We start from the raw sequence: 109,586 nt of genomic DNA, 5'->3' as shown, positions 1-109,586 counted from the left end.
CTGATGTCGGCGAGGATGCCGAAGGCTTCGGTCTTCAGGCTCCGACCCTTTTCGGTGAGGCTGACGATTACCTGCCGCTCGTCATCGCGATCGCGGAGCCGGCTGACATAGCCGGCGGCTTCCAGCCGCTTCAACAGGGGGGAAAGCGTGCCGGAATCGAGGCCCATTTCCTCGCCGATCCGTTTCACGGTCATCTTATCCTGCTGCCAGAGCGCAAGCAGCACGAGATATTGCGGATAGGTGAGGCCAAAGCGGTCAAGCAGCGGCTTATAGGTACGGTTGAAAGCGTGGCCTGCCGAATAGACCGCGAAGCAGAGTTGCTGGCCTAGCGCCAGCGCCTCCTCGGGTGTTGCCTCAAATTTTGCCGGCTTGGTTGTCATGATCGCATTGTCGCAAATTCACGGCCGAAATGCAATTTGCAAAATTAATTTGCGTGCAATTTAATTTTGCGGTATGAAATGACCATCGACAACGACCATCCGAAGGAGACTGCCATGCCTATCCTCTATCGCACCACCGCCTCCGCAACCGGCGGCCGCGCCGGTCAGGCCAAGAGCGCCGACGGCATCCTCGACATCAGCCTCACTGTTCCGAAAGAGCTTGGCGGCGACGGCGCCCGCGGCACCAACCCGGAGCAGCTCTTCGCTGCCGGCTATTCCGCCTGCTTCCTCGGCGCGTTGAAATTCGTTGCCGGCAAGGAAAAGGTAAAACTTCCGGAAGACACGAAAGTGACAGGCACGGTCGGAATTGGTCCGCGCGAAGACGGCACGGGCTTCTACATCGATGCGGCGCTTGAAATCTCTTCGCCCGGCGTGGACAAGGCCGTCCTTGAGGACCTGGTCCAGAAGGCGCATATCGTGTGCCCCTACAGCCACGCGACCAGGGGCAATGTCGACGTGAAGCTGACGGTGGCATAAGGCAAACGTGACTGTCTACTGCATGATTCCTTAAATCGGAATCGATTTAAGGACAAAATCATGCAGCAATTCAAAGTGTTACAGCGACCTTTGCGCGTCCGATTGGACGCGCGGCGCTGTAAATGCACTGAAGCCCGGGGCATTCACCCGGGCTTCGAATATTGACAGCAGGGTCCGTGCAAACGATGCGCTCGGCGGCTTGTTCGCCCCGCCGCCTCAGGCTTTCTTGAGGAACTCGGCGCGCAGCACCAGCCCCTTGATTTTTTCGACCCGGCATTCGACCTCGTCCGGATCGCCGGTCAGGCGAATGCCCTTCACCAGCGTGCCGCGTTTCAGCGTGGTGGAGGTTCCTTTCACCTTCAGATCCTTGATCAGCGTGACGCTGTCGCCATCCTTGAGGACGGCGCCGGTCGAATCCTTGACTTCCATGGTCAATCCCTTCTGGGTAATGCAATCTGGTGCAACGCGCAGGAGCGCGCGCAGGCCACTCGCCTCGTTCGCGGCGGTACTATCGTTTCAGGCTGCCGAGGATGCCGCGCACCAGGGCGCGGCCGACCTGCGTTGCGACCGTGCGGGCAACGGACTTCATTGCCGCCTCGACGATGGTTTCGCGCTGATAGCCGGAGGAGCGCGGCCGTGCCTGCTTGCCGGAGGACGCCGCCGGTTCATCATCGCCGAAGCCGGGCAGGGTCCAGCGACTGCCGGACGTCTCTTCCGCGGGCTGTTCTTCCGCCTGTCTTGCGGCCTCGGCCTGTTCGGCAGCCTTCGCGGCGCGCTTGGCAAGCAGCTCGTAAGCCGATTCCCGATCGAAATCCTCGTCATAGAGCCCGCGCACCGGACTGACATCGATGACCTTTTGCCGTTCGGCCTCGGTCAGCGGACCGAGGCGGGATGCCGGCGGGCGGATCAAAGTCCTTTCGACTATGGACGGCGAGCCCTTGCCCTCGAGCGTCGAAACGAGCGCTTCGCCGGTGCCGAGATTGGTGATCACCTCGGCGCAGTTGAAGGCCGGGTTCGGACGGAACGTGTCTGCCGCGGTTTTCACCGCCTTCTGTTCGCGCGGCGAATAGGCGCGCAGCGCATGCTGCACACGGTTGCCGAGCTGCGCCAGCACCGTCTCCGGCACGTCGAGCGGGTTCTGAGTCACGAAATAGACGCCGACGCCTTTGGACCGGATCAGGCGCACCACCTGTTCGACGCGTTCGACCAGAACCTTCGGCGCGTCGTTGAAAAGCAGATGCGCTTCGTCGAAGAAGAACACCAGCTTCGGCTTGTGAGGATCGCCAACTTCCGGCAGCTCCTCGAAAAGCTCCGAAAGAAGCCAAAGCAGGAAGGTCGCATAGAGCCTGGGATTCATCATAAGCTTGTCGGCGGCAAGCACCGAGATCGCGCCGCGCCCGTCATTGGTCGTGCGCATGATGTCGGTGATCTTCAGCGCCGGCTCGCCGAAGAAGTGCTCCGCACCCTGCTGCTCGAGGATGAGCAGCTCGCGCTGTATCGAACCGACCGAAGACTTGGAAATGAAGCCGAACTGGTTGGAAAGCTCGCTTGCATGCTCGCCCATGTAGTTGAGCAGGGCCTGGAGATCCTTGAGATCAAGAAGCGGCAGGCCCCCTTCATCGGCGATCTTGAAGGCGATGTTCAGCACGCCTTCCTGTGCGTCGCTGGCGTTCATCAAGCGCGACAGGAGCAGCGGTCCCATCTCGGAGATGGTCGTGCGTACCCTGTGACCTTTTTCGCCGTAGAGGTCCCAGAAGATCACCGGAAATTCCTGGAAGTCGTAGGGCGCAAGTCCAATCTGTTCCGCGCGCTTGACAAGAAAATCCTTCGGTTCGCCGATCGCGCCGATGCCGGAAAGATCACCTTTCACGTCGGCGCAGAAGACCGGAACGCCGGCATTGGAGAATCCTTCCGCAAGGATCTGCAGCGTCACGGTCTTGCCGGTGCCGGTTGCACCGGTGATCAATCCGTGGCGGTTGCCGAATTTCAGCTCCAGATATTCGCCCTTGTTGATCGAATCGTCCGGCTTGCGGCTGGTTCCGATATAGAGCTTGCCTTCTTGCAGCATGTGGATTTGATCTCCGTTTTGCCAATGAAAGCGGGCGTTTCGTTGCACGGCGCCGTCACTGAAATATCGTGCGTTTCTGTTATAGGCGGTGCAACTAGGCGCGGCAACATGTTGCTGGTCGAGTGCGTTGCCAAGGGCGACGGTCCGTGAAACGATGCGCTTCAGTATGTGCCTCCGGTGGTTTCGGCGGTGCCCATGACTGCATTATGAGTCGTTCGCCGCCGCTTGTTATTTCAGGGGCGATCATTTACCTTGACGTCAACGTCAAAATTAAAACGAGGAGATTTCCATGAGTGAGCTGGTCACCCGCGTGGCGGAAAATGTCGGCATCGAACCGGCAACGGCCGAGAAGGCGGTCGGCATGATTCTCGGCTTTCTGCAGCGCGAGGCGGCGGAGGGTCCGGTTGCCAAGATGATCGAAGCCATTCCAGGTGCCCCGGAACTGGTCGCCCAGTACAATGGCGAAGGCAGCAATGGTGGCGGTCTGCTGGGCGGTCTCATGTCGGCGATCGGCGGCGGTGGCGTCATGGCGCTCGGCCAGCAGTTGATGAGCCAGGGCCTCGGCATGGGCGAGATCACCTCACTCGCCAAGGAAACGATCGCTTTCGCCAAGGAAAAGGCCGGCGACGAGGTCGTCGATGAAGTCGTCGCCTCCGTTCCGGGTCTCAGCCAGTTCGTCTGATCGATTCGGTCCCCACGCAGCAGCACCCGCCGGAATGATCCGACGGGTGCTTTTTATTGTCTTGATCGTAAGCGTCACCGATGCTGTCGCCACTGTTTCAATGAAACAATGAAATGACCTAGGCCGCTTTGTCCCATTCCGGGGCCAGACCCGCGGGGCTGACAATCCGGCCGTCCGGACGCGCAAGCTTGCGGATCTCCGCCATTTCCTCAGGCGTCAGTGCGAAATCAAAGATTGCGAAATTCTCCTTGAGCCGGGTCTCCGTCGCCGTCTTCGACAGCGCGACCACATCCTTCTGCTGTACAAGCCAGCGCAAGGCTACCTGTGCCGCCGTCTTGCCGTGGCGCGCGCCGATGTCCTTGAGCAGCGGATCGGAGGGTATCTTGCCGTTAGCCATGGCATAGTAGGCTGTCAGCGACATGCCGAGCCGGCGCGCAGCTTGCAGAACCTTCATCTGGTCGAGATAGGGGTGATATTCGACCTGATTCGTGGCGATCGGCACGCCGCTCAACAGGACTGCTTCCTCCATCTGGGCGATGTTGAAGTTGCTGACGCCGATATGGCGTACCTTGCCGGCCTTCTGCACTTCGTTCAGCGCGCCGATGCGCTCGGCCATCGGCACGTCGCTGCCCGGCCAATGGAGGAGGAGAAGATCCACGTAGTCCGTCTTCAGCTTTTTGAGGCTCTCGTCCACGGAGGCGAGGAAGGCGTCATGGTGATAATTGTCGACCCACACCTTCGTCGTCAGAAAAATATCCGCGCGCCGAACGCCTGACTGGCGGATGGCTTCGCCGACTTCCGCCTCGTTGCCGTAGATCTGAGCCGTGTCGACGTGGTGAAAGCCGAGCTTGAGCGCTTCCGGCAGGATGCGAAGAACATCGGCGCCGGGCATGCGGAAGGTACCGAAGCCGAGGGCGGGAATATTGGCGCCGTTGGAATTGACTGCGTGCATGGAAAAGCTCCTAAGTTTGGAGAGGCCCGGCAGGTGCCGGGCGAATTCGACATTCTATACTTGTGGTGGCGGGGCGAAGGTTCAAGCCGGCTGTTCGACGAGAACCGCGCGCCGGTCGAGCGCGCCGCTCCACAATGTCAGTACCAGGGCGACGGCAACCAACATCGCGCCGACGAAGGGTGTCGAACCGAGACCCAGTGGCGAGGAGACCACAAGGCCGCCGAGCCAGGCGCCGACCGCAATGCCGAGATTGAAGGCAGCAATGTTGAGCGCCGAGGCGACGTCGACGGCGCCGGGGCGGTACTGCTTGGCAAGCTGGACGACATAAAGCTGCAGGCCGGGCACGTTGGCGAAGGAGAGGAAGCCGAGCGCCGCCAGCGTGACCAGCGTCAGCACCGGAGAGGGGGCCGTAAAGGTGAAGAGCACGAGCACGGCTGCCTGGGCGAGAAAGAGGCCGATCAGCGCCTTTACCGGATCGCGGTTGGCAATCTTTCCCCCGATAACATTACCGATCGCGATGGCGATGCCATAAAGCACCAGGATGAGGCTGACGCTGCCTTCCGAGAACCCGGTGATTTCCTGCAGGATCGGCGCGAGGAACGTGAAGGCGACGAAGGTGCCGCCATAGCCGAGCGCCGTCATGGCAAAGACGATCAGCAGACGGCCGGATCCAAGCACGCGAACCTGATCGATGAGACGTGTCGCGGCGGCCTTGCTCAGCGTATTCGGCAGCAAGGCTGCGATGCCGATAAAGGCGATGGCGCCGAGCGCGGTGACCGCCCAGAAAGTGGCCCGCCAACCGAAGGTCTGCCCGATATAGGTGCCGAGCGGCACGCCGGTAACGATTGCGACCGTCAGTCCCATGAACATCATTGCGATCGCCGAGGCGCGGCGATCTTCGGGTACGAGATCGGCGGCAATCGTCGAGCCGACGGAGAAAAAGACGCCGTGGGCGAACGCCGACAGGACCCGTGCGACGAGCAGCAATTCGTAGCTCGGTGAAAGTGCCGCGGCGGCATTGCCGATGATGAAGAGGGCCATCAGGCCGAGGAGCAGTGGCTTGCGCTCGATCCGACCGGTGAGCGCGGTCAGCACCGGCGCGCCGAAAGTGACGCCGAGGGCATAAACACTGACGATGAGGCCGGCGAGCGGCAGGGAGATGTGAAGATCGGAGGCGACGGTAGGCAGGAGGCCGACGATCACGAATTCCGTTGTTCCGATCGCATAGGCCGCGATCGTCAAGGCAAAGAGAGCGATGGGCATAGAAATACTTTCCCCGCCCGCATGCAATACGGGCTGAGCTTTGCGGCCGTGCCGCGGTTGAGTGATTGGTAACCGGGAATATGGATCGATCGGGCTTGCGCGATAGTCCGGAGGAATGGATAAAGGCCTGTGAACTGAATTCAAAGGTGAAGAAAATGGACAACCGCGCGGGCGAAATGGAAGTGTTTGTTGCCGCAGCTGAACTGCGCAGCTTTTCCGCCGCTAGCCGGCGGCTGAAGCTGTCGCCCTCCGCCGTCAGCAAGCTTGTCTCGCGTATCGAGGACAGGCTCGGGACACGGCTCGTCATGCGCTCCACCCGCATGCTGCAGCTGACGCCGGAGGGAGAAATCTACCTTCAGCGCGCGCAACGCATCCTGGCGGCGATCGCCGAGACGGAACAGGTGGTTGCCGGCGGCGGTCGGGCGATGCCGCGTGGTCCACTACGGGTCAACGCATCCGTTGGCTTCGGCGAGCGCTATATCCTGCCGCTGGCCGCCGAATTCCTTGCGCGATATCCGGACGTGCAGCTGGATCTCTCCCTGACCGACGGCATCATCGACCTGATCGAGGAACGGACAGACATCGCCATTCGGTCCGGTCCGATGCGCGATTCCACGCTCAAGGCACGCAAGCTGTTGGAGAGCCGGCAGGTGATTATCGCCGCACCGGCCTATCTCGAGGCCCATGGCGTGCCGCGGACGCCGGAAGACCTCGCCCACCACAATTGCTTCACCTTCAATTTCCGCCGCAGTCTCGACGGCTGGCCTTTCCGCGACCCGGGCTCGTCCAACGTCTATGTGCGCCCGGTCACCGGCAACATGCAGGCAAACAGCGGTGCGATTGTTCGCAATCTCTGCCTTGCCGGCCTCGGCCTCGGCCGTGTCGGAGCGTTTCATGTGCAGCCGGATATCGACGCGGGCCGATTGGTACCGGTGCTGGAGGATTACAATCCGGAAGACATAGAGCGGGTGCACGCCGTCTATGCCGGGCATGAGCACCTTGCCGCCCGCATCCGCGCTTTCATCGATTTCCTGGTCGAGAAAATCTAACAAGGCTCTCCCCCCTCATTCCTGTGCAAGTACAGGAATGAGGGCGAAAAGAGCATTCGCCAAGCCCAACTACGTGTACTGTGGAATGCGTTTGAATGCGCGCTCTACAGGCTCAGATGCCGAACTGCAGGCTTTCGATCGAGGGGAGAATGAGCGCCGGACCATAGTCCTTGTACTCGTCCGGCATGTCGTGGCGGTTGATCCAGACGGTGCGGAAGCCGAATTTGGTCGCTCCCGCAATGTCCCAGCGGTTCGAAGACTGGAACGAAACCGCGTGCGGATAAAGCCGGTATTGCGTCGTCACCAGATCGTAGACGGCGGGCGCCGCCTTGAACGCCTTGACAGCATCGACCGAGAACACGTCGTCGATCACGATGTCGAGCGCAGCGTTCTTTACCGCCGATGCGAGCATGGCCGGTGAGCCATTGGAAAGAATGGCGATGCGGGCGCCGCGCTCCTTCAAGCCCCTGAGAACGGCCGGAACTTCCGGGTAGCAGTCGAGCTCCCAATATGCATCGAGCAGCGACTTCTTGAGCTTCGGATCGGCCGAGGGGAAGCGCTGAAAGGCGTAGTCGAGCGATTGCTCGGTCAGTTGCCAGAAGTCGACATAGGCGCCCATCAGCGAGCGCACCCAGGAATATTCGAGCTGCTTGGCGCGCCAGAGTTCGGAAAAGGCCTGGCCGTCAGGGCCGATCGCTTCGGCATGGCGCCGCACCGCCGCATGCACATCGAAAAGCGTGCCATAGGCATCGAAGACATAGGCCGCCAGAGACATCGAACTCTCCCGTCATCACCGTTCAGCGGCGCATCACGCATCGTGCTCGCTGAAAATCGGTCCCGACTTCGGCCCCGGTGCGGTAGGCGCAACGCTTCGTCAGTTGTTTCCCGGGATCATGTCAAAACTTTGTGCGGCGCACAATGCCATCATGCGTGGCAATGCGAATTTAATCAGCCTTTCCAGACTTTTGCCGGAAAACGCAGCGCCTGTTTTGCAAGTCTTCCCTTGAGCCCCAGGGCGGCATCACAGAGCCCGACGACATGTCGGTTCGGCTTGGCTTCCGGGCGAAGCGTATGTAGGGTCGCGGCCGCCTCCTCAGGCGCCATGTAGCGCGCCAGAATGCCGAGCGTCAGCGCGGTCGATCTGCCGCTGCCCCTGAGACAGTGAACCAGCAGATGCGCATCCTCGGGTAGCGTGTCGATGAAGCCAAAGGTTGCCTCTATCGCCTCCGCCCGCGCGGCGTCAGGCGCGTCCGGGTCGGTCGTATCGCCAAAGTAAAGCTCCAGATGCCGCTCGGGCGGCAGTTCGATCATGGAGAGCAGGCGGCTTGCAGGCGCACGGATCGAGACGAGATGCGTTGGCGCCCAAAGGTGGCGGTTGTGGCGCGCCTCGGTCTGCGAACTGACGATCACGCGTATCGGCCAGCCGCTCGGATGCCGGGCATTGCTGCCGAGAACAGGCCGATAGAGCTCACTTCCGGTGGTTTGAGCCGCAAGCGCCATGACGGGACCCCTCGTTGATTCGTCTTGCTTGCGAAAACCATAACAGCGCGCGGCGACGATCGGAATCCCTGATCAGAACCGCGTAATCACGCTGATGCCGAGATCGGTGGCGCGGTCCATGGTCACCAGTGCCGGCACGGCTTCTTCGAGCGAGATCTCGCGGCCGATCAGTTGTTTTGGGTTCAGCTTGCCGGCGGTGATCATCGCCAGCATCGCGTCATAGCGCCAGGCCTGCATGCCGTGGCTGCCGTAAATCTCGAGTTCGTGGCCGATCACCTGTGCCATCGGGATCTCAGGTGTTGCATGTTCCGCCAGCATCAGACCCACCTGCACATGGCGCCCGCGCCGGCGCAGGTTCTTGATCGAATTGAAGCAGGTGACCGGCGAACCGAGAGCGTCGATCGAGACATGGGCGCCGCCCTTGGTGATTTCTCTTACGGCCTCGGCCACGTCTGCCGTTTCTTTGCCGTTGATCGCGGCGACCGCGCCAAGTTTGCGGGCAAAGGCGAGCTTTTCCTCGGAAATGTCGATCGCGATCGGGTTGGCGCCGAGCGCCGCGGCAATCATGATCGCCGAGAGGCCGACGCCGCCGCAGCCGTGCACGGCCACCCACTCACCGCCCTTGACGCGGGCCTGGTCGGCGACCGCCCGGAAGGATGTGGCAAAGCGGCAGCCGAGGCTTGCGGCGGTCGCGAAATCCATGCTCTCCGGCAGGTGCACGAGGTTCTGGTCGGCAAAGTCGATCGCCACATATTCGGCAAACGAGCCCCAATGGGTGAAGCCCGGCTGGAACTGTGCCTCGCAAACCTGTTGGTTGCCCGAGCGGCATTCCGCGCAACGGCCGCAGCCGGAAACGAATGGAACAGTCACGCGGTCCCCGACTTTGTAGCGCAGGACACCGCGTCCGGCGGCCGCAATGGTTCCGGCGAGCTCGTGGCCGGGCACATGCGGCAAACGAATGTCCGCGTCGTGTCCCATCCAGCCATGCCAGTCGCTGCGGCAAAGGCCGGTCGCCTCGACCTTGATGACGACGCCGTTTTCGGACGGTTTCGGATCCGGCAAAACCTTGATCTCCGGCACCTTTTCGAACGCGTCGTAATACATCGCTTTCATGACTGTCTTGCTCCTTGCTCGTCAGGCTATTTTGGCATGGCGGTTCGGCCGGTTCCACAATGGACGCCATGACATTTTTTTATGTACCCATTCACCCCGGTGCTGTTTTTTTCGGCTACTGCATGTTTCCTTAAATCGTATTCGATTTCCGAACGGACGATAAAACGAGAGGAGACGCCGATGGCCGTCGATACAACCCCCCGCTCAACCACCTGGACCTATGTCGACGGTGAATGGCTTTCCGGCAATCCTCCGCTGATCGGGCCGACCTCGCACGCGATGTGGCTCGGATCAACGGTTTTCGACGGCGCCCGCTGGTTCGACGGCATCGCACCGGACCTTGATCTGCATTGCCAGCGCGTCAATCGTTCGGCCGTGTCTTTGGGGCTGAAGCCCACGATGTCCGCGGAAGAGATCGAGGCGCTGACCTGGGAGGGCGTGAAGAAGTTCGACGGCAAGACGGCGATCTACATCAAGCCGATGTATTGGGGCGAGCACGGCTCCTGGAGCGTCGTGGCGGTCGACCCGGAATCGACGCGTTTCGCGCTCTGCCTGTTCGAGGCACCGATGGGCAACGCGCATGGCGGCTCATCGCTGACCTTGTCACCCTTCCGCCGGCCGACGATCGAGTGCATGCCGACGGATGCAAAGGCCGGTTGCCTCTATCCCAACAATGCCCGCATCCTCAACGAAGCGCGCTCGCGCGGCTTCGACAACGCGCTTGTGCGCGACATGCTCGGCAATATCGCTGAGACCGGATCATCCAACATCTTCATGGTGAAGGACGGTGTCGTCTTCACGCCGGCCGCCAACAAGACCTTCCTTGCCGGCATCACCCGATTCCGCGTCATGAGCCTCTTGCGCGAGGCCGGCTTCGAGGTGGTCGAGACCACGATGACGATGGCCGATTTCGAAGCGGCGGACGAGATCTTCACGACCGGAAACTATTCCAAGGTGCTGCCCGTGACCCGCCTCGATGACCGCGACCTCCAGGCCGGCCCGATCTCCGCCAAGGCGCGCGACCTTTACATGGACTGGGCGCATTCGAGCCGGGACGTTTGACGGCACGGACACGCGTTCATCGCAGGCCCACCAAGGCGAGTGCCCGACCCATGGCGCGACGACTATTTCTCGTCGCGCCCATCGCGATAGGGCATGCGCATATAGGCGTCTCCGGCCTGAAGTTCCGCAAGCATCTGGGCGATGCGCTTCTCACGGGTTTCGTCTCGCTTTGCGCGAGCGATCCAGCCGAGATAGTCGTTGCGCTGATAGGCGGGGCGCGCGGCATAGACCGCTTCGAGCCCGCTGTCGCGCACCGTGCGGCGAGTCTTCCGGCATCGGCTGGATCGCGCGCCTGAGACTTCCCATGCCTGTTCCCGTCACGCTTCAGTCCCCGAGCGGGCGGATGACGACATCGGCGGACGAGCGCGTCGTCGGCCCATGGTAGACCGCCTCGATGTTGTTGCCGTCGGGGTCGAGGAGAAAAGCGGCGAAATAGCCGGGATGATAGGGCCGCTCGCCGGGCTCGCCATTGTCTTTTCCGCCGTTCGCAAGGCCGGCCTCGTAGAAGCGACGAACCGCGTCCGGATCGATCGCCTGAAAGGCGATGTGAACATGGCTGCGATAGCTTTCGGCCTGGTCGATGTAGAGTTCGTCGAATGCAATCGCCTGCTCGGTCTCGAAAGTCGGCTGGTGGCCGAGCGAGGCGAGAATTGCGCGATAGAAACGCTTGCTGGCGGTGAGGTCTCTTGCGCGGAGATGCACATGGTCGAGTAACCGCCCCTGATGGAATTCCATAACGTCCTCCGCTTCGTGTGTTCTGTGCATGGACGCTGGAAGACATAGGACCCTAACGCGGGATGTCGATATGGCTGGCGGACGGCGGAAACGCGGGCTCACACTGGCGGCTTCTGAATTACGGCGTCGACACCGGTATCACCTGAGCGCCGATCTCGCCACCGAGTTCCACGGCCTTGGTCTGCTTGTCGTAGACGCAAATCTGCGTGACGCTCCCGTTGCCGCCTTTCGGCTTGCCGGAGATGAGCGCCAGTCCGTAGCTTTCGGTACCGAAAGGATCAACGATCGCACTGGCGTCCTCCAGCGATTCGGCAGCGGCGATGCACTTGGCCGATACGTCCGCCCGGAATTCCTCCCATGCGTCCCCTGACGAGGCATGTGCCGCACCTGCAGCAAGGCTTGCGGCCGCAGAGAGACTTAGGATTGAGATCGGGCGTATCGGCATCGTGGTTCCTTACATGTTTTGCTGGAATGCGCGGGCAGGTAGCATGCCGATCGTGACGAGAATTTGCCAAAGACAATGGTTCGTCAGAAACGCAGCGAAAGTATTTTGCGTGTGGCAGAGAAATTTTGGCACCGCATCGGTTGCCTCGGTCTATGCCGGTGCCTATGTTCCCGCTCACAGATTTCCTTGACGAAATCCATACCAAGAGGAGATGCCACAATGGCTTTCGAATTGCCGAACCTTCCCTATGACTACGATGCGCTCGCCCCCTATATGTCGCGCGAAACGCTCGAATATCATCACGACAAGCATCACCTCGCTTACGTGACGAACGGCAACAAGCTCGCCGAGGACGCCGGTCTTTCCGGTCTTTCGCTCGAGGAAGTCGTCAAGAAGTCCTATGGGACGAACCAGCCGCTGTTCAACAACGCCGGCCAACACTACAACCACATCCATTTCTGGAAGTGGATGAAGAAGGGCGGCGGCGGCACCAGCCTGCCGGGCAAGCTCGACGCGGCTATCAAGTCCGACCTCGGCGGCTACGACAAGTTCCGCGCGGATTTCATCGCCGCTGGCACCGGCCAGTTCGGCTCCGGCTGGGCCTGGCTCTCGGTCAAGAACGGCAAGCTTGAAATCTCGAAGACTCCGAACGGCGAAAACCCGCTGGTCCACGGCGCATCGCCGATCCTCGGCGTCGATGTCTGGGAACACTCCTACTACATCGACTACCGCAACGCCCGTCCGAAATACCTCGAGGCCTTCGTCGACAATCTCATCAACTGGGATTACGTGCTCGAAATGTACGAGGCTGCCACGAAGTAAGCGGCTGCTTTTTGACTCGACAGGCAATTCGGCCCGGCGCTTGCGCCGGGCCTTTTCATTTGTGCCAGGCGGATAAGGCGCATTTCTCTACGTCGAGACACACGGATTTCCTCCCGCCTACGCATCCTCCGCCTCAAGCGGCCGCGCGGCATTGGTCTTCCAGCCGCTGATCCACAACTGCCTGAGCCGGTTCCCCTCGCCACGGAAGAAGGCGCCGACTGGCTCGCAATGTTCCACCCGGTCGGCGCGGAAGTTGCGGATGTCCTGGCGCAGTTCGCACCAGGCGACCATCATCGCGTGTTCCGAATAATAGATGAGCGCCAGCGGGCGCACCGTGCGTTCGCTCGCCCGCCCGAGTTCGTCGCGATAGTCGAGCGCGAGCTTCTGCTCGTCGCGAATCGCCCGGCGGACCATGGCGAGATCGATGGCCGGCGGCGGCGCTGCAACAGTGCCCCAGGCGTGCAGGGCCTGAGACTGGAACGCCTGACGCAGCGGCCCGGGTACGGCGCCGGTGATTTTCTGGTTCACGCGCCGCGCGGCCGCCTTCAGTTCCTCGTCGCCTGTGCGTGCCAGCAGCGCCAACGCCAACACGATCGCCTCCGTCTCTTCGATCGTGAACATCAAGGGTGGCAGATCGAAGCCGGGTCTCAAGATATAGCCGAGACCGCGTTCGCCCTCGATCGGCACCCGCATTGCCTGCAGGGCGGCGATGTCACGGTAGATCGACCGCGGCGTCACCTCCAGCGTTTCGGCAATATCCGCGGCCGTTATCGGCTTCCTGGCAAGCCGCAGGATCTGGATGATTTCAAACAGGCGCGACGCCTTACGCACGGGAAAACTCCATCGCCTCAAAGGCTCCTGACAAATCCCTGTCAGTTGGGCAGCGATATAACACGTGTCAACGGATTGAAAAATCGACTATCCGGCCACGCATTCACATGGAAATCTCACGGACAACTGACATGAGTTACGCGGAAAACCTCTGGCTTTTCTTCACCCTTCTCTTCGGCATCATCATCGTGCCCGGCATGGACATGGTCTTCGTCCTGGCCAATTCACTGACCGGCGGGCGGGCGTCCGGTCTGTCGGCTACGGCCGGCATCATGGCCGGCGGCGTGCTGCACACGCTCTATGCCGCGCTCGGGGTCAGCGTCGTCCTGCATCTGGTGCCGCAGCTTTTCAACGTGCTGCTTGTCGCCGGTGCCCTCTATATCGCCTGGATCGGCTTCTCGTTGCTGCGCAGTGCGATCACCATTAGCGGTATCGAAAAGGCGGTGCGCCTGTCGCGCTGGGCGAGCTTTCGCCAGGGCGCACTCACAAGCCTGATGAATCCCAAGGCCTATCTTTTCATGCTGGCCGTCTACCCGCAGTTCCTCAAGCCGCAATTCGGTCCGATCTGGTCGCAGGCCGCGGTCATGGCGCTGATGATCGCGCTGACGCAGCTCGCGGTCTATGGCGGGCTCGCGCTTGCCGCCGGCCGCGGCCGTGATCTGCTTGTCGGCAGTCCGGGTGCAACAGTGGCAATCGGACGGGCGGCCGGCGTCGTGCTGGTCATAGTTGCGGTCTTGACCGTATGGCAGGGATGGGCCGGTGCCCGGTAGGACGCCGGCGGCAGATCGCTCCCAAGTATTAAAACATGGCTGTCGTGTTCACGCTGTTTTTCGGCACGCGAGAGACGGCGGTAATGCGGTTGTTGGAGCCAAATTATGCTGGAATGACAAGAACATCAAAAAAATGTTACTTCCGTCGAAAGACCAAAATGCCATCATGCCCGCGCCTCAACAGGAAGCCGCAGATGCGGGTTCGAATGACCGGGAGATCATGATGAAGATACGAGCTTTTATGCTTGCTGCCGCCCTTGCAGGCGTGGGTGTCACCGCCGTGACGGCGGCGGACGAGCCGCAGGCGGTGCGCCAGCAGCTGATGAAGAAGGTAGGCCAGGCTGCCGGTGCGTTGAACGGCATTGCCAAGGGTGAAAAGCCCTACGATGCGGAAATCGTCAAGGCATCGCTGACGACGATCACCGAGACGGTGAAGATCTTTCCGAATCATTTCCCGGCGGGCACGGAAACTGGCTTGGAAACCGAAGCTAGCCCGAAAATCTGGGAAAACATGGAAGACTTCAAGGCCAAAGCCGCCAAGCTTGGCACCGACGCGAGCACGCTGCTTGCCCAGCTTCCGGCGGACAAGGCCGGAGTTGGCGCTGCCCTGGGCATTCTCGGCAAGGACTGCTCCAGCTGTCACGAGACCTATCGTCTGAAAAAAGACTGAGAGGCGTTCCTTCATCCTGACCATTTGCGATGCGCCGGCCCTGCTGGCGCATCCTTCTTTGTCTTCCAGCATGAAGGGAGGCCCGATGGGCCGGCGAACAACGAAACTGCTGTCTGGTCTGGTCGTGCTGGCCCTTGCCGGAGCCGGTGGCTTTTGGTGGCTGACGAAACCTTCACCGTGGGCCCCAGCCCATTGGGAAGGGCTGGGCCAACCGGACCTCGCCAATGGCGAACAGGTTTTCTGGGCAGGCGGCTGCGTCAGCTGCCACGCTGCGCCGGGGGCAAAGGATGACGCGCGGCTCGTGCTTTCAGGCGGCCGGGCGCTGAAAAGCCCCTTCGGCACCTTCCATGTTCCGAACATCTCACCCGATGAAAGCGCCGGCATCGGCGACTGGACGCTCGCCGAGTTCGGCAACGCCATGACGCGCGGTGTCGGGCAAAATGGCGAGCATCTTTATCCCTCTTTTCCGTACGGCTCCTACGCGCGCATGACTGCCAAGGATATCAACGATCTCTGGGGATACCTGCAGACGCTGCCGAAGAGCGCCAACGTGGCGCCGCCACACGACTTGCCGTTTCCCTACAATATCCGCATGGCTCTCGGCGGCTGGAAGCTGTTGTTCCTCACCGACGAGCCGCGTGTCGAGGTGAACAGGGCGGATGCGAAGCTCGCGCGCGGGCAGTATTTGGTTGAAGGTCCCGGCCATTGCGGCGAGTGTCACACGCCGCGCAACGCGCTCGGCGGATTTGAGCCGGGCAGGTGGCTGGCCGGCGCGCCGAACCCCGAGGGCGAAGGGCGTATCCCCAACATTACGCCGGGCTCGAGAAGCGTCGGCAGTTGGAGCGCATCCGACATTGCCTCCTATCTGGAGACCGGTTTCACGCCGGATTTTGATTCAGTCGGCGGTTCGATGGTCGATGTACAGAAGAACCTGGCAAGGCTTTCGCCCTCTGACCGCGAGGCGATCGCCGCCTACCTGAAGGCGCTTCCGCCGCTTTGAGGGGTTCTCTGCTGATGTTGCACTATCGTGCAGCTTGGACGACTGCATGCTCCTTGCCGTAGAGCGAAAGATAGTCGTCAAGCGCTGCGGAACCGAGGCCGAGCGCGTGGAAAATCTCGGCCGTAAAGCTGACCGGGGCCGTGCCTGCAGCCGTTACCAGCCGGCCGCTGCGAAGGGCCTGCGGTTGGTCGCGGTAGTGCCGGTGACCGCGATAGCCGGCGACTGCCGAGAGACTTTCGGCCGAGTTGCCCGTGTGGTCCGCCTCATCGAGAATGCCGCTGGCGGCAAGCCCGAGCGTCGCCCCGCAAATCCCTGCGACGACGCGGCCTTTCGCATGGAAGGCATGGACCATCGCAGTGACATTGGGTGCCGCGGTGGTTTTCCAGATTGAGCCGCCGCAGAGCACAAGCGCGTCGAACTCCGTCGGCGCCAGGGTTTTCGTCGGCAGGTGAGGCGTGATGTGAAGGCCGCCCATCGACGTCACCACAGTGCCGCCGGGCGTGGCGATCAGCACGTCAAGCCCGAGCTCGGTGCGCGCCGTGGCCATCAGCAGCGCGCATTCCCAGTCGGCAAAACCTTCCGTCAGGACGATTGCGAGGCGCATGTGCCCTCCCGTTCAGCCAAGCTTCTGCATATAGCGCATGCCCGTGACAGGTCGAGGTATGAAGCGTTCGGATTCGTAGAAGCGATGCGCCTGGAAATTGCCGGTGGCAGCGCTGACGGAAAGATAGTCGCAGCCGGCCATGCGCGCCTGTTCGCGTGCCTTGGCAACGAGATGACGGCCGATGCCGGTGCCACGATGGCCTGGACGAACGAAGAGGTGATGCAGTTCCATGCCGCGCAGGCCTTCGGCCGCCCGGTAGGTCGGGACGAGAATGGCATAGCCAATCAACTGGTTGCCGGCCTCGGCGACGAGCGCCGTGATCCAGGGGGAGCGGCTGAAGAGATCTCGTTCAAGCCGTTCCGGCGTGATCGGTGCGGCGTCACCGTGATGCGCGGCGAGCTCGACGATCATCTCGTGCAACTCGGGAAGATCGCGCGGTTTGGCGCAACGGATCGTCACCATCGGTGGACGAGCCGATGGTACGGGATGAAGGGAAGGGGCGGCGGTCTGCAGCATTCTCGGCTCCTTTGGTTCTGCCGCCATCAGGTGCCGTGAAAAACAAAAGCCGCCTGATGGCGGCCTTGTTGAATATGATCAGCAGGCCGCTCCTATCGGAACAGCCAAAAATACACGCGGGAAATGGGTGCGTTCTTGATCATGCGCGTAGATTCGCCATTTCCGTGACTTTGTCAACGGGGATTCTCGCGCCTCTGGGGCGGGCCTCAGTGGTCGGTCCCGCACATCGAATGGTCGGCCAGTGCCCGGATAACGTAGCAGTCGCCAATCGTATGGTCGCCGTGGCAGGCGACGATGCGTTCCAGTTCACTTTCCAGCTTCCGCAGCCTGGTGATCTTTTCGCGCACCGCGACGAGGTGTTCGGCGGCGATGCGGTCCGCCTCGCCGCAAGGGCGCTCCGGATGTTCGCTGAGCGCCAATAGATCGCGGATCGCCCCGATCGAGAGCCCCAGGTCGCGTGCGTGACGGATGAAGGCCAGTCGTTCGAGTTCGCGCCTTTCATAACGCCGTTGATTGCCTTCCGAGCGTTCCGGCGCCTCGATCAGCCCCATCTGCTCGTAATAACGGATAGTCGGGATCTTGACGCCGGCGCGGCGGGAGAGGTCACCGATCGAATACATGCTGTCGCCTCAGATCTATAGTCGCTGGAGTATTCACATAGGGCGGCGGCATTCTCTCCTCAATAGACTAGGCCCGCAGCGCCGCGCGTCTCATCAGACGTGACTTTCCATCTCGCCCGCAAGCAGACGGCCGAACTCAGAAGGCGGTTCGCCGCGAGCACAAGGCCGCCATATTTGCCGCTTAGCGATTTGCGTCGCAATGATCGCTGGCCGCTGTCGCGTCGGCGAAAATAAATATTCACTATCAGTAATTTAGAGGTGGGCGTGGCAAAGGCCGCACGCCCCGGATGGAGGAAGAACGTGCCCCTTTTCATCAATCGCCGCACCATGCTCGTCGGCTCCGCTATGCTCTATCCGGCACTCGTTCTGCCCGGCACGGCGCGCGCCGTTTCGGGCTCAGATAACGACGTCTCGAAGCAGCTTGGCGAACTCGAAAAACGCACGGGTGGTCGCCTCGGCGTCGCCGTGCTCGACACGGAAACGAACATCTCCTTCGGCCAGCGGGAAACCGAGCGCTTTGCCATGTGCTCGACCTTCAAGGCGTTGGCCGCGGCCTGCGTGCTGGCCCGTGTGGACCGGGGGAAGGAAAAGCTCGACCGGCGCATTACGTTCGGGAAGGACGCTCTGGTTCCCTATTCGCCGGTGACCGAAAAACACGTGGAAGGTGACGGCATGACAGTCGCCGAGCTCTGTGAGGCGGCGGTGACGATCAGCGATAACGCCGCGGGCAATCTGTTGCTCGAAAGTTTCGGCGGGCCGGAAGGGTTGACGACCTGGCTGCGGTCGATCGACGATCAGACGACGCGGCTTGACCGCACCGAGCCCGAGCTTAACGAAGCGAGGCCAGGGGACCCACGTGACACGACGACGCCGACGGCCATGCTGGAAACGCTTGGCAATCTGACGCTCGGCCCGATTTTGTCGGAGAGCTCCCGGATGCAGTTCATCGACTGGATCGTCGCCAACAAGACCGGCGACGCGCGCCTTCGGGCCGGCATGCCGAAGGATTGGCGCATCGGCGACAAGACCGGGACGAGTACGACAGGCGCGGCGTCCGATATCGCCGTCGTTTGGCCGAAGGATCGCGGGCCGATCCTGGTCGCGGTCTACATCGCCGAGGCCAAGGCGCCGGTGAAGGAGCTGAATCCCGTCTTCGCCGAGGTCGGAAAGATTATTGCAGGTATGGTTTGATCACGCCGACGGCATCAGGCGTCGGCAGCGCTGTCTGCGATATCCGATGCCGTCGCGCTGGCCTGTTCCTTGATGCCGAGGCTTTCGGCGACGGCCTTGCGGATTTCTTCCTCGATTGCTGCCCGTTCCTCAGGCGGCATCGCTTCCAGGCTTTCCTCCGTCAACCCATGTGCTTCGAGATACTGTACCCGGATTTTTTCGGCAAACGACATCGTCGACCATTCAAGGAACTCGTCGGCAACGCTTGAGCCGAACGGCGACTTACCCTCGGTGATCGAGGAAGCGGCCGTTTCGTCCTCGGCGAATGACTGCCAGAGTGCGCGTGAAAGCGAGACGGAGGGCGAGGCCGGTGCAATGGTGGGCGGAGGACGACGCTGCGCTCGATCACCGCCTGCTTCGTCGAGCGAGGGAAGGCTGCTTGCGACGGAACGGCGCTGCGAAAGGTAGTAGTTGGAAAGGCTGCTTTCGATTTTCATGGGAATCCCTGGATGTAAGGTTCCGGGTGAGCCTGTCCATGGGCACTTGCGCGAGCCTTTCGATGCAACCAGCCGGCGAGTTCAGGGGAGAGTGTAGGCAATGATGTGGTCGCCATCTGACGGCTGCAGCGTGCCTTTCAATGGCCCGCACTCTGTGGGGTTGCAAAAATGCGGAGGCCGCAATGCGCCGCGAATGTCGCGACCGAGTGCGGCAGTGGGCTGCCGCTCAGGTGCCGCAGAAGGTCTGCAGCACTTCTTCGCCAGGCTCAGGCGGTGCAGCGTAAGCCGCATGCTCGGGTTGGTCTTCATAGGGTCTCGACGTGACGTCGAGAAGCGCTTCGAACAGCGAAAAATCCGCGTCGCGAGTCGCTGCCTCGATCGCCTGCTCCACGCGGTGGTTGCGCGGAATGAAAGCCGGGTTAACGGATCGCATCGCCGCGGCGCGCGCGCCGGCGTCGAGTGTTTCGCGAGCCAGGCGCCCGCGCCAATCGCGAAGCCACGGCGAAACTGCGTCCGACTCTTCGAAAAGCTCGACGAGAGCCGGGTCGGCGCCCGCGTTTTCCGCCGATTCCGCGAGGCGCCGGAAGACCAGGGTGAAATCCGCATTGCCCTTGTGCATCAGGGTAAGGAGCGATTGGATCAGATCGAGATCGCCATCTTCTTCGGTCGAAAGTCCGATCTTGCGGCGCAAGCCGTCGAGCCAATGGCTCTGGAAGATCGATCCGTATTCGGTGAGCGCATCGTTGGCGAGGTTGACCGCCGTATCGGCAACCGGGTCGAACAGCGGCACCAGTGTTTCGGCGAGACGCGCAAGGTTCCACTGGCCGATCGCCGGCTGGTTGGCATAGGCATAGCGACCGAACTGGTCGATCGAACTGAACACCTTCTTCGGATCATAGGCGTCCACGAAGGCGCAGGGGCCGAAATCGATCGTCTCGCCGGAGACTGCCATGTTGTCGGTGTTCATCACCCCGTGGATGAAGCCGATGTGAAGCCAGCGGGCGATCAATGCCGCCTGCCGTGCGGCGACCGCTTTGAACAGCGAAAAATATCGTTGTTCGCTGTCCTTCAACTCTGGGTAATGGCGTTCGATCACGTAGTCGGCCAGCGCCTTGACCGACTCCATGTCGCCACGGGCGGCAAAGAATTGAAACGTACCGACGCGGACATGGCTTGCGGCGACGCGCGTGAAGACCGCGCCGGGCAGGATCTGTTCGCGATAGACCGGCTGGCCGGTCACGGTGGCAGCGAGCGCGCGGGTCGTCGGCACGCCCAACGCATGCATCGCTTCGCTGACGATATATTCCCGCAGCACCGGTCCGAGCGCCGCCCGTCCGTCGCCGCGGCGGGAAAAGGGCGTCTGGCCGCATCCCTTGAGCTGGATGTCGCGCCTTTTTCCGTCGCGGTCGACCACCTCGCCAAGCAGGATCGCACGCCCATCGCCAAGTTGCGGGACGAAGGTACCGAACTGGTGTCCCGCATAGGCCATGGCAAGCGGCTCTGCGCCAGGCGGCACTTTATTACCCGAAAAAATCGCCGCGCCGTTGCGTTCGAGCGCTTCCGCATCGAGGCCAAGCTCTTCTGCGAGCTTTCGGTTGAACTTGATCAGCCAGGGCTCTGCAACCGGTGTCGGCTCGACACGAGCATAGAAGTTCGCGGGCAACCGCGCATAGCTGTTGTCGAACGGAAAGGGGGCCGTCTCAGAGGCCGGTTGCGGGGGCACGTAGTTCATCATTCTCTGTCCCGTTGCGCGCCGGGCAGTGCCGACGGGTCACTGCTATCGGGACAAGTCTACACGAGCGTCGATTGTTCCGCGAGGCCGAGACTTTATCCGCGTGCCCTCCGGTAGGTATCGCCGGAGGGCGAGAACGCGGTTGTCTGTGTCAGGCGCTCAGGGCCGTGCGAGGAAGGCAGGCTTCGCATATCGCCGCGATGTGACGGTGGTCGGTGCCGCAGCAGCCGCCGAGGACACGCAGTTGTGGCATGCGGCCGGTCAGGGACCGATGGCGCCGGGCGAGATCTGCCGGATCGCCCGCATCGAGCGTCTCGCTCTCGTCGAGTTCGGCGTGGCTCATCATCGAGGCATTGGCGCGAATGCCGCCGATCCGTTTGACCCAGGCCTCGCCCTGGTCGAGTGCGCCATCGAAATGGCTCGGATGCGCGCAGTTGATCATATAGTAATGCGGATAGCCGCCCGTCTCCGTATCCACCGTCTCGATCGCATCCTGCAGTGACTGGCCGGTCACCAGCCGGCCATCGGTCTCGACGGTGAAGGAGATGACGCAGGGCATGCCGTGCTTCCGGGCAGCGCGGGCAATGCCGATAGCCTCGTCGACATTAGTCAATGTAATGGCGGATACCATGTCGGCTTCGCTTGCGGCGAAGGTGGCAATCTGGACCGCATGGTAATCCTCCGCCTCGTCGGCGTTCATCTTCCCGGCTTTGTAGCCGTCACCGCGCGGGCCGATCACGCCATTGAGGACAATGGGCGCTTGCGGCCGCTCGTATTCGGTGCGCAATCCGGTCAGCAGATTGACCGCGTCGCGGTTGGCGGTTGCGAGCGCCTCCGCATCGTAGCCGAGCTTCTTGCCCCAATCGGCATTGGCTCGCCACGTGGCGGTGTCGAGAACGAAGCCGGTATCATGACGTCGGGCGACGTCGAGATAGTGCGTGTAATATTGCAGAAGCTTCCGGCGCCCCTCGGCCGACGACAAAAGCACGAAGGAAGCGAAATGCGGAAGCTCGAAGCCGTCGTGAAAGATCAGGGTTGTCTCCATGCCGCCATCGGTGAGGAATGTGCCTCCGTTCAGCAGCGGCAAGTTTTCTCGGTACTTGGCCATCTCTTGCTCCATCCTCTTCCCCCTGGTCTTCACGGATCTTCCGTGCCAGGGGATCGGATGAATTTCTGCCTTTTTATCATCTGCTAAACTAGAGGAGTTGCGGTATACTACTTGTGGGAGATCCCCATTTCGATGTGAAAACAGACACTTGCCGTTGAGATCGGGTGGCGGCGGAGGACGTGGGAGGCGTTATCCAAGCCGAAAACCGTACCGGCGGTACAGGAGCGGACCATGCGAAAGGGTGAGGAAACGCGGACGAGGCTCCTCGATGTCGCCGAAGCCGCCGTGCTGGCAAAGGGTTTTGGGGCAACCTCGATCGACGAACTGATCGCCGAAACCGGCATCACCAAGAGCGGTTTCTTCTATCATTTCCGCGACAAGAACGAGCTCGCCAAGGCACTCCTGGAACGCTACATCGAAAACGACGAACGGATCTACGACGAGATCTTCAGCCGTGCACACCCATCTCGCGGACGACCCGCTGCAGGCTTTCCTGCTCGGCCTGAAGCTGTTGTCGGAATTGCTCTCGGACCTGCCAAACGGCCATCCCGGCTGTCTGGTCGCGACCATGTGCACGCAGGAGCGTGCCTTCGACCGCGAGATCCAGGAGATCAACCGGCAGGCGGCGCTGATGTGGCGTCGGCGCTTCGGCGCCATGTTCCGCGATATCATGCGCCACTATCGCCCGCGCGAGGCGCTCGACGCCGACCAACTGGCAGATATGGTCTCGACCGTGCTGGAAGGCGGCATCGTGCTTTCAAAGGCGTTGAAGGAGCCGAAGAGCCTGCCCGACCAGCTGCTGGTCTTCCGCACCTTCGTGCGGCTGCTGTTCCAGCCTATCGCGCCCGCCTGATGGCGTTCAGGCTTCACGATCCTCGAGCTCAGCCGCGAGTTCGGCGAGTTTCCGGACGGTATTGAGATTGCGGGCGGTACCCGGTTTGAGGGCGGGCAATTTGAGCTTCGACTTTCCCGAACCGTTGGGGAAATGGACATAGATCTCCCGGCCGCTGATTTGCACTTGCTCGCCGTCCGGGGCGACGAGCTTGTCAAGCGCATCGGCAGGCGGCGGCTCAGGCAGGAACGTCACCAGCAGAAAATTCGGCTTGGCGTTCGCGAACGGCGCGTCGTCGACGATCTTTTGCAGTTCGTCGCGGCCGCGCAAGATGACGCCGGGCGCCTTGCCCATTCGTTCCGCCAGAGCATCTTCGAGCCCCTCCTGCACCTTGGCTTCGGAAAGGTTGGATCGAAAGAGCACATTGCCGCTCTGGATGTAGGTCTTCACATCGGTGAAGCCGAGGCTCTCGCAAATGGCCTTCAGCTCCGCCATCGGAAGCGTGCCGGTCCCCCCGACGTTGATCGCCCGCAGCAGTGCGACATAGACCGGCATGCTTTTTCCTCCCGGCCGCTACATCTTGCCCGCGACCTTGATGGCGAAGGCATATTCGAAGGCGATTTCCTCCAGCCGCTGGAAGCGTCCGGATGCGCCAGCATGGCCGGCATCCATGTTGGTCTTCATCAGGATCGGGGCGCTGCCAGTGGTCTTCTCCCGGAGTTTCGCTACCCACTTCGCCGGCTCCCAATAGGTCACGCGCGGATCGGTCAGGCCGCCGAGCGCCAGGATCGCCGGATAAGGCTTCGCCTCCACTTTGTCGTAGGGCGAGTAGCCGGCGATGATGTTGTAGAATTCGGCGCTCTCGATCGGATTGCCCCATTCCGGCCATTCCGGCGGAGTGAGCGGCAGCGTGTCGTCGAGCATGGTGTTCAAGACATCGACGAAGGGAACGGCGGCAATGATGCCCTTGAACTTCTCCGGCGCCATATTGGCGACCGCCCCCATAAGCATGCCGCCGGCCGAGCCGCCTTCGGCGATGATGTTCGCGTAGGACGTGAACTTCTCTTGATTCAAATAGTCGGCGGCAGCGATGAAGTCTTTGAAGGTGTTGGTCTTCTTCGCCATTTTTCCGTCTTCGTACCATTGGAAGCCCTTGTCCTTGCCGCCGCGGATATGGGCGATGGCATAGACGAAGCCGCGGTCGACGAGCGAGAGGCAGTTGGTGTTGAAGCCAGCCGGAATGGTGATGCCGTAGGCTCCGTAGCCATAGAGCAGGCAAGGGGCGGAACCGTCGAGCGGCGTATCCTTGCGGTAGAGCAGGGTGACCGGCACCTCGATGCCATCCCATGACGGCGCGAAGACACGGCGGGTCACATAGTCGTCGGGATTGTGGCCGGACGGCACTTCCTGGGTCTTCAAGAGCGTGCGCTGACGCGTTGCCATGTCGTAGTCGAAGAGTTGCGACGGCGTCGTCATCGACGAGTAAGAGAAGCGGATGACGTCGGTGTCGTATTCGGCAGCGCCCGAGAGCCCCAACGAGTAGGCTTCCTCGGCGAAGGCAATCGCGTGCTCCTCGCCGGTCTTGCGGTCACGGATGACGATTTCCGGCAATCCGTCGCGCCGCTGCAGCCAGACCAGATGGCGGGCATAGGCCATGTGATTGAGGATCAGCGTGCCTGGCTTGTGCGGCACGACCTCGCGCCAGTTTTGCTTCTGCGGCGCCTCCACAGGCGCTTCCATGATCTTGAAATCCTTGGCGCCGTCGGCATTGATCAGGATGTAGAAAACATCACCGCCTTCCGTCATCGAGTATTCGAGACCGGTTACGCGCTCCGCCACGAGCTGCGGCTCTGCCGTCAGGTCATTGGTCGTGAGCAGGCGGTACTCGCTGGTTTCGTGGTCATGGATATCGATGTAGATGAAGTCGTCGAGCAGCGACCCGCCGACCGACATGAAGAACCCCGGGTCCTTTTCCTCATAGACGAGCCGGTCGTCTTTCTGGGGCGTGCCGACGACGTGGTGGAAGATCTTCGACGGCCGATGGTTCTCGTCGAGCACGGTGTAGAAGAAGCTCTTGCCGTCCGGCGCCCATGCACCGCCGCCACCCGTATTCTCGATCACATCGGGCAGATCCTCGCCGGTCGAAAGATCGCGCACCTTCAGGGTGAAATATTCCGACCCCTTGTCATCGTAACCCCAAATGCCGCGGGAATGGTCGCTGCAATGGTCGATGCCGGCGAGGCGGAAATAGGCCTTGCCTTCGGCTTCCTTGTCGCCGTTGAGCAGCACGTGGCGGATCGCCTCATCCTTGTGGTTGCCGTCGCGCGGGATCCGGAAGTAGCGGGGCTGTTCGCCGCCTGTCACGTAAAAGGTGCCGTAAGCGAAGGCCCCATCCTTCATCGGAACGGAAGAATCGTCCTCCTTGATGCGGCCGCGCATCTCGGCAAAGAGGGTCTTCTGCAATTCCTTCGTGTCCGCCATCGCCGCGTTCATATACGCGTTTTCGGCTTCGAGATGCGTGCGGATCTCCGGATCGAGAATGGAGGGATCCTTGAACATCGCCTGCCAATTGTCCGCCCGGAGCCAGGCATAGTCGTCGGTCCGGGTAATACCGTGGCGTGTATCGGTGAGCGGCTTCTTCGGAGCGACGGGGGCGGTGGGCAGGTTCTTGAAAGCAGACAAGGTGCGTCTCCGGATTTGATGGGAGACCATGAGATAGAGAGCGCCATCGCAGCGATCAAGCAGAAAGCAGGCGAGGATTGTTCGCCGCCCCCTTTATGAGGCTAGCTTAAGGCCGATGCCCCATGGATCGACCAGGCTGTGGACGCTGCCTTCCTTGACTATCGGCATTTCCAGTTCGTCGAGTTTGCCCAGCGCCGTTGCGAGCTTCGCAGCGTCGCTGAAGCGGATCGTATAATCCGCAAGACCGGTCATGTTGCTCTGCCGTTTGGACGCGCCTCGGGAGTTCCAGATGTTGGCAGCGACATGGTGATGATACTTGCCTGAGGCGAAGAAGCTCGCCCCGGGGTAGCGCGCCATCAGATCCAGCCCGAGCACGTCACGGAAAAACGCGTCCGCTTGGGGGATGTCGGAGACCTGCAGATGGATATGGCCGATCGTCGTGCCCTCGGCGAGGCCGTCCCAGTGGTCGTTCGGTGCTTCGTCGTAGAGGGCCTGCAGGTCGAGCGGCAGTGTGCTCATCGCCACGGTACCATCGGGCTGGTAGGTCCACTCGCCGCGCGGGCGGTCGCGATAGACCTCGATGCCGTTACCCTCCGGATCGGCGAGATAGATCGCCTCGCTGACCAGGTGGTCGGATGCGCCCTGCAGGCGAATGTTGTTGTGCGCCGCGTGCGCAAGCCAGCGTCCGAGTTCGCGCCGATTGGGAACCAGAAAAGCTGTGTGGAACAGACCCGGCGCGTTGCGCGGTGCTCTTGCCGCGTTCCCTTCGGTCGTCAGCGTCAACAGGGGTCTGCCCGCGACGCCGAGGGTTTCTCCGTTGGCGCCGGTCTCGATCGGCGTCAGGCCCAGAATTCTCTGGTACCAGGCAGAAACCACAGGCAGATCCTGGACGACGAGGTGGGACCGGTCGACATAGGCCGGCATCGCGACCGCGTGGTCCGCGGGCATGCTTTTTGCTGGGCGCGACTGGGTTGTATCTTGCATTGCGTCGCCTTTCGGGGCCGGACCGGCACTCCCATGGCTGCCGGTCGCAGTTTCTTCAAACTGCATAAATATGAGCCCGTGACCGCGTTCAGGAAAGCTATTATATTACTTGATGTTGTGTTCGATGAGCGTTGACAGCCGTGACCACCGCACTACCTGATCTTTAAGTGATGCTAATACGACGGTGGCGGCCGATTTGATTTCAATCAATGCTGGAACATCGCCTCCGCGCAAATTCATGTTGGCGCGGAAACGGGAGAAGTGAAGACCGGTTTTCTCCTTGATCCGCGCTTAGGGGCTGGCCTCGCCATATGGCGACCCGGGAACGCAACAGAAGGAGTGCAGCATGTACAAAAAGATCATCGTCCCGATCGCCATGGATCAGCTGGAGCATGGCGAGTCCGTACTTAGCATCGCCGAGAAGCTTATCGACGAAGGAGGGGAAATCATCCTGCTCAACGTCGTCGAGGACCTCAACGCCTATGCGCAGGGATATATGATCGTCGATTTTCCGCTCGAGATGATCGAGGAGTCGCGCAAACATGCCGTCAAGACGTTGGAAGGGTTGAAGACCAAGCATGGGATCAAGGGACGTATCGAAATCCGCACCGGCGGAGCGGCCGGCACCATCAACGCTCTCGCCAAGGAAGAGAATGCGGACCTCGTGATTATTGCGTCGCACCGGCCGGGTTTGATCGATTATTTTATCGGTTCGACCGCCAGCCGCGTCGTCAGCCATTGCCCCTGCGCCGTTCTCGTCGACCGGTAAAACACCAAGAACAAGAAGGCGGCGTGGTTCCAACCACGCCGCGACCAAGGAGCCTTGCAAATGGATAAGTACGCGCTTGATGACTTTCGCGAACAGCTTCTCCGCCGCAAACGCGAGCTTTATGGTCGGCTGGTGAAGATCGAGGAGGATCTCGATCAACCGATGAATGCCGACGTTCCGGATCGCGTTACCGAACGAGAAAATGACGAGGTATTGGAGGGCCTCGGCCTCGCAGGTCAGGGCGAGATCCGCGCCATTAATGCCGCTCTGGACCGAATTGAGGCCGGAACATTCGGCACCTGTGTGCGCTGCGGTGACCCGATTTCGCCGGAAAGACTGCACGCGGTGCCGCACGCGCCGCTCTGCCAGACCTGTGCGGCGGAGGTAGCAGGCGCAAAATAAGCTGGGCCCACGCATTTTCGTTCGGCGTCGCTCTCACCCCGCTGACGCGCTTGAGCGCCGACGATTGTCGTTCCGACAGTCAGCCGGGTAAGGCATGCCGCGTCCGCTTTCCGGGACATTAGCCGACTGTTGTAATAGGTTGCAAAAATTGATCCTTTCGTTGTCCGACGGCTCTTTGCTGTGGCCGCGTGTTGTGGCACGTTAAACGGGTAGAACACGTGCCTGTACCGGACCGAACATCAGCCGCCGATGGGGAAATTGTGTCGATTTCCGGTCGCTGTGCGGAGCCGGGCATGAGCGGGCCCTTTTGTGCGTCCAAGGGATGTTTGGCGCTGGCGTCGAGGGGAGGGATCGCGTGGAGATCGACGGTGTTAAGTGGAACTATGACCGATCCGAATTGATTGCGGATGGAATCATTCACGGCATCGGTCTAGCGGCAGCGCTTTGCGGTGTCACGGCGCTAATTTTCTACGCGACGCTTTGGAGCACGTCCGGCCAGCTTGCCGCCGCCTGGATTTACGGCGTCGGGCTCGTCACCACCCTTTCGGTATCCTTCCTCTACAATCTCTTCCCGATCTGCCGCTTGAAGTGGCTTTTGCGTCGGTTCGACCATTCCTCGATCTTCGTGCTGATCGCGGCGACCTATACGCCGTTTCTCCAGCGCGGCTGGGACAATCCGTTCCTTTCCAGAATGCTGATTGGCATCTGGGCCATCGCCGCCCTCGGGGTAGTGATCAAATGTCTCTTCCCCGGCCGGTTCGACCGGCTTGCGCTCCTGCTCTATCTCGGTATGGGCTGGAGCGGCGTGCTCGCCGCCCGGTCGCTTTTATCCACGCTGACCGCGACGACACTGATCCTGATCCTGATCGGGGGCGTCATCTACTCGACGGGAGTGATTTTTCATGTCTGGGAACGCCTGCGCTTCCAGAACGCGATCTGGCACGGGTTTGTCGTCGCAGGTTCGGCGGTACATTATTCCGCGGTCGTGACCTGCTTCAGCGGCACGACGCTCTCCTGACTCTCTTATTCCGGCGCGGGCCGGCAGCCGTCGGACGGCCTCAACGCCGCGGCCATGCGCGATATGATCCCGTCGAAACTCGTCAGCGGGTTCTTGCGATATTGCAGGCGGAAATAGGCCGCACTGCCGTCGCAAAGGGCGATCGCCCGGGCATAGAACACTTCGCCGTTACGCGCACCGGAGAAACTGGCCCAGGCAGGCGTCACGCGCGAAAACAGCATTCTCCAATCATTCTGCGTCTCGAGGCTGATGCGGTCGGCGACATCCGTTTCGAAATCGCCATCCGGCGGATGGCTTCCGAACACAGCAAGCGTCGCTCCGTTGTCGTCCGCATGGAAACTCGCGCCGTCGCCATCGTCGGATGCGTCCTGGCGCAGCTCGAAACCCGGCGGGATCTCGACCGTGTAGCCGAAGCGAGGATTGGCATATGGGTGCCAGTCATCCTCCGCGGCTGCGGGGAACGCGAGCCCCGTAAGGAGGGCGAGGGCGAAGAAAGCGCGGCGCATGCGGGCATCCTTTTGGCTTGCTTCGATCCGCCGCTCCTCGTAGTTCGGCCCCCGAAGCCCTTGCTGTTTCTCCCGGAACAGCCGGAGCGCTGCGCGTTCAACACATACGCAGCGCTCGCGCTCATGGCACTGCTTCCTTCTCGCGCTGTCAATCCTCTTCGAAGGTGTGGCCTTGCCGTCGAGGCAACAACGCAAGCCTGTCGCCGCAGGGCCGTGGGAGGCCGAGATGGCATCCCACTCCGCGCAAGCGGATTTCAGCCCGCACGATGAAATGCGCGCGATCATATTCTCTGATCGCCTGGTCGTCGATGGGTGCGAAATGGCTCGGGCGGCCGCCGTCGGAATCGAGCTTCGCAAGACTTGCCTGCGCTTTGCATTGTATTACTGTCGCGCAACTCCGATTCGTGCCGATTCACTCTTGAGGCGGAACAGGCCTTATTTTATGTCCGGGTAACAATTTGATCGGATGGTCAAAAGGGCGAAGGAGCTTGCCAAGACGATGGATTTCGCGGCCCTGACATTTCTGGCCCTCGCTCTCCCCTTCGTCGCGGCACTTGTGGCCCCGGTGCTGACGCGTTTTCTGGGGCACAACGCCGCCTGGCTCCTGGCTCTCGCGCCGGTCGCGATCTTCGTGCATTTCCTCCGCTTCGTTCCGGAGATCGCCGACGGTGAAATCGTCACCGGCGGCTATGCCTGGATCCCCTCCTTCAACGTCAGCTTCTCCTGGCTGATCGACGGCCTGTCGCTGACTTTCGCTCTTTTGATTTCCGGCATAGGGGCGCTGATCGTCCTCTATTCTGGCGGTTATCTCAAAGGTCATCCGCATCAGGGCCGATTTCTTTCCTTCATCCTGATGTTCATGGGCTCCATGCAGGGTCTCGTCCTTTCGGACAGTTTCCTGATGCTTTTCGTCTTCTGGGAACTGACATCGATTACGTCCTTCCTGCTGATCGGCTTCGATCACGGCCGCGAAGCTGCCCGCCGTGCGGCGCTGCAGGCATTGGTCGTCACGGGGGGAGGCGGCCTGCTGCTGCTTGCCGGCCTACTGATCCTCTGGAATGTGAGCGGCATTACCCAATTCTCTTTGCTCCTCTCCTTGGGCGCTGAGTTGAAGGAAAGCCCGTTCTATCTCGCGGCACTTCTTCTCGTTCTGGGCGGTGCTTTCACCAAGTCTGCGCAGTTTCCGTTTCATTTCTGGCTGCCGAATGCCATGGAGGCGCCGACGCCGGTTTCGGCCTATCTGCATTCGGCGACGATGGTGAAGGCGGGTGTCTACCTGCTGATGCGGCTCAACCCTGTGCTCGGGGGCACGCCGGAATGGCAGATCCTGCTGCCCTTGTTCGGGGCGGCGACGCTCGTGAGCGGCGCAGTGCTGGCGGTGCGTCAAACCGACCTCAAGCTGATGCTTGCCTATACGACAATGGCGTCGCTCGGTCTTCTGGTCATGTTGATAGGCCTCGGTTCGCCGCACGCGATCGAGGCGGCGGCGCTCTATCTCGTGGCGCACGCGCTATTCAAGGGCGCACTGTTCATGGTTGCGGGCATCATCGACCACGAGACGGGCGCACGCGATCTGACAAAGCTCGGCGGTCTGCGCTCGGCCATGCCGCTGACCTTCGCGATCGCTCTTGCCGCCGCGCTTTCGATGGGCGGTCTGCCGCCCTTTTTCGGTTTCCTCGCCAAGGAAGAGATCTACGAGGCGCTATCCAGCTTCGACCGACGCTCCATGGTCTTTGCAGGGCTTACTGTTCTCGGCAACGCCCTGATGTTTGCCGTCGCTTTCGCCATTGCCTTGAAACCGTTTCTCGGATCAAAGGTAGAGACACCGAGGCTTGCCCACGAAGCGCCGGTCCTCCTCTGGCTTGGTCCGGCAATCCTGGCACTGAAGGGTCTGTCGATGGCGCTGATGTCCGGCCTTGCCCATCGCCTGATTTCGTCGCCGATGTCCTCCGCAATTGCCGGCGAGCCACGAACGGTAACGATCTCGCTTGAGCCACACATCGGCGTACCGCTGCTCCTTTCTGCTGTCACCTTGCTGGTTGGTGGCGCCTTCTATCTCAACCTCGACCGCCTCCGCGCAGCCATGGCCGTTATACTTAGCGATATCGGTTGGGGGCCCGACCGGGGTTTCGACCAGTTCATCCGCGGGCTCTTGCGGCTCGCCGTGGCCGTCACTTACCGGCTGCAGAGCGGCAAGCTCGATGTCTACATGACCGTCGTCTTCGTGCTGATCGCAGTCGTCCTTCTTGCAACTCCGGTACATTTTGGAGAACTGCCGCGCGCGCCGTTCTTCGCGGCGGACGTTCCGACGCATGAGCTTGCCATCATGGCCATTGCGGTCGCTGGGCTGTTGGCCGTGGTGCTGGCGGCCGATCGTCTGACTGCGATCGTCTCGCTCGGCATCCAGGGCTTTGCGGTCGCGGTTATCTATTTGCTCTATGGCGCGCCGGATCTCTCCTTTACGCAGTTCATGATCGAGACGCTGTCGGTGGTGGTGCTGGCGCTGGTCATGACGCGACTGCAACTTTCCCCAACGGATCGCCGACCACTACGCCAGAAGGTTCCCGATTCGATGATCGCGCTCGCTTGCGGGTTCGGTTTCGGCCTGTTTCTGCTCAGGGTCACGGGCACGCCGTTCGACGCGACGCTGACGGATTTCTACAATCTCTATTCGAAGTCGGTCGCGCACGGAGCCAACGTCGTCAACGTCATAATCGTCGATTTCCGCGGGACGGACACGCTCGGTGAAATTGCCGTCGTGATGATCACGGGCCTTGCCATCCTCTCGTTGGTGCGGCTGAGGGCGGGCTCGCTCAAGCGCGGCGCCGATGTTCGACAGGATGCGGAGGAACGCGCATGAAATCGGTGATTTTCCGTACGGTCGCGCCGTTCCTGACAAGCCTGATGACGCTGTTCTCGATCTTCGTCCTTTTGCGGGGCCATAACGAACCGGGCGGCGGGTTCATCGGCGGGTTGATCGCCGTCTCCGCCTTGGCGATCTACGGCATCGCCCACGGCGTCGAGACTGTAAGGCGCGCGATCTATTTCCATCCGATGGCGATTGCCGGCGCGGGGCTCTTTGCCGCGACGGTCGCGGGTCTGATTTCGCTCTTTGCACAGGTACCCTTCATGACCGGGTTGTGGATCTATCCGTCGCTTTTCGGTGTCGAGATCCCGCTCTCGACCGTGATGCTCTTCGATACCGGCGTTTATCTCGTGGTTGTCGGAGCGATCAGCTCGGTTGCGCTTTCGCTTGAAGAACGGGGAGGCGACTGATGGAGGCCTGGTTTGCATTGCTCGTGGGCATTTTCTTCACTGTCGCAGTCTACCTGATGCTGTCGAAGTTCATCATCCGCGTGCTCCTCGGCGTGGCGGTGCTCGGCAACGCCGTCAACCTGTTGATCTTCACCGGGGGGAGGCTCACGCGCGATGTGCCGCCGGTCATTGCCGGCGGTGCCGGCGCACTAGACGGCCCCGCCGCCAATGCGTTGCCGCAGGCGCTGATCCTGACCGCGATCGTCATTTCCTTTTCCTTCTTTGCCTTCCTGCTGGTTCTCGCCTGGCGCGCCTATGCGGATTTGTCGACCGACAACACGGACGAGATGCGTGTGGCCGAGCCGGTGAAGGAACCGATGCCGCCGCTTGGATATTGATCGACCTCATGGCTGTCCCGACCTCATCCTCCGTCGATCTTTCCGCCGCGCTCGTTCTCGGCCCGACGACCGTTGCCGATTGGCTGGTGATCCTGCCGGTCGCCTGGTGCTTCGCAATCGGCGCGCTCCTTGTCATGTTGCGCCGCGCGATCGGCCTTCAACCGATCATCGCGGTTGCAGGGCTCGCAGGACTTGTCCTGATCGATGCGCTGCTGCTTGGACATGTGGCAGCCAAGGGGCCGGTGACCATGGTCATGGGTCGATGGCTGCCGCCCTTCGGCATCGCCTTCACGGTCGATCTGACGGGGGCGCTCTTCGCTCTGGTCGCGGCAATTGTAGCGCTCGCGGGCGGTATCTTCTCGCTCGCCGATATCAACGACAGCGGCAGGCGCTACGGCTTCTATCCGTTCCTGATGCTGCTGATGGCGGGCGTCTCCGGCGCCTTCCTGACCGGGGACGTCTTCAACCTCTACGTCTGGTTCGAAGTTCTGCTGATTTCCTCTTTCGGTCTGCTGGTTCTTGGGTCCGAACCCGAGCAGATCGACGGAACGGTGAAGTATGGCTTCCTGAATCTCGTGGCAACGACGCTGTTCCTGGTCGCGACGGGCTATCTTTATGCCGTGTTCGGGACGCTGAACATGGCCGACATCGCCCGCAAGGCAGAAGGCTTGCGGGCCAGCGCGCCGTTGATGACGCTGACGGCCCTCTATGTGCTCGCCTTCGGCATGAAGGCAGCGGCGTTCCCTGTGAATTTCTGGTTGCCAGCCTCCTACCACACCCCGCGCGTCGTCGTGTCGGCACTTTTTGCCGGTCTGCTCACCAAGGTCGGCATCTACGCTCTGATCCGTGTGATGGTCATGCTTTTCCCGGTTGAAAGAGAAGAGCTGAGCTTCGTCATGGCGCTTGCGGGAGCGTTGACGATGATCATCGGCGTACTCGGCGCGCTGGCGCAGACCGACTTCCGCCGCATCCTTGGCTATCTCGTCGTTTCAGGGATCGGGTCAATGCTGGCGGGGATCGCCGTCGGCGGTCCCGGCGGTATCGGCGGCGCGATCTTCTATGCGCTCCATTCGATGCTGGTGATGACCGGCCTCTATTTCGCCGCCGGAATCGCCGCGCGGCTCGGCGGTGACTCCTCTATCGCGACCGTCTCGGGTCTCTACCGCAAGAACGTGGGATTCGCCGCGCTAACCCTGATGTTGTGCTTTGCCGTCTCCGGGCTGCCGCCCTTTTCCGGCTTCTGGCCGAAGGTTATGCTGGTCAAGGCGGCGCTCGACATCGGCGCCTGGTGGCTTGCGGCGGTGCTCCTTCTCGCCGGCTTCTGCACGGTGATTGCGACCGGCCGGCTTTTCCTGCTTGCCTACTGGCGTGACGATGCCGATGTGGCTGTCGAGACCGTGCGGCTGCCGTCGGCCGTACTCGCACCGCTTGCGGCCCTTTCCTTCCTTACGCTCGGGATCGGCCTCTATCCGGAGCCTCTGCTGGCGACGATCCAGAGTGCCGCCGCTGGGCTTGCTGAGCCGTCGGCCTATCTGAACTCGGTCTTTCCCGCGGGAGGCCTGCGATGAAGCTCCCTGTAATGAAGCTCCTTGCGATCAACCTGATCTTCACCGTCATCTGGGGTGCCATCAGTTCTAGCTTCACGCTCGCAAATCTCGTGCTCGGCTTCCTGGTCGGTGCACTGTCGCTTGCGCTTATCCGGCGCGAGCTGCGGCCGGTGACCTATCCGATAAGGCCTCTGCGCATGTTGCTTCTCATGCTGCTCTTCTTCAAGGAGCTCGCCGTTTCCGCGACTAAGGTCGCCATTCTCGTGATGCAGCCGAAGATGGTGCTGAAGCCCGGCATCTTTGCCTATCCTCTAACGCTCAAGAGCGATTTCGAGATCACCCTGCTCGCCAATCTCATCACTCTGACGCCGGGAACCCTTTCAGTCGACGTCTCCGACGATCGTAAGACGCTCTATGTCCATGCGCTTGATTGCGCCGACCCCGGTGCACTTCGACAGGACATCGCGCGCGGCTTCGAACGCCGAATCCGGGAGGCTTTTGAAACGTGATGGCTCAGACCGTGCTCTCCGCAGCGATCGGCTTCGCGCTGGTGCTCCTCTCCGCAGCCCTGTTGATGACGGTGCTGCGTATTGTTCGGGGGCCCACCTTGCCGGACCGTGTCCTTGGGCTTGATATGCTCGTGGCGATTGCGATCGGTTTCATCGCTGTGATTGCCATCAAGACTGGCTTCAGCCTTTACATAGATATCGCCATCGCTTTGGGCCTGGTCGGCTTTCTCGCAACCGTGGCCTTCGCCCGTTTCATCCTGGCGCGCGGACTGGCACCGGAACAATCCGCGGAGGCCGCGTCGGCCAAAAGGACACATCCGAAGCGCGGCAAGGCCGTTCACTCGGTGCGCCGCAAACGCAAAGGAGCACGTTGATGGAAGCGCAAGCCAATGCCGCAGTCGCGCTTGTCGTCGCGTTGATCGTCGTTGTCGGCGCCTCCTTCTCGTTGCTGGCAGCTCTGGGGATCGTTCGGTTTCCCGACCTTTACACGCGCATGCATGCGGCGTCGAAAGCAGGAACCATCGGTTCCGGCCTCTTGCTTCTGGCGGCCGGGTTGCATTCCCTCGACGGTGCAATTCTCGTCCGGGCACTCGCCGGCTTTGTTTTCTTCGTTCTGACGGCGCCGATCTCCGCCCATCTCTTGGCCAAAGGCGCGCATCAGGCGGGTTACAGACTGACGAAACTGTCGGTCATAGATCAGCTTCCACAAAAGGAAGAGCCACGTCGGCTTTGATCGACGCCGTTTCTGTCTCTGTATTTCCGAACAATTCCGCGCGCGGTGACAATTTTAGCAATTTGGAATAAAGTTGCTGCTGTTCCATAAATTTATGTTTGGACTTTTCGGCGATCAATGTTAATGCAGTAATTGCAAAGTGTCGTCGTGGAAAATACTTTGAACTGAAATTCCAGCTTGAGTTGTGAATATTATCCGTTGCTTTGAGGTGTCGGTTGTCCTGATGCCTTGGTGACGGGTTTCGCTATCCCAATTCGAGCCTTGATGTTGCGGCAGAACCTTGGTCCTTGCCGCGCAGTTATCGGTCAATTCCAAGGCAGCGGGCGCTGTTCGGCGGCATTTTCGCGAATTCCTCCCTCTGAAACGCTGTTTCAGATATGTTGCTGGATTCCGATAGGAGAAAGAAATGACAGAAACCACGCCCGGCGCGAGCCATGAACTCCTGGTTGAGTTGACGGCGGAAATCGTTGCCGCCTATGTAAGCAACCACGTGGTTCCGGTTGCCGAGCTTCCGACACTCATAGCCGACGTTCACTCGGCGCTCAACAACACGACGGCTCCTGCACCGGTGGTGGTTCCGGTCGAGAAGCCGAAACCCGCCGTTTCGGTGCGCAAGTCGGTTCAGGATGATCAGATCACCTGCCTTGAATGCGGCGGCACGTTCAAGTCGCTGAAGCGCCACCTGATGACCCATCACAATCTTTCGCCTGAAGAGTATCGCGAAAAGTGGGATCTGCCTGCGGACTATCCGATGGTGGCGCCCGCCTATGCGGAAGCCCGCTCGCGTCTCGCCAAGGAGATGGGCCTCGGACAGCGTCGCAAGCGCCGCGGTAAGTAATCCCGTCGCCGTTTGGCCGGCAAGGCTGAGCGCACGGACAAGTGCGCCCAGCGTTTAGTCTTGGAAGGAAGGTCGGGTCGAGCAATCGCTCGGCCTTCTGCGTTTTGGCAACAAGATCCCCGACCGAGCGAACCGCGCCGCCTCAGGCGGCCAGCCGGACCTCAGCCTCGCTCTTGATCCGCCGGACCATGGAGCGCAGGCCATTGGCGCGCTGCGCCGACAGATGTTCGATGAGACCGATCTTGCCGAAGACGTCGAGGGCGTCGAGCTTGGCGATTTCGGTAGCGTGCTTGCCGGAATAGAGGGCGAGAACGATTGCCACGAGACCCCGGACGATATGGGCGTCGGATTCGCCTTCAAAGGTGAGGACCGGGTTCTCTGGATCACCGCTCGTGCGGGTCACAAGCCAGACTTGGCTTGCACAGCCCTGAACCTTGTTCTCGCTCGTCCGTAGGGCCTCCGGCATCTCCGGCAGACTCTTGCCCAGCTCGATCACGTAGCGGTAGCGGTCCTCCCACTCGTCGAGGAAGGCAAAGTCGTCGATGATCTGGTCAAGTGAGGTCATAGTCCGTCCGATTCTCGGCGCTGTTTCGCAAGATGCGCCTGTCTCGATCCCGCGCATGCCGGCGTCATCGGGATCTCACCCATTCATATAGGAGATGCGGGCGGCAATGAGAACAGCCAATACCATTTCGGCCCGAACATCGTCGCGACTCTCGCCCCATTCCGTCCATAAAAGAACACCGCGAAGGATGGGCATCCTCGCGGCGGCCGGAACGGAACGGCTAATCAGGCAGTTGGAGTGTGACGATTGCAGGCGTTTGTCGAAGCCAGTTGTTACTGGGCCACGGCGGCCTTTGGGTCGAGACGCTTCTCCGGAACCGGCGTACGCTTGAAGATGGGCGCGCTGTGATTCACTTCTCCATGCGAAGTGTCCGTGGGCGTGACCGTGCCAGTCATGATCTTGGCATCCGGTGCGCCAGCACCGGTTTCAGCGAACTGCGTGTCGAGAAATTCGTAAGCGATGCGCGCGCCTTCACGGGCTCGATGGCCAAGGGCAACGAAAGTCTCGGCGCCCTTCTCACAGACGTCGGGCTTTTGCACGCAGATGGCGCTTAGATATTGGAACGCCTCGCTGGCGGCGGAAAAGGTATCGCCGATCTCCACCTTCGGTCCGTGCTGAAGCTTCTCGGTGCTTGAGGGATCCAGGAACGGCAGGAGGACCAGGACCAGAGAAAACCAGAATGCTGCCTTGACGAGAAACCACATCTTCCGCCCACCTTTGTTCGGCTGCCGCAGGTCCCGGTCTTTTAGCCGATTTTACCTTTCTCGACAGTCCCGGACGATAGGTATCGCCTGATACGCCCGCCCGCTTGCATTCGCTGCATGTCCGGAACCGGCTACTCGTCTGGTTCCTCCATGCGTTGAAGCTGAGAATAAAATGGGAATCACAAGGTCGCTTTTCCAAAACCAGTGGAATTTGTATCGAATTTTAATGAAATGCGCGATTTCGGTATCCGAGACGGCATTTGTCTCGAATTTTAGCGATTGCCGTTAAGGTTCATGGCAAGGTTCCGGCCAGCGACCGCCGATGGCGTGGGCGATGGGCGTAAAAGACGCTGCCCAAATTCTTAACAAGAACCGGAAAATCCTCGGAAATCCGACGCTTACGCCCCGTTAACCACAAGGAACGAAGCTCGCCGGAATTGCCCCAAAACAGGATTTTTCGCCAGTTTTGCGCTCGCTCAGAGGCGGCCCGTTTATTCTTTCATTAAGTCGGGGGTGCGAGATTCGGACCATCACGAGACAGCCCGGCCAACCTCCCTGCGAAAGCGAAAAAAGGCGTTCCGGATCGACTCGAAAGAAACAACAAGGCGGCAGGGCAAAGCGTGAATGTATTGCGTGACATGGCTGGCAGATGGGCATCCCGCATGGATGAAGCTGCCGCCGCGTGGCTGCCGCATCGTGACTTCAAGCGTCTGCGCGCTGTCGCGGCCGTCTCTCTGACGGCTCTGCCTGTCGTGCCACTGGCGCTTATGGCTGTGTTGCCGGTCTCCACCGCCCTGCCGGTGGGGACGGCGTTATGGGCTTCGGCATCGCTGCTGGCCTCGGCCGCTGCCATTGGACGGGACCCCGAGCGTCAGGCATATGGTGATCGCGAGCCTGCGGCTGCGCTTCCCGATCTTTCAGCGGCTTATGATCTCTTCGCGGGTCTCGTTACGGTGCACGACCTGCGCGGCAATGTCCTATCCGTGCACGGTCGCGATGCTGCCGAACACCTCATTCTGATGCGCGATCCTTGCGGCCGCGGGTTCATCGAGCAGATCCACGTCTCCGATCGGATCACGTTCCTCAGAGCTATCGATGCGCTGCGCCAGAATGGCGAGAGATCGGCGGTCGACATCCGCCTCGAGCGGCTGTCGGTACCGGCCGAGGGGACGCAGTTCGTGCACATGCGTTGCGAGATGACCCCGGTCCGGGATGCCGAGGATCGGCTGACCGCCATCGTCGTGCAATCCCGCGATGTCTCCGAGGAAGCCCGACTGCGGGCGGAAGCAACCGCCAAGGCAGCCCATGCCGAATCGGCGAACGACGCGAAGACGCGATTTCTCGCAGCCGTCAGCCATGAACTGCGCACCCCGCTCAACGCCATCCTCGGCTTTTCGGACGTGCTCGCCGGCGAATATTTCGGGAAGCTGGAGAACGACAGACAGCGCGAATACGTCTCGCTGATCCACAAATCCGGCGCTCACCTTCTGTCTGTCGTCAACACGATGCTTGATATGAGCAAGATCGAGGCTGGCCGTTACGAGCTTGTTCCGGAGCCCTTCCGTGTGGCCGATGCCGTTGCCGCTTGCGAGGCCATGCTTTCCCATCAGGCGCGCGAGAAGGGCGTGAGGCTGGCAAGCCGCGTCACGCGCGCAGTTGGCGAGATCAATGCCGATCAGCGCGCGTTTCAGCAAATATTGATCAATCTTGTCGGCAACGCGATCAAGTTTACCAATCAGGGCGGGCTGGTCATGATCGATGCCGAAACCGACGGTGCAGTCTTGAAGCTCACCGTGAGCGACACGGGGATCGGTATTGCCGAAGACAAGTTGCAGATGCTCGGCCAACCTTTTGTCCAGATTCAGAATGACTATACGCGCCGCTACGAAGGGACCGGGCTCGGTTTGTCGCTGGTGAAGGGGTTGGTCACACTGCACGGGGGCAACGTTTCGATCCGTAGTTCCGAAGGCGAGGGGACCGTAATCGTCATATCGATCCCACGCGACGGATCAGGTATTGCGAACGGCGAACAAACGAGCATTCCTGTTACAGTGGAGTTCCCTCCGCGGCTCAAGGAGCGCAGCGAGGGAGCGGCGCGTATAGGGGAGGTTGGCTTCCAGGACGAGGGAATGAACGAGGACCGGGGACATGGCTCCGCGCAAGCGCAAACAGCCTGAGCGGGAGAGAGCGGCACGAAATCGACCTGGCCTCGCACTGCGCGGCTTGGCCGTCGCCGCTCGCGGTCTTGCATTTGCCGGAAGAATGATGGCGCGCCACCCTGTCAGCGCAGGCGGATCGGCCGCCTTTGTCGTCGTCTTCAGTTTCGTCGCTGCCAATGCCATGTGGTACCAGCATGGTGCCCACCCGTCGCCACTTTTGCGCACCCGCGTTCCGCTGGTCGGACCCGAAGTTGCCGAGCGCCTGGCAGCTGCCAACGGTGAGCCGGTCGAGCCTCGCAACGTAACGACCTTTGTCATCGAACGGGAGGGCGCCGAAAGGTCCGAGAACGTCGCTGATGCGACCGCTGCACAAGGCGAACTGAGTAAGCAGGCGAAAAATGCTTGGTCCACACACGCAGCCACCTCGACGCTTATTGCGGACGTACAGAGAGAGTTGGCGCGACTGGGTCTTTACGATGGAGCGCCGGATGGGCGTACCGGCCCGAAAACGTCAGCCGCGATCCTGCGCTTCGAAAAACAGGCAGGGCGTATGCAAAGCGGCGAAGCGAGCGACGAGTTGTTGCAGGCGTTGCGTGCGACAGACGATACCGGACTTGCGGTCGCGACCCCTGGCGATCGTCCCTATTCAGACCCTAAAGCTGCGCCGGCAGAGGTCGATCCGGTCGCTGCCGCGATCCGCACTGCCGAAGACGACAGGACATTGCTTCCTCGGGCCGACATTCCTGCCTCGAGCGAAATGGTGGTGAGCATCCAGAAAGGGCTCAGCAACCTTGCCTATGCCGACATCGTGGTCGATGGTGTCGCCGGCGATCAGACACGCGCCGCCATCCGGCATTTTGAGAAGCACTACCGCCTGCCGCAGACCGGTGAACCCAATGCGAAGGTTCTCAAGAAGCTGAAGGAAATCGGTGCGCTTTGAGCCGCGCCGGCAGCCTGAGTTCGCAACCGCAGCGGCGGCGCTTTACCCGAGCAATTGCATGCCGGTGGTCTCACGTGTATCAGCCTCGAATGCGCCTGAAATCCGATATCTTCGTGTCCTCCCTGCTACGCCGCGTCTTTGCCGTCGGTGGCTATGCCGCCGTACTGCGCAAGGGTGCGCAAGAGGCCGGCACGATCTTCATTCGCCAGCGCTCGCGGTTCGGGGGCGAGACCCTCTACGCGCCCGCGCCGCAGAATTTCTTCGACGATGAAGCCGATACGAGCCGCAAGTTCGAGATACGATTGCAGAATGTGGACGCGGATCACATCGACAGCGCGCTTTCCTCCGAGATCCGCTTCGATCCTGATTGCTGGATCGTCGAAATCGAACTGGACGATTGCGATGGTCTTTTCGAGGTCGTGGCCGACAATGCCGATCCCCGGCGATAAGGAAGCCGCCATAGGGAGCCATGGGGAAACATTACAGCGCCGTGCGTCCTAAAGGACGCACAAAGGACGCTGTAACTCTTTGAATCTACGCATCGTGCTTTCCGAAAATCGGGTCCGATTTTCGGGCCGATGCGCTAGGCGGGGCGAAGCAGGGTCAGCGTCTCCCGAACCCTCGCACGGGCTCGGCGGTGCTGCGATGGGCCACGGCTGGACGAGCCTCCTGCTGGCGGGGATCGGAGGCACGATTGTCGGCGAAATGGGCCTCGTAGCGGGCCGGCTCGCCGGCTCCAGGGTCATCCGCACGAAGCCAGGCCTCCACCCGTTCGATGCTGACTTTCCTCGCAACCGTCTCAATCAGGGCTGTGGCGCGAGTGCCGCCGCCGAGCCTTTCGGAAAGGTGCGGATAGAGCGCCTCGAGCAGAGAATTGATCTCGCCGGCTGGGAACTCAAGTGCAGAAAGGGTCACGGCGAGTTGCTGACCTGAAATGTCGAGAAGGATCCGCTCCGCAAGCGCTCGGCTCGATCGCAATGCGTCGGCGAGAGCCGTCGCGAAGAGAACCGCTTCGCCACTGCGGGCAAACCGCATGAGCAACGCCTGGTGGAGCTCGTCGATTGGCTGAAGGCGCGACGTACGTTCTCGCGGCTCGGCCCGCGCCAATGCCTTTATTTCCTCGCGCAGCTTTTCTTCGCGTGCGATGCGATCGGAAGAAGCGCTGTCCCCGGCTGGTGGCGGGCTTACTGCTTTTGTCCTCGGCTGATTCGCATCGGATTGCCCGCTCGGATACATGGCCTGGTGGTGCTCGACCAGGGCATCGACGACCGAGGGCGAAAGATTTTCCCGGTGCGCGATCGCGCTGGCATGGGCCGGTCCTTGCCGACGGATGATGGAAATCAGCACCCGATCGGAAATTGCTTTCGATCGGATCAGAAAGGTAGCGGCAATGGAAATCGGCATGCTGCCGATCAGCAGCGCGACAGGCTCGGGCACATGCGCACATTGCGAAAGCGCGGCGGTCGCCTGCCGGCGCGCTTCGTCGCTTGATCCGAGGAAAAGCGGTTCGAACAGCTCGGCAAACTGCCTCATGTCCGACTTGCGCGGGATGCGAAGGCTCTCGAAGCCGGTGACGGTCGCCATCAGCACGACGTCCTTCAGTCGGCCCGTCTGCGGCCTCTCCAACTCACGAAACCGGTTCGTCACAATTTATCCTTGCACGCAAAACACGATCGCCATCGCCGATGGCCCGGAACGGCACACGTCATCAAAAATAGATCTAAAACGTTAGCGTAGCATTAACTATGGACGTTGGGGCTTTATTCAGGCTTGCGGCACTGTCGTGGCGAAACGGAATTTTCTTTGATCCACAGAGGCCGGACGCCCGAGCTGCCGTCAGCCTTAAAGACTCCACATGCACTTCTATCTGATCCGCAAATCGGTGAAGCACTGGTGCCGCCGGTCGGACAATTGAAAAGCAGACGTTCGGTCGATTGACGAATGAGTTCTGGGTCTATTGGGCCGGCGGATTGGCAATTTTTTGCAACGCGTGGAAAATTAGAAATAATGCAAGTGCAAGAAGGGCAACACTTGGCCAGAAGTAGAAGGCGTGCGCTTCATAGTAGCGGCCAGGCACATATGGGAATTCGCCTTGCAGTAGAAAGGTGCCGATTATGACAATTGGAAACGTGTAGATTGCAATCCAAATATTGGCGAGACCATCAGGGTTCGATCTTAAAAAATCTAGCCAGATAACGATTGCTCCCACGATATAGAGGGCGGGCGCAATAAATTTCATCATCATCAATAGTCTAGACAAGGCCATTCTCATGTTGTCGCCCAACGGCTAAGTTTGAGGCTATGTGGCGGCCAGACGCGGCCCACGGTGCTTCACGGTCCGCTCGAATGCGTTGTCAGAAGGCAGCACGTTTCCCCCTAACCAGTCGCGCCACTGCCCATACTGGCACCGCAAGAACAGCACCCCAAAGAATGCTGTTTCCAAGCACGACCGCCCATTGTTGCAGGGACGATAGCCCCTTGGTTTGTATATGTGAGATGGGCGAAAGGAGCGTGTCCGAAAGTGCCGTGGCCAAACTTTCGAGTTGGCTCATATCGCCACCCGAGTCGAAGCGCCCCATTCCCAAGGAAAAACTGACGAGGAGAGTGCTCAACGCCAACAATAGATGAACCACTGCCAAAACTGCGGCAATCGTGAGGTATCTCGGGCGATTCATGCGGCCTTCTGACGCCCTGGTTGACCGGCGGCAGAGCCGTCAGTGTCGAGCTGCAAGTTAAACGGGCTGACGAACATTCGTACCTTTCCTTGTTTGTGGCAGTCAATAGCAGGTCGAGCAGCCGCCGATGGCGCAAATGCTAGCTCGCATGGAGCGGGACGGATTGATCCAGCGAACACCCCACTCGGAAGACGGGCGAAGCAGCCGGAGTGTGGTTTCGACGACCGTCTGTGTGAGAACGACTGAAGCGCCGTGCCTTCTGTCGGCGGCGGGCCGCTCGAAGACCAGAGCACGACACGCAGGTAGTGAGAACGGCCAGAGACGTTTTTCGAGAGGGCGGCGGCATTTGCCGTCCGCTCTTTTTGGTTCAGTCGATTTGCGTCGCTTCGCGGGAACCAATCCTCCCTAGGCGCGTTGACATCGCGCGAAGAAAAGGAGCGACGAAATGGCGGAGAAGAAGCTGGCAGCCGTCGGGGCGGAAACGGAGGCTGAAGCACGCACTGCGAGCGCGCAGGCGGAACTGGAAGCGCAGATTGCAGACCTGAGAACCGAGATCGCTCGGCTGACGGAAACGGTTTCAGCCATCGGCACCGGTGCAAGGGCCGTCGTGCAGGGAGAGGCGGAGTTGATGACAGAGCGCGTGCGGGAACGCGTTCGCGACGAACCGATCTCGACCTTGCTGACGGTCGCCGGCGTGGCTTTCCTGTTCGGGGTGCTTGCGAGGCGCTGACCACACTTCCCGATACAACTGCATGCAAGCCGAATGATCTCTCGGCGCGGGAGGCGTGTGTGCCGGTCAGGGGAATGGATCACCAAAAAGGGGGAAGCACGATGAGTTTAAGATAGTGTTAACTAGGCTATGGCTCAATCAAGATGGACCGGCTATCATCGGTCCGGCATCTGATGTGAACCGAAACAACGTCCGGGGTCGCCGGAAGAAGGAGCAGATGAGAAGGGCGCGTCTGTCCAGGGAATGTAGCCTTTGGAAAATGCGTCAGCCCCACCGCGGGCAGGGTGAAATCGGTACGGTAGTTCATCCGTCTCATGGAAATACGGAGACGAGCATGGCAGACGTAATCAGAATGCAGGATCGCAAGGTCCAAAGGCCGCGAAGGCCTCCCGTGAAGTCGGGCAGCGCCACTGTGCTGTTGTTTACAGGTATCCGCTACGAGCGTCTCGACGGTCGCGGACCACAGCCCAAGGCGCCGACGGGACCACGGATCAAGAAGCAGTAATTTAATTTGTAGCGTGCGGCACTGCTGCCTACGCGGGTGCGGCCGCGTGACTTAAGTCGTCACTTCAATGCCCGGGACACCGGGCGCCTCCACCAAATCTTCGACCATAATGTCATCGGGTACGTCCGGTCTATGTCGGACCTTCCGGTTTGCCCGGCAATCAAATATGCCCTCGACATTGGTGCGCCGCCTGCATTTTCCTTTGCGCGAGGGGTGAGACGCGCGGCGCGGTAATGGGGCGGGCAGCCCTGCGATACCAGGAAGCGGCGGTGCCGGCCGTATCGCGTTAACGCCGGAAGGGCTCGCAGCTCGATTCGGTGAGAAAATTGCGAACCTGTTCCTCGAAGCTGTCGAGCGGGGCAAGAGCCCGCAGGACTGCATAGCCCTCGTCGTCCTTCATCTCGATCATGATCGATTGAGCCAGCGTTTCGGGGGGCGATTTGCGCAATTCGACCAGTTGGATAGGCGTGGCGACGACCAAGTCGAGACTGCCGTTGACGGCCGTATGGTCGTTCATGCTGAACACTTCGTTCGAGTTGCTGTCGAAGACTGAAAGCGACCAGAACGGCACCGCGCCGCGGGCAATGAAGCGCGAGGGCGCCTCCGCGATTGAAAAGCTGCAGACGGCGGCTCGCAGATAGGGATCGCTGTTGTCGAGCCCGGTCGCCCCCGGCTCTGCCGTCAATGGGAAGAAGCTGTCCATTTCGAGGAGGCCGAGCACCCGCGTATAGGCGTCCCGGCCGGTGAATTGCGGCAGGGCAAGCACGATAATGATATGCAGCAGGGCCGCGCCAAACAGGCCGACGAGAATGGCGAACAGCGTGCTACGCATTTCCGCACCCCGTCTTGACGATCTTTGGCATCGCTAGATCGATCAATCCCGAGGAACCGGCGGTCGGTGTATCGAGCAGGGTGAGTACGAGCTTGAAGCTGCCGCTGTGGCGGATGGCGAGCCAGTTTTCCGGATGAGCGACGGGCGAGGCGTGAACGACGAAACTGCTGTCTTCGGCGCGCAGCACCGTCCAGGAGTTCGCTCCGGAGGGCAGGTCCGCTCCGGGCCGCAATGTCACGCCCTCCGACGTCGTCGCATAGAGGGTCCAGAAACGGGCGGGCGGGGTGATGCCCGAGATATCATAGGAGCAGGCGGCCGACAGGCGGGCGCCGCTGTCGTCCGTCGCAGCCGTAAAGATCAGCCCTTCCGCGCCCCCAAAGAGCAACTCGCCGGCGCGGGCGCGGTGCGCCTTGGCGTAGGGGTCCGCCGAGGCCGTCTGGGCCTCGGGGAACGCGATCCAGGGGCCGATCGCGATCGAGCCGAAGCCGACGGTCGCCTTCAGCGCCCAGACAGCTGAAGTGATCCCACCGCCAAAGGCGACGATCAGAGCGAGAGCGACGAGGAGGGGGATGCGAAACAAGGAGCGGCTCTATCGTATCTCGTTTGCCTGGCAATGTGCGAAAGCCACGCGGCGTGGGCGGTTCGTTCGTCAAGGAACGGATTTTTGACTACAAAGTCAATCGCTTGTGGCACTCGCCGGAGGCGTCTCAAGCACTGCGACCCTGCCGGAGTTCTTTTCGGGTGCTTTGAGCGGGGAGGCTTTTTCGAACGTCGCGCCGATCGCTTTCAACAGTCTGGTCACCTCGGCGGAGAGGGAACGCGGGCGAACAAGCGGCGGAAGGGCATTCTCATCGGGCTTTGCGTCCGCCACCTCTGCTGGTTTCGTGGTCGCGTCGGGAAGCGGGTTGTCGATGCCGGGGATCGCGCGGTGCTCGATGCCCTGTTCGGCATAATCCATCAGCCGTTTGAAGGTCATGGCCGGCAACGAGCCGCCGGTCATCTCGTTGGTCGATGTATAGTCGTCATTGCCGAACCAGACAGCTGTGGTGTAGTCGCCGGTGAAGCCGATAAACCAGGCATCGCGATAGGCCTGCGTGGTCCCCGTTTTGCCGCCGGTGACGATGCCGTTGTCGAGGGCTGCACGCCGCGCAGTGCCCATCACCGGAATCTGGGTGAGAATGCGGTTCATCGACGAGACTGCCTGTTCGCTCAGAACCCGTTGCGCCTGAGGCGCATCGCGGCCGAAATCGTAAAGGATGTCGCCATCATAGTTGAGGATCTGGCTGATGCCATGACGCCGCGACTGCAGGCCGCCCGCAGGAAAGACGGCGTAGGCCGTCGCCTGGTCGAGCACGGTCACTTCGGAGGTGCCGAGCGGCATGGTCTTGTCGGTGCGGATGGGGGTTTCGACGCCCATCCTCTTTGCGGTGGCGGCAATGATCTCGGTGCCAAGCTTGTCCTTGGCGAGGCGGACAGGGATCGTATTGATCGATCTCGCCAGCGCGTTCATCAAGGTAATCCGACCGGCATATTTGCGGGCGTAGTTCTGCGGCGACCAGCCGCGCCAGGTGATCGGAGCGTCGACCACCACCGTCTCCGGGGTCATGCCCTTTTCCATCGCCGCGGCGTAGGTATAGACCTTGAAGGAGGAGCCGGGCTGCCTCAGCGCCCTTGTTGCCCGATTGAACTGGCTTTCGCCATAGTCGCGGCCGCCGACCATGGCACGTACGGCACCGCCGTTTTCCACCATGACCAGAGCGCCCTGCTTCACCTCATAACTTTCGCCATATTGCCGGAGGCTCGACTCGACCGAATCCTCGGCCGCGTGTTGCAGGCCCATGTCGATCGTCGTGCGCACGATCAGAGAGTGCTGCGCGAAGGGGGCGGCGATACGTTGGACTTCTTCAAAGGCCCAGTCTAGGAAGAAGTCGGGCGCCTTGACCTGGGCTCGATCGACGACCGTTGCAGGATTGAGGCGGGCGGCAATCACCTGGCCCTCGGTCATCAGCCCACCCTGCACCATGTTGGTGAGAACCTCGTTGGCGCGGCCGCGAGCGGCCGGCAGGTTCACGTGTGGCGCATAGCGGGCGGGCGCCTTGAAAAGGCCGGCGAGCATGGCGGATTCGGCGAGACTGATGTCTGTGATCGCCTTGCCGAAATAGAACTGCGCGGCCGCAGCCGCTCCGAAAGTACCGCCACCCATATAGGCGCGGTCGAGGTAGAGGCCCAGGATTTCCTTCTTTGACAGGTTGGATTCCAGCCAGACGGCGAGGAAGGCCTCCTTGATCTTGCGCTCGATCGTACGTTCGTTCGACAGGAACAGGTTCTTGGCAAGCTGTTGGGTGAGGGTCGAGCCACCCTGGACCACGCCGCCCGCCCGGGCATTCTCGGTCATGGCGCGCGCCAGGCCGAGAAAATCGATGCCCCAGTGATCGAAGAAACGCCGATCCTCGGTGGCGAGAACCGCCTTGATGAGATGGTCCGGCAATTCGTCGATCGGGACCGAGTCTTCATGGATGATACCGCGGTGGCCGATCTCATTGCCGTAACGGTCGAGGAAGGTCACCGCAAAGTCGCTTTGGGCGCGCCAATTGCCTTTGGTTTCCTCGAATGCCGGCAGGGCCAGAGCCAGCATCAGCACCGAGCCCGCCGTTCCCCACGTCGCCGCTTCGCCAAGCACTTCGAAAACAGCTCTCTTCCAGCCGCGTACGCGAAAGCGCCGGAAGAAGATGGTCGTGTCTTCCCACCATTCAGCCAGCCGGAATCCCGCATTCCACACCGTCGAGTCGATCCAGGAATCGATTCTGAGAAAGATGTGTCGCCTCTTCGGCCGGTTGTCCTCTTTCTTCGGTTCCTGCACGGTGTTCTCGTCTCGAAGGTTCGCTTGCCCACTATGATATTTGCACGGGGCGAGTTTCCAATCTACTTGCATATCGCGCTGCCGGCCTTAAAAAACCGGCAATTTTCTGCAAATGTTCCATGTTGGCATGGAACAGACGAAAGTGTGACATGATGGGCGAAATGCCTTTCTGGAAAACCAAAAGCCTTGAAGAAATGAGCAATGCCGAGTGGGAAAGCCTCTGTGACGGCTGTGGGCTCTGTTGCCTGAACAAGCTCGAGGATTGGGATTCGGGCGAGATCGCCTGGACCTCGATCCGCTGTACTTTGCTCGATGGCGAAAGCTGTCGCTGCAAGGACTACGATAACAGGCAGGCGACTGTCCCGGATTGCATCCAACTGACGCCGAAGGTGGTGCACGAGATCTCATGGCTGCCGCCGACCTGCGCCTATCGGCTGATCGGCGAGGGAAGGGATCTCTATTGGTGGCATCCGCTCGTCTCCGGCGACCCGGAAACCGTCCATGCGGCAGGCATATCCGTGCGGGGCCGCACCGTTGCGGAGGATGGTATCGATGTCGAGGATTATGAGGACTACCTGGTTACCTGGCCGCTGGAAGTAGGATTGGAACCGGTCCGCTAGTGCATGGTTCCTTAGATCGTAGGCCGATTTAAGGATAAAACATGCAGCGATTCAAAGCGCTAACGCGTCCATTGGGCGGGGCGAAGGCTCAGGTGCCACCGTTCTTCTTCACAAGACTTTTCGGCGCGACGTTGCGCCATGCGGTTTCCATGGACTGCCGAACAAGCTCCTCGTCGGCGTCGACGAAATAGAACGATGTCCAGCCGCGTTCTCCCCAGCCGCCGGGGACCGCGGCGCAAACTCCGGGCTCCATTTCCAGTAACATGCGCTGCTGGTCGGGCGTGAACTTGAAGACCGCGCGGCCTGCCTCCGGCAGGGACATGAAAATCCGCTTGCCCACGCGAAAATCCCGCGTTCCGAAATGGGCATTCTCTTGCGTTCCCGGCAGGCTGAGCGCCAGCTTTTCCATCTCTTCGGTCAGCATTGCGGAAGAGTAGCATGGAATTGTGGATTGGTAAAAAGGCCGCAGCGGCTTCGTCGTCGACGGCCAGCAAGCGCTGTGGCGCTGTATTTTGAGGAGTGGCACCGCTGGTAGAACGGCGTTCTTTCAGCGGTGCCGGAACATCATTCTGCAGGCGGAACGGGCTTTTGCGCAGTCTCGCCAGCCGTGCGCATCTCGCGCCACTCGTGCTCGAAGCGATCGAGAAGCGATTGCGGAATCCTGGATTGCGGTAGTGCGGGCTGTTTGTTCGCGAGCGTCTGCATCCGTTTCTCCTGGTTCATGACGGTTGAAGGATGCAAGACAATTTCACATCGTAAATGCGTTGTAAATCAGTGGCTTAAATCATTTAAACGATTGAAAATTCTTTAAATCGATTAATGTTCGATTGATCCACAAAATTTTCCTTGAACCCTTTAGGCGGGATTCACCGGCTTTGGGGCTGTCGCACGGCAACCGGAAAACGATGCATTTTCAAATCTCTGAACAAGGACACGGATTCACTTCGGGACACCTTTGAACGATCGGAATCAATTCTTGAGAAAATGGTCGCAAGCGATTGAGAAGAATCGAGGGAGGCCCGGAAGGTTAAAACGGCGCGTGAGCGCCTCGCCTCCTGAGGGCGGCGGTAGCAATCTGGGCGCGGATAAACATTCTTCTGCGGAGATCCTAACAAATGACTGCCTTGGCAGTCGGCGAAAGGCTCGCCGGTTGCGCGGTGCGATCTTTCGCAACAGGAGGAATCGCTGCAATCTACGGTCGTTTTCCCGCGAGCAGATACCGCCGTCGGAAGTCGTGCCGCGTCCGACATTCATTTGCCATTCAGCCTGTATCAGTTAATGATTTTCGCCATGATGCTTCCCAAGTCGAAAGTGCGTTCATGTCTTCACCAGTGATCATAGCCGCGCTTGCCGCAGGCCTCGCAGGCTTCTCGCCGCCTGCCATCAACGTGCCTTCGGCTGTTGTCCGCGCGGCTGGCGATTGCAGCGCTGCCGCCGCGCAAGTGGTTGCCGAGACGGGTGGAGAACTGCTCTCCGCCCAGCCGACATCCGACGGTCAGTGCGTGATCACGGTGCTTATCCCGGGCAACGGTGGGCGGCCTAAGAAGGTAACGGTGAAGGTGCCGATGTAGGCTGCTTGCGGGTAGCCTACGAGCAAGGGAACTGAACGCAGATGCGCATTCTTATAGTCGAGGACGACGTCAACCTGAACAGGCAACTGGCCGACGCATTGAAAGAAGCCGGCTACGTCGTCGATCAGGCCTTCGACGGTGAGGAGGGCCACTATCTTGGTGACGCGGAACCCTATGATGCGGTAATCCTCGACATCGGCCTGCCGGAGATGGACGGCATTACCGTCCTCGAAAAGTGGCGCGGCGACGGCAAGACCATGCCGGTCCTGATTCTGACCGCACGCGACCGCTGGAGCGACAAGGTGGCCGGTATCGACGCCGGCGCCGATGACTATGTGGCCAAGCCCTTCCATGTGGAGGAGGTTCTTGCCCGCATCCGCGCATTGATCCGTCGGGCCGCGGGGCATGCGAGTTCGGAGATCGTTTGCGGTCCGGTGCGGCTCGACACCAAGGGTTCGAAAGCGACCGTTCGCGGCGTGCCGCTGAAGCTCACGTCGCATGAGTTCCGGCTGCTCTCCTACCTGATGCACCATATGGGGCAGGTGGTGTCGCGCACGGAACTGGTCGAACACATGTATGATCAGGATTTCGACCGCGACTCCAACACGATCGAGGTGTTTGTCGGTCGGTTGCGCAAGAAGATCGGCAACGACTTGATCGAAACGGTTCGCGGCCTCGGATATCGCATGCAAGCGCCCGGCAATGGCAATTAGATCGCTTACGGCCCGCGTACTGGCGGTTTCGACCGTTTGGGCCGTCGTCGCCCTCGTAGTAATTGGAGTGGTTATCTCCGCGCTGTACAGACAAGGGTCTGAGCGCGGCTTCCAGGATCTGCTGCGCGCGCAACTCTACAATGTCATCAACTCGATTTCCGTCAACGAGAAGGCCGTTCTGTCCGGAAGTCCGCAGCTCGGCGACCTTCGTTTCTCCCAGCCCCAAACCGGATGGTACTGGATCGTCGAACCGATCGGTGAATTTGACACGCCACCACTGCTGTCGACGTCTCTCGGCTCGGCAAAACTGCCGATTGCCAGTGTTGACGAGGTTCCCTTCGATATTCGCTACGAGCGCTTCTACACGACCATGGATCCGTTCGGAAACGAGGTCGAGGTGGCCGAAACCGAGGTCGTGCTCGACATCCAGGGGCATGCCGCTCGCTTCCGGGTCGCGGGCAATCGCGATGTGCTGGAGGCGGATATCGATCGCTTCACCCGTAATCTCACCATCGCGCTGTCGATCTTTGGTCTCGGCGGACTTGGCGTCAATGCGCTGACCATTCTGTTCGGTCTCCGGCCGCTGGACCAGGTGCGCCGCTCGCTTGAAAAGATCCGCGCGGGCGAGAGCGAGCGCCTGGACGGCGCTTTCCCGCGTGAGATCCAGCCGCTTGCCAACGAGGTGAACGCCCTGATCGACAGCAATCGCCGTATCATCGATCGGGCGCGCATGCAGGTCGGCAACCTTGCTCATTCCCTGAAGACGCCGATCGCAGTTCTGCTCAACGAAGCGCGTGTGCTGGAAACACCGCATGGGGAGTTGGTCAAGACGCAGGCCGACGCGATGCAGACCCAGGTGCAAATCTATCTCAGCCGCGCGCGCATCGCCGCGCAACGGGGCTCGATCCTCGCCAGAACCGAGGCTCAGCCCGCGCTCGAACGGCTTGTCCGGGTGATGCGGCGTCTCAATCCGGAAAGGCAGTTCAGCCTGTCGATCAATCCGCCGGGCCTGATATTGGCGATGGAGCAACAGGACGTCGAGGAAACGGTCGGCAATTTGCTCGAAAACGCCGCGCGGCATGCACGCGACCATGTCCGGCTAACTGTCCGGCCGGCCCCGGAAGACGTGCACGGCAAGGATCAGGGTCGTCACTGGATCGTACTCGACGTCGATGACGACGGTCCGGGCCTCGATCCCGACCAGATCGCCTTGGCAATGAAGCGTGGCAAGAGGCTCGACGAGAGCAAGCCCGGCACCGGGCTTGGACTTTCGATCGTGAGCGAAATTGTCGGAGAATATCAAGGCACGATCGAACTTTCGCGGCGCGACGAAGGAGGATTGCGGGCCCAACTCGTTCTGCCTGCTGCGGTTTAGCGGCCACACAGCGGCCGAAAATGCCGATCCCCAAGAGGGTGTGGTTGCCTGATGCGCCGGGGAGTGCAAAAAGAAAATCGACAGGGTGCCACCTGTCCGCCGCCGGATGTACGGGAGGGCGGATAAGGTGGTTTGCGGTGCAGTTGAGTTGTCGGGGGATCATGAGGAACCACGCAGTAATGACACGAGCCTTTGTCGCCAGCGGTAGGATCGCCGTCATCGCGGCTGCCGTCGCACTGGCTGGTTGCGGCACGGCGTCGAACGGCCAGCGTGGGGCCGTTTCGGGTCTTTCTGCGACCGCAACGCGAGGAGCCTCGTCGACGGCCTATATCGCCGCGCTCCAGGGTGGTGTCATTGCGCGCCTCGATGGGATCGATCTCGGCAAGTCCGATCGGCAGAGGGCGCTCGAGGCCGAGTACCGGGCGCTCGAGGCCGCACCGGGCGGGCAGCCGGTCGTCTGGGAGGGACGCGGCGTCAGCGGTTCCGTCGTCGCCGCTGCACCCTATCAGGTCGGTTCGCAGAATTGCCGGCAATATAGCCATACGGTGACCGTCAAGGGGCAGCAAACGACCGCACGCGGAGCGGCGTGCCGCAATCCCGATGGAAGCTGGACGCCGCTGACATGAGCCCGCAGCGTCACTTCGGTGACGCGCCCTCGGCCACCAAACGAGCAAAATACGCGGGCGACTTGCGGCGAAACGCCTCAAATCTCCGTCATTGCCTGTTTTCGAGTTGGAATGGCACGGGGCTCATAGTATTTCCCCTCCATGTTGTTCTGGATCCTCGTCGCTATCTTGACGGCGGCAGCCGCTGTCGTGCTCGTTCTCCCGCTGATGCGGGCAGCGGCACCGCTTTCGTCTCCCCACAGCCATGACATCGAAGTTTATCGCGACCAGCTCGAGGAAGTGACGCGGGATCAGAAGTCCGGCCTGATCAGCGGCGAGGACGCGGAACTCGCTAGGGCCGAGATCGCGCGCCGGCTGCTTGCGGCAAGCGCCGCGGACGCGCCCGCCCGGGAAAGTGGTCCGAAATCCCTGCGCTCGAACCGCATCGCGCAGCTCTTCGTTCTTCTCTGTCTTCCCGCCGTGGGGCTTTGCCTCTATCTCGTCACCGGCAGTCCCGGCGTGCCTGCGCAGCCGCTTGCGGCCAGGCTTGCCAATCCGGGTGACGACATCAACATTTTGATTGCACGGGCCGAGAACCATCTCGCGGCCAATCCGGGCGATGGCCAGGGCTGGGATCTGCTGGCGCCGATCTATATGCGCAGCGGCCGGGTCGAGGACGCTGTCGCCGCCTACGATCAGGCGATCCGCCTGCTCGGGCCGACGCCCGCCAGACTCGGGGGCTATGCAGAGGCGTTGATCGTGCAGTCCGGCGGCTTGGTGACGGCCGATGCGCAGGAAGCCTTGAAGAAGTCGCTTGCCCTTGACCCCAACGACCCGCGCTCGGAATTCTATCTGGCTCTCGGCCTCAAGCAGGAGGGTAGACAGCAGGATGCACTCGCCGCATTTCGCAGGCTTGCCGGCAATTCTCCCGCTGACGCGCCTTGGCTGCCATTGGTGAACCAACACATCGCGGAGCTGTCCGCCGGTCAGGCGCCGGCCGGCAATACGATGCCGGCAAACCCAACGTCCGAGGATATGGCGGCCGCCGCGCAGATGGATGCCGGTGATCGCCAGGCCATGATCCGCGGCATGGTCGACAGCCTGTCGAGCAAACTGAAGGAAAATCCCGCGAACTTCGAAGGATGGATGCGCCTGATCCGTTCCTACGTTGTGCTTGATCAAAGAGACAAGGCGCGCGACGCTCTACAGCAAGGGCTGAAGGCGTTCCCGGCCACCGGGGATCCAGGGAAGCAGTTGCTGGCTCTCGGCCGCGAACTCGGGATCGACGCGGACGGAGAAGAAGAATGACACGCAAGCAGAAACGGTTGGCGATCATCGGCGGTGGCGTCGGCTTCTTGATGGCCGCCGTCTTCCTGGTCATGTTCGCCTTCAGCCAGGCGGTCGCTTACTTCTATGTTCCGGGCGATCTCACGAAGGCCGGCCTTGCTCCGGGAACGCGCATTCGCCTGGGCGGCCTCGTCGAAACCGGTTCGCTCAAGCGTGGCGAGGGCAAGACAGTGACGTTCAACGTCACCGATACGCTGGGAACGGTACCGGTAACCTATACCGGCATCCTGCCCGACCTCTTCCGCGAGGGACAGGGCGTGGTGGCCGAGGGCGCCTTTGTTGCGGGCAGTCCGGTATTCGTCGCGGATACGGTGCTCGCCAAGCACGATGAAACCTATATGCCGAAAGACGTTGCAGACCGTCTGCAGGCACAGGGTGTTGCGCTCGGTGGCAAGGAAAACATTCAATGATCATCGAGCTCGGACATTATGCCCTGGTGCTGGCGCTCGCGACGGCGCTCATCCAGGCGGTCTTGCCGCTCGCCGGGGCGCGGCGCGGTGATCGCGCGCTGATGGAACTTGCATCGAGCGCCGCACTCGTCTGCGCCTTGCTCGTTGCCTTCTCCTTCGCGGTGCTGACTTTCGCCTACGTGACCTCCGACTTCTCGGTACGGAACGTCTGGGAGAACTCGCACTCGCTCAAACCCTTGATCTATAAGATTTCCGGTGTGTGGGGCAACCACGAGGGGTCGATGCTGTTGTGGCTGTTGATCCTCGTCTTCTTTTCCGCGCTCGTGGCGCTTTTCGGCCGCAACCTTCCGGAAACGCTGAAGGCAACCGTGCTCGCCGTCCAGGCCTGGATCACGGCCGCCTTTGCGCTCTTCATCCTGCTGACGTCCAACCCCTTTGCCCGCCTCATTCCGGCTCCGGGAGAGGGGAAGGACCTCAACCCCGTGCTTCAGGATGTCGGCCTCGCCATCCATCCGCCGCTGCTCTACCTCGGCTATGTCGGCTTTTCCGTCTGCTTTTCCTTTGCGATCGCGGCACTGATCGAAGGCCGCATCGATGCGGCATGGGCGCGCTGGGTACGGCCCTGGACTCTTGCCGCCTGGACTTTCCTGACCGCGGGCATCGCCATGGGCTCCTACTGGGCCTATTACGAGCTCGGCTGGGGCGGTTGGTGGTTCTGGGACCCGGTCGAAAACGCCTCGTTCATGCCCTGGCTTGCTGGCACGGCGCTGTTGCACTCGGCACTGGTGATGGAAAAACGCGAGGCGCTGAAGATCTGGACCGTGCTGCTGGCGATCATGACCTTCTCGCTGTCGCTGCTCGGTACCTTTCTCGTCCGTTCGGGCGTACTCACCTCGGTGCATGCTTTTGCGACCGACCCGACGCGCGGGATCTTCATTCTCGCCATACTCGTCGTCTTCATCGGCGGCGCGTTTTCGCTTTTCGCGCTCCGGGCCTCCCGTCTTAGGTCCGGCGGACTTTTTGCGCCGGTCTCGCGCGAAGGCGCACTCGTTCTCAACAACCTCATTCTCACGACGGCGGCAGCGACCGTGCTCACCGGCACGCTCTATCCACTGGTGCTTGAAGCTCTGACGGGGGAAAAGATCTCGGTCGGTGCACCGTTCTTCAACATGACCTTCGGCCTGTTGATGCTGCCACTGCTCTGCGCAGTTCCTTTCGGCCCGCTGCTTGCCTGGAAGCGCGGCGATCTCACAGGTGTTGCCCAGCGTTTGTTCGTCGCGGTCGCGGTGGGCCTCCTTGTCGCTGCGGTCTATTACTACGCAATGAATGGCGGCCCTGTACTCGCTCTCCTCGGCATTGCGCTCGGCGTCTATCTGGTCGTGGGCGCGCTGACCGAACTCATTCTGCGTTCCGGTATCGGCAAAGTGGCCGGCAGCATTGCCTGGAAGCGGCTTTCGGGCCTGCCGCGCTCTGCCTTCGGGACAGCACTCGCCCATGCGGGACTGGGCGTCACGTTGATCGGCATCGTCGCCGTCACCGCTTTCGAGACCGAGGCGGTCGTCGAGATGCGGCCGGGAATGATGGTGGACGCCGGCGGCTATACCCTGCGCTTCGACGGCATGCGCCAGGGGCGCGGACCGAACTATACCGACGAAACCGGGCATTTCACCGTCAGCCGGGGCGGCGTAGCGGTCACGGAAATCTGGTCGTCGAAGCGGCTCTATACCGCGCGCCGGATGCCGACGACGGAGGCCGGAATTCGGACCTTTGGCCTCAGCCAGCTCTATGTTTCCCTCGGCGATCAGATGACCGACGGCGGAATTGTCGTGCGTGTCTGGTGGAAGCCGCTGATCCTTTGCATCTGGGGCGGGGCGCTGATCATGATGGCGGGCGGCGTAGTCTCCCTCAGTGACCGCCGCTTGCGGGTTGGCGCGCCGACGCGCGCCAAGAGGGCCGCGCGGCTCGCCTTGGGGGCTGCCGAATGATCCGCTTGTTGCTTGCGCTTTTCCTTTGCCTCTCTTCCGTGGTGCCCGCCTTCGCGGTCAATCCGGACGAGGTGCTTGCCGATCCGGCACTCGAAGCGCGAGCGCGGGCGATCTCGGCCAAGCTTCGCTGCATGGTCTGCCAGAACCAGTCGATCGACGACTCCAATGCCGAACTCGCCAAGGATTTGCGGGTGCTGGTGCGCGAGCGGTTGACGAATGGCGATACGGACGAAGCGGTCATTGCCTATGTCGTCTCCCGCTATGGTGAATTCGTGCTGTTGAAGCCGCGTTTCGAGGCGAAGACTGTGATTCTTTGGGGCATGCCCGTCATTCTGCTTCTTTGCGGTGGAGTTGTCCTCGTTTTGGCTGCGCGCCGACGCAGTGCGCGTACGCTCGGCGTGCCGCTTTCCGACAAGGAAAAGGAAGAGCTGGATAAGCTCTTGAGGTCCTAGAAAGCATCATTCGCTGGATACCCGGGAGTCTGAAGATCGCGCCTTTGATATCGAACGATCGTTCAGGACGCTCAGACGAATTTCGCATATTGGAAAACGAAGTATGGCGCCGTTCCGCATGGTGCTTAACAGTCTCTCTCCGGCTTCCATGCGAACATTACCAAATATTCATCTGCCGGACAGAACTCAGTAAGGTCCCATCCGTTACACCTTTCATCATCGGCTGTTCCTCCAGTCACAGCCAGGCGAGCAGTTCCCCGGACGCCAAATACCCGTTCGGGAACTCTCGTGGTCAAGGTTTTGAAGCCGCATGCCGATTGGCGATGGCTTCAAGGAAGAGAGAAGGCAAAAGCGAATGTCCAAGATCAAACGTCCATCCCTGAAGACGGTTCTGAAAACCTCCACCGTCGCCGGTCTCGCGGCGGTCATGCTGACCAGCGGCCTGCCGGCTCAGATTTCGCAGACCTTCGCCGAAGCGGTGAAGACGGAAGCCCCAGCGGTCCCGAGCTTCGCGAATGTCGTCGACGCGGTTTCGCCGGCCGTCGTTTCCGTTCGTGTGCAGTCGCGCGTGAACACCTCCGACGATGAAACCAGCAACTTCGGCTTCGACTTCGGCGGCCGCGGCTTCGAAGATCTGCCCGATGATCATCCGCTGAAGCGCTTCTTCCGCGAATTCGGCGGTCCGCGTGGCGATGATCGCGCCGAACGTGATCGTCGTGGTCCGCACGCCGAGGGCCGCCTTCGCCCGCGCGCCCAGGGTTCCGGCTTCTTCATCTCCGAAGACGGCTACCTCGTCACCAACAATCACGTCGTTTCCGATGGCTCCGCCTTCACGGTCATCCTGAATGACGGAACCGAGCTCGATGCCAAGCTGGTCGGTAAGGACAGCCGCACCGATCTCGCGGTGCTCAAGGTCGATGACCAGCGGAAGTTCGCCTATGTCACCTTCGCGGACGACAGCAAGGTGCGCGTCGGCGATTGGGTCGTCGCGGTCGGTAACCCGTTTGGCCTCGGTGGAACGGTGACGGCCGGTATCGTCTCGGCTCGCGGCCGCGACATCGGGTCGGGTCCCTATGACGATTACTTGCAGGTCGACGCTGCCGTGAACCGCGGCAACTCCGGTGGTCCGACGTTCAACCTTTCGGGTGAGGTTGTCGGCATCAACACCGCCATCCTGGCTCCGTCGGGTGGCAATGTCGGCATTGCCTTCGCGATCCCCGCATCTGTTGCCAAGGACGTCGTCGAAGATCTCATGAGGGACGGCACCGTCTCGCGCGGTTGGCTTGGCGTTCAGATCCAGCCGGTAAACAAGGATATCGCTGATTCGCTGGGCCTCTCCGAGGCAAGCGGCGCTCTGGTCGTAGAACCGCAGGCCGGCTCTCCGGGAGAAAAGGCCGGGATCAAGAAGGGCGATGTCATAACGGCAATGAACGGCGAGCCGATCAAGGATCCACGCGATCTGGCCCGCAAGGTTGCGGCGCTGCGTCCGGGCTCTTCTGCAGACGTCACTCTGTGGCGCGACGGCAAGTCGCAGAGCGTCAAGCTCGAAATCGGCAACCTGCCGAGCGACACCAGCGACGCCACGCAGCCGAAGGACGAGCGGTCCGAGCAGGGTCCGACAGCCAGCGACGAAGCGCTTGCCGGTCTCGGTGTGACGGTGACGCCTTCCGAGGACGGCACCGGCGTGATGATCGCTTCCGTCGATCCGGACTCTGACGCCGGCGACCGTGGCCTCAAGGAAGGCGAGAAGATTGTCACCGTCAACAATCAGGAAGTGAAGTCGGCGGACGACATCCTCAAGGTGATCAACAACGCCAAGAAGGATGGGCGGACCAAGGCGCTCTTCCAGATCGAAACCGAAGACGGCAGCCGCTTTGTCGCGCTTCCGATCGATCAGGGCTGATGTCACGACACTCGAAGGATTGGAGTGGCTCGCCCGCTTCGATCCATTCTGACCGATCGCGGTGATTGATCGGCACAATCCGCAATCGCCATGATCCAAAGGGCGCCGCGACATCCAAGTGATTTCGCGGCGCTTCTCCTTCGGGCCAAAGCGATGGTTGCTGCGGCGCTGCTGCATGACTGCTCGGGTCGAAACCATGCAGCAATTCAAAGTGCTACAGCGACCTCTGCGCGTCTCATTAGACGCACGGCGCTGGAGGTGTCGGAACCGAAACCGGTTGAGACAGATAGGGATCCGGGACTATGGTCACGCGCATGAAGATTCTGATTGTTGAAGATGACCTCGAGGCAGCCGCGTATCTGGCGAAGGCGTTTCGCGAGGCCGGTATTGTTTCCGACCACGCCAGCGATGGCGAAAGCGGGCTGTTCATGGCGAGCGAGAATGCCTATGACGTGCTGGTCGTCGATCGTATGCTGCCGCGCCGCGACGGCCTGTCGCTGATCACCGAACTGAGGCGGCGGGATATCCACACGCCCGTCCTCATTCTCTCGGCGCTCGGCCAGGTGGACGACCGCGTCACGGGACTGCGGGCCGGGGGCGACGACTATCTTCCGAAGCCCTACGCATTCAACGAGCTTCTCGCACGGGTCGAGGTTCTCGGCCGCCGCAAGGGCGCGCCCGAGCAGGATATGGTCTACCGCGTCGGCGATCTCGAGCTCGACCGGCTCGCCCACTCGGTCCGACGGCAGGGCAAGGAAATCCCGTTGCAGCCGCGCGAATTCCGGCTGCTCGAATACCTCATGAAGAATGCGGGTCAGGTCGTGACGAGGACGATGCTGCTCGAAAACGTGTGGGATTACCATTTCGACCCGCAAACCAATGTCATTGACGTACACGTCTCGCGTCTGCGCTCGAAGATCGAAAAGGACTTCGACGTGCCGCTGCTGAGAACCGTGCGTGGCGCCGGCTACATGATCAAGGACGACCGGACTGAGACATGAGCAAACTCAGGGTCCTGTTCAGAACGACGGCGGTCCGGCTCTCCGCACTCTATCTTGTTCTCTTTTCCCTCTGCGCGGTCTTCCTCGTCTTTTATGTGACAGGCATGTCCGAACGCCTGCTCGAGCAGCAGACGCGCGACGCCATCACCGCCGAAGTGAGCCAGATCGAAGCCGTCTACGAGCGCGCCGGCATGAGTGGTCTGCTTCGCTCGCTCGAGCGGCGAGCACGCCAGCCGGGTGCCAATCTCTATGTGATCGCCGGTCCGAGCGGGGAAATCCTCGCGGGCAACGTCGCCGGACTGGAGCCGGGCCTGCTTGACGACGAAGGCTGGAAGTCGGAGCCGTTCCGGTACCGGCGTTTCACCGACGAAAGCCGCGGGGAGAGTCACGTGGCGCTTGCCCAGGTCCTGCTGCTCGACAATGGTCTGAGGATTCTCGTTGGTCACGACCTCCAGGAGCCGGAGAAGTTCCGCATGCTCGTGCGCCAGGCATTGGTCGTCGCCCTGGGGGTGATGGGGTTCGGCGCGCTCGTCATCTGGTTCGGCATCGGCCGCAACGCCCTGAAGCGCATTGATCGTATGTCCGAAGCCAGCACAAAGATCATGGCGGGTGATCTTTCGCAGCGGCTGCCGACAAGCGGTTCGGGCGACGAATTCGACCGGCTGTCGGAATCGCTCAACGCGATGCTAGGGCGGATCGAGAAGCTCAATGAAGGGCTGAGACAGGTTTCCGATAACATCGCCCACGACCTCAAGACGCCGCTGACGCGCCTGCGCAACAAGGCCGAAGCGGCACTCTCCGGCAAAGAGGACGGAGGCCAGAGTGGTGCGCTCGAGGAAATCATCGCCGAGTCGGACCAGTTGATCCGCACGTTCAATGCGCTTCTGATGATCTCCCGGGTCGAGGCGGGTTCAGCCGTCGCCGAAATGAGCGATGTCGACCTCTCCCAGATCGTCGCCGATTGCGTCGAGCTTTACGAACCGGCCGCCGAAGACAAGGCCTTGAAGCTGGAAGCGGATATCCTCCCGGGCGTTGTGATCTCGGGGAATCGCGAGCTGATCGGGCAGGCCCTCGGAAACCTGATGGACAATGCGATCAAATATGCCGAGGGAGCGGCAAATCCACTGATCCGGGTGGCGATGACGAAGAGTGGAAACGAGGCGGTGCTGACGGTCGCCGATCACGGTCCCGGCATTCCGGAAGACATGTACCGCGAAGTATTGAAGCGCTTTGTCCGTCTGGATGAAAGCCGCTCGAAGCCGGGGACCGGTCTTGGTCTATCGCTTGTCGAGGCCGTGATGGAGATGCATCGTGGTTCGCTCACGCTTAGTGCAACCGACCCGGACAGCAAAGATGGCAAGGGACTGACAGTGCGCATGGTTTTCCCCGCTCGTACAACCTGATAGACCGGTCATGAGATTGGGAGGAGGTGTCGATGCTGGAAACGGATAAGCGGCGTCTGTCCAATATCGAAATGGTTCCGATCCGTCCGACGAGCCAGGCGGATGCAAAGGCTGCCTTGTCCGTCTTGAAGGATGTCGCCAAGGGCCACGATCGCATAGCCGATCTGCTGGCGTCTAATACGTCCCTCAAGGACTTCGTCATCTCGGCGCTCGCGCTCTCTCCGTTTCTGCGGGATACGACTGGCAGCCATCCGGCCATCCTCGAAGATTTGCTTGCCACGCCTTTACCTGAGTTCCTGAAGCGCCGGATCGAGGCAGCCCGGTCAGCGTGGCGATCCGAGCCGACGGCCGCCGCACTGCCAGACGCGGAAATCATGTCCAGGCTGCGCAAGGCAAAGCGTGAAGTGGCCTTCACGGTCGCTCTGGCGGACCTGTCGCGGCTTTTCGACGGTCGCGAAACGACGCGTTGGCTTAGCGATTTCGCGGCTGCCGCCGTCGCGGCCACGATCGATCATCTGCTCCTTGGCGCACACGAAAGCGGCAAGTTCAGGCTGAAGGATCCATCGGCACCGAGCATCGGCTCCGGGGTCGTTGCCCTTGGGATGGGGAAACTCGGTGCTGGAGAGCTCAACTATTCCTCGGACATCGACCTGGTCATCTTCTATGATCCGCAGTCCGGCATCGTCGTCGACCGGGACGATGCTTCCGAAATTTTCGCACGTCTGCTCAGGCGGCTAGTCCGTATCCTGCAGGAACGGACCGGTGACGGCTATGTCTTCCGCACCGACCTGCGTTTGCGCCCTGACCCGGGATCGACGCCGCTTGCGATCTCGATCGAAGCGGCGATGCTCTATTATGAGAGCAGGGGGCAAAACTGGGAGCGTGCCGCCTTCATCAAGGCGCGGCCGGTTGCCGGCGACCTAGAGGCCGGCGAGCGCTTCCTGAAGGAGCTGACACCCTTCGTTTTCCGCAAATACCTGGATTACGCGGCCATCGCCGACATTCATTCGATCAAGCGGCAGATCCACGCGCACAAGGGACATGGCGAAATCGCCGTGAAAGGGCACAACATCAAGCTCGGCCGCGGCGGTATCCGCGAGATCGAGTTTTTCGTCCAGACGCAGCAATTGATCGCCGGCGGCCGTATGTCCGAGCTTCGGCTGCGCGCAACGGAGCCGATGCTGCATGCACTTGTGAAGGCAGGATGGATCGATCAGTCGACCGCCGATGAGCTCATCGAGGCTTACTGGTTCCTGCGCAATGTCGAGCATCGCATCCAGATGGTGCACGATGAACAGACTCACGTGTTGCCGGAGACGGAGGCAGAGCTCAAGCGAATCGCCTACATGCTCGGCTTCGAGGATACCGCCTCCTTCTCAACGGAGCTGTCGCGCGTCCTGCGGACGGTCGAGCGGCGCTATGCGCAGCTTTTCGAGCAGGAGGCAAAGCTCTCGACCGAGACCGGAAATCTGGTCTTCACCGGACAGGCGGACGATCCGGACACGCTGGAGACCCTGAAGAAGCTTGGCTTCCAACGCCCGTCCGATATAGCGCGGACGATTCGCACGTGGCACTACGGGCGCTACCGGGCAACGCAGTCGGTGGAGGCACGCGAGCGACTGACAGAACTGACGCCGGAACTCCTGCGCGTATTCGGCGAAAGCAGGCGCGCCGACGAAGCATTGCTACGGTTCGACCATTTCATCTCCGGCCTGCCGGCCGGCATCCAGCTTTTCTCGCTGCTCGGCAACAACCCAAGGCTTCTATCGCTGATCGTCAACATCATGTCGTCGGCCCCCAGGCTGGCGGATATTATTGCCGCAAGACCGCATGTCTTCGACGGCATGCTGGATCCGGGCCTGCTCGCGGAACTGCCGACTCGGGAATATCTGGCACCGAGAATTGCAAATTTCGTTGCCGGCGGCCGCCATTACGAGGAGGTGCTGGACCGCCTGCGCATCATCGCCGCCGAACAGCGTTTTCTGATCGGCATCAGACTATTGACCGGTGCGATTTCCGGTATCCAGGCAGGGCGCGCCTTCACCGATCTTGCCGACCTCATCATCGCCGCGGCGCTCGATGCGGTGATGGACGAAGTCCGCGCGGCGCATGGACGCTTTCCAGGCGGCCGGGTCGCCGTCGTCGGCATGGGCAAGCTTGGCAGCCATGAGTTGACGGCCGGCTCCGACGTCGATCTCATCCTGCTCTATGACTATGATGGCGACGCGGGGCAATCCGACGGTGCCAAGCCGCTCGATCACGTGCGCTATTTCACCCGACTGACGCAGCGGCTGATCGCGGCGCTCTCGGCACCGACGGCCGAGGGCATCCTTTACGCCGTCGACATGCGGTTGCGGCCGTCGGGGAACAAGGGACCCGTCGCAACCCGCATCACGGCCTTTGCCAAATACCAGCGCGCGGAAGCCTGGACCTGGGAACACCTGGCACTGACGCGCGCGCGCTGTATCTGCGGCGATGACAGTCTGATCAGCGAGGCGGAGGCGATTTTCGGCGAGGTCCTTTCCCAGAAGCGCGACATTGGGAAGGTCCGCAAGGACGTGGAGGAGATGCGCGATCTGATCGACAAGGAAAAGCCGCCGAATGACATCTGGGATTTCAAGCTCATCCCCGGCGGTCTCGTTGATATCGAGTTCATCGCGCAATACCTTGCCCTGGTTGCGCCGGCAAAAGGGGTGACGCCGCCGCCGGCGGGTACGCACACGCTTGAGGCGTTGAAGAGCCTTGGCGCGGCGATGATGAACGCCAACGACCTGGAGGTGGCCGTCGACGCGCTGACGCTTTTCACCGAAGTCTCGCAGATCGTGCGCCTCTGCATCGACGGGGACTTCGACCCGAAGGATGCCCCCGCAGGCCTGGTCGATCTCGTCTGCGGGGCAGGGGACTATCCGGATCTGAAGCACCTCGAGGCGGATATCCGAAGCCTCTCCAAGGCGGTCCGCGGGATTTTCCAGTCCGTTGTCGCTCAGTGATCTGTGATGGCGTGATTTGAAGCTGTGCGATTCCGGGGCGGGGAACCGTTCCTGAATTTCTTCAGCCGCCAACTCGGTCGGGGATGCGGACGGATATGATCGTGCCGACGTTCTCGGTGGAGTGGATCTTCATCGTTCCACCATGAAGGCGCGTCAGCGAGCGGGAGATCGCAAGCCCGAGCCCGGAACCTCCCTTGCTTTTGGCGTACTGGCTCTGCACCTGCTCGAAGGGTTGGCCGATCTTTTGCAGCGCGTCCTTCGGAATACCGATGCCGGAATCGGCGATCGTCAGCGTCACCGCTCCAGTTACCTTGCGAGCCCTTAGCGAGATCCGGCCACCTTCGTTGGTGAATTTGACGGCGTTCGAAAGCAGGTTCAGCAGCACCTGCTTCATCGCGCGGCGGTCGGCGACCATGGTGAGGCCCGAGGAAATCTGCTGAACGACGCGGATGTTCTTCTGCTCGGCTGGAATGGTGGTGAAGCGCAATGTCTCTTCGATCAGCGGCGCCAAGTCGATTTTCTCGCGCGTGATGCGCATGTGACCCGCCTCGATCTTCGACATGTCGAGAATGTCGTTGATGACGTTGAGCAGGTGTTTGCCGCTTTCGTGGATATCACGCGAATATTCGTGATATTTCTCCGACCCGAGCGGACCGAACATCTGGTTCTGCAGGATCTCCGAAAAGCCGAGAATGGCGTTCAGCGGTGTCCGCAATTCGTGCGACATGTTCGCCAGAAACTCGGACTTGGCCCGGTTCGCGGCTTCTGCACGCTCCTTCTCCGCCTGATAATTGGCGTTGGCGACGGAAAGCTCGGCCTTCTGCTGTTCCAGCGTGATGCGTGATGCAGAAAGGTCGCCGATCGTTGCCATGAGCCGACGCTCGGACTCGCGCAGGCGCACCTGGTGACGCTTGAGCAGCGTGATGTCGGTGCCGACAGAAACCAGACCCCCATCGCGGGTGCGGCGTTCGTTGATCTGAAGCCATCGCTCGTCAGCGAGTTGCACCTCGCTTGTCTGCGAATGATTGCTGCGATCCGGATCGGCGACCCGCCGCTCGACGACCGGTCGTGCGGCGGCTGCGTGCACGACTGTCCGCTCCGTGCCGGGCACGAGCACATGGTCGGGCAATTGATAGGCCTGTTGATAGTGGGTGTTGCACATGACCAGGCGATCGTGCTTGTCCCAGAGCACGAAGGCCTCCGACGTGCATTCGATCGCGTCGGCCAGCCGCTGATCCGCTTCCGCATAGCGCTGGGCAAGGCGATGTTGCTCGGTGACGTCCATGGCGATGCCGATCAGGTGGGTGCGGCCGGAGACGGTGCGAATGACCTGGGCACGTGCGCGCAGCCATACGTAATGGCCGTCGGCGTGGCGCATGCGAAATACTTGGTCGATCTGGCGCGCATTATCCCGAGCGATCGCCCGGGCCACGCAGTAAATGCCGCGGTCCTCCGGATGCATCAACCGCGCGGCATCTCCAAAGGACAGCACACTGCTGTCGCCTGGCATGCCGAGCATTTCGTACATCGACCGCGACCAGAACAGCCGTCGGTTGGCGAGGTCGAAATCCCACAATCCGCAGCGACCGCGCGAGAGCGCGGTTTCGACGCGTAGGTTCGATTCGGCGAAAACCGCATCGGCGTCACGGGCGCGCTTTGCCTGGATGTAATAGGCGTAGAGCACGACGAGCAGGATGGCCGAGATGCCTGCGAACAGGGTAACGTTGAGCGAAACTTCGTCGCGCCACGCCGTTTCGAGTTCAGCGATCGGGATTGCCGCCAGAATGACGCCGGCGGCTTCTGGGAGCTGTGTCAAGGCAACAAGGTGATTGACGTCGCCGACGGACGTCTCCATCACGCTCGATCCTTCACCGTAATATTGCAACGTGGCGAGGTCCGGAGCGATCGACGCCAGCGTGCGTCCGATGAAATGCACGCCTTCGGTCGTGCTTGCGAATATCCGGCCGTCCTTGCGAACCGTCAGCAGAAACATGCCACCGTCGAGAGTGCCCGCAGGAAGATATTCGCCGAGTCGCTGTTCGGCCTCCCATCGCCGGCCGTCGGCGAAAAGTGTCGCGCCATCGGCTTGGAAGGCGGCTGCGGCTGCAGCGGCCGCGAGGCTGACGGCCTGGCGGGAACTGCCCTCCATCCGGGCGTGTTCGCCCATGATGCCCGACATGCGGGAAATGGCCACGATTATCAGGAAAGCGATGATCAGGACGGGAATGGAGCGCTTGAGAATGGGCTCGGCGCTCGCGAGCCGCTGCGATGCGGGCTCGGCAAACAACTTTGCCTGTTCGATGAACTCCCGCTCCAAGCTGGAAAGGCCCGGAAACTTGAGTCGCAACCGCCCATCGGCTGCGCTTCCCCGTCGCGCGTCCGCCATCTTTCCCAATGTTGTCATCCTCGAAAGCGCCCGGCATTCCCAATGAATGTGCCGAAGACGCCTGATCCTCTAAACCTGAGACATGAGCCGCCCCAGCGTTTGGCCGGGGAATAATTGTCTCAGTGATTCGGCGCGCCGCTCGCCCGAATCTGACTCAATGAATCACAGGGCGATTCGCCTTGTCCAGAGGGAATGGTAAAGATTTCTTAACCAATTCTCATCGTTGGAAAATCACAGGCCGGATTGCTGTCACGGCATCGGCTCTTGCTGTGCGATGAGCTTTAATTGATTGGAATCGTTCATGGCGGCATTACAGCGCGGCGCGTCCGGTCGGACGCGCAAAGGTCGCTGCAGCACTTTGAGTTGTTGCGTGATTCGAGCCAACGCCGCCGTGACTGCGATGGCGCGAGGGCTGTCAGGCTTCCAGCATGCGGTCGACGATATCGCTGACGTCCGCGGAGAGGTTGGCTGCGCCGGCGATCTCCGTAAGCGCGTTGCGGGCATGATCGGCGCGAACTTTCTCCAGCGAACGCCAGGAGCGCATCGACGTCAAAATGCGCGCCGCGAGCTGCGGATTGCGCGGGTCGATGTCGAGAATTTGCCGTGCGAGGAAGCGATAGCCTTCGCCATCGGCCCGATTGAACCCAGTCGGGTTGGAGAAGGCGAAGGTCCCGACAAGCGAGCGCACACGGTTTGGGTTGTTACCGTTGAAGAGCGGATCGGACATCAGCGTCCTGACTCGATCGAGGGTCTCCGGTCCGGGAATCGTCGCCTGGATCGCAAACCATTTGTCGATGACGAGTGCGTTGTCCGCAAAACGTTTCTTGAATTGAGCGAGCGCCTCGGCCGTCTCTTTCGCATCCGGGAAACGTTGTGCAAGCAAAGTCAGCGCGAGGCTGAGATCGGTCATGTTGTTGGCGGCACGGAATGCCTCCGCCGCCCTTTCCGGGCCTGTGTCACCATAGACGAGGAAGGAAAGCGCGCTGTTGCGCAACGCCCGCCGACCGGCACTGGTGGCGTCCGGGCTGAATGGGCCTGACGATGCCATGTCGTCGGCCAGCTGGGTGAAGGTGTCCCGTCCGGCTGCGGCGAGACCGGCCAGAATCTGTTGACGGCCGGCGTGAATGGCATCCGGGTCATTGTCGCTGCCGATTTCCCGAGCGACATCGGATTCGCTCGGCAGCGCCAGCGCCTGCGAGCGGAACGCTGGCTCCAGCTGGTCATCTGCCGCGGCGACAATCAGGCCATTCACGAGAGCGCTGTCGCAGGTAACCGGTTGCCCATTGCGTGCCTGCGTGGTTGCCGCAACCAGATTGTCGAGCGCAATGGCATTAAGGGCCTGCCAGCGGGCAAACAGGTCGACCTCGTGGCGCGCAATCAGTGCGCGATCCTCGGCGCTCTGCTCGATGTGCAGGTTGATCGGTGCCGAGAACCCGCGGTTCAAGGACGGCACGGGGCGCGACGGAATGCCGGAGAACAAAACCGTTTGCTTGCGTTTGGTCAGATGGATGACGTCTCCCGTGACGTCGGCGCCGGAAACCGTCGCGGCTTTCGCCTCGCTGCCATCCCCCAACAAGAGCCCGAGGCGCAGCGGAATATGCATCGGCTCCTTGGTGCTCTGGCCCGGCGTCGGAGGCACCGTCTGCTCAAGCGAAAGCGAAAAGGTCTGCTTGTCGGCATCGTAGGATCCGGAAGCCGTGACGAGCGGCGTTCCCGCCTGATGATACCAAAGCGAAAATTGCTTGAGGTTGCGGCCGCTGGCGTCCTCGAAGCAGGCAATGAAATCTTCGATCGTCACCGCTTGGCCGTCATGGCGGTCGAAATAGAGATCCATGCCCTTCTTGAAGAGGTCGCGCCCGAGGATGGTGGCGATCATCCGCGTCACCTCGGAGCCTTTCTCATAGACGGTGGTCGTGTAGAAGTTGTTGATCTCACGATATTTCGTCGGGCGTACCGGATGGGCGAGGGGGCCGGCATCCTCCGGGAACTGCTCCGACTTCAGGTGACGTACCTCGGCGATGCGCTTGACGGCACGCGAACGCATGTCCGCTGAAAATTCGTGGTCGCGGAAGACGGTCAGGCCTTCCTTGAGGCAGAGCTGGAACCAGTCGCGGCAGGTGATGCGGTTGCCTGTCCAGTTGTGGAAATATTCGTGCGCGATGATCGCTTCGATATTGGCGTAGTCCGCGTCCGTCGCTGTTTCCGGGTCCGCAAGCACATACTTGTCGTTGAAGACGTTGAGCCCCTTGTTCTCCATGGCGCCCATGTTGAAGTCGGAGACCGCGACGATCATGAAGATGTCGAGGTCGTACTCGCGCCCGAAAACCTCCTCATCCCACTTCATCGAACGCTTCAGTGCGTCCATGGCGTATGAGGCGCCAGCCTCCTTGCCATGCTCGACATAGATCTTGAGCGCGACCGTGCGACCGGACACCGTCATAAACGTATCTTCCACCACGCCAAGGTCGCCGGCGACCAACGCAAAAAGATAGCTCGGCTTCGGGTGCGGATCGAACCAGGCCGCAAAATGGCGGCCGTCGCCCATGTCGGCTCCGCCGAGATAGTTGCCGTTCGAGAGCAGCAGCGGTGCGGTCGCCTTGTCGGCGATAATGTTGACCGTGTAGACGGCGAGCACGTCCGGTCGGTCCGGAAAATAGGTGATGCGGCGGAACCCTTCCGCCTCGCATTGCGTGCAGTAGACGTTGTTGGTGCGGTAGAGGCCCATCAGCTTGGTGTTGGTCTCGGGCGAGAGCAGGGTGGTTACCGTGATCTCGAAAGGGGCCGTCTCCGGCAGCCCGCGGATCGTCAACGTGTCGTCCGTGGCCTCAAAAAGCGTTGGCGGTATATCCACCTGATCGAGCAACAGGCCGGTCATGCGCAATTCGTCGCCGTCGAGCACCAGCGGCGCCGCCGGGCTTACCCCCTCGCGCCGGTGGAAAATGAGGCGCGCTTCGACCTTTGTTTCCTTCGGGTCGAGCTCGAAGGTCAGATCCACTCTCTCAAGAACGAAGTCGGTCGGCCGGTAGTTTTCCAGATGAATGGTCTGGCCCGTATTTGTCCGCATGGTCAGTCTCGCTTGCGCCTTCGTTGTAGATTCGATTTGTAGAGGGCGCCTGTGATGGTGAAAAGCCCAAGGGGCGAAAAGCGAAGTTTTGCCACACGATTGTGATGCCAGCGACCGCACCCCGACGGACAAGACGTGGCTTCCGGTATTCTTCCCGTTCCCTTATCGATCAGTGGTTTACAGAAGCGTCACTAACAAGAACTAAATCGGCAAGGACTTTTTCGCGCTTGCTAAAAAATCTCGGAGAGCCCAGGCCGCAATGGTGGTCGCATCAAGAAAAAATGCTATCCATCAAGAAATTTGATCCATATTCCGCCATGGCGCCGCTAGAGTGAGCGTGACCTTCCTGCGGCTTTTCTGCCGCGTCTTCCACCGCCGACATTCTTTTTGCATTGGCCGGCAGCATATGAAAAGTGCGTTTGATGGATGCGGACATCCAAAGCCCGATGAAGGGAATCCTGCTCAAGGTACTTTCCGTCATCATCTTTGTTTGCATGTCCACTTGCATCAAGGCTGCGGGCGACGGCATCGCTACCGGCCAGATTACCTTCTACCGCTCCGCCTTTGCGATGGTGCCGATCCTGGGTTTCCTGGCGCTTCGCGGCCAGTTGCGTGATGCGTTTAGAACCAAGAACCTGACAGGGCATATAGCGCGCGGCTTCGTCGGCATTCTTTCGATGAGCTGCGGCTTCTACGGGCTCGTCCACCTGCCGCTGCCGGAGGCGATCGCGATCGGCTACGCCATGCCTTTGCTTGCCGTCATCTTTGCGGCCGTTTTTCTCCAGGAGATCGTGAGGCTCTATCGGTGGTCAGCGGTCATCATCGGGCTCACCGGCGTGCTAATCATCACCTGGCCTCGGCTGACGCTGTTCCATGATGGAGACTTCGGCTCGTCCGAGGCGCTTGGTGCAGCCGCCGTGCTGGCTTCGGCGACGCTTGGAGCGATCGCGATGGTGCTCGTGCGCAAGCTCGTGAAGTTCGAGCGAACGCACACGATCGTACTTTACTTCTCCCTGTCGGCCTCGCTGTTTTCGCTTGCGACGCTGCCCTTCGGCTGGCCGGCAATGTCGTGGACGTCCTTTCTGCTGCTGATGGTCGCCGGTTTCTGCGGAGGCGTCGCGCAAATCCTGCTGACGGAAAGCTACCGCCACGCCGACATGTCGACCATCGCTCCGTTCGAGTACACATCGATCGTACTGGGTATTGCCGTCGGCTATTTTCTCTTCGGTGACATACCGACGCGAACCATGTTGGCGGGCACCGCAATCGTTGTCTCTGCCGGGATCTTCATCATCTTTCGCGAGCATCAGCTGGGACTGGAGCGCAAGGGCGCCCGCAAGCATGTGACGCCGCAAGGCTGACGATTACTCGTGATCCCTATTCCGGCTGCCTCTCCCAAATAGGAACGGTGTCGTCGCTGATGAGCGTATCCGCATCCGCGTGCTGAGCGATTGGGCTCGTCACGTCGGGACCGGGCGTCGGCATGACCGTGGTCGCCTGGAAGTCGGTCTTGGCGACGAGTCCCTGGTGCTGGTCGCGCCTCAGGATGCGCCAGGCGGCGTAGCCACTATAAAGCGCGAAGTAGACGGCAAGTACAACGAACAGCGCCGCGGGGCCGAAGCGGTCCATGACCGGGCCGACCATCAACGGCCCAGCAATGGTTCCGATGCCATAGGTGATCATCAGGCCCGACGAGATTTCCACATATTCGTTCGGGCGGGCGAGGTCGTTGGCGTGCGCGACATTGAGCGCATAGATCGGAAAGAGCACGCTGCCGATGCAGGCGGCGACGAGATAAAGCATCGCCGGGCTGCTGCCGATCGAAACGGACATAACGAGGCAGGAGATGACGCCGACGATCCCGCAGGCGACCATGACGATGCGCCGGTCCATCCGGTCCGAAGCGCGGCCGATCGGTATCTGCGAGAGCGCGCTGCCTGTGAGCAGCGATGCAAGCAGCGTGGCGCCCTCGGCGGTTGAAAGCCCGATCCTCTGGGTGAAGACCCCGCCGAGATTGAGCCAGGCGCCGGAAAGCGCGCCGGCGAGAACGCCGCCGACGACGGCCACCGGCGAGCGGCGGAACAGGCCCGGAATATCGAACGTCGCCTGTGCCGGCGGGGCCGGCATGGGCGATGAGGAAAGCGCCGTCGGCAGCAGCGCCAGCGAGAACAGTACGCCGCAGAGAATGAACAGCGAGGTGTTGGTCGGGTCGCCGAGCGGCACCAGATATTGGCCGCCGATCGTCCCGACCATGGTCGTGATGAGGTAGAGCGAAAAGAGCAGACCGCGGTTTGCGTTCGTTACGCGCTCGTTGAGCCAACTTTCGATGACGAGATAGCTTCCTGAAATAGCAAAACCGGAGATTGCCCGAAAGGCGATCCAGGCACGCCAGTCGACGACAAGCCCGCACATCAGGATGGCAATCGAGAGCAGAGTGATCAACGCGGTAAAGACGCGGACATGCCCGACGCGCAGCACGAATTTTGGCGTAACGATGCAGGAAAGCGTGAAGCCGAGCGTGTAGCCGGTGGCGAAGATCGAGACCGTGAGCGTTGACCAGCTTTCGGCCACGGAGCGCACGGGAATGACGTAGCTCTGCAGCCCGAAAGCCACCATCATCAGCAAGGTGGAGAGCATCAGGCTGAAAACGGAAGCGAGACTGGCCAGCATCGGCGCTCCTACTGCAACTCAAAGTACTACAGCGTCCTTTGCGCGTCTGATAAGACGCGCGGCGCTGTAGACATTGCTGGCGTCGTTTTCAGCCGTTGCGGAGAAACGCCCGGGGCACGGGAAGGAGCGGTCGATCACTTTGCTCACTCCGCGGATCGGAATGAGTGTGGCTTTATCGAAATCTTTTGACGCTGTCGATTGCGACAGTCGATGGCGAAAAGAAGCAGGAAGAAAGGATTAGTTTGGCAGCAGCGGGCTGACCGCGACACGGTGAGCGCGCCGCGAGTCCTTGACTGTGCTCAAGCGGCTGTATTCCCGCGAGGCACGCACCGCTGTGCCGATGTCGGAGATCGTGTCGAGCAGAAACCGAATGCTGTCGAGCGGATTGGACATGATCCTGTTCCTTCTCTGCAATCCAGAACGAGCGTTGCGGAGCTGAGTGCTTCGCGCGATCGTTAGCGTTGGATGAATTCGGCGTAGATCTGTGCCGGGCGGCGCGTGGTGCGGGTAAAGCCGATTGCGGTCATCTGCTCATTGGCCGCCGTGCCGAAAGTGTTGAAAGGCGTCCGCAGCGCGACGCCGGCATGGCGGAGCGTCTCAAAGCTGCTATGAATCGGACGAAAGCGGGCAGTCATGGTTCATTTCCTTTTCCATTCCTCCCACATGTACATATTGCGGTGCAGCATCGATTTTGCAACGCATTAAAACGCGGCGCTGGCATGCGCAATTCGCATGGCTTTTTTCACTATTTTTTCATGAGTTGGGCGCGGAACTGTTAGCCGTTGATCTTCGCCTTGAAGACCAGCAGATCCTGCCATGCAAAACGCTTGTTGATTGGCGCGGTCACGAGATCCTGTGGATGCAGCGTTGCCAGCGCCGGAACGCGATGGCCGCCTGCGGAAAGCTCGCGCCATTCCCCCCGCAACTGATGGATCGTATCGGCACCGCCGAAGAAGAAGCGGGCCGTGAAGTTCCCGAGAAGCAGTAATTGCTTAGGCTCGGCCAGCGCGATCTGCCGCTCGATGAAGGGGCGGCAGATATCCGCCTCGCGGCCGGAAGGCACGCGATTTCCCGGCGGGCGCCAGGGTACGACATTGGTCAGCAGCACGTCCTGCCTGGCAAGGCCGATGCCGAGAAGCATGCGTTCGAGCATTTCACCGAGTCGGCCAGCAAACGGCTGGCCATCGCGATCGTCGTCGGCATAGGGCATCGGCCCGACGATCATGATCCCGGAAGAGGGGTCGCCCTCGCAGAACACGAGATTGCGCGCGCTGTTCTTCAGGTTGCAATGGTTGAAGGATTCCATTGCCGTTCTGAGTTCCTGCAACGAGCGCGCTGTTTCCGCGGCGAATCGGGCCTCTTTGACGGCCTGCTCGTCGGGAATCGCGACAGGCGGAGGAGAGGCAGCCGGCGCTGCAGGACCGGCATTGCGCGACGGGGTGGGTGCCGCCGGCTCTGCTCGCGCACCTTGCCTCTGGCCGGTGCCTGTTGGCCCGCTTTGCGGGGCGCTGCGCGCCTCCGCGCGCTTCGCCTTCATCGCCTCGAACTCTGCGAACCGGTCGACGGCTTCGTCTTCCAACAGCCATTCGACGCCCGCATCCGCATGGAAGGCGAGAAGCGCGGCAAGCTCTGCACGGGAAAGATGGTTGGCCGGGATCATGGCGCGAACTTAGCAGATCGGCGGGAGCGGTCCAGCGGCATCAGGCGGCGTCTGCCGTCCAGGTCGCGATGTCCTGCCGCTCGCCGATCAATGCCAGCCCGTGTGCTATCGAGAGGAGTTCTCCACCGCTTTCGATCTTTGACCGCTCGAAACGGTTGTCGAATATCCGCCTTACCGCCGGTACGAAGGAGGTGCCGCCGGTGAGAAATACCTTGTCGATCGTTGCCGGTGCCGTTTCCGTTTTTTGAAGCACCTCATCGAGTGCCTGTTCGATGCGGGTAAGGTCAGGCGCGATCCAGGTCTCGAAGTCGGCGCGCTGAACCGTCCTGCGCGCCCGCTCGCCGAGCGGCGCAAAGAAGAACTCGGTTTCATCCGCCTGCGACAGTCGCATCTTGGTGGCTGAAACCGCCTGGTAGAGCGGGTAACCCTCGTCATGCTCGATCAGGTCCACAAAGGCTTCGAGCTTTTCCGGCTCAAGGCTCGCCCGGACAAGCTTCTTCAGTTCGGAAAAGTCCTTCAGCGTCTTGAAGATCGAGAGCTGGTTCCAGCGGCCGAAATTGGCGTAATAGCTCGATGGCACTTCAAGCAGCTTGTCGAAGCTCTTGAACAGACTCCCCTTTCCGATGAGCGGTGAGACGATGTTGTCGATGACGCGGAAATCAAAATGATCGCCGGCGATGCCGACGCCGGAATGCCCGACCGGCGTCGCCGTCAGCTGGCCGCCCTCGCTCTCGAAGCGGATGATTGAATAGTCGGTCGTGCCGCCGCCGAAATCGGCGACGAGCACCGTTGCGTCCCTGTCGAGGGTCCGTGCAAAATAGAAGGCGGCCGCGACCGGTTCGTAGACATAGTGGACCTCCGGAAAGTCAAAGCGTGCCAAGGCGCGATTGTAGCGTTCGAGGGCCAGCTTCTCGTCCGGGTTGGCGCCCGCGAACTGCACCGGACGCCCGACAACAATGCGTTTCAACTCGCTGCTCCAGTCGCTGCCCGCATAGTCTCTCAAGCGCGCGAGGAATGCGTACATGAGGTCTTCGAAATCGTGCCGCTTTGCGAAGACCAGCGTGCCTTGGAAGAGCGAACTCGCTGCGAATGTCTTGATCGACTGAAGGAAGCGGCATTCGCCGGGATTGTCGATAAATTCCCGGATCGCCGCCTGTCCCGCTTCGATCTGTAACGGCCCGCGGCCTGCTCCCTTCAGGAACGACAGAGCCGTGCGCGTTGTGTCCGATTTGCCGGTGGAGCTTTCGAGGACGACGGAGCGGGTCGATGTGCCCTGTGACAATGCCAGCACGGAATTGGTTGTGCCGAAATCGAGGCCGAGGGCGGATGCCATGACTTTCTCCGTGTCTTGAGCAGGGTCCAGGAAAAATGGGTGCGGTTTTCCGGCGTTGCGATGAAGGGAGGGGCGGGCCTCCTCGCATGCGGGTGCGGCAAAAGCAAGCCGTCTTGGCTACCGATTCGCGTCCATATTTACGTTTACGTCAAAGTAATATAAGGCATGTGTGGTAATCTCATGAAGTTATGCGCAAATGCGGAGATAGTCTGTCGCATCCCGGCTCGACAATTCCGACCGCATTTGCCATGACGGGATGATTTGGCTTGAGAACAGAACCGGCGGAAGACCGGCGACACTGGAGAGCATGATAATGACCGAGGCGATGGAACTGCCCGAACGCGAGAGCATGGAATTCGACGTCGTGATCGTTGGCGCCGGTCCTGCCGGACTTGCCGCGGCGATCCGGCTGAAGCAGGTCAATCCGGAACTCTCGGTCGTGGTGCTCGAAAAGGGCGCAGAAGTCGGCGCGCATATCCTCTCCGGCGCCGTCGTCGATCCTGTTGGTATCGACCGGCTGTTGCCCGGCTGGCGCGACGAGCCCGACCACCCCTTCAAGACTGAAGTCACCGACGATCATTTCCTGTTCTTGGGTCCCGCCGGCTCGATCCGACTGCCGAATTTCCTGATGCCGCCGCTGATGAACAATCACGGCAACTACATCGTCTCGCTCGGCAACGTCTGTCGCTGGCTCGCCACTCATGCCGAGGCGCTCGGGGTCGAGATCTATCCGGGCTTTGCCGCAACCGAGGTGCTCTACAACGACGAGGGCGCAGTGATCGGTGTCGCCACCGGCGACATGGGCATCGAGCGCTCGGGCGAGCCGGGGCCGAACTTCGCCCGCGGCATGGCGCTCCTCGGCAAATATACGCTGATCGGCGAGGGCGTGCGCGGCTCGCTCGCCAAGCAACTGATCGCCAAATACAAGCTCGGTGAGGGCCGCGACGTGCCGAAATTCGGCATCGGGCTCAAAGAACTCTGGGAGGTGAAGCCGGAAAACCATAAGCCGGGCCTGGTGCAGCATTCCTTCGGCTGGCCACTCGACATGAGAACCGGCGGCGGCTCCTTCCTCTATCACCTCGAGGACAACCTCGTCGCCGTCGGCTTCGTCGTGCATTTGAACTACAAGAACCCCTATCTCAATCCCTTCGAGGAGTTCCAGCGCTTCAAGACGCACCCGACGATCCGCGGCACCTTCGAAGGTGGCAAGCGTCTTTCCTACGGCGCCCGCGCCATTACCGAGGGAGGCTACCAGTCGGTGCCGAAGCTCTCCTTCCCCGGCGGCGCGCTGATCGGCTGCTCGGCCGGCTTCGTCAACGTGCCACGCATCAAGGGCAGCCATAATGCGGTGCTGTCGGGCATGCTGGCGGCGGAGAAGCTCGCCGAGGCGATCGCCAGCGGCCGCGCCAATGACGAGCCGGTCGAGATCGAAAACGCCTGGAGGGCAAGCGACATCGGTCGCGACCTGAAGCGGGTCAGGAATGTCAAGCCGCTGTGGTCGAAGTTCGGCACCGCGGTCGGCGTCGCCCTCGGCGGCCTCGACATGTGGACGAACCAGCTCTTCGGCCTCTCCTTCTTCGGCACGCTGAGACACGGCAAGACCGACGCGGCCTCGCTCGAACCGGCGGAACAGCACCAGAAGATCGACTATCCGAAGCCGGATGGGGTACTGACCTTCGATCGCCTCTCCTCGGTGTTCCTGTCGAACACCAACCACGAGGAAGACCAGCCGATCCACCTGCAGGTGAAGGATCCGGCGTTGCAGAGGCGCTCCGAATACGACGTCTATGCCGGCCCGTCGACGCGCTACTGTCCGGCTGCCGTCTACGAGTGGGTGGAAAAGGACGGCAAGCCGACCTTCGTCATCAACGCCCAGAACTGCGTGCACTGCAAGACCTGCGACATCAAGGACCCGAACCAGAACATCAACTGGGTGCCGCCACAAGGGGGCGAAGGGCCGGTCTATCCGAACATGTAGTGTTCGGGGAGGCAGGGCCGCCCGGACCCCCGCCAGAAGAAGGCGCGGCGAAGGCCCGGTCTATCCGAACATGTAGTGTTCGGGGAGGCAGGGCCGCCCGGACCCCCGCCAGAAGAAGACGCGGCGAAGGCCCGGTCTATCCGAACATGTAGTGTTCAGCAGGCCCGCCGCAGGGGTCACTCACGAAATACATGCGGCGCGGGGCCGGATCTATCGGAGCGCGCAATGTAGTCGCCGGCGTCGCTATAGACCATCAGCCGGCAGTTCTGTCGCCTTGAACAATTACGCGCAACGTGCCCGAACCTTTCGGGGCACCGGTGTTGCGGCCAGAGTCGAATCCGACATTTCAAGAAGGAAGGCGGCCATGGGCGGCCCCTTCCGATAGCCCATCAATTTTATGTGTCCGGGACGCGGGGAGTCAGCGCAATCGCTGACGCAAATGGAAAAGTGTTTGCCGGAAAGACTCGGTAGCAATGCTAAGGCCGTAAATCCGAAAAGGCATTGACGGCCGTGGTAAGCTGTTGCTTCCATTCCTGCGGATTGGGGCAGGGGCCTTGTTCCGTTCGCTGTCGGCCGCCGCGGTGAGGCTGGCAGTTCGCCATGGGTACACCGCCATAACAAAGGGAACCGAAATGAAGAAATTCCTTGCAACGACTTGTCTTGCTGCCGGCCTTCTCGGCCTTGGCAGCGCGGCGTCGGCGGCAGAATGCGGCGACGTGACGATCGCCAACATGAACTGGCAGAGCGCCGAAGTGCTGGCGAACGTGGACAAGTTCATCCTGACCGAGGGCTATGGCTGCAACGCTGAGCTCGTCGTCGGTGACACGGTGCCGACGATTACCTCGATGATCGAGAAGGGCGAGCCGGATGTTGCGCCGGAAGGCTGGGTCGACCTGCTGCCGGATGTCGTCAATCGCGGCCTTCAGGAAGGCAAGCTCGTCGGCGCGGCGGTCGCGCTGTCCGACGGCGGCGTCCAGGGCTGGTGGATCCCGAAATACATCGTCGACGCCCATCCGGAGATCAAGACGATCGACGATGTGCTGAAGCACAAGGAGCTCTTCCCCGACCCCGAGGATCCGAGCAAGGGCGCCGTTTTCAACGGCCCGCAAGGCTGGGGCGGCACCGTGGTGACGACACAGCTTTACAAGGCCTATGGCGCCGAGGCTGCCGGTTTCACGCTGGTCGACCCTGGCTCCGCAGCCGGTCTCGACGGCTCGATTGCCAAGGCCTACGAACGCAAGGAAGGTTGGGTCGGCTATTACTGGGCACCCACGGCGCTTCTCGGCAAATATGAAATGGTCAAGCTTGACCATGGCGTCCCGGCGGATCCGGTCGAGTGGAAGCGCTGCAACACGGTTGCCGATTGCCCGGATCCGAAGAAGAACGATTGGCCGAAGGACAAGGTCCAGACGCTGGTGACCAAGGCCTTCGCCGATCGCGCTGGCCCGGCAATGGACTATCTCAAGACCCGCGCCTGGCCGAACGATACCGTCAACAAGCTGATGGCCTGGATGACGGACAACCAGGCGAGCGGCGAAGAAGGCGCGAAGCATTTCCTCGAGGAAAATCCAGACATCTGGACCACGTGGGTCTCTCCGGAAGTGGCAGAGAAGATCAAGGCCGCGCTTTGATCTGTTGATTCGAATGGGCGGCGCGCATCGCATGCGCGCCGTTCATGTTTGAAGACCGGCGGCGAAAACAACAACACAAGAACTCCGCCTGGAGCAATGCGAAGGGGAATCAAATGGAATGGCTGACCAAATTTCCGCATATGGACGATGACCGGCTTCGAGAGCTGAAGAAATTGATCGACGAGGGCTTCCGGACGTTCACGCGCGCCTACGGCGACGGCATCGAGTCTTTCTTCGAACCGCTGCAATTCTTTCTTATCCAGTCCGAGCGTTTCATGACGCGGACGCCCTGGCCGATCATCCTGATCCTGGTGGCGCTGATTGCCTGGCTCGGCAGCCGCAATTGGAAGATAGTGGCCGGTTGCGTGGGCACGCTTCTCGCCATCGGCTATTTCGACATGTGGGATGACACGATGAAGACGATCTCGATGATCTTCGTCTGTACCGTCCTGTCGATCGCCATCGGCATACCGATCGGCATCATCATGTCGCGCTCCGATCGCGTTCAGAACATCGTCAATCCGGTGCTAGACGTCATGCAGACGATGCCAAGCTTCGTCTATCTCATTCCGGTGGTCATGCTGCTCGGCATCGGCAAGGTTCCGGGCCTCATCGCCGTCGTCATTTACGCCATCCCGCCGATGATCCGCCTCACCAATCTCGGTATCAGGCTTGTCGACAAGGATGTGCTCGAGGCCGCAGACGCCTTCGGTTCGTCGAGTTGGCAGAAGCTCAAGAACGTACAGATGCCGCTTGCCTTGCCAACGATCATGGCCGGCATCAACCAGACGATCATGATGGCACTCGCCATGGTCGTGATTGCCTCGATGATCGGTGTTCAGGGTCTGGGCCAGCCGGTTTTGAAGGCGATCGCCAACCAGTATTTCACCCTCGGCATCTTCAATGGCCTGGCCATCGTCGGCATCGCAATCATCTTCGATCGCGTCAGCCAGGCCTACGGTCATCGGTTGCAGCGGCATCGCGAGATCGTTCACGGCTAAAGCCAACGAAAGACGGCCCGGAACAACGTTTCCGGACCGTCTTCTCTTATGCGATCAGCGCTCGATCAAGGCGGCGATACTAAGCCACCGTTTGCTCCTTGAAGCGTCGCCGGCGCCGCGGGAAGGTCATTTGTTGTTTACTCAAATCCTTCCAGCACGAGCTTGCCGCGCGTGCGGCCAGTCTCGATCATTTGATGTGCCTTCCTGAGGTTGGCGGCATTGATCGGACCGAGCGTTTCAGCCAACGTCGTGCGAATCTTGCCGCTGTCGACGAGTTCCGCGACGCGGTTGAGCAGGTTGTGCTGCTCGATCATGTCGGGTGTTTTGAACAGCGGACGGGCAAACATCATCTCCCAGTGAGTCGATACCGCCTTGCGCTTGAACGGCATGACATCGAGCACCGGAAGATCGTCGATGAGCGCGAAACGGCCCTGCGGTGCGATCAGCTTGACGATTTCGCCGATATGCTTGTCGGTATTGGTGGTCGAGAACACGAAGGCGGGTGCGCCAAGCGCAAGCTGCTCGATCTCGCTGGCAAGCGGACGGCTGTGGTCAAGGACCTGGTGGGCGCCGAGTTTCAGCGCCCACTCCCGGGTTTCGGGCCGTGAGGCGGTTGCAATCACGGTGAGGTTGGTCAAGGCGCGCAACAATTGGATGGTGATCGATCCGACGCCGCCGGCGCCGCCGATGATCAGCACGGCATTAGCGGCACCCGGCACCGGATCGTTGATCTTGAGGCGGTCAAACAGCGTTTCCCAAGCGGTGATCGCGGTCAGCGGCAACGCGGCGGCCGCGGCAAAGCCGAGCGACTTCGGCTTTCGCCCGACGATGCGCTCGTCGACCAGATGAAACTCGGCATTGGTGCCGGGCCGGTCGAGAGCGCCGGCGTAGAACACTTCGTCTCCCTCTTGAAACAAGGTTACTTTCGGACCGACGGCCTTGACGACGCCGGCGGCATCCCAGCCGAGTACCTTCGGTTGGTTCGGCTCCGGCTGAACGCTGGCACGCACTTTCGTGTCAACGGGATTGACCGAAACCGCTTTGATCTCGACCAGAAGATCGCGGTCTTCCGGTGAAGGCACAGGCAGATCGACGTCGATCAGTGCGGTTTCCGCCGTGATCGGTTGCGGTGTCTTGTAAGCGACGGCACGCATGAGGCACTCCTTTCAAATTGAACAGGAGCTACATGAGCATTATAGTCGCCGAGTACAAGAATGCACAAATTTGGCCTATAGTGTCGAAAAGGATACCGTTATGTCCCGGCCGCGCGCGAAACTGACGAACACATTCCCGGGTTGCCCGGTGGAGTCGGCGCTGAGCTTCATCGACGGCAAATGGAAGGGCGTCATCCTCTATCATCTGATGGTCGAGGGCACGTTGCGCTTCAACGAACTGCGGCGGAGATTGCCGAGCGTGACGCAGCGGATGCTCACCAAGCAGTTGCGCGAACTGGAGGAGGCAGGGCTTCTTTCGCGCACTGTTTTCCCGGTCGTCCCGCCGCGTGTCGACTACGCCTTGACGCCCAGGGGAGAAAGCTTGAGGCCCGTGATCATGGCGCTGAAAGCCTGGGGCGATGAAAACGTTCTTTGCGACGGCGATCGCATGACGCTGAAGCCGCTTGAAAATCGGCCGGCTGTGCGACCCAAATTCGAGCACACCTGACCGGCTCCTCTGGAAACCCTTCCCATCGAGCTTATCTGTGACATGACATATTTGACCGAGGTCACTGGAGAAAACGACGTTTCATGAAAATCAAGGCCATCTTCAATCGAGATGGGGGAACCTTCCGTACAACGGACATGGAGGCATACGGCAGGTGGGTGGAAGAGGTCTTTCGCGCTGCCGGACATGAGATCGAAGTCGCCGCGGTCGAGGCCGGCGACATGCGGGATATGCTGGAAAGAACCTGCCGGCGGGGCGATCTCGATGCAATCGTCGCCGGCGGCGGCGACGGGACGATTTCGGCAGCCGCCGCAGTCGCGTGGAAGAATCGCATGCCGCTCGGAGTCATCCCGGCCGGCACGATGAACCTTTTCGCGCGCTCGTTGAAGCTGCCGCTCGATATCTGGAAGGCGCCGGAGGTTCTCGCTCATGGCAGGATCATCGATGGCGATATCGGCAGCGCCGATGGCCGCGCCTTTGTTCATCAGTTTTCCATGGGCTTGCATGCCCGTCTGGTGCGGTATCGCCAATCCTACCGTTTCGCTTCGCGGCTTGGAAAGATCGGTGCAAGCACACGCGCGGCGGTCGGCGTTATCTTCAACCCACCGGATTTTGAAATCGAGTTCGATGCCGACGGTCACAAGGAGCGCCGGCATGTTTCGGTGATTTCAGTCTCGAACAACCATTTCGGCCATGCCACGTTGATGTACGCGGACGACGTGACGAGCGGGCATCTCGGCTTCTACACCGCGCCGCCTCTGAAGCCTGCCGGCGTCGCGAAGCTTGCCTTCGATATCCTGCGCGGCAAGTTCCGCGCGAGCACCTTGATCACGGAGATGAGCGCCATCGCAGTCGATCTGCATTTCCCGAAGGTCGACCGGAAGATCAATTGCGTCATCGACGGCGAGCTTCTGCCGATGGGACGGGACGTGGCGCTCCGCATTCATCCTGGCGAGCTGAAGCTGCTGGTGGGAGCCTAGTGCATGGCGCCCGTAAGTGTGCAGCGGTTTCGGGACAACGACATGCATGAAAACAAAAACCTAAAGCACGTCGCATGGCTCCAATTGAATGCGACGTGCTTTAGTAGCGCCCCACTGCGGCAGTCTCACTCCGCGATCCAGATATAGCTGAAGGCGTAACGATCCGAGCCGGCCCCATAAATGTAGGGGAGGGCGAGGTGGCGCGGCGTCATCGCCGTCTCCGGGATGGTGGAAGCCTTGAGCGTGTCCTTCAGAAGGTCGGGAATGGGCGCCTCCTGGGCTGTGTCGTCGTGCCAGACAACCAGAAGCGGCCTCTTCGTCATGTCGACCGGAAGCTTATTGAGCTTAGGCATGGTGACCAGCGCGGCGCTGAGCTGCGTGCGAAGATTTCCCGCAATCTGCTTGTCATTGGTAACCACGAGCGCCGGCTGCCCGCCCTCCGCCTGAGTAACCGCTTCGACGAAGGCGCCATAGGGGATATTCAGCCTTGAATAGTCGCCGAACCATGGCCGCACGATCGCGCGCGCCGACACGATGGCGAGTGCAGTCAGTGCGAGAAAAGCCACCAATAGGAAGAAGCGCCTGAACGCGTGGGTGAGATCGATCTTCGCCGCTTCGATTTTGAGGCAAAGATAAAGCGGAACAAGCATGAGATAGAGAACAAGCCATTTTTCGCGTATATGCGTTGCTGCGACACCCAGCACGATGAGCAGCACCGCAAGCAGGCAGATCGCGATCATCCGTCCCACGATCCGGCTCCACTGGCTTTCCGCCTGCCAGATCACCCGCGCCTTGCCGCGAAAGACAAGGCCGAACACAAGCGCAGGAACGAGGCCGCCGCCGATGATCGCTGATCCGAGTGCGTAGGTTCCGCGCAAGGCCTGCATCAAACGCCCCTGCGCCTCATGTTCCCTCATCTCGTTCAAGGTACCGCCCGAAGCGAAACCGAGATTTTGCAAGAGCCAGTAGCTGTGGGGCAGAACGATGAGGCCGGCGATCGCGATCGCCGGCAGGATCCGCCAATCGAAGATGCGAGTTCGCAAGTCGCGCTCCGGCAGGACCGCTATTATCGCCGAGATCGGGATCAACACGAAGTTGTACTTCGAGATTATGCCGGTGCCGACAGCGATTCCTGTCAGCACGTATGAGAACAAGGTGGGCCGTGTGAGCGTTCTCAGGAAGCCGTAAACAAAGAGCGACACCGTGAAGAGCGCGGCGACTGTGTGCGAGAGATCGCGCTGCGCCAGCAGGAATACAGGCGGCAGCGTCAGTACGCCAAGCATAGCCATCGCCGAAAGGCGCCAGTTACTGAGGACAAGGCGTGCCGCTAGACCGTAAAAAAGGCAGGAGAAAAACAGGAGACTGTTCTTGAGAACGGACAGCGTCGCAAGCGACGTGCCGATCGATTGCGCCAGACCGTATTGCAGCCAGTTATAAAAAGGGGGCTGCGGCCCATATCCCAGTTGCAGGAACTGTGACTGGAGTGCCACGCCAGCCTCGTCGATCTCCAGAGAGTTCGACACGGCAAGACGCAAGACGATGCACAACAGGAAATAACCCGCCAGCGCGACGAAGGCCGCATTGGGGCGTCGATCGAGGGCTTCAAGCATGCGGCTCTTCCTTTTCGAAGACTTGGCGCACGATATAGCTTGTCGTCTCGTCGTCGCGGAAGTAGGCGCGGGCCATCATTTCCGAAAGGATGCCGGTGGTGATGAGCTGGATCGAAGACAGAAACAGCATCACGCCGACGGTCAGCATTGGGCGGGTGCCGATGTCGTTGCCGAGAATGAACTTGTCGATGGCCAGATAGAAGAGGATGAGTGCGCTCAAGCCGCCGGTCGCAAGCCCGATGGATCCGAAAAAATGGCCGGGACGCGCTTTGTAGCGCATGAAGAAGAGCACGGCCAAGAGATCGAGAATAACGCGGAACGTGCGCGAGAGCCCGTATTTCGACGCACCGAAGTGGCGGGCGTGATGGGTAACCGGCATCTCGCCGATCCGGCTGCTGGGCACGACACCGGCCACCCACGCAGGGATGAAGCGGTGCATTTCGCCCATCAGCTTGACTTGCTTGATGATCGACGCGCGATAAACCTTGAGGCTGCAACCATAGTCGTGGAGCCTGACGCCGGTGATCTTGCCGATGAGCCGGTTGGCGCACCAGGAAGGAATTTTCCTGAGCAGCAGACCGTCTCGGCGGTTCTTTCTCCATCCGACGAGCAGGTCTAGTTTGCGTTCTTCGATCGCCTCGACCATGCGCGGAATGTCATTGGGGTCATTCTGCAGGTCGCCGTCGAGGGTCGCGATCAATCGTCCGGACGCGGCATCGATACCGGCCTGCATGGCGGCGGTCTGACCGAAATTCTTCTGCAGTTCGATGATCTTCAGGCTCAAGTCCGCACGAAAAAGTTCGGCGCGGGCGTTGGCAAGAGTACCATCGGTACTGCCGTCATCCACAAGGATCAGTTCCCACGGCTTGGTGAAGCCGGCCAATGCGTCACGAATACGCGCAACCAGTGGCCCGACGCTGTCCTCTTCGTTGAACACGGGGACAACGACTGACAGCTCGATGACCTCGATTTTATCGGCAAGAGCCGCCATGGGTTCTTCAGTGTGACTCAAGGTTGATCTCCGGCGTACTGTCGCAGGTTTTCTTGCACAGTTAACGGTGATAACCAACGTCGAATCGTGTGGTTCAGCACAGGAAATCGGCATCGGATGAATTCGGACTGGCAGTTCAGTCAGCGATCGTGGCTTGCGCGCAACCGCATGGTGCTGATTTCCGTGGCCGCGATCGCGGCTTACGCGATCTTTGTCGAGTGGTTCTGGGGCTGGTCGACCCTGATGCGCCAGTGGGCCGAAATCGGGATATGGTCGGTGCTTGCCGCACTCGCCCTCTTGATCTCCACCTACTTCATTCGCTGCTTTCGCATCTACGATTATTTCCCGGAGCATGCCGCAGGGCGGTTCCTGCCTCTGTTTCGCGTCACGCAGGTCCACAATCTGCTCAACATCATGTTGCCGTTTCGGGCCGGTGAAACGAGCTTTCCCCTGCTGATGCGCTCCGAATTCGGGGTGCCGCTCGTGCATGGTACGTCGGCGCTGCTCGTCATGCGGCTGCTCGATCTGCATGCCTTGCTGACGGTCGCCGCGATTGGCCTCGTGATCGAAAGCGGCGATGCATTGATCGCCTGGCTCGCCTGGACACTCGCCTTCCTTTCACCGCTCGCATTCTTTCTCCTGAAGGGAAAGGTTCTCACGCTTGTGCACCGCCTGGCGCCAGCGAAACTTGCGACCGTGGTCGACGAGGTGGAAGCGGGCCTGCCGGACCACATCCCTGGCTTCCTGCGCGCATGGGCGATGACCATGCTCAACTGGGGCGTCAAGGTCGTGGTTCTTGCCTGGGTGCTTGCTATCATGGGAGTGGCGCCGCTTGCCGCCTGCTTCGGCGGTGCCCTTGGCGGCGAGCTCTCCTCGGTCCTGCCGGTCCATGCCCCGGCGGGGGCAGGCACCTATCCGGCGGCGATTGCCGCCGGAGCGATCTCCTTCGGAGCGCTGGGCGATCACGCCGCCTTGGAACTACTCGGCCGGGCCAGCGTCAACGCGCACCTGCTCGTCATCGTGTCGGCCGTCGCCGGCACGATGCTTTCACTCCTGTTGCGGCGAAAATCGTGATCTACTGGAACGAGGTTTCGTAGAAGCTTCTGAGCTTGCGCGAATGTAATTTCTCCGGCGGCATAGCCGCGAGCTTCTGCAAGGCCAGGATGCCGATCTTCAGATGCTGGCTGATCTGCGTCCGGTAAAAGGCGCTCGCCATGCCGGGCAGCTTCAATTCGCCGTGCAGCGGTTTGTCCGATACGCACAGCAGCGTGCCGTAAGGCACACGGAAACGGAAGCCGTTGGCCGCGATCGTTGCCGACTCCATGTCGAGCGCGATTGCGCGCGCTTGAGACAGACGCTTGACCGGGCCGCGCTGGTCGCGCAGTTCCCAGTTGCGGTTATCGATCGTGGCGACCGTGCCCGTGCGCATGATCTGCTTGAGGTCGTAGCCTTTGTAGCCGGTCACCTCGGCCACGGCGTCCTGCAACGCAACCTGCACTTCCGCGAGCGCCGGCAGCGGAATCCAGACCGGCAGATCGTCGTCGAGCACGTGGTCCTCGCGCATATAGGCATGCGCCAGAACATAGTCGCCGAGACGCTGGCTGTTCCTGAGGCCGGCGCAGTGACCGAGCATCAGCCAGACATGCGGGCGCAGGACGGCGATATGGTCGGTAATCGTCTTGGCGTTGGACGGACCGACACCGATGTTGACCATGCTGATGCCGCCGTGCCCCTTCTTCTTCAGGTGGTAGGCTGGCATCTGGGGCAGGCGGCCGGGGGTATAGTCGGCATCCGGCCTGTCGGCACCTGCGGGTGTCACGATGTTGCCGGGCTCGACGAAAGCGGTGTAACCGTTGCCGCCCTCTGCCATCTGTTTACGGGCCCAGGCGCAAAACTCGTCGACATAAAACTGATAGTTCGTGAAGAGAACGAAGTTTTGGAAATGCGTGGGGCTGCTCGCCGTGTAGTGGCTGAGGCGGGCCAGCGAATAATCGATGCGCTGCGCGGTGAACGGGGCAAGCGGCGAGGGTTCGCCGGGGCCCGGCTCATAGGACCCGTTGGCGATTTCGTCGTCGGTCGTCGTCAGGTCAGGCGCGTCGAACAGGTCGCGTAGCGGAATGTCGATGGTCTCGGCAGCCGATGCCTCGACATGAGCGCCCTCGCCGAAGGCGAAATGCAACGGTATCGGGGTCGACGATTCGGATACGGTGACACCCACGCCGTGGTTGCGCATCAGGTGTCCGAGTTGCTCCTTCAAATAGTGGCGAAAGAGCTTTGGTCGGGTGATCGTGGTCGTGTAGACTCCGGGCGCACTGACATAGCCGAACGAAAGCCTGGAATCGACGTGGCCGAAACTACTCGTCTCGATGCTAACCTGCGGATAGCAGGCACGGAACCGGGTGAGCGGCGCATCGCTCTTTCCAAGCCCTTCGAACGCCTCGCGGAGGAAGCGGGTGTTGCGTTCGTAAATGGCCTCCAGGCAATCGACAGCCTCGGCCGGATCCTCGAAGAGGTGCGGCTCGAATGGTTCAGGGGTTGCGGTGGAGAGAACGGAGTTTGAAGAGATTCGTTTGTTCATGTCGCATTATAGGCAGCGGCTCCTGACAAGCAAACGACAAGATGGAGCCGGAGTCGGAAAATTGTGGAGCCGTTTTCCGCCATGGCCTTGCTTTAACTATCTGGAATCGAACGCCGATTGAATCCGAAACGCCTGATCTTCCCGTTCTCGCTTGCTGGAGTCAGCGCGGACCGGCGAGTATGATCGCGCTGCCGGCGAGCGTCACCGCGACGCCGGTCACGTCCCAGCGGTCCGGGCGCACACCCTCTGCCAGCCAGAGCCAGGCGAGCGAAGCGGCGATATAGACGCCACCATAGGCGGCATAGGCGCGGCCTGCGGCGGCCGAATCGATCATCGTCAGGAGCTAGGCAAATAGCGCGAGCGACCCCATGCCGGGCACAAGCCACCAGACGGATTTGCCAAGTTTGAGCCATGCCCAGAAGGCAAAGCATCCGGCGATTTCGGCAAGTGCTGCGGCGAGATAGATTGCGAATGCTGGCATGGTTCCGAATCCTTTCATTGGGAAGGGATCGGGATTTCAGTCCGGGTGCAAGAGGCAGCGGGTCGAGAGCCCGGATGTCAGCTCATCGCCTGACGCTGAAGCGTCACGAAGAGGACGAAGCCGGCACCGTTCTTGCCGATGCCGAGGCTCGCGGCCTTGGTGTAGGCGATCGCCCCGATCGGCGCCATCAGCAGGCTCGTGAGTATGAGGACCCGGAGCGAGAGAATGGCGGAAGTGGCGAGAGCGGCCATTTTTCGGTTCCCTTGGAGCAATTCCAGGAAAAAGTGAGCAACGATTTTCCGTCCGGAATTGTGTAGATTCAAGAAGCTAGAGTTTGGCCTGGCAATATTGGGCCGTGTGGGCGGTGCAGTCGGTCAGCGAGCCGAGATAGGTGCTTTGGCGGCGGCGCTGCGTATCGGCACTGACCGCGGCAGCGAGCGTCATAGCGAAGACAACCATCAGCACGCTGATGATGGTGAGGCGCCGAGCGAGAATATCCATGGTTCTGTCCGTTGGTTGGAGGCACGTTAAAATCGATTGATTGTGTTTTCTCACAACCAAACTGAATTGATGCTGAGATGTCCGTTCATCTCCGGTTCATCTTCGTAAATGGTGCGCGGGATGTTTGCTTGGATCGGAGCCGATTTAGGGAAAAAACATGCAGCAATTCAAAGTGCTGCAGCGACCTTTGTGCGTCTGAAAAGACGCATGGCGCTGTCGTCTTGTCGGCGGCAGCGGGCGCGCCTACGTCTTAACTCTTGCAACCTCAGGAGAAACAGGATGACTGCTCCGATCGAGCTTTATTACTGGCCGACCCCAAACGGGTGGAAAATCACGATCATGTTGGAGGAACTCGGCGTTCCCTACGTGGTCAAATACATCAATATCGGGCGCGGCGAACAGTTCGCTCCGGATTTCCTGAAGATCGCACCCAATAACAGAATGCCGGCGATCATCGATCCTGATGGCCCGGGCGGTCAGCCGATCTCGGTCTTCGAGTCGGGGGCGATCCTGCAATATCTCGGGCGCAAATACGGGAAGTTCTATCCTGCCGACGAGCGATCCCGTGTCGAAGTCGATCAATGGCTCTTCTGGCAGATGGGCGGCCTCGGTCCCATGGCGGGACAGGCGCATCATTTCCGCCAATACGCGCCCGAAAAGATCGAATACGCGATCAATCGCTATACCAACGAGGCCAACCGTCTCTATGGCGTGATGAACAAGCGCCTCGCCGACCGGCCGTTCCTGGCTGGCGACTACTCGATTGCCGACATGGCCTGTATCGGCTGGGTGATCCCGCACGAGAATCAGGGGCAGGATCTGAATGACTTCCCGCATCTGAAGCGCTGGTTCGACGCGGTGCTTGCGCGGCCTGCCGTTCAGAAGGCGATCGAAGTGGGCAAGGAAGAGCGCGCCCGTCAGAAGAGTCTCGCCGAGGACGAGGAGGCGCAGAAAATCCTGTTTGGCCAACGGGCACGTTAGATCACGATGATTTTAGGTCAATCGACTGTAGTCATAAGTGATCGATTCTAATGAGTTAGAGCGGGATGCGGGCGGAAAGCCGCGCACACTTTTTCCTCATCCCGCTCGAGTGCGCCGTGTGAATGGTGTCAAAAGTGTTTGGAATCGCTCCCGCGTTTGCAAGAGATCAGGGAAGGCGCCGACTGGACTAAGGGTTCAAACCGTCAACGTTCGCCGTACCTAAGCCTAAGGCGCTTGAAAAACGCTCGGATCCGGCGCTGCAACTTTGTCGTCGCCCAAAGTTTCGCGACCTGGCGTTCCACAGCCGTGTGGCGGTTTGCGAGAACGTTGGATGCAATTAGCGCTATTGTCGCTTCGCTGAAATCCGGAAAATGGGCGCAGATGCGCTCCAGGGCGCCAGCGGGCTTGCTGACGCTCTCTTCGAAGAATTGAATGCGGCCTCGCTTCACATAGCACCGCAGCATGATTTGTTCGAAGGTCCAGTCATGCTCCACATAAATGTCGAATCGGGGTCCCGCGGCGCCGGTGAACCCACAGAGGAAGACGTTTGCATGCGGCGCCTTCTCGATCAGCCATAGGGCAACGGCAAAACCGGTCGTCGGCATGCGTCCGACCGTGTACAGCGAGCCGAACTCATAGTCGAAATCCAACGTATATTGCACGAGCGAGCTCTTGCGCGGTGCCGCTATATGAGGCGTTCCTTCCAGTGCTCCGCGCTCTGCAAGAACGCCAACCTCAGCCTTCAGGGGCCGCGAGAAGAGTGCACGTGCCCGGTCCACGTGTTTCTGTGAAGTCAGGAAGCGCGTGCCGGCGCTGATGAGGCGCTGACAAAGTATGGCGTCCTTCTCGAACGGGCGGGCCAGCACTTTTGCGCAGCCGTTGAAAAAGACATACAGCGTTCGCTCCGGAAGGGCGCGCAAGACCGCACCGATGTCTACACTTTCACTGTTGGCGATCAGCGCCACCGCTTCATATTCGGAAAGTATCGCCTCAACAGCTTTTGCTTCCATCGACGCTCCTCAGCATGCTCAATTCTCTATTCAAATCTCTGATGCTGACGGATACCGGGGAATGCTCGAAATCCTCATGAGACCACATCAGATTGCGAGTCGCTTCTACTGCATGATTCTACGAATCGGAATCGATTTGAGGAATCATGCAGCGATTCAAAGTGCGAAAGCGACCTCTGTGCGTCTCAAAAGACGCGCGGCGCTGTAGGGCATTTCAGGCCCAAACAAAATCGTTCTGTCGCGTGATTGGATTTTGTCTCGGAGACACCGCCGGGTTGCCCTTCGGCAGAGGACCCGGCAGTTCCCTTCTCGGAGCCTGGCGAGACCTAAAGCCGCGTCCAGGTCTGCGATTTGCAAAGCACCCGCAGCACGCAGCCTTTCATCTTCAGCGAATTGCCGTTGATGGCGCCCGAACCGCTATAGGTCTTGTCGCTTTCCGGATCGGTGATTTCGCCGCTATAGCTGCCGTCGGTTCCGGCGAGATTGCCGATGCGCTTGCCCGCGTGCTTCCCGGTTTTCAAAGTGATGCAGTAAGCGCCGCCGCATGGCGCGATTTCGGCCGTGGCGCCGCTCGCTGTCTTCCAATTGCCGACGATCGGTTCTGCTGCAAGGACCGAGGCCGCGGTGCTGCAGGCAATGGCCGACGCGATGAGCAATGTGCGAATCATTCAATTCCTCCAATAAGAATGCCGGCCGGCATAGTATCGTGTACCGACTCGACTGCGACTCCTCATGTAAAGCGGTCTTCCACCGCCTGGGGTGAACGTATCTTACGCGCACGTAAAGGTAAATATGTGCAGCCCCATCGGTCCGCTGGTTTCCCAGTCCTCCGGAGCCCTGCGAGAGGCAACAAAAATCGATGTGTGGTCGGTCGATGCTGATTGTATGGTTAGCAATTGGTTGAAAATCCGCGGCTGAATATTTCGTAAATTTTGAGACAAATGCGCGCTGTTCCAGGCGATCCGATGCTTAATGAAAACTCAAGTTTACCAAGCGTTTGAACTTTGTTTGCGTCAAATTAAGCATGCATTTTAAGCGAGCGTTGAAGGCCGTTGGGCATACTCGAACCCGTAAGACGAGCGGAGAGAACAACCCGCCGGACCGCCGAAAGCGACACTGCAAAAGACGGTGCACTTTTGGAAAGCCCGCAAAGAGGCGCGACTGAACAGGGACCAAATGAATGCTGATCTGGAGCAAGGTCCGCCCGGGACGGCGGGCCGCTTCAGCCGGATCAACCAGGCAAGACAGGGACAAGACAATGGCACGCTTTGACATGCAAATCGCTTCGGACGCCGCCATGGGTGGCGAAAACCGCGCGGACGCGCTTTGTGAAATGGGCCTGGCCTATGCGACGGGCCGTGGCCGTCCGGTCGATCTCGTCGCTGCCCACAAGTGGCTTAACATTGCCGCCATCAAGGGATCCGACCGCGCTGCGGACTTGCGCGCCGACCTTGCGGCAACGATGAGCAAGACCGATCTTGCCGCCGCGTTGCGTGCCGCACGCGAATGGATGACGGTACACTGAAACTCGCATCCTTTGCGCGTCTGACGAGACGCGCGGCTGCAGCGTCAGGTAGCTGCCGCGAGAATCCTGAGAACGGCGGGCAGAGCTGTTTCGAGCAGGTCCATTTCAGCTTCGGGTCCGGTGCTGATCCGAATGCAGCGATTGAGCGGGGCAACGCCCGGCATGCGGATGAAAACACCGTGGTCGCTCATCAGCCGGTCGACGATCGCCCGCGCATGGAACGCGTCCCGTCCGCAGTCGATGGCGACGAAATTTGTGGCCGATGGCAATGGCTGGAGCCCGCTGTCGCGCGCAATCTGAGAGATTCGGTCGCGCGACGCCGCTATTTTCACGACGACTTCCTGGAGATAACGCTGGTCAGCAAGGGCAGCAATCGCTGCGGCGGCGCCGACACGGTTCATCCCGAAATGATTGCGAATCTTGTCGAACGCCACGGCCGTGCCGGGCGTTGCAAGCGCGTAACCGACGCGCGCCCCGGCGAGTCCATAGGCCTTGGAAAAAGTGCGCGTGCGTATGACGTTCGGCTTGTCGATCAAGCTGTCGATCGCCGGTATCGACTCTGGCGGCGCCGTTTCGCTGTAGGCTTCGTCAAGGACGAGGAGCGTCGTTTCCGGCAGGGCTTTTGCGAATTCGACGATTCTTTCGGCGGGCCACCAGCTCCCCATCGGGTTGTCGGGGTTCGCGAAGTAGACGAGCGGTGCGTTCTCGCGCTTGACGGCGGCAAGCAATCCGTCGAGGTCTTCTCGATCGTCGGCATAAGGGACGGTAACCAGGCGCCCGCCGTGCCCGGCGACATGGTAGTTGAACGTCGGGTAGGCACCGAACGACGTCACCACCGGCATGCCGGGCTCGATGACAAGGCGGACGATCTGGCCGAGCAAGCCGTCGATGCCTTCGCCGATCGCGATGTTGGCGGGAGAAATTCCCAGATGCCCTGCGAGGGCCTGTTTAAGTTCGTAATTTTCCGGATCGGCATATTTCCAGGTTTCTCCGGCCGCTTGCTGCATGGCGAGCAGCACCGAATTTGCCGGGCCGAATCCGCTTTCGTTGGCGCCGATGCGCGCGGCAACCTTGCGGCCGCGCTGGCGCTCGATCGCTTCAGGCCCGACGAAGGGAATGGTTGCTGGCAAAGACTGGATAAGCGGTGTGAAGCGGGTGAATGCGGACATGCGAGAAGCTGGACCCCGTGGAACAAATCGCGCGGAACTTATCGCATATGTGCAAGAATCGGAATCGATTTTGCGGAGAAGACCGACCTGCCGCAGCTCTCGATCAGTGCGTCACTCGACAAAGCCCCAGTTGACTGATGCAGGACGACGCGAGGCCGTTGGCAGGTTGGACGGAGCCTTCTTGCTCTGTCCGGTGAAAAATTCGTGGCGCACGATTTCGTGCAGGAATGCCTCGTCGAGCATCTTGATGAATTGCACGCCGACGCGCTCTCCCTTGCGGTAGACCTCGGCGCAGCCGATTCTAAATTTCGTACCGACGATATGGAGATAGTAGTGCTGCGACAACCCGATTGTCGTGGTCACGGAAAAGCTCGCGCCGCCTCGGGAGATATCGATCATTTTGCAGGCGCGTATGGAGACGCCGCCAAGAGCCGGTCGCACCGACATCAGCGTGCCAGCCTGGCCTATCGAAAAGCGCTCATACTTGCGCTCGTAGAGCGGCGAGGGGACGAGCGAGTACATGGTCGACTGCAGCATGCGTCATACTCCGGAAGCGCCGCATGAAGCGGCGATTGTGATTCCACGAAGTCCGGACAAGTCATTTGCCGGTGCCGTCCAAAGCCTACATGGCAGGAAGGCTTCCTCAACAGTCTCCAGTGGGAAACTTGCAATCCCTTGAAAGCAATCGATAAGAATCTAATGAGCTCGCTTTATTTAAGCGCCGACGCAGCCGCCTCTAAAGCCCGCCGCTGGAAAACTGCAAACGGATCAGCCGGCGCAGGAAGTCTTGGGCAAGTAGCATGTTGAAGCGCACGCCGAGCTCCGTGCCGCTGCGATGGACCTCGGCGCAGCCGATCTCCTCCTTAAAGCCGTCGATCTCCAGAAAGAAGTGCTTCGGCAGCATGATCGCGGCATTGACGTCGAGCATTGCGCCGCCAATAGAGATATGCCGAAGCAGGCATTGATACTTGGTCTTCGCCTTCAGTTGCTTGCCGATGACAAGGATGCGGCACGGGCGCTCGATGAAATAATGTTGGTACACGGCCGCGGTCTGGCCGGGCTTTACTTGCGCGACATGCATGATCATCGACATCGCAGCCTCCGAAAATGCCGTTTCCTCTATCCACGGATGGGTTCACCTCGGCGGGAATCGCCGCCGCTCGACAGGGTGGCGGCTATCTTCCGCAAGTGGACTTGCTTCGGCCTTGCGAAGACGGCTATTGCGAATGTCCGGATCATCGCGAAGCCCGACATCGTTTCGTTGGCAAATCATCTGTTTCTTAGGGCGACGGCCTGCGTGAGCACTTCCGGCCGCAATGCACATCGCCGACAGAAGCACCGCCCGACGCATCGCCAGCGGATGAAAATCGTGTGATTTCCCGAAATCTGACAAAAAAATCTTGCATTGATGGCGCGGTGACACTAGTCAGGCCGTAACGGAGAGGTGGCCGAGTGGTCGAAGGCGCTCCCCTGCTAAGGGAGTATACCGGAAACGGTATCGAGGGTTCGAATCCCTTCTTCTCCGCCATTTTTGATTGCCCGATTGTAGCTGCCCGCGGATCTTCCATTCTTTGATAGCGACTTCTGCAACTGCGCTTTCTGCGCATATGCAGAATCATGCCCGCCTGTCCCATCCTTTCCCTCTCATGGTTCCCCCTGGCGACGACGAGTCCGATTCCCAGGATAGTCAGCAGGCTTTGAGGGATTCGCGAATCCAGTGCGTTGATTCTCTTGTGAATCGGCAAAAAATCTCCCCGTCGCCATTCCACCAGACGCCGTTTGCGTGGCGTCTTGTTTGTGAGAAGACAGCAAGGCGGGCCACCGATGCCCGGTTTTCCCCCAGTTTTCGGCCATTTTCTGCCCCTTTCTGAAACAGAACGTTCGCTGCTCCATTATGCTAACCCCCCGTCGCTAAAGGATTTTCTTAACCCTTTGTTAATTTCCTCGGGTGGGATGAGGCGATTTTGTGTCGTTTCAGCAACAGGGATCAGGGAAGGGCAGCGCAAAGCAGGTGATCTGGCAAGTTGGACGTTGCGTGCCCCACCCGGTTTTGTATTTTCAACTCCGGAAGCAAGGGCGGTTGATCGTCCGACTTCTTGAACGTTGGGGATGGGGCAGGGAACGCTGTCGTTCAGCAAAGAAACCCAGACCCGTTTGAAACTTTTGACTGGAGGTCAGAAATGAACATCAAGAGCCTTCTTCTCGGCTCCGCTGCTGCTCTCGCAGCAGTATCCGGCGCTCAGGCAGCCGACGCAATCGTCGCCGCCGAGCCGGAGCCCATGGAATACGTTCGCGTTTGCGACGCTTTCGGCACGGGCTACTTCTACATCCCGGGCACCGAAACCTGCCTTAAGATCGGCGGCTTCATCCGCGTTCAGGGCTCGTTCGGCCGTGACGAGGTAACCAGCCGTTTCGACTCCGGCAACGGTACGTCTGACTGGGATATGTTCTCCCGCGCTTACATCTCGACCGATGCCAAGAGCGACACCGAGTTCGGCACGCTCACCGGCTTCTTTGCTGCTGAGTTCAACGCCGACAACGACACCGACGAAGGCGACAGCTTCATCGACGTCGACGAAGCCTACATCCAGCTCGGCGGCTTCAAGGCCGGCTTCTTCTACAGCTGGTGGGATAAGGGTCTGAACGGTGAAACCGACTCGCTCGGCAACTTCACCGAATTCAACTCGCTCGCTTACCTCTATGACGGTGGCACGTTCCAGGCCGGTATCTCGGTCGACGAACTCGAAGGCACCTCCACCAAGGACAACGGCGTCGGCGTTGCCGGTATCGTTTCCGCTACGCTCGGCGGCGTAAGCTTCGACCTGCTCGGCGGCTTCGACACCGAACTCGAAGAAGGCGCGATCCGCGGCTTGCTTTCGGCTGACCTTGGCCCGGGCGTCTTCCAGCTCGCTGGTATCTGGGCATCCAACCCGAACGCTTACTGGGAACGTTCCGAGTGGACGGTTGCTGCTTCGTACCGTTGGAACATCAACGACAAGCTCGCACTCACCCCCGGCGCTCAGTACTTCGGCAACCTGTCTGAAGGCTCGCTCACCGACTTCGGCGGCGACGATGCATGGCGCGTTGGTGGTACGGTTGACTACCAGATCACCGAAGGTCTTGCGACCCGTCTGTCGGTTCAGTACGAAGATCAGGACAACGGCGACGACGAAGTCTTCGGCTTCCTCCGCTTCCAGCGTGACTTCTAATCTGACCTGACCTCGGTCAGTTAGGGAAAGCCCGGCTCAAGAGCCGGGCTTTTTCCGTTTCGGACGGTTTCCTCGCGGAAGAGACGCTTCTGCGCGGCTGTCGCGCGCCAACGTCTACTGTTGGAGAAAGGCCGCTATAGCCTGTCTCGGGCCATCGAGGTGCAGAAGCGGTGCGTGGCCTTGTCCGACCGCTGTCACGGCCGCGAGGTTCGGATGCCTACGCTTCATCTTCTCGACCGTGGCTTCCGACAGTAGCCTGGAACGCTCCCCACGAACGACCATCATCGGCAAGCCGGCGAAGGCGTCGAATTGCGGCCAAAGATCCGGCAGTGGCGTATCGGCCGTAAGCGCTTGCAGCTGTGCTGCGATCGCCGGATCGAAGTCGGCGACCGGAATGCCGCCTTCGTCGCGATAGATCGCTTGTGCCATCTCCCGCCAATCGTGCTCGCGAAGGATCGGAAAATCATCCCCATGCACGGACTGCAGGTAGCGAGGTGCCGCGGTCCAGCTCGCCGGTCGTGTGGTTGCGTTGAGATAGTCCCTGATTCGCAGCAGTCCCTGGATTTCGATGACGGGGCCGATGTCGTTGAGAATGACGCCTGCGATCAAGGCGGGGGCCAGGCCGATGAGATGATGCAGGATCAAGCCGCCGCGCGACGTGCCGATGAAGGTCGCCTTCTCGATACCAAAATGGCCGCAGGCGGCGATGAGGTCCGCGGTTTCCGCCGCGATCGTGTAGCGAGTCTTGTCGTCATCGCGCTCCGAGCCGCCGCGCCCGCGGGAATCAAGAGAGAGGATGAAATGTCCGCCTCCTGGAGGGGAGGCGAGAAAGCCCGCGAGCTCGTGGAAGTCGCGGCTGTTGCGTGTAAGGCCGGGGAGGCAGACGACTGGGATCCGTCCATGCCGCAGGTCGCCGTAGGATCTGGCATAGAGCTGCAAGCCGTCCTGTACCCGAAAGAGATGCTCGCGAAATTCACTCCGATCCATGACTACTCCGTTCGGTCGAGAGGAGATGAAATCGTAGCTTCCGGATGCGCAACGGCAAGTGGGTGAAGGCTTTAATCCAGGACGGATTGTACCCGGCGCAACGGGTTGTCATGCGAAGATTGAAATCTTTCTACGAAGCCGCGCCTCTTCGCACTTTTGCTCGGTGCGAAGAGCCGCGGATTGCCACCGTCGATGCCTTAGCTGTAGGGCGAGTAGCACGGGCGACGCGGGCCGCCATACGGCTGATAGGTGTTGTCCCACGCGCGATATGACCGATAGCGCGCATAGCACCAGCGGGTATGGGCGCTGCCGCCGCCGTAATATCTCGGGCCAGCATATCTAGGCTGGCTCAGCAGACCACCGACGATCGCACCGGTCGCCAGGCCGCCGATGAATGCGCCGAAATCGTTGTCATCATCGTAGTCGCGATGGTAACGGCGATAGTAACGGCCACGATCATAGCCGCGCCGGTAGTAACCGCGCCGTGGACAGCTGACACCCCAGCAGCGGGGCCTACTCTTCCGTTCTTCACCGCGCTCATAGGGGAACTGCGCGAGCTGCACGTCCGCAGCTTGCGGCTTTACTGCCGGAGCGATCGGAAATGCTTCTGCGGGCGGAACGCTGCTCATCGCCGTTGCCAGCGACAGGGCGACAATTGCTAACGTCTTCATTGGCTTCACCATTTCCTTTCGAGACAGACGGATTCTTTTAGGAAGGAAATGGCTGAAATGGCATTTTGTGCCGTGTTCCGATTGCCGATCACGATCATTTGATCGCCGCGTTTGCGTCGCGAAAAGCTCTGCTCGACAAGCCCGATACCATCTGGGCTTAGGGCAATTGACGCCCCGTTCTCAAGTCGGCGACGATGTCCGCGGGCTCTCCCAACCGGGCCTTGTAGACCTGGTAGTTCTCCATCACCCGCTGGACATAGTTGCGCGTCTCTTGAAAGGGGATGCGTTCGATCCAGTCCACCACGTCATCGATCGGCTTGCCGCGCGGGTCGCCATAACGCTCGAGCCATTCCGGCACCCGGCCCGGGCCGGCATTGTAAGCGATGAATGTCAGGATGTAGGAGCCGCCGAAACTGTTGATCTGCTCGCCGAGATAGTGCGCCCCGAGTGTGGCATTGTAGCCTGCATCGGTCGTCAGGCGGTCCTTGGAATACGCAAGGCCGAAGCGGCTTGCGATGCCCTTGGCCGTTCCCGGCAGAAGTTGCAGTAGCCCGCGGGCATTGGCGGCGGAGACGGCGGCAGGGTTGAAGGCGCTTTCTTGCCGGGCAATCGCATAGGCAAGCGCCTTGCCGGCGCCGGTGATATCGGCGCTGGACGGGATGACGCCGACCGGAAAGGCGAGTGCGGCGACATCGATGCCGCGGGCGAAAGCGATTTTGCCAACTTGCAGCGAAAGTTGGTGATTGCCGGTCTTTTCCGCCCGCGCTGCAAGCATCGCGAGTTCGCCGGGGCTGGTCAGCTCTTCGGCGAGCGACCGGTAAAGACTGTCCGCACGCCAGCCATGGCCTGCGGCGTCGAGCCGGGCGATAGCCCGGACGGCCTCGCGACCTTCGAATCGTGTTCGATCCTCCGGCGTCGGGGAGGGGTAGCCTACGTCAAGCGTCGGGCGGCCGAGCCTAGCTGCGGCAAGTTGCCCGTAGAACGTGCCCGAGTAGCGCGCCGCGTTGCCAAAATATTCGCTCGAATTGCCAGGTCGCCCCGCTTCGGCGGCGCGTCCGAGCCAGTACCAGGCGCGCGAGGCCGAGATCGGTCGGCCCGACGCCTCCAGGATCTTCTGGAAATGGCCTGCCGCAGTTGCCGGATCTTCCAGGCCCCGGAGTGCGTACCAGCCGGCATGAAACTCGGCATCGACAATATCCGCCGCTTCGGTTGCCGTGTGATTGGCGGCGATGCGGTAGGCGCCGCGGAAATCGCCCGCGTCGAGCAGTCCGCGGCTTACGATGCGCTGCTCGATCCACCATTCGCCCGGATTGACGAGGGCGTCGCTGTCCCTCGGCCTTTGGGCGAGAAGCTTGGCCGCCTCCTGGTATTTCTCCTGCTTGCGCAGATGCTCGATGCGGACAAACAGAAAGGCGGGGTCGTCCCGCCACGACGGGTCGACGGCCTCGATCAGCGATGCCGCATTGCCGGTGCCACGGATAACCGCGGCCCAAGCGCGGTATAGCGATTGCGCTTTACCGAGGTCGCCGAAGCGCCCCGCCTGCTCGATGCGGCCGCGATGGAGAAGCATCTCCATACGGCGCTTGTGATCGGCGGTCGTCAGCAGGCCGGAAAATTCCGAGAGGATCTTTGCTTCGGTGTCCTTATCGAGCGCCTCTTTCCACCATACGGCGCGTAGATGTCTTGCCGCGACGGCCTCTTGCCCTTGTGCCGCGAGCGCCCGCGCCAGGATGATCGCTCCCTCTGCGGTTTCGGGCCGGGTAGCTCCGAAGGCGGCGATCACATCTGCTGCAGGCGGATTTTCCCGATAGAGCGCCCTTTCCGAATGCAGCCGCAGCGATTTCAGACCGGGCCAGCCTTGAAGCTCCCTCTGTGCCTCAGCGATTTCGTAGGATGGAATGCCCTTCTGCCCAGAAACGGCGATGGCCCAGGTGAGGATGTGGCGCTCCAGAGTTCCGGAGGGCATGCCGTCGCGAACGGCGATTGCTTTGGCGGGCTGGCGATTGGAAAGCGCGTCGAGGCCCGTTTTCAAGTCTGCGCCGATCGGCGTGACGGCCGCGGGTACTGTGCTGGTGAGGTCCTTGCTCGCGACCCGTCCGGCTTTGCCGGCCGAGCCAGGCTTGTTCGCCGGTACCGGTGCCCGCGCCTCGCTCCCCGCAACCGAGGAAGCCAGCATCACGGCACCGACCATGGCTGCGACAGGCAGAAGGAGTGGTCCGCGCATCAAGAGCCCCCGAGTTTCCCCATTCATTCTCCGCCGGACAGCCTGCCGAAAAGTTAGCGGCATTTATCGATCGCCGCAAATCATGGGTGCGGTATTCTCAAGGGGTCCGCTCCGGCATTGCTCCGAGCTGGCCGAACCGCCTCTCGCGCTATCGCTTGGATGAAACCGACATGAAATGCGTCTTCACGACGCTTGCCGCAACCACGTCACATGATTATGGTGCGGCAGTTTTTTAACCGTCGATTGCGGCCAAAGCGTGGGAGTTTCCTGCTCCTTGCGGCCGTCAGGAGTTGTGCATGTTCAAGGGTTCCATTCCCGCACTCGTAACACCGTTCACCGCCACTGGCTCGGTGGACGCGGATAGTTTCGTCGCGCATGTGGAATGGCAGATAAAAGAGGGCAGCCACGGCCTGGTGCCGGTGGGCACCACGGGGGAGTCGCCGACCTTGTCTCACGATGAACACAAGAAGGTCGTCGAACTCTGTGTCGAAGCGGCGGCCGGCCGCGTGCCCGTCATTGCCGGTGCCGGCTCCAACAATACGACCGAAGCGATCGAGCTTGCACAGCATGCCGAGAAGGCGGGCGCCGACGCCCTTCTGGTCGTGACGCCCTATTACAACAAGCCGACGCAGAAGGGTCTCTTTGCCCATTATGGAGCAATCGCCGAAAGCGTGAAGCTGCCGATCGTAATTTATAATATTCCCGGTCGTTCGGTCGTCGACATGAGTGTCGAGACCATGGCCGCGCTGGCAAAGGCTTATCCGACGATCATCGGCGTCAAGGATGCGACCGGCAAGATCGAGCGTGTCTCCGAGCAACGCATGGCCTGCGGCAAGGAGTTCGTGCAACTCTCCGGGGAGGATGCGACGGCCCTTGGCTTCAACGCACATGGCGGTGTTGGCTGCATTTCCGTGACCGCCAATGTTGCGCCGCGCCTTTGCGCGGAATTTCAGGAAGCGACACTTGCCGGCGAATTCGCAAAGGCGCTCGAGTATCAGGACAAATTGATGCCGCTTCACAAAGCTATTTTCATGGAGCCTGGCCTCTGCGGCGCAAAATATGCCCTGCATCGCCTGGGGCGGATGAGCCGTGCCGTTCGTTCGCCGCTCCTGGCGACGCTTGAGCCGGGCACGGAAGCGGCGATCGATGCGGCGCTCCGGCATGCGGGATTGATGAACTGATGGCCCCCAAAGGCAGCCAGAGCACGGTCAAGAAGGTCGTGGCGGAGAACCGCAAGGCCCGCTTTAACTACGAGATCGTCGATACCTACGAAGCCGGTCTTGTGCTGACCGGCACGGAGGTCAAGTCGCTGCGTGAAGGAAAGGCCAACATTTCGGAGTCCTACGCCACCGACGAAGGCGGCGAGATCTGGCTGATCAACTCCTATCTGCCGGAATATTTGCAGGCCAACCGCTTCAATCATGAAACGCGGCGGCGTCGCAAATTGCTGTTGTCGAAGCGGGAAGTGAACCGGCTGCAGGGTGCCGTCAACCGCGAAGGTATGTCGCTGATCCCGCTCAGGATCTATTTCAATGACCGCGGGCGGGCGAAGCTGGAGCTTGCACTGGGTAAGGGCAAGAAGCTGCACGACAAGCGTGAGACCTCCAAGGAACGCGATTGGAACCGGCAGAAGAACCGCCTGCTCAAGGAGCGCGGCTGAACTGGTCGGTGAGGGGCGCTCGCGCCGGCCCTGCCTGGATTTCCTGATCTTAGAGCTCGACGTCGTCGGCGACCGGCTCGACCGCACGCGGCGTGCGTTCCGAGGGTTCCCGGCCGATCTCGTTTCTAAGTGTGACGAGGTCGATGAAGTGATCCGCCTGGCGTCGCAGATCGTCGGCGATCATGGGCGGTTGGGTCGACATGGTCGAGACCACCGAGACCTTGCGGCCCTTGCGCTGCAGTGCTTCGACGAGCGTGGTGAAGTCGCCGTCGCCCGAGAAGATGACGAGATGATCGACTGTTTCGGACTGCTCCATGGCGTCGATCGCCAGCTCGATATCCATGTTGCCCTTGATCTTGCGTCGTCCGAGCGAGTCGGTGAATTCCTTGGCCGGCTTGGTGATGACTTTGTAGCCATTGTAGTCCAGCCAGTCGATCAAGGGACGGATCGACGAATATTCCTGGTCTTCGATAAGCGCGGTGTAATAGTAGGCCCGAAGCAGGTATCCGCGTTTCTGGAACGCTTTCAGCAGCTTGCGATAGTCGATGTCGAAACCGAGACTTTTCGATGCGGCGTAGAGATTGGCGCCGTCTATGAAAAGTGCGATTTTCTCGCGGGGATCGAACATCGTAATTTCCTTTTCATGCCCGGCGCATTTTCGACCTCCCGAAGGAAGCGTGCGCAGAAAATAGGTGGATTACATTAATAATTGCTGATATTGCAAATAATGTAGGTTATACCACGCATTAATCCAAGCAGCGCACGGCGCCTATAGCTAGTTTTAGCAGTTGCTGCAGTTCGTCCACACTTCAATTTCCGATTGCTGCTGCACATTCGACCATTGCATCATGCAATGCAATCGGCATGTGTGGCCACAGTTGCGGCGCGTAATACGCCATATTCTATCATGTGTCATTGGTTGATGTGAGCACCGAATGCAGGAAAAACTTGAACTTATGCTGTTTTGATTGTATCCGAGCGGCTAATTCCTGAAATCGGAGCTGATGAGGCCGTCAAGCGACGGCTGTTCCGGTCTCGGGTCGTTTAATCCGTGCAGCGGCAACGCCGCCGCGCTTTGAGTTGCAAAGGACAGGCTATGGCCCGCGTCACCGTCGAAGACTGCATTGACAAAGTCGACAACCGTTTCGAACTTGTTTTGCTCGCCAGCCACCGCGCGCGCCTGATTTCGCAGGGTGCTGCTATCACCGTTGATCGCGACAACGATAAGAACCCTGTCGTGGCGCTGCGCGAGATCGCTGACGAGACCCTTTCGCCCGGCGACCTGAAGGAGGACTTGATCCACTCGCTGCAGAAGCACGTCGAGGTGGACGAGCCCGAGCCAGATCCGGCTTCGCTGACCCAGCCGGAAGCGGCGGCCGCTTTCGCGGATGCGGCGGAAGAGGAAGATCAGCCGGAAGCCCTGACATTCGACCGCATGTCCGAAGAGGAACTGCTTGCGGGCATCGAAGGTCTTGTGCCTCCGGAAAAGAGCGACGACTACTAAGATCCGCTCCGGAACGCATGTTCCGACGTGTTTTCAAAGCAGTGCGCCACTCCTATGATTGGCGCACTTTTTTGTTTGCTTTTTCCCACGGAGCCGCCAGCGGATGATGCGCCAATACGAGCTCGTTGAGCGCGTGCAGAAATACAAGCCCGACGTCAATGAAGCCTTGCTGAACAAGGCTTACGTCTATGCCATGCAGAAGCACGGCCAGCAGAAACGGGCAAGCGGCGATCCTTACATCTCTCATCCCCTCGAAGTGGCGGCCATCCTTACGGAAATGCATCTGGACGAGTCCACGATCGCGGTTGCCCTGCTGCACGATACGATCGAGGACACGACCGCGACACGGCAGGAGATCGACGATCTCTTCGGCGAAGACATTGGTGCGCTGGTCGAGGGCCTGACGAAGATCAAGAAGCTCGATCTCGTCACCAAAAAGGCGAAGCAGGCGGAAAACCTGCGCAAACTTTTGCTTGCCATCTCGGATGACGTCCGCGTTCTGCTCGTCAAGCTTGCCGACCGGCTGCACAACATGCGCACGCTTGACCATATGTCGCCGGAGAAGCGCGCACGCATTTCCGAAGAGACGATGGACATCTATGCGCCGCTGGCCGGGCGCATGGGCATGCAGGACATGCGCGAGGAGCTCGAGAACCTCGCTTTCCGCCATATCAACCCCGAGGCCTACGAGACGGTCACCAGGCGGCTGCAGGAACTGTCCGAGCGCAACGAGGGCCTGATCAAGAAGATCGAGGAGGAACTGAGCGAACTGCTGCAGGCCGAGGGCCTGAAGGAGGCGCTGGTCAAGGGGCGTCAGAAGAAGCCCTATTCGGTCTTTCGCAAGATGCAGTCGAAATCGCTTTCTTTCGAGCAACTGTCGGACGTCTGGGGCTTCCGCATCATTGTCGATGATATTCCCTCGTGCTACCGGGCGCTCGGCATCGTGCACACGCGCTGGCGTGTCGTCCCGGGTCGCTTCAAGGACTATATTTCGACGCCGAAGCAGAACGACTACCAATCGCTGCACACGACGATCATCGGCCCGTCGCGCCAGCGCATCGAGCTGCAGATCCGCACGAAGCGTATGCACGATATCGCAGAATACGGCATCGCCGCGCACGCGCTCTACAAGGACCGCGACGCCGTGGCGGCGGATGCGCCGCGATCACCGACGTCGAACGCTTATTCCTGGCTTCGCCGCACGATCGAAGCGTTGGCGGAAGGCGACAATCCCGAGGAGTTCCTGGAACACACGAAGCTCGAGCTGTTCCAGGATCAGGTATTCTGTTTCACACCCAAGGGGCAGCTGATCGCCCTGCCGCGTGGCGCCACGCCGATCGATTTCGCCTATGCCGTGCATACGAATATCGGCGATACCTGCGTCGGTGCCAAGATCAACGGCCGCATCATGCCTTTGGTCACGCGCCTCAACAACGGTGACGAGGTCGAGATCATCCGCTCCGGCATTCAGGTGCCACCGCCCGCGTGGGAGGAAATCGTGGTCACCGGCAAGGCGCGCGCTGCGATCCGTCGTGCGACGCGGGCGGCCGTCCGCAAGCAATATGCCGGTCTCGGCTACCGCATTCTGGAGCGGACCTTCGAGCGCGCCGGCAAGAGTTTTTCGCGCGAGGGGCTGAAGCCGGCCTTGCACAGGCTCGGGCAGAAGGAAGTCGAGGACGCTATCGCCGCCGTCGGGCGGGGCGAACTGTCCTCGCTCGACGTCCTGCGCGCCGTATTCCCAGATCATCAGGACGAGCGCGTCACGGTAAAGCCCAGCGCAGATGATGGCTGGTTCAATATGCGCAGCGCCGCAGGAATGGTCTTCAAGCTTCCCGGCCGCACGAAAGAGATGGTTGATGCGCAACAGGCCGAAGGGCCGGAAGCGTTACCGATCCGCGGGCTTTCCGGCAATGCCGAGGTGCATTTCAGTCCGGCTGGCGCTGTTCCGGGCGACCGCATCGTCGGTATCATGGACCGCGACAAGGGGATTACCATCTATCCGATCCAGTCGCCGATCCTGCAAAAGTTCGATGACGAGCCGGAGCGCTGGATCGATGTGCGCTGGGATCTCGACGAGGCGAACAACAGCCGGTTCATAGCCAGGATCGCGGTCAGTGCGCTGAACGAGCCCGGCACCCTGGCGGAGATCGCCCAAGCGATCGCGACGACCGATGTCAACATCCGTTCGCTCTCCATGGGACGGGTAGCGGCGGATTTCAGCGAGCTGCAATTTGACCTGGAAGTCTGGGATCTGCGTCAGTTGAACCATCTGATCGCCCAACTCAAAGAGTTGCCGAGCATTTCCATGGTCAAGCGGCTGTTCGAATAGCCACGTCAGGAAACTGCGAGGAGAGGTCCACCAGCCATCGCCATTCTTCAGCGGCGAGGTTGGCGGTTCGTGTCATTGAGTCGCGCCCTACTGCATGATTGCGGCGCATGCCGATCGACGGGGGCCGGCGGCGGAGGTGGCCGATACGGCCTTGGGTAAGGCGGTCCACGTAGTTGAAGCAGCTCCTCCTGGCATCTTTCCTGCTCGAAAGAGCACCTCAAGAGTGTCGCGGATATCGAGGACGCAGAGCGGCCTCGAGTCAACGCTGAGCGCCGGGGCACCGTTCCGCGGGCGAGAGCGTCTACTCTTTCATACCAGCCTCTTCACCATCAAATCTTTGCTGCGGTCGATGGAGAGCACAGGCTACCCCATACTCAGGTGTAGCTCGTGCGCCAACACGCTTCAACATAGAGTCCGCGACGTGGCTCGTGACCGACACGTCTCGATCACGCAAGACAGGAGCGCATCATGTCGCAGGCAGAAGCAAAACGCCGTACGATTGGTCAGCAGGAGACAAACATGAGCTTGGACAACACCTTACACCCGGGTAGAACGGTACCCGAAGAGTTGGTTCCTTCGCGCTATGCGGTGCGGGTCGGCGAGATTGACGTGCTGGTGGTCAGCGATGGGGTGCTACCGCTCCCAACCGCGATGTTGGCCCACAACGTCGACCCGGCCGTCCGGGCGGCCTGGCTGGACGACATGTTCCTGCCGCCGGACGCTTACGATTGGGCGCTGAACGTGGTCGTGGTGCGTAGCGGCAGCCAGACCATACTCGTCGACGCTGGGCTAGGGTTCGACCCGGACTTGAACTTGCCGCGGGCCGGGCAGTTGATCAAGCGGCTGGATTCCGCCGGCATCGATCTTGCGTCCGTGACCGACGTGGTGCTTACCCACATGCACATGGACCACATTGGCGGGCTGCTCGTCGACGGGATGAAGGAGCGACTGCGTCCGGACCTGCGGATCCACGTGGCGGCCGCAGAGGTCAAGTTCTGGGAGACGCCCGATTTCTCCCGCGTCTCCATGCCGCCGGGGTTCCCGGACGCGCTTCGGTCGGCGGCCAAGCGGTTCGTGAAAGAGTACCAGAGCCAGCTGCGGCTGTTCGATGAGGAGTCCGAGGTGGCGCCGGGGGTTGTTGTCCGTCGCACCGGCGGCCACACCCCCGGACACAGCGTGGTCCGCGTGGCGTCGGGCGGCGACGGGCTGACGTTCGCCGGCGACCTCGTGTTCCAGGTCGGGTTCGAACACCCCGAGTGGTACAACGGCTTCGAACACGACCCCGAGGAGGCGGCCCGCGTCCGGGTCCGTCTTTTGCGGGAGCTGGCGGCGACCGGCGAGCTGCTGGTGGCCACTCACCTGCCGTTCCCGTCCGTCGGCCACGTGGCGGGCGACGGCGACCACTTTCGTTGGGTACCTGTTTTCTGGGACTACTGACCGTTTGTTGGGTGAGTGCCGAACGAGAACCGTCGCGCCATGATCGTCTGTTCGTGCAATGTGTTGAGTGATCAGGATGTCCGCTCCGCCGTCGAGGCGGGGCGGACGCGCTCGACCAGCCGAGTCTATGGCTGTCTCGGCTGCAGTGCCCAGTGCGGGCGCTGTGCGCGCACCATCCAACGCATCATGGACGAGGTGCTCGGCAGCGCCCGTGCAGCACCTGCAATAGCAGCGCGCGGTCCTCGCAACCCTGACTAGGCCGGTCCGCGGCGGCGCAACAATTGGGATGCCGAGTCCCGAACGTATGTTCTCTATGCATCTGCCCACGGAATGGGCACGTAACAGGATGGAACGTCGCATGTTATGCGTCTCCTGCATGGCTGCCGCCTCATCCTGACGCTGGTGGTGCAGCGGTCGCTAATCTATCTTTCGCTCGGGAGGTAAACGAAGAGGTTTGCCATGTTCAAGCACTTGAAGAAACTTACCCGTGCCCTGCACGTTCCGACCATTGAAGAGCGTGAGGTCGCCTATCTGAACGGCTCCGTCGATCGCATCGACCTGGAATACCGCCAGCGCCAGATCGATCGTGGCCTGTTCCGCAACAGCTTCTGATTTGTTGCGCTGCCTTCAGGACGCACTTCGCAATAAGCTATGCGTCAAGCGAATAGCTCCGTTGCAAATTTCCGCGGCGCCGCACGTGACTTGCCTGTGACAGACATGACGCCTATCTTGCGGCCCACAACGGGGCGGAGGCGCTTTGGGGCGTGCCCATGGCCGCTTCGACACGCGATCATGACGGCATAATGTTATTCAGGCGCAGAAAACCGGTTACGATTTCCGAAAGGCTTCGCGCGCTGTTGTGGCCGCGCAAGGGCCTTTCGCGCGGGCTGCGTTACGTTGCCCTGCGCATTCTGCGCCTGTCGTCGTCTCCGCACTCGATCGCGGTCGGGGTTGCGGCCGGCGCCGCATCATCGTTTACGCCGTTCTTCGGCCTTCACATCTTCCTGGCAGTTGCCCTCGCGTCGATTTTTTCCGGCAATCTGCTTGCGGCCGCTATCACGACGGCGCTCGCCAATCCGGTCACTATTCCGATCATCCTGACGGCATCCTACGAAATCGGCAGGGTGCTGACGGGGCCGCAGGATGGCGCAGCCGTCAGCGGCGCTGAGATCGGCGATATGGTCGAGCGCCTGGAACTCGCGGAACTCTGGGGACCGGTCGTCAAACCGATGCTCATCGGCTCACTTCCGCTCGCCATCGTCGGCGCGCTTGTTTTCTACCCGCTTGCCTACCAGGCGGCGCGCTTTTTCCAACAGCGGCGTCGGCGCGCACGTTCCCAAACGATCGGGCACTCATCATGATCATCGGCATCGGCAGCGATCTCATCGATATCCGCCGAATAGAGAACTC

Annotated in this window: 110 protein-coding genes, 1 tRNA gene and 3 pseudogenes (2 of these 114 cut by a window edge); 59 read left to right on the top strand and 55 right to left on the bottom strand. The window is 60.8% G+C overall.

Translation table 11 applies throughout. From position 1 onward, the window contains the following. Positions 1 to 380, bottom strand: the 5' portion of a protein-coding gene (locus PZN02_RS00830; RefSeq protein WP_280659756.1) for a MarR family winged helix-turn-helix transcriptional regulator. It extends 97 nt beyond the left edge of the window; 380 of the gene's 477 nt are visible here — the first part of the coding sequence; the start codon lies at positions 378 to 380; its stop codon lies off the left edge, out of view. Positions 381 to 494: 114 nt separating this feature from the next. Here PZN02_RS00830 and PZN02_RS00825 point away from each other — a divergent pair, with 114 nt between their 5' ends. Then, positions 495 to 917, top strand: coding sequence for an organic hydroperoxide resistance protein (locus PZN02_RS00825; protein ID WP_280659755.1), 423 nt, complete (start codon positions 495 to 497; stop codon positions 915 to 917). Positions 918 to 1,133: 216 nt separating this feature from the next. Here the strand turns inward: PZN02_RS00825 and PZN02_RS00820 are convergent, their stop codons facing one another. Beyond that, complete coding sequence (locus tag PZN02_RS00820) at positions 1,134 to 1,346, bottom strand: alkylphosphonate utilization protein (protein ID WP_280659753.1); 213 nt, start codon at positions 1,344 to 1,346, stop codon at positions 1,134 to 1,136. Between the two features lie 79 nt (positions 1,347 to 1,425). Continuing rightward, a complete protein-coding gene (locus tag PZN02_RS00815; RefSeq protein WP_280659752.1) occupies positions 1,426 to 2,985 on the bottom strand; it encodes a helicase HerA-like C-terminal domain-containing protein in 1,560 nt (519 codons plus the stop codon). 289 nt (positions 2,986 to 3,274) lie between these two features. Between PZN02_RS00815 and PZN02_RS00810 the strand changes: the two genes are divergently transcribed. Beyond that, the gene (locus PZN02_RS00810; protein ID WP_280659751.1) at positions 3,275 to 3,667 is read left to right on the top strand and encodes a hypothetical protein; all 393 of its coding nucleotides are present in this window, start codon (positions 3,275 to 3,277) and stop codon (positions 3,665 to 3,667) included. Between the two features lie 118 nt (positions 3,668 to 3,785). On the opposite strand, the gene PZN02_RS00805 is transcribed toward PZN02_RS00810, so the two are convergent. Further along, the gene (locus PZN02_RS00805) at positions 3,786 to 4,619 is read right to left on the bottom strand and encodes an aldo/keto reductase (protein ID WP_280659750.1); all 834 of its coding nucleotides are present in this window, start codon (positions 4,617 to 4,619) and stop codon (positions 3,786 to 3,788) included. Between the two features lie 81 nt (positions 4,620 to 4,700). Continuing rightward, entirely contained in the window at positions 4,701 to 5,882 is a 1,182-nt protein-coding gene (locus PZN02_RS00800) for an MFS transporter (protein ID WP_280659749.1), read from the bottom strand. Positions 5,883 to 6,037: 155 nt separating this feature from the next. On the opposite strand from PZN02_RS00800, the gene PZN02_RS00795 reads away from it, so the two are divergent. Continuing rightward, entirely contained in the window at positions 6,038 to 6,931 is an 894-nt protein-coding gene (locus tag PZN02_RS00795) for a LysR family transcriptional regulator (protein WP_280659748.1), read from the top strand. 112 nt (positions 6,932 to 7,043) lie between these two features. On the opposite strand, the gene PZN02_RS00790 is transcribed toward PZN02_RS00795, so the two are convergent. From PZN02_RS00790 to PZN02_RS00780, 3 genes are all read right to left on the bottom strand, one after another. Beyond that, positions 7,044 to 7,706: a haloacid dehalogenase type II gene (locus PZN02_RS00790; protein WP_280659747.1), complete on the bottom strand. Its 663-nt coding sequence runs from the start codon at positions 7,704 to 7,706 to the stop codon at positions 7,044 to 7,046. 173 nt (positions 7,707 to 7,879) lie between these two features. Then, positions 7,880 to 8,431: a phosphatase gene (locus tag PZN02_RS00785; protein WP_280659746.1), complete on the bottom strand. Its 552-nt coding sequence runs from the start codon at positions 8,429 to 8,431 to the stop codon at positions 7,880 to 7,882. A 72-nt stretch (positions 8,432 to 8,503) separates the two neighbouring features. Continuing rightward, positions 8,504 to 9,544 (bottom strand): zinc-dependent alcohol dehydrogenase family protein, encoded by a 1,041-nt coding sequence (locus PZN02_RS00780; protein ID WP_280659745.1) that lies wholly within the window; start codon positions 9,542 to 9,544, stop codon positions 8,504 to 8,506. A gap of 180 nt (positions 9,545 to 9,724) precedes the next feature. Between PZN02_RS00780 and PZN02_RS00775 the strand changes: the two genes are divergently transcribed. Beyond that, complete coding sequence (locus PZN02_RS00775; RefSeq protein ID WP_280659744.1) at positions 9,725 to 10,606, top strand: branched-chain amino acid aminotransferase; 882 nt, start codon at positions 9,725 to 9,727, stop codon at positions 10,604 to 10,606. A gap of 62 nt (positions 10,607 to 10,668) precedes the next feature. On the opposite strand, the gene PZN02_RS00770 is transcribed toward PZN02_RS00775, so the two are convergent. The 3 genes from PZN02_RS00770 to PZN02_RS00760 all read right to left on the bottom strand — a co-directional run bounded on the left by PZN02_RS00770 (position 10,669) and on the right by PZN02_RS00760 (position 11,786). Further along, positions 10,669 to 10,860, bottom strand: a complete 192-nt coding sequence (locus PZN02_RS00770; RefSeq protein ID WP_280659743.1) for a YdeI/OmpD-associated family protein — start codon at positions 10,858 to 10,860, stop codon at positions 10,669 to 10,671. A 70-nt stretch (positions 10,861 to 10,930) separates the two neighbouring features. Then, positions 10,931 to 11,341, bottom strand: coding sequence for a VOC family protein (locus tag PZN02_RS00765; RefSeq protein ID WP_280659742.1), 411 nt, complete (start codon positions 11,339 to 11,341; stop codon positions 10,931 to 10,933). 118 nt (positions 11,342 to 11,459) lie between these two features. Further along, positions 11,460 to 11,786, bottom strand: coding sequence for a hypothetical protein (locus tag PZN02_RS00760; RefSeq protein WP_280659741.1), 327 nt, complete (start codon positions 11,784 to 11,786; stop codon positions 11,460 to 11,462). Between the two features lie 219 nt (positions 11,787 to 12,005). Here PZN02_RS00760 and PZN02_RS00755 point away from each other — a divergent pair, with 219 nt between their 5' ends. Next, positions 12,006 to 12,608 (top strand): superoxide dismutase, encoded by a 603-nt coding sequence (locus PZN02_RS00755; RefSeq protein ID WP_180940478.1) that lies wholly within the window; start codon positions 12,006 to 12,008, stop codon positions 12,606 to 12,608. Between the two features lie 117 nt (positions 12,609 to 12,725). Here the strand turns inward: PZN02_RS00755 and PZN02_RS00750 are convergent, their stop codons facing one another. Continuing rightward, a complete protein-coding gene (locus PZN02_RS00750; RefSeq protein ID WP_280659740.1) occupies positions 12,726 to 13,439 on the bottom strand; it encodes a helix-turn-helix transcriptional regulator in 714 nt (237 codons plus the stop codon). 131 nt (positions 13,440 to 13,570) lie between these two features. On the opposite strand from PZN02_RS00750, the gene PZN02_RS00745 reads away from it, so the two are divergent. The 3 genes from PZN02_RS00745 (at position 13,571) to PZN02_RS00735 (ending at position 15,879) form a co-directional block, all read left to right on the top strand. After that, positions 13,571 to 14,209 (top strand): LysE family translocator, encoded by a 639-nt coding sequence (locus tag PZN02_RS00745; protein ID WP_280659739.1) that lies wholly within the window; start codon positions 13,571 to 13,573, stop codon positions 14,207 to 14,209. Positions 14,210 to 14,432: 223 nt separating this feature from the next. Further along, positions 14,433 to 14,879, top strand: coding sequence for a c-type cytochrome (locus PZN02_RS00740; protein ID WP_280661570.1), 447 nt, complete (start codon positions 14,433 to 14,435; stop codon positions 14,877 to 14,879). Positions 14,880 to 14,964: 85 nt separating this feature from the next. Then, positions 14,965 to 15,879: a c-type cytochrome gene (locus PZN02_RS00735; RefSeq protein WP_280659738.1), complete on the top strand. Its 915-nt coding sequence runs from the start codon at positions 14,965 to 14,967 to the stop codon at positions 15,877 to 15,879. 22 nt (positions 15,880 to 15,901) lie between these two features. On the opposite strand, the gene PZN02_RS00730 is transcribed toward PZN02_RS00735, so the two are convergent. The 3 genes from PZN02_RS00730 to PZN02_RS00720 all read right to left on the bottom strand — a co-directional run bounded on the left by PZN02_RS00730 (position 15,902) and on the right by PZN02_RS00720 (position 17,619). Continuing rightward, a complete protein-coding gene (locus PZN02_RS00730; RefSeq protein WP_280659737.1) occupies positions 15,902 to 16,483 on the bottom strand; it encodes a DJ-1/PfpI family protein in 582 nt (193 codons plus the stop codon). Between the two features lie 12 nt (positions 16,484 to 16,495). Beyond that, positions 16,496 to 16,999, bottom strand: a complete 504-nt coding sequence (locus PZN02_RS00725) for a GNAT family N-acetyltransferase (protein WP_280659736.1) — start codon at positions 16,997 to 16,999, stop codon at positions 16,496 to 16,498. A gap of 206 nt (positions 17,000 to 17,205) precedes the next feature. Beyond that, the gene (locus PZN02_RS00720) at positions 17,206 to 17,619 is read right to left on the bottom strand and encodes a MerR family transcriptional regulator (protein ID WP_280659735.1); all 414 of its coding nucleotides are present in this window, start codon (positions 17,617 to 17,619) and stop codon (positions 17,206 to 17,208) included. A gap of 300 nt (positions 17,620 to 17,919) precedes the next feature. On the opposite strand from PZN02_RS00720, the gene bla reads away from it, so the two are divergent. Next, positions 17,920 to 18,810, top strand: a complete 891-nt coding sequence (bla, locus tag PZN02_RS00715; RefSeq protein WP_280659734.1) for a class A beta-lactamase — start codon at positions 17,920 to 17,922, stop codon at positions 18,808 to 18,810. A 14-nt stretch (positions 18,811 to 18,824) separates the two neighbouring features. Here bla and PZN02_RS00710 read toward each other — a convergent pair whose 3' ends face one another. The 3 genes from PZN02_RS00710 to PZN02_RS00700 all read right to left on the bottom strand — a co-directional run bounded on the left by PZN02_RS00710 (position 18,825) and on the right by PZN02_RS00700 (position 22,126). Further along, entirely contained in the window at positions 18,825 to 19,286 is a 462-nt protein-coding gene (locus PZN02_RS00710) for a hypothetical protein (protein WP_280659733.1), read from the bottom strand. 226 nt (positions 19,287 to 19,512) lie between these two features. Continuing rightward, on the bottom strand, positions 19,513 to 21,018 hold the full coding sequence (locus PZN02_RS00705) for a protein adenylyltransferase SelO (RefSeq protein WP_280661569.1): 1,506 nt from the start codon (positions 21,016 to 21,018) through the stop codon (positions 19,513 to 19,515). Positions 21,019 to 21,169: 151 nt separating this feature from the next. After that, complete coding sequence (locus PZN02_RS00700; protein ID WP_280659732.1) at positions 21,170 to 22,126, bottom strand: homocysteine S-methyltransferase family protein; 957 nt, start codon at positions 22,124 to 22,126, stop codon at positions 21,170 to 21,172. Between the two features lie 231 nt (positions 22,127 to 22,357). On the opposite strand from PZN02_RS00700, the pseudogene PZN02_RS00695 reads away from it, so the two are divergent. After that, positions 22,358 to 22,979, top strand: a pseudogene (locus PZN02_RS00695) (TetR/AcrR family transcriptional regulator). Positions 22,980 to 22,985: 6 nt separating this feature from the next. Here the strand turns inward: PZN02_RS00695 and PZN02_RS00690 are convergent. From PZN02_RS00690 to PZN02_RS00680, 3 genes are all read right to left on the bottom strand, one after another. Further along, entirely contained in the window at positions 22,986 to 23,513 is a 528-nt protein-coding gene (locus PZN02_RS00690) for a DUF1697 domain-containing protein (RefSeq protein ID WP_280659731.1), read from the bottom strand. A gap of 18 nt (positions 23,514 to 23,531) precedes the next feature. Next, positions 23,532 to 25,640, bottom strand: a complete 2,109-nt coding sequence (locus PZN02_RS00685; RefSeq protein ID WP_280659730.1) for a S9 family peptidase — start codon at positions 25,638 to 25,640, stop codon at positions 23,532 to 23,534. Positions 25,641 to 25,733: 93 nt separating this feature from the next. After that, positions 25,734 to 26,624: a VOC family protein gene (locus PZN02_RS00680; RefSeq protein ID WP_280659729.1), complete on the bottom strand. Its 891-nt coding sequence runs from the start codon at positions 26,622 to 26,624 to the stop codon at positions 25,734 to 25,736. Positions 26,625 to 26,970: 346 nt separating this feature from the next. Here PZN02_RS00680 and PZN02_RS00675 point away from each other — a divergent pair, with 346 nt between their 5' ends. From PZN02_RS00675 to trhA, 3 genes are all read left to right on the top strand, one after another. Beyond that, a complete protein-coding gene (locus tag PZN02_RS00675) occupies positions 26,971 to 27,393 on the top strand; it encodes a universal stress protein (protein ID WP_280659728.1) in 423 nt (140 codons plus the stop codon). A 60-nt stretch (positions 27,394 to 27,453) separates the two neighbouring features. Continuing rightward, positions 27,454 to 27,795 (top strand): TraR/DksA family transcriptional regulator, encoded by a 342-nt coding sequence (locus PZN02_RS00670; protein WP_280659727.1) that lies wholly within the window; start codon positions 27,454 to 27,456, stop codon positions 27,793 to 27,795. Positions 27,796 to 28,150: 355 nt separating this feature from the next. Then, the gene (gene trhA / locus PZN02_RS00665) at positions 28,151 to 28,813 is read left to right on the top strand and encodes a PAQR family membrane homeostasis protein TrhA (protein ID WP_280659726.1); all 663 of its coding nucleotides are present in this window, start codon (positions 28,151 to 28,153) and stop codon (positions 28,811 to 28,813) included. A 5-nt stretch (positions 28,814 to 28,818) separates the two neighbouring features. Here the strand turns inward: trhA and PZN02_RS00660 are convergent, their stop codons facing one another. Further along, a complete protein-coding gene (locus PZN02_RS00660; RefSeq protein ID WP_280659725.1) occupies positions 28,819 to 29,319 on the bottom strand; it encodes a hypothetical protein in 501 nt (166 codons plus the stop codon). A 499-nt stretch (positions 29,320 to 29,818) separates the two neighbouring features. Here PZN02_RS00660 and PZN02_RS00655 point away from each other — a divergent pair, with 499 nt between their 5' ends. The 8 genes from PZN02_RS00655 (at position 29,819) to mucR (ending at position 36,599) form a co-directional block, all read left to right on the top strand. Then, positions 29,819 to 32,179 (top strand): putative monovalent cation/H+ antiporter subunit A, encoded by a 2,361-nt coding sequence (locus tag PZN02_RS00655; protein WP_280661568.1) that lies wholly within the window; start codon positions 29,819 to 29,821, stop codon positions 32,177 to 32,179. Further along, the gene (locus PZN02_RS00650) at positions 32,176 to 32,595 is read left to right on the top strand and encodes a Na(+)/H(+) antiporter subunit B (protein WP_280659724.1); all 420 of its coding nucleotides are present in this window, start codon (positions 32,176 to 32,178) and stop codon (positions 32,593 to 32,595) included. Before PZN02_RS00655 ends, PZN02_RS00650 begins: the two co-directional genes overlap by 4 nt. Further along, on the top strand, positions 32,595 to 32,972 hold the full coding sequence (locus tag PZN02_RS00645) for a Na+/H+ antiporter subunit C (protein ID WP_280659723.1): 378 nt from the start codon (positions 32,595 to 32,597) through the stop codon (positions 32,970 to 32,972). The genes PZN02_RS00650 and PZN02_RS00645 overlap by 1 nt, the downstream gene beginning before the upstream one ends. An 8-nt stretch (positions 32,973 to 32,980) precedes the next feature. Continuing rightward, on the top strand, positions 32,981 to 34,540 hold the full coding sequence (locus PZN02_RS00640; protein WP_280659722.1) for a Na+/H+ antiporter subunit D: 1,560 nt from the start codon (positions 32,981 to 32,983) through the stop codon (positions 34,538 to 34,540). Positions 34,541 to 34,551: 11 nt separating this feature from the next. Further along, complete coding sequence (locus tag PZN02_RS00635) at positions 34,552 to 35,028, top strand: Na+/H+ antiporter subunit E (RefSeq protein WP_280661567.1); 477 nt, start codon at positions 34,552 to 34,554, stop codon at positions 35,026 to 35,028. Next, the gene (locus PZN02_RS00630; protein ID WP_280661566.1) at positions 35,028 to 35,402 is read left to right on the top strand and encodes a cation:proton antiporter; all 375 of its coding nucleotides are present in this window, start codon (positions 35,028 to 35,030) and stop codon (positions 35,400 to 35,402) included. Before PZN02_RS00635 ends, PZN02_RS00630 begins: the two co-directional genes overlap by 1 nt. Beyond that, positions 35,402 to 35,761 carry a monovalent cation/H(+) antiporter subunit G gene (mnhG, locus tag PZN02_RS00625; RefSeq protein WP_280659721.1) on the top strand — a complete coding sequence of 120 codons (360 nt, stop codon included), beginning with the start codon at positions 35,402 to 35,404 and terminating at the stop codon, positions 35,759 to 35,761. The genes PZN02_RS00630 and mnhG overlap by 1 nt, the downstream gene beginning before the upstream one ends. A 406-nt stretch (positions 35,762 to 36,167) precedes the next feature. Then, positions 36,168 to 36,599, top strand: coding sequence for an exopolysaccharide biosynthesis transcriptional regulator MucR (mucR, locus tag PZN02_RS00620; protein WP_136504043.1), 432 nt, complete (start codon positions 36,168 to 36,170; stop codon positions 36,597 to 36,599). A gap of 142 nt (positions 36,600 to 36,741) precedes the next feature. Here the strand turns inward: mucR and PZN02_RS00615 are convergent, their stop codons facing one another. Both PZN02_RS00615 and PZN02_RS00610 read right to left on the bottom strand, forming a co-directional pair. Continuing rightward, complete coding sequence (locus tag PZN02_RS00615; RefSeq protein WP_280659720.1) at positions 36,742 to 37,164, bottom strand: SufE family protein; 423 nt, start codon at positions 37,162 to 37,164, stop codon at positions 36,742 to 36,744. A gap of 272 nt (positions 37,165 to 37,436) precedes the next feature. Then, on the bottom strand, positions 37,437 to 37,868 hold the full coding sequence (locus tag PZN02_RS00610; protein ID WP_280659719.1) for a DUF5330 domain-containing protein: 432 nt from the start codon (positions 37,866 to 37,868) through the stop codon (positions 37,437 to 37,439). Between the two features lie 638 nt (positions 37,869 to 38,506). On the opposite strand from PZN02_RS00610, the gene PZN02_RS00605 reads away from it, so the two are divergent. The 3 genes from PZN02_RS00605 (at position 38,507) to PZN02_RS00595 (ending at position 41,416) form a co-directional block, all read left to right on the top strand. Continuing rightward, positions 38,507 to 40,045, top strand: a complete 1,539-nt coding sequence (locus PZN02_RS00605; protein ID WP_280661565.1) for a sensor histidine kinase — start codon at positions 38,507 to 38,509, stop codon at positions 40,043 to 40,045. Then, positions 40,017 to 40,967, top strand: coding sequence for a peptidoglycan-binding domain-containing protein (locus tag PZN02_RS00600; RefSeq protein ID WP_280659718.1), 951 nt, complete (start codon positions 40,017 to 40,019; stop codon positions 40,965 to 40,967). Before PZN02_RS00605 ends, PZN02_RS00600 begins: the two co-directional genes overlap by 29 nt. Before the next feature lie 89 nt (positions 40,968 to 41,056). Continuing rightward, complete coding sequence (locus tag PZN02_RS00595; protein ID WP_280659717.1) at positions 41,057 to 41,416, top strand: DUF1491 family protein; 360 nt, start codon at positions 41,057 to 41,059, stop codon at positions 41,414 to 41,416. 154 nt (positions 41,417 to 41,570) lie between these two features. On the opposite strand, the gene PZN02_RS00590 is transcribed toward PZN02_RS00595, so the two are convergent. Beyond that, entirely contained in the window at positions 41,571 to 42,614 is a 1,044-nt protein-coding gene (locus tag PZN02_RS00590) for a DUF2336 domain-containing protein (RefSeq protein WP_280659716.1), read from the bottom strand. A gap of 307 nt (positions 42,615 to 42,921) precedes the next feature. Beyond that, on the bottom strand, positions 42,922 to 43,239 hold the full coding sequence (locus tag PZN02_RS00585; protein ID WP_280659715.1) for a hypothetical protein: 318 nt from the start codon (positions 43,237 to 43,239) through the stop codon (positions 42,922 to 42,924). A gap of 512 nt (positions 43,240 to 43,751) precedes the next feature. Between PZN02_RS00585 and PZN02_RS00580 the strand changes: the two are divergent. Next, a pseudogene (locus tag PZN02_RS00580) lies at positions 43,752 to 43,868 on the top strand (MarR family transcriptional regulator); the annotation flags it as partial. Between the two features lie 219 nt (positions 43,869 to 44,087). Further along, positions 44,088 to 44,372, top strand: a complete 285-nt coding sequence (locus tag PZN02_RS00575) for a hypothetical protein (protein ID WP_280659714.1) — start codon at positions 44,088 to 44,090, stop codon at positions 44,370 to 44,372. Positions 44,373 to 45,163: 791 nt separating this feature from the next. On the opposite strand, the gene PZN02_RS00570 is transcribed toward PZN02_RS00575, so the two are convergent. From PZN02_RS00570 to PZN02_RS00560, 3 genes are all read right to left on the bottom strand, one after another. Further along, positions 45,164 to 45,709: a DUF1254 domain-containing protein gene (locus tag PZN02_RS00570; RefSeq protein WP_280659713.1), complete on the bottom strand. Its 546-nt coding sequence runs from the start codon at positions 45,707 to 45,709 to the stop codon at positions 45,164 to 45,166. Beyond that, the gene (locus PZN02_RS00565) at positions 45,702 to 46,289 is read right to left on the bottom strand and encodes a DUF1214 domain-containing protein (RefSeq protein WP_280659712.1); all 588 of its coding nucleotides are present in this window, start codon (positions 46,287 to 46,289) and stop codon (positions 45,702 to 45,704) included. The genes PZN02_RS00570 and PZN02_RS00565 overlap by 8 nt, the downstream gene beginning before the upstream one ends. 96 nt (positions 46,290 to 46,385) lie before the next feature. After that, positions 46,386 to 48,641: a transglycosylase domain-containing protein gene (locus PZN02_RS00560; protein ID WP_425336259.1), complete on the bottom strand. Its 2,256-nt coding sequence runs from the start codon at positions 48,639 to 48,641 to the stop codon at positions 46,386 to 46,388. A gap of 80 nt (positions 48,642 to 48,721) precedes the next feature. Between PZN02_RS00560 and PZN02_RS00555 the strand changes: the two genes are divergently transcribed. Then, positions 48,722 to 49,189 carry a YcgN family cysteine cluster protein gene (locus tag PZN02_RS00555; protein WP_280661564.1) on the top strand — a complete coding sequence of 156 codons (468 nt, stop codon included), beginning with the start codon at positions 48,722 to 48,724 and terminating at the stop codon, positions 49,187 to 49,189. An 88-nt stretch (positions 49,190 to 49,277) separates the two neighbouring features. Here PZN02_RS00555 and PZN02_RS00550 read toward each other — a convergent pair whose 3' ends face one another. Then, a complete protein-coding gene (locus PZN02_RS00550) occupies positions 49,278 to 49,613 on the bottom strand; it encodes an MmcQ/YjbR family DNA-binding protein (protein WP_280659710.1) in 336 nt (111 codons plus the stop codon). Positions 49,614 to 49,753: 140 nt separating this feature from the next. Then, positions 49,754 to 49,894 (bottom strand): hypothetical protein, encoded by a 141-nt coding sequence (locus tag PZN02_RS00545; RefSeq protein WP_280659709.1) that lies wholly within the window; start codon positions 49,892 to 49,894, stop codon positions 49,754 to 49,756. A gap of 614 nt (positions 49,895 to 50,508) precedes the next feature. Between PZN02_RS00545 and feuN the strand changes: the two genes are divergently transcribed. The 12 genes from feuN (at position 50,509) to PZN02_RS00485 (ending at position 64,944) form a co-directional block, all read left to right on the top strand. Further along, positions 50,509 to 50,760, top strand: a complete 252-nt coding sequence (gene feuN, locus PZN02_RS00540; protein ID WP_225105149.1) for a two-component system FeuPQ modulator FeuN — start codon at positions 50,509 to 50,511, stop codon at positions 50,758 to 50,760. 41 nt (positions 50,761 to 50,801) lie between these two features. Continuing rightward, positions 50,802 to 51,473, top strand: a complete 672-nt coding sequence (feuP, locus tag PZN02_RS00535; RefSeq protein WP_280659708.1) for a two-component system response regulator FeuP — start codon at positions 50,802 to 50,804, stop codon at positions 51,471 to 51,473. After that, the gene (locus PZN02_RS00530; protein ID WP_280659707.1) at positions 51,463 to 52,848 is read left to right on the top strand and encodes an ATP-binding protein; all 1,386 of its coding nucleotides are present in this window, start codon (positions 51,463 to 51,465) and stop codon (positions 52,846 to 52,848) included. The genes feuP and PZN02_RS00530 overlap by 11 nt, the downstream gene beginning before the upstream one ends. 179 nt (positions 52,849 to 53,027) lie before the next feature. Next, positions 53,028 to 53,474, top strand: a complete 447-nt coding sequence (locus PZN02_RS00525; protein WP_280659706.1) for a hypothetical protein — start codon at positions 53,028 to 53,030, stop codon at positions 53,472 to 53,474. Positions 53,475 to 53,615: 141 nt separating this feature from the next. Beyond that, positions 53,616 to 54,761: a c-type cytochrome biogenesis protein CcmI gene (gene ccmI / locus PZN02_RS00520; RefSeq protein WP_280659705.1), complete on the top strand. Its 1,146-nt coding sequence runs from the start codon at positions 53,616 to 53,618 to the stop codon at positions 54,759 to 54,761. Further along, positions 54,758 to 55,210, top strand: coding sequence for a cytochrome c maturation protein CcmE (gene ccmE / locus PZN02_RS00515; RefSeq protein ID WP_280659704.1), 453 nt, complete (start codon positions 54,758 to 54,760; stop codon positions 55,208 to 55,210). The genes ccmI and ccmE overlap by 4 nt, the downstream gene beginning before the upstream one ends. Beyond that, on the top strand, positions 55,207 to 57,195 hold the full coding sequence (locus tag PZN02_RS00510; protein ID WP_280659703.1) for a heme lyase CcmF/NrfE family subunit: 1,989 nt from the start codon (positions 55,207 to 55,209) through the stop codon (positions 57,193 to 57,195). Before ccmE ends, PZN02_RS00510 begins: the two co-directional genes overlap by 4 nt. Further along, entirely contained in the window at positions 57,192 to 57,647 is a 456-nt protein-coding gene (locus PZN02_RS00505; RefSeq protein ID WP_280659702.1) for a cytochrome c-type biogenesis protein, read from the top strand. The genes PZN02_RS00510 and PZN02_RS00505 overlap by 4 nt, the downstream gene beginning before the upstream one ends. A 355-nt stretch (positions 57,648 to 58,002) precedes the next feature. Further along, positions 58,003 to 59,550: a Do family serine endopeptidase gene (locus PZN02_RS00500; RefSeq protein ID WP_280659701.1), complete on the top strand. Its 1,548-nt coding sequence runs from the start codon at positions 58,003 to 58,005 to the stop codon at positions 59,548 to 59,550. A gap of 302 nt (positions 59,551 to 59,852) precedes the next feature. Continuing rightward, a complete protein-coding gene (locus tag PZN02_RS00495) occupies positions 59,853 to 60,551 on the top strand; it encodes a response regulator transcription factor (RefSeq protein ID WP_280659700.1) in 699 nt (232 codons plus the stop codon). After that, positions 60,548 to 61,954, top strand: a complete 1,407-nt coding sequence (locus PZN02_RS00490; protein ID WP_280659699.1) for a sensor histidine kinase — start codon at positions 60,548 to 60,550, stop codon at positions 61,952 to 61,954. The genes PZN02_RS00495 and PZN02_RS00490 overlap by 4 nt, the downstream gene beginning before the upstream one ends. 32 nt (positions 61,955 to 61,986) lie before the next feature. After that, positions 61,987 to 64,944: a bifunctional [glutamine synthetase] adenylyltransferase/[glutamine synthetase]-adenylyl-L-tyrosine phosphorylase gene (locus tag PZN02_RS00485; RefSeq protein WP_280659698.1), complete on the top strand. Its 2,958-nt coding sequence runs from the start codon at positions 61,987 to 61,989 to the stop codon at positions 64,942 to 64,944. Positions 64,945 to 65,005: 61 nt separating this feature from the next. Here PZN02_RS00485 and PZN02_RS00480 read toward each other — a convergent pair whose 3' ends face one another. From PZN02_RS00480 to PZN02_RS00470, 3 genes are all read right to left on the bottom strand, one after another. Beyond that, a complete protein-coding gene (locus PZN02_RS00480) occupies positions 65,006 to 67,339 on the bottom strand; it encodes a PAS domain-containing sensor histidine kinase (RefSeq protein WP_280659697.1) in 2,334 nt (777 codons plus the stop codon). 406 nt (positions 67,340 to 67,745) lie between these two features. Continuing rightward, on the bottom strand, positions 67,746 to 70,394 hold the full coding sequence (gene pepN / locus PZN02_RS00475; RefSeq protein WP_280659696.1) for an aminopeptidase N: 2,649 nt from the start codon (positions 70,392 to 70,394) through the stop codon (positions 67,746 to 67,748). 271 nt (positions 70,395 to 70,665) lie between these two features. Beyond that, positions 70,666 to 70,860 carry a hypothetical protein gene (locus tag PZN02_RS00470; RefSeq protein WP_280661579.1) on the bottom strand — a complete coding sequence of 65 codons (195 nt, stop codon included), beginning with the start codon at positions 70,858 to 70,860 and terminating at the stop codon, positions 70,666 to 70,668. On the opposite strand from PZN02_RS00470, the gene PZN02_RS00465 reads away from it, so the two are divergent. After that, a complete protein-coding gene (locus tag PZN02_RS00465) occupies positions 70,817 to 71,755 on the top strand; it encodes a DMT family transporter (protein WP_280659695.1) in 939 nt (312 codons plus the stop codon). The two genes, PZN02_RS00470 and PZN02_RS00465, sit on opposite strands and share 44 nt — an antisense overlap. 16 nt (positions 71,756 to 71,771) lie before the next feature. Here the strand turns inward: PZN02_RS00465 and PZN02_RS00460 are convergent, their stop codons facing one another. The 5 genes from PZN02_RS00460 to PZN02_RS00440 form a co-directional block, all read right to left on the bottom strand. After that, positions 71,772 to 73,064, bottom strand: coding sequence for an MFS transporter (locus PZN02_RS00460; protein ID WP_280659694.1), 1,293 nt, complete (start codon positions 73,062 to 73,064; stop codon positions 71,772 to 71,774). Positions 73,065 to 73,301: 237 nt separating this feature from the next. Beyond that, positions 73,302 to 73,457 (bottom strand): hypothetical protein, encoded by a 156-nt coding sequence (locus tag PZN02_RS00455; protein ID WP_280659693.1) that lies wholly within the window; start codon positions 73,455 to 73,457, stop codon positions 73,302 to 73,304. 62 nt (positions 73,458 to 73,519) lie between these two features. Next, positions 73,520 to 73,699 carry a hypothetical protein gene (locus PZN02_RS00450; RefSeq protein WP_280659692.1) on the bottom strand — a complete coding sequence of 60 codons (180 nt, stop codon included), beginning with the start codon at positions 73,697 to 73,699 and terminating at the stop codon, positions 73,520 to 73,522. Positions 73,700 to 73,839: 140 nt separating this feature from the next. After that, entirely contained in the window at positions 73,840 to 74,724 is an 885-nt protein-coding gene (locus tag PZN02_RS00445; protein WP_280659691.1) for a uracil-DNA glycosylase, read from the bottom strand. A gap of 40 nt (positions 74,725 to 74,764) precedes the next feature. After that, positions 74,765 to 76,057 carry an Hsp70 family protein gene (locus PZN02_RS00440; protein WP_280659690.1) on the bottom strand — a complete coding sequence of 431 codons (1,293 nt, stop codon included), beginning with the start codon at positions 76,055 to 76,057 and terminating at the stop codon, positions 74,765 to 74,767. A gap of 313 nt (positions 76,058 to 76,370) precedes the next feature. Here PZN02_RS00440 and PZN02_RS00435 point away from each other — a divergent pair, with 313 nt between their 5' ends. From PZN02_RS00435 to PZN02_RS00425, 3 genes are all read left to right on the top strand, one after another. Further along, positions 76,371 to 78,035, top strand: a complete 1,665-nt coding sequence (locus PZN02_RS00435) for an electron transfer flavoprotein-ubiquinone oxidoreductase (protein ID WP_280659689.1) — start codon at positions 76,371 to 76,373, stop codon at positions 78,033 to 78,035. A gap of 632 nt (positions 78,036 to 78,667) precedes the next feature. Continuing rightward, complete coding sequence (locus tag PZN02_RS00430) at positions 78,668 to 79,666, top strand: ABC transporter substrate-binding protein (RefSeq protein WP_280659688.1); 999 nt, start codon at positions 78,668 to 78,670, stop codon at positions 79,664 to 79,666. Positions 79,667 to 79,779: 113 nt separating this feature from the next. Then, positions 79,780 to 80,667 (top strand): ABC transporter permease, encoded by an 888-nt coding sequence (locus tag PZN02_RS00425; RefSeq protein ID WP_280659687.1) that lies wholly within the window; start codon positions 79,780 to 79,782, stop codon positions 80,665 to 80,667. 137 nt (positions 80,668 to 80,804) lie between these two features. On the opposite strand, the gene PZN02_RS00420 is transcribed toward PZN02_RS00425, so the two are convergent. Then, positions 80,805 to 81,821 (bottom strand): zinc-binding alcohol dehydrogenase family protein, encoded by a 1,017-nt coding sequence (locus tag PZN02_RS00420; RefSeq protein WP_280659686.1) that lies wholly within the window; start codon positions 81,819 to 81,821, stop codon positions 80,805 to 80,807. A gap of 100 nt (positions 81,822 to 81,921) precedes the next feature. Here PZN02_RS00420 and PZN02_RS00415 point away from each other — a divergent pair, with 100 nt between their 5' ends. Together PZN02_RS00415 and PZN02_RS00410 are read left to right on the top strand one after the other, a co-directional pair. Continuing rightward, positions 81,922 to 82,329, top strand: coding sequence for a winged helix-turn-helix transcriptional regulator (locus PZN02_RS00415; RefSeq protein ID WP_280659685.1), 408 nt, complete (start codon positions 81,922 to 81,924; stop codon positions 82,327 to 82,329). A gap of 83 nt (positions 82,330 to 82,412) precedes the next feature. Further along, a complete protein-coding gene (locus tag PZN02_RS00410; protein WP_280659684.1) occupies positions 82,413 to 83,309 on the top strand; it encodes a diacylglycerol/lipid kinase family protein in 897 nt (298 codons plus the stop codon). A gap of 125 nt (positions 83,310 to 83,434) precedes the next feature. Here the strand turns inward: PZN02_RS00410 and PZN02_RS00405 are convergent, their stop codons facing one another. Both PZN02_RS00405 and PZN02_RS00400 read right to left on the bottom strand, forming a co-directional pair. Continuing rightward, the gene (locus tag PZN02_RS00405) at positions 83,435 to 84,919 is read right to left on the bottom strand and encodes an ArnT family glycosyltransferase (RefSeq protein WP_280659683.1); all 1,485 of its coding nucleotides are present in this window, start codon (positions 84,917 to 84,919) and stop codon (positions 83,435 to 83,437) included. After that, positions 84,912 to 85,931, bottom strand: a complete 1,020-nt coding sequence (locus PZN02_RS00400) for a glycosyltransferase family 2 protein (RefSeq protein ID WP_280659681.1) — start codon at positions 85,929 to 85,931, stop codon at positions 84,912 to 84,914. Before PZN02_RS00400 ends, PZN02_RS00405 begins: the two co-directional genes overlap by 8 nt. 96 nt (positions 85,932 to 86,027) lie before the next feature. Between PZN02_RS00400 and PZN02_RS00395 the strand changes: the two genes are divergently transcribed. Further along, a complete protein-coding gene (locus PZN02_RS00395; RefSeq protein ID WP_280659680.1) occupies positions 86,028 to 86,984 on the top strand; it encodes a lysylphosphatidylglycerol synthase domain-containing protein in 957 nt (318 codons plus the stop codon). 1 nt (position 86,985) lies between these two features. On the opposite strand, the gene PZN02_RS00390 is transcribed toward PZN02_RS00395, so the two are convergent. The 4 genes and pseudogenes from PZN02_RS00390 to PZN02_RS00375 all read right to left on the bottom strand — a co-directional run bounded on the left by PZN02_RS00390 (position 86,986) and on the right by PZN02_RS00375 (position 89,470). Beyond that, the gene (locus tag PZN02_RS00390) at positions 86,986 to 88,488 is read right to left on the bottom strand and encodes an AMP nucleosidase (protein WP_280659679.1); all 1,503 of its coding nucleotides are present in this window, start codon (positions 88,486 to 88,488) and stop codon (positions 86,986 to 86,988) included. A 160-nt stretch (positions 88,489 to 88,648) separates the two neighbouring features. Beyond that, a pseudogene (locus PZN02_RS00385) lies at positions 88,649 to 88,969 on the bottom strand (YnfA family protein). Between the two features lie 77 nt (positions 88,970 to 89,046). Then, on the bottom strand, positions 89,047 to 89,220 hold the full coding sequence (locus PZN02_RS00380) for a hypothetical protein (protein WP_280659678.1): 174 nt from the start codon (positions 89,218 to 89,220) through the stop codon (positions 89,047 to 89,049). Between the two features lie 76 nt (positions 89,221 to 89,296). After that, the gene (locus tag PZN02_RS00375) at positions 89,297 to 89,470 is read right to left on the bottom strand and encodes a hypothetical protein (RefSeq protein ID WP_136504085.1); all 174 of its coding nucleotides are present in this window, start codon (positions 89,468 to 89,470) and stop codon (positions 89,297 to 89,299) included. 279 nt (positions 89,471 to 89,749) lie between these two features. Here PZN02_RS00375 and PZN02_RS00370 point away from each other — a divergent pair, with 279 nt between their 5' ends. Further along, positions 89,750 to 90,451, top strand: a complete 702-nt coding sequence (locus tag PZN02_RS00370; protein ID WP_280659677.1) for a glutathione S-transferase N-terminal domain-containing protein — start codon at positions 89,750 to 89,752, stop codon at positions 90,449 to 90,451. Between the two features lie 203 nt (positions 90,452 to 90,654). Here PZN02_RS00370 and PZN02_RS00365 read toward each other — a convergent pair whose 3' ends face one another. Together PZN02_RS00365 and PZN02_RS00360 are read right to left on the bottom strand one after the other, a co-directional pair. Next, positions 90,655 to 91,416, bottom strand: coding sequence for a hypothetical protein (locus PZN02_RS00365; RefSeq protein WP_280659676.1), 762 nt, complete (start codon positions 91,414 to 91,416; stop codon positions 90,655 to 90,657). A 371-nt stretch (positions 91,417 to 91,787) separates the two neighbouring features. Beyond that, positions 91,788 to 92,129, bottom strand: a complete 342-nt coding sequence (locus PZN02_RS00360) for a DUF2147 domain-containing protein (protein WP_280659675.1) — start codon at positions 92,127 to 92,129, stop codon at positions 91,788 to 91,790. Between the two features lie 590 nt (positions 92,130 to 92,719). On the opposite strand from PZN02_RS00360, the gene PZN02_RS00355 reads away from it, so the two are divergent. Beyond that, positions 92,720 to 92,986: an SEL1-like repeat protein gene (locus PZN02_RS00355; protein ID WP_136504089.1), complete on the top strand. Its 267-nt coding sequence runs from the start codon at positions 92,720 to 92,722 to the stop codon at positions 92,984 to 92,986. A 44-nt stretch (positions 92,987 to 93,030) separates the two neighbouring features. Here PZN02_RS00355 and PZN02_RS00350 read toward each other — a convergent pair whose 3' ends face one another. From PZN02_RS00350 to PZN02_RS00340, 3 genes are all read right to left on the bottom strand, one after another. After that, positions 93,031 to 94,155 (bottom strand): pyridoxal phosphate-dependent aminotransferase, encoded by a 1,125-nt coding sequence (locus PZN02_RS00350; RefSeq protein WP_280659674.1) that lies wholly within the window; start codon positions 94,153 to 94,155, stop codon positions 93,031 to 93,033. A 111-nt stretch (positions 94,156 to 94,266) separates the two neighbouring features. Then, positions 94,267 to 94,692: a PilZ domain-containing protein gene (locus PZN02_RS00345; RefSeq protein WP_280659673.1), complete on the bottom strand. Its 426-nt coding sequence runs from the start codon at positions 94,690 to 94,692 to the stop codon at positions 94,267 to 94,269. A gap of 199 nt (positions 94,693 to 94,891) precedes the next feature. Beyond that, positions 94,892 to 95,248 carry a PilZ domain-containing protein gene (locus tag PZN02_RS00340; protein ID WP_280659672.1) on the bottom strand — a complete coding sequence of 119 codons (357 nt, stop codon included), beginning with the start codon at positions 95,246 to 95,248 and terminating at the stop codon, positions 94,892 to 94,894. A 345-nt stretch (positions 95,249 to 95,593) separates the two neighbouring features. Between PZN02_RS00340 and PZN02_RS00335 the strand changes: the two genes are divergently transcribed. Then, positions 95,594 to 95,683, top strand: a tRNA-Ser gene (locus PZN02_RS00335). A 652-nt stretch (positions 95,684 to 96,335) separates the two neighbouring features. Beyond that, the gene (locus tag PZN02_RS00330; protein ID WP_280659671.1) at positions 96,336 to 97,364 is read left to right on the top strand and encodes a porin; all 1,029 of its coding nucleotides are present in this window, start codon (positions 96,336 to 96,338) and stop codon (positions 97,362 to 97,364) included. 114 nt (positions 97,365 to 97,478) lie between these two features. Here the strand turns inward: PZN02_RS00330 and PZN02_RS00325 are convergent, their stop codons facing one another. From PZN02_RS00325 to PZN02_RS00315, 3 genes are all read right to left on the bottom strand, one after another. After that, positions 97,479 to 98,351 (bottom strand): alpha/beta fold hydrolase, encoded by an 873-nt coding sequence (locus PZN02_RS00325; RefSeq protein WP_280659669.1) that lies wholly within the window; start codon positions 98,349 to 98,351, stop codon positions 97,479 to 97,481. A gap of 197 nt (positions 98,352 to 98,548) precedes the next feature. After that, the gene (locus PZN02_RS00320) at positions 98,549 to 99,022 is read right to left on the bottom strand and encodes a BA14K family protein (RefSeq protein WP_280659668.1); all 474 of its coding nucleotides are present in this window, start codon (positions 99,020 to 99,022) and stop codon (positions 98,549 to 98,551) included. A 157-nt stretch (positions 99,023 to 99,179) separates the two neighbouring features. Then, positions 99,180 to 101,246 (bottom strand): lytic transglycosylase domain-containing protein, encoded by a 2,067-nt coding sequence (locus PZN02_RS00315; RefSeq protein WP_280659667.1) that lies wholly within the window; start codon positions 101,244 to 101,246, stop codon positions 99,180 to 99,182. Between the two features lie 296 nt (positions 101,247 to 101,542). On the opposite strand from PZN02_RS00315, the gene dapA reads away from it, so the two are divergent. Continuing rightward, on the top strand, positions 101,543 to 102,427 hold the full coding sequence (gene dapA, locus PZN02_RS00310) for a 4-hydroxy-tetrahydrodipicolinate synthase (protein ID WP_136504096.1): 885 nt from the start codon (positions 101,543 to 101,545) through the stop codon (positions 102,425 to 102,427). Then, positions 102,427 to 102,906: an SsrA-binding protein SmpB gene (gene smpB / locus PZN02_RS00305; protein WP_280659666.1), complete on the top strand. Its 480-nt coding sequence runs from the start codon at positions 102,427 to 102,429 to the stop codon at positions 102,904 to 102,906. The genes dapA and smpB overlap by 1 nt, the downstream gene beginning before the upstream one ends. 49 nt (positions 102,907 to 102,955) lie before the next feature. Here smpB and PZN02_RS00300 read toward each other — a convergent pair whose 3' ends face one another. Continuing rightward, positions 102,956 to 103,534, bottom strand: coding sequence for a LabA-like NYN domain-containing protein (locus PZN02_RS00300; protein WP_280659665.1), 579 nt, complete (start codon positions 103,532 to 103,534; stop codon positions 102,956 to 102,958). A gap of 468 nt (positions 103,535 to 104,002) precedes the next feature. On the opposite strand from PZN02_RS00300, the gene rpoZ reads away from it, so the two are divergent. The 7 genes from rpoZ to acpS form a co-directional block, all read left to right on the top strand. Continuing rightward, positions 104,003 to 104,410: a DNA-directed RNA polymerase subunit omega gene (gene rpoZ / locus PZN02_RS00295; protein ID WP_136504099.1), complete on the top strand. Its 408-nt coding sequence runs from the start codon at positions 104,003 to 104,005 to the stop codon at positions 104,408 to 104,410. 103 nt (positions 104,411 to 104,513) lie between these two features. Further along, positions 104,514 to 106,739 (top strand): RelA/SpoT family protein, encoded by a 2,226-nt coding sequence (locus PZN02_RS00290; RefSeq protein WP_225105109.1) that lies wholly within the window; start codon positions 104,514 to 104,516, stop codon positions 106,737 to 106,739. A gap of 468 nt (positions 106,740 to 107,207) precedes the next feature. Continuing rightward, positions 107,208 to 108,176: an MBL fold metallo-hydrolase gene (locus PZN02_RS00285; RefSeq protein ID WP_280659664.1), complete on the top strand. Its 969-nt coding sequence runs from the start codon at positions 107,208 to 107,210 to the stop codon at positions 108,174 to 108,176. 39 nt (positions 108,177 to 108,215) lie between these two features. After that, a complete protein-coding gene (locus PZN02_RS00280) occupies positions 108,216 to 108,434 on the top strand; it encodes a (2Fe-2S)-binding protein (RefSeq protein ID WP_280659663.1) in 219 nt (72 codons plus the stop codon). Positions 108,435 to 108,635: 201 nt separating this feature from the next. Further along, entirely contained in the window at positions 108,636 to 108,788 is a 153-nt protein-coding gene (locus PZN02_RS00275) for a DUF3563 family protein (protein ID WP_280659662.1), read from the top strand. Positions 108,789 to 108,946: 158 nt separating this feature from the next. Continuing rightward, the gene (locus PZN02_RS00270; protein ID WP_280659661.1) at positions 108,947 to 109,537 is read left to right on the top strand and encodes a DUF2062 domain-containing protein; all 591 of its coding nucleotides are present in this window, start codon (positions 108,947 to 108,949) and stop codon (positions 109,535 to 109,537) included. After that, a protein-coding gene (gene acpS, locus PZN02_RS00265; RefSeq protein ID WP_180940558.1) for a holo-ACP synthase crosses the window boundary here: on the top strand, positions 109,534 to 109,586 show its 5' portion. It continues 367 nt past the right edge of the window; 53 of the gene's 420 nt are visible here — the first part of the coding sequence; its start codon is at positions 109,534 to 109,536; the stop codon falls past the right edge of the window. The genes PZN02_RS00270 and acpS overlap by 4 nt, the downstream gene beginning before the upstream one ends.

This window comes from Sinorhizobium garamanticum (assembly GCF_029892065.1).
Classification (GTDB): Bacteria; Pseudomonadota; Alphaproteobacteria; order Rhizobiales; family Rhizobiaceae; genus Sinorhizobium; species Sinorhizobium garamanticum.
The sequence above is the reverse complement of the archived record's forward strand: the minus strand, read 5'-3'. Positions and strand labels throughout refer to the sequence as shown.

What these genes read in the sequence shown, in the direction of transcription:
- PZN02_RS00825 (WP_280659755.1), top strand. Translation starts at nt 495, where the DNA reads ATGCCTATCCTCTATCGCACCACCGCCTCCGCAACCGGCGGCCGCGCC.
- PZN02_RS00820 (WP_280659753.1), bottom strand. Translation starts at nt 1,346, where the DNA reads ATGGAAGTCAAGGATTCGACCGGCGCCGTCCTCAAGGATGGCGACAGC.
- PZN02_RS00815 (WP_280659752.1), bottom strand. Translation starts at nt 2,985, where the DNA reads ATGCTGCAAGAAGGCAAGCTCTATATCGGAACCAGCCGCAAGCCGGAC.
- PZN02_RS00810 (WP_280659751.1), top strand. Translation starts at nt 3,275, where the DNA reads ATGAGTGAGCTGGTCACCCGCGTGGCGGAAAATGTCGGCATCGAACCG.
- PZN02_RS00805 (WP_280659750.1), bottom strand. Translation starts at nt 4,619, where the DNA reads ATGCACGCAGTCAATTCCAACGGCGCCAATATTCCCGCCCTCGGCTTC.
- PZN02_RS00800 (WP_280659749.1), bottom strand. Translation starts at nt 5,882, where the DNA reads ATGCCCATCGCTCTCTTTGCCTTGACGATCGCGGCCTATGCGATCGGA.
- PZN02_RS00795 (WP_280659748.1), top strand. Translation starts at nt 6,038, where the DNA reads ATGGACAACCGCGCGGGCGAAATGGAAGTGTTTGTTGCCGCAGCTGAA.
- PZN02_RS00790 (WP_280659747.1), bottom strand. Translation starts at nt 7,706, where the DNA reads ATGTCTCTGGCGGCCTATGTCTTCGATGCCTATGGCACGCTTTTCGAT.
- PZN02_RS00785 (WP_280659746.1), bottom strand. Translation starts at nt 8,431, where the DNA reads ATGGCGCTTGCGGCTCAAACCACCGGAAGTGAGCTCTATCGGCCTGTT.
- PZN02_RS00780 (WP_280659745.1), bottom strand. Translation starts at nt 9,544, where the DNA reads ATGAAAGCGATGTATTACGACGCGTTCGAAAAGGTGCCGGAGATCAAG.
- PZN02_RS00775 (WP_280659744.1), top strand. Translation starts at nt 9,725, where the DNA reads ATGGCCGTCGATACAACCCCCCGCTCAACCACCTGGACCTATGTCGAC.
- PZN02_RS00765 (WP_280659742.1), bottom strand. Translation starts at nt 11,341, where the DNA reads ATGGAATTCCATCAGGGGCGGTTACTCGACCATGTGCATCTCCGCGCA.
- PZN02_RS00760 (WP_280659741.1), bottom strand. Translation starts at nt 11,786, where the DNA reads ATGCCGATACGCCCGATCTCAATCCTAAGTCTCTCTGCGGCCGCAAGC.
- PZN02_RS00755 (WP_180940478.1), top strand. Translation starts at nt 12,006, where the DNA reads ATGGCTTTCGAATTGCCGAACCTTCCCTATGACTACGATGCGCTCGCC.
- PZN02_RS00745 (WP_280659739.1), top strand. Translation starts at nt 13,571, where the DNA reads ATGAGTTACGCGGAAAACCTCTGGCTTTTCTTCACCCTTCTCTTCGGC.
- PZN02_RS00740 (WP_280661570.1), top strand. Translation starts at nt 14,433, where the DNA reads ATGAAGATACGAGCTTTTATGCTTGCTGCCGCCCTTGCAGGCGTGGGT.
- PZN02_RS00735 (WP_280659738.1), top strand. Translation starts at nt 14,965, where the DNA reads ATGGGCCGGCGAACAACGAAACTGCTGTCTGGTCTGGTCGTGCTGGCC.
- PZN02_RS00730 (WP_280659737.1), bottom strand. Translation starts at nt 16,483, where the DNA reads ATGCGCCTCGCAATCGTCCTGACGGAAGGTTTTGCCGACTGGGAATGC.
- PZN02_RS00725 (WP_280659736.1), bottom strand. Translation starts at nt 16,999, where the DNA reads ATGCTGCAGACCGCCGCCCCTTCCCTTCATCCCGTACCATCGGCTCGT.
- PZN02_RS00720 (WP_280659735.1), bottom strand. Translation starts at nt 17,619, where the DNA reads ATGTATTCGATCGGTGACCTCTCCCGCCGCGCCGGCGTCAAGATCCCG.
- PZN02_RS00710 (WP_280659733.1), bottom strand. Translation starts at nt 19,286, where the DNA reads ATGAAAATCGAAAGCAGCCTTTCCAACTACTACCTTTCGCAGCGCCGT.
- PZN02_RS00705 (WP_280661569.1), bottom strand. Translation starts at nt 21,018, where the DNA reads ATGAACTACGTGCCCCCGCAACCGGCCTCTGAGACGGCCCCCTTTCCG.
- PZN02_RS00700 (WP_280659732.1), bottom strand. Translation starts at nt 22,126, where the DNA reads ATGGCCAAGTACCGAGAAAACTTGCCGCTGCTGAACGGAGGCACATTC.
- PZN02_RS00690 (WP_280659731.1), bottom strand. Translation starts at nt 23,513, where the DNA reads ATGCCGGTCTATGTCGCACTGCTGCGGGCGATCAACGTCGGGGGGACC.
- PZN02_RS00680 (WP_280659729.1), bottom strand. Translation starts at nt 26,624, where the DNA reads ATGCAAGATACAACCCAGTCGCGCCCAGCAAAAAGCATGCCCGCGGAC.
- PZN02_RS00675 (WP_280659728.1), top strand. Translation starts at nt 26,971, where the DNA reads ATGTACAAAAAGATCATCGTCCCGATCGCCATGGATCAGCTGGAGCAT.
- PZN02_RS00670 (WP_280659727.1), top strand. Translation starts at nt 27,454, where the DNA reads ATGGATAAGTACGCGCTTGATGACTTTCGCGAACAGCTTCTCCGCCGC.
- PZN02_RS00660 (WP_280659725.1), bottom strand. Translation starts at nt 29,319, where the DNA reads ATGCGCCGCGCTTTCTTCGCCCTCGCCCTCCTTACGGGGCTCGCGTTC.
- PZN02_RS00655 (WP_280661568.1), top strand. Translation starts at nt 29,819, where the DNA reads ATGGATTTCGCGGCCCTGACATTTCTGGCCCTCGCTCTCCCCTTCGTC.
- PZN02_RS00650 (WP_280659724.1), top strand. Translation starts at nt 32,176, where the DNA reads ATGAAATCGGTGATTTTCCGTACGGTCGCGCCGTTCCTGACAAGCCTG.
- PZN02_RS00645 (WP_280659723.1), top strand. Translation starts at nt 32,595, where the DNA reads ATGGAGGCCTGGTTTGCATTGCTCGTGGGCATTTTCTTCACTGTCGCA.
- PZN02_RS00640 (WP_280659722.1), top strand. Translation starts at nt 32,981, where the DNA reads ATGGCTGTCCCGACCTCATCCTCCGTCGATCTTTCCGCCGCGCTCGTT.
- PZN02_RS00635 (WP_280661567.1), top strand. Translation starts at nt 34,552, where the DNA reads ATGAAGCTCCTTGCGATCAACCTGATCTTCACCGTCATCTGGGGTGCC.
- PZN02_RS00630 (WP_280661566.1), top strand. Translation starts at nt 35,028, where the DNA reads ATGGCTCAGACCGTGCTCTCCGCAGCGATCGGCTTCGCGCTGGTGCTC.
- mnhG (WP_280659721.1), top strand. Translation starts at nt 35,402, where the DNA reads ATGGAAGCGCAAGCCAATGCCGCAGTCGCGCTTGTCGTCGCGTTGATC.
- mucR (WP_136504043.1), top strand. Translation starts at nt 36,168, where the DNA reads ATGACAGAAACCACGCCCGGCGCGAGCCATGAACTCCTGGTTGAGTTG.
- PZN02_RS00615 (WP_280659720.1), bottom strand. Translation starts at nt 37,164, where the DNA reads ATGACCTCACTTGACCAGATCATCGACGACTTTGCCTTCCTCGACGAG.
- PZN02_RS00610 (WP_280659719.1), bottom strand. Translation starts at nt 37,868, where the DNA reads ATGTGGTTTCTCGTCAAGGCAGCATTCTGGTTTTCTCTGGTCCTGGTC.
- PZN02_RS00605 (WP_280661565.1), top strand. Translation starts at nt 38,507, where the DNA reads ATGGCTGGCAGATGGGCATCCCGCATGGATGAAGCTGCCGCCGCGTGG.
- PZN02_RS00600 (WP_280659718.1), top strand. Translation starts at nt 40,017, where the DNA reads ATGGCTCCGCGCAAGCGCAAACAGCCTGAGCGGGAGAGAGCGGCACGA.
- PZN02_RS00595 (WP_280659717.1), top strand. Translation starts at nt 41,057, where the DNA reads ATGCGCCTGAAATCCGATATCTTCGTGTCCTCCCTGCTACGCCGCGTC.
- PZN02_RS00585 (WP_280659715.1), bottom strand. Translation starts at nt 43,239, where the DNA reads ATGAGAATGGCCTTGTCTAGACTATTGATGATGATGAAATTTATTGCG.
- PZN02_RS00575 (WP_280659714.1), top strand. Translation starts at nt 44,088, where the DNA reads ATGGCGGAGAAGAAGCTGGCAGCCGTCGGGGCGGAAACGGAGGCTGAA.
- PZN02_RS00570 (WP_280659713.1), bottom strand. Translation starts at nt 45,709, where the DNA reads ATGCGTAGCACGCTGTTCGCCATTCTCGTCGGCCTGTTTGGCGCGGCC.
- PZN02_RS00560 (WP_425336259.1), bottom strand. Translation starts at nt 48,641, where the DNA reads ATGCAAGTAGATTGGAAACTCGCCCCGTGCAAATATCATAGTGGGCAA.
- PZN02_RS00555 (WP_280661564.1), top strand. Translation starts at nt 48,722, where the DNA reads ATGGGCGAAATGCCTTTCTGGAAAACCAAAAGCCTTGAAGAAATGAGC.
- PZN02_RS00550 (WP_280659710.1), bottom strand. Translation starts at nt 49,613, where the DNA reads ATGCTGACCGAAGAGATGGAAAAGCTGGCGCTCAGCCTGCCGGGAACG.
- PZN02_RS00545 (WP_280659709.1), bottom strand. Translation starts at nt 49,894, where the DNA reads ATGCAGACGCTCGCGAACAAACAGCCCGCACTACCGCAATCCAGGATT.
- feuN (WP_225105149.1), top strand. Translation starts at nt 50,509, where the DNA reads ATGTCTTCACCAGTGATCATAGCCGCGCTTGCCGCAGGCCTCGCAGGC.
- feuP (WP_280659708.1), top strand. Translation starts at nt 50,802, where the DNA reads ATGCGCATTCTTATAGTCGAGGACGACGTCAACCTGAACAGGCAACTG.
- PZN02_RS00530 (WP_280659707.1), top strand. Translation starts at nt 51,463, where the DNA reads ATGGCAATTAGATCGCTTACGGCCCGCGTACTGGCGGTTTCGACCGTT.
- PZN02_RS00525 (WP_280659706.1), top strand. Translation starts at nt 53,028, where the DNA reads ATGACACGAGCCTTTGTCGCCAGCGGTAGGATCGCCGTCATCGCGGCT.
- ccmI (WP_280659705.1), top strand. Translation starts at nt 53,616, where the DNA reads ATGTTGTTCTGGATCCTCGTCGCTATCTTGACGGCGGCAGCCGCTGTC.
- ccmE (WP_280659704.1), top strand. Translation starts at nt 54,758, where the DNA reads ATGACACGCAAGCAGAAACGGTTGGCGATCATCGGCGGTGGCGTCGGC.
- PZN02_RS00510 (WP_280659703.1), top strand. Translation starts at nt 55,207, where the DNA reads ATGATCATCGAGCTCGGACATTATGCCCTGGTGCTGGCGCTCGCGACG.
- PZN02_RS00505 (WP_280659702.1), top strand. Translation starts at nt 57,192, where the DNA reads ATGATCCGCTTGTTGCTTGCGCTTTTCCTTTGCCTCTCTTCCGTGGTG.
- PZN02_RS00500 (WP_280659701.1), top strand. Translation starts at nt 58,003, where the DNA reads ATGTCCAAGATCAAACGTCCATCCCTGAAGACGGTTCTGAAAACCTCC.
- PZN02_RS00495 (WP_280659700.1), top strand. Translation starts at nt 59,853, where the DNA reads ATGGTCACGCGCATGAAGATTCTGATTGTTGAAGATGACCTCGAGGCA.
- PZN02_RS00490 (WP_280659699.1), top strand. Translation starts at nt 60,548, where the DNA reads ATGAGCAAACTCAGGGTCCTGTTCAGAACGACGGCGGTCCGGCTCTCC.
- PZN02_RS00485 (WP_280659698.1), top strand. Translation starts at nt 61,987, where the DNA reads ATGCTGGAAACGGATAAGCGGCGTCTGTCCAATATCGAAATGGTTCCG.
- pepN (WP_280659696.1), bottom strand. Translation starts at nt 70,394, where the DNA reads ATGCGGACAAATACGGGCCAGACCATTCATCTGGAAAACTACCGGCCG.
- PZN02_RS00465 (WP_280659695.1), top strand. Translation starts at nt 70,817, where the DNA reads ATGGATGCGGACATCCAAAGCCCGATGAAGGGAATCCTGCTCAAGGTA.
- PZN02_RS00460 (WP_280659694.1), bottom strand. Translation starts at nt 73,064, where the DNA reads ATGCTGGCCAGTCTCGCTTCCGTTTTCAGCCTGATGCTCTCCACCTTG.
- PZN02_RS00455 (WP_280659693.1), bottom strand. Translation starts at nt 73,457, where the DNA reads ATGTCCAATCCGCTCGACAGCATTCGGTTTCTGCTCGACACGATCTCC.
- PZN02_RS00450 (WP_280659692.1), bottom strand. Translation starts at nt 73,699, where the DNA reads ATGACTGCCCGCTTTCGTCCGATTCATAGCAGCTTTGAGACGCTCCGC.
- PZN02_RS00445 (WP_280659691.1), bottom strand. Translation starts at nt 74,724, where the DNA reads ATGATCCCGGCCAACCATCTTTCCCGTGCAGAGCTTGCCGCGCTTCTC.
- PZN02_RS00440 (WP_280659690.1), bottom strand. Translation starts at nt 76,057, where the DNA reads ATGGCATCCGCCCTCGGCCTCGATTTCGGCACAACCAATTCCGTGCTG.
- PZN02_RS00435 (WP_280659689.1), top strand. Translation starts at nt 76,371, where the DNA reads ATGACCGAGGCGATGGAACTGCCCGAACGCGAGAGCATGGAATTCGAC.
- PZN02_RS00430 (WP_280659688.1), top strand. Translation starts at nt 78,668, where the DNA reads ATGAAGAAATTCCTTGCAACGACTTGTCTTGCTGCCGGCCTTCTCGGC.
- PZN02_RS00425 (WP_280659687.1), top strand. Translation starts at nt 79,780, where the DNA reads ATGGAATGGCTGACCAAATTTCCGCATATGGACGATGACCGGCTTCGA.
- PZN02_RS00420 (WP_280659686.1), bottom strand. Translation starts at nt 81,821, where the DNA reads ATGCGTGCCGTCGCTTACAAGACACCGCAACCGATCACGGCGGAAACC.
- PZN02_RS00415 (WP_280659685.1), top strand. Translation starts at nt 81,922, where the DNA reads ATGTCCCGGCCGCGCGCGAAACTGACGAACACATTCCCGGGTTGCCCG.
- PZN02_RS00410 (WP_280659684.1), top strand. Translation starts at nt 82,413, where the DNA reads ATGAAAATCAAGGCCATCTTCAATCGAGATGGGGGAACCTTCCGTACA.
- PZN02_RS00405 (WP_280659683.1), bottom strand. Translation starts at nt 84,919, where the DNA reads ATGCTTGAAGCCCTCGATCGACGCCCCAATGCGGCCTTCGTCGCGCTG.
- PZN02_RS00395 (WP_280659680.1), top strand. Translation starts at nt 86,028, where the DNA reads ATGAATTCGGACTGGCAGTTCAGTCAGCGATCGTGGCTTGCGCGCAAC.
- PZN02_RS00390 (WP_280659679.1), bottom strand. Translation starts at nt 88,488, where the DNA reads ATGAACAAACGAATCTCTTCAAACTCCGTTCTCTCCACCGCAACCCCT.
- PZN02_RS00380 (WP_280659678.1), bottom strand. Translation starts at nt 89,220, where the DNA reads ATGGCCGCTCTCGCCACTTCCGCCATTCTCTCGCTCCGGGTCCTCATA.
- PZN02_RS00375 (WP_136504085.1), bottom strand. Translation starts at nt 89,470, where the DNA reads ATGGATATTCTCGCTCGGCGCCTCACCATCATCAGCGTGCTGATGGTT.
- PZN02_RS00370 (WP_280659677.1), top strand. Translation starts at nt 89,750, where the DNA reads ATGACTGCTCCGATCGAGCTTTATTACTGGCCGACCCCAAACGGGTGG.
- PZN02_RS00360 (WP_280659675.1), bottom strand. Translation starts at nt 92,129, where the DNA reads ATGATTCGCACATTGCTCATCGCGTCGGCCATTGCCTGCAGCACCGCG.
- PZN02_RS00355 (WP_136504089.1), top strand. Translation starts at nt 92,720, where the DNA reads ATGGCACGCTTTGACATGCAAATCGCTTCGGACGCCGCCATGGGTGGC.
- PZN02_RS00350 (WP_280659674.1), bottom strand. Translation starts at nt 94,155, where the DNA reads ATGTCCGCATTCACCCGCTTCACACCGCTTATCCAGTCTTTGCCAGCA.
- PZN02_RS00345 (WP_280659673.1), bottom strand. Translation starts at nt 94,692, where the DNA reads ATGCTGCAGTCGACCATGTACTCGCTCGTCCCCTCGCCGCTCTACGAG.
- PZN02_RS00340 (WP_280659672.1), bottom strand. Translation starts at nt 95,248, where the DNA reads ATGTCGATGATCATGCATGTCGCGCAAGTAAAGCCCGGCCAGACCGCG.
- PZN02_RS00330 (WP_280659671.1), top strand. Translation starts at nt 96,336, where the DNA reads ATGAACATCAAGAGCCTTCTTCTCGGCTCCGCTGCTGCTCTCGCAGCA.
- PZN02_RS00325 (WP_280659669.1), bottom strand. Translation starts at nt 98,351, where the DNA reads ATGGATCGGAGTGAATTTCGCGAGCATCTCTTTCGGGTACAGGACGGC.
- PZN02_RS00320 (WP_280659668.1), bottom strand. Translation starts at nt 99,022, where the DNA reads ATGAAGACGTTAGCAATTGTCGCCCTGTCGCTGGCAACGGCGATGAGC.
- PZN02_RS00315 (WP_280659667.1), bottom strand. Translation starts at nt 101,246, where the DNA reads ATGCGCGGACCACTCCTTCTGCCTGTCGCAGCCATGGTCGGTGCCGTG.
- dapA (WP_136504096.1), top strand. Translation starts at nt 101,543, where the DNA reads ATGTTCAAGGGTTCCATTCCCGCACTCGTAACACCGTTCACCGCCACT.
- smpB (WP_280659666.1), top strand. Translation starts at nt 102,427, where the DNA reads ATGGCCCCCAAAGGCAGCCAGAGCACGGTCAAGAAGGTCGTGGCGGAG.
- PZN02_RS00300 (WP_280659665.1), bottom strand. Translation starts at nt 103,534, where the DNA reads ATGTTCGATCCCCGCGAGAAAATCGCACTTTTCATAGACGGCGCCAAT.
- rpoZ (WP_136504099.1), top strand. Translation starts at nt 104,003, where the DNA reads ATGGCCCGCGTCACCGTCGAAGACTGCATTGACAAAGTCGACAACCGT.
- PZN02_RS00290 (WP_225105109.1), top strand. Translation starts at nt 104,514, where the DNA reads ATGATGCGCCAATACGAGCTCGTTGAGCGCGTGCAGAAATACAAGCCC.
- PZN02_RS00285 (WP_280659664.1), top strand. Translation starts at nt 107,208, where the DNA reads ATGTCGCAGGCAGAAGCAAAACGCCGTACGATTGGTCAGCAGGAGACA.
- PZN02_RS00280 (WP_280659663.1), top strand. Translation starts at nt 108,216, where the DNA reads ATGATCGTCTGTTCGTGCAATGTGTTGAGTGATCAGGATGTCCGCTCC.
- PZN02_RS00275 (WP_280659662.1), top strand. Translation starts at nt 108,636, where the DNA reads ATGTTCAAGCACTTGAAGAAACTTACCCGTGCCCTGCACGTTCCGACC.
- PZN02_RS00270 (WP_280659661.1), top strand. Translation starts at nt 108,947, where the DNA reads ATGGCCGCTTCGACACGCGATCATGACGGCATAATGTTATTCAGGCGC.